Origin of the sequence: Natranaerovirga pectinivora, assembly GCF_004342165.1 — a bacterium.
Taxonomy (GTDB): Bacteria; Bacillota; Clostridia; order Lachnospirales; family DSM-24629; genus Natranaerovirga; species Natranaerovirga pectinivora.
Genome location: NZ_SMAL01000008.1, coordinates 20095 through 122395, shown reverse-complemented (window position 1 = coordinate 122395; position 102301 = coordinate 20095). Strand labels below are relative to the sequence as shown.

The 102301-nt window shown below is 32.3% G+C and carries 88 protein-coding genes, 3 riboswitches and 1 other annotated feature; of the genes, 78 read left to right on the top strand and 10 right to left on the bottom strand.

What is annotated here, in order from left to right; translation table 11 throughout:
* The first annotated feature begins 143 nt into the window (after positions 1–143).
* Both EDC18_RS11480 and EDC18_RS11475 read left to right on the top strand, forming a co-directional pair.
* Entirely contained in the window at positions 144–737 is a 594-nt protein-coding gene (locus tag EDC18_RS11480; RefSeq protein WP_132253303.1) for a LemA family protein, read from the top strand.
* Positions 727–1488, top strand: coding sequence for a TPM domain-containing protein (locus EDC18_RS11475; RefSeq protein WP_165878566.1), 762 nt, complete (start codon positions 727–729; stop codon positions 1486–1488). Before EDC18_RS11480 ends, EDC18_RS11475 begins: the two co-directional genes overlap by 11 nt.
* Positions 1489–1527: 39 nt before the next feature.
* Here EDC18_RS11475 and EDC18_RS11470 read toward each other — a convergent pair whose 3' ends face one another.
* Positions 1528–2298 (bottom strand): YibE/F family protein, encoded by a 771-nt coding sequence (locus EDC18_RS11470; protein ID WP_132253300.1) that lies wholly within the window; start codon positions 2296–2298, stop codon positions 1528–1530.
* Complete coding sequence (locus EDC18_RS11465; RefSeq protein WP_132253313.1) at positions 2295–3437, bottom strand: YibE/F family protein; 1143 nt, start codon at positions 3435–3437, stop codon at positions 2295–2297. The genes EDC18_RS11470 and EDC18_RS11465 overlap by 4 nt, the downstream gene beginning before the upstream one ends.
* A 515-nt stretch (positions 3438–3952) precedes the next feature.
* Between EDC18_RS11465 and EDC18_RS11460 the strand changes: the two genes are divergently transcribed.
* Both EDC18_RS11460 and EDC18_RS11455 read left to right on the top strand, forming a co-directional pair.
* A complete protein-coding gene (locus tag EDC18_RS11460; RefSeq protein ID WP_207669204.1) occupies positions 3953–8413 on the top strand; it encodes a right-handed parallel beta-helix repeat-containing protein in 4461 nt (1486 codons plus the stop codon).
* A gap of 160 nt (positions 8414–8573) precedes the next feature.
* Positions 8574–9281, top strand: coding sequence for a hypothetical protein (locus tag EDC18_RS11455; RefSeq protein ID WP_132253298.1), 708 nt, complete (start codon positions 8574–8576; stop codon positions 9279–9281).
* 343 nt (positions 9282–9624) lie between these two features.
* Here the strand turns inward: EDC18_RS11455 and EDC18_RS11450 are convergent, their stop codons facing one another.
* Together EDC18_RS11450 and EDC18_RS11445 are read right to left on the bottom strand one after the other, a co-directional pair.
* The gene (locus tag EDC18_RS11450; RefSeq protein WP_132253297.1) at positions 9625–10626 is read right to left on the bottom strand and encodes a response regulator; all 1002 of its coding nucleotides are present in this window, start codon (positions 10624–10626) and stop codon (positions 9625–9627) included.
* A gap of 18 nt (positions 10627–10644) precedes the next feature.
* Entirely contained in the window at positions 10645–14058 is a 3414-nt protein-coding gene (locus EDC18_RS11445) for an ATP-binding protein (protein ID WP_165878565.1), read from the bottom strand.
* A 224-nt stretch (positions 14059–14282) separates the two neighbouring features.
* On the opposite strand from EDC18_RS11445, the gene EDC18_RS11440 reads away from it, so the two are divergent.
* The 19 genes from EDC18_RS11440 to EDC18_RS11350 all read left to right on the top strand — a co-directional run bounded on the left by EDC18_RS11440 (position 14283) and on the right by EDC18_RS11350 (position 35533).
* Positions 14283–15002 carry an HAD family hydrolase gene (locus EDC18_RS11440; protein ID WP_132253293.1) on the top strand — a complete coding sequence of 240 codons (720 nt, stop codon included), beginning with the start codon at positions 14283–14285 and terminating at the stop codon, positions 15000–15002.
* 26 nt (positions 15003–15028) lie between these two features.
* Positions 15029–15739: an ABC transporter ATP-binding protein gene (locus tag EDC18_RS11435; protein WP_132253291.1), complete on the top strand. Its 711-nt coding sequence runs from the start codon at positions 15029–15031 to the stop codon at positions 15737–15739.
* 1 nt (position 15740) lies between these two features.
* On the top strand, positions 15741–17321 hold the full coding sequence (locus tag EDC18_RS11430) for a putative ABC exporter domain-containing protein (RefSeq protein ID WP_132253289.1): 1581 nt from the start codon (positions 15741–15743) through the stop codon (positions 17319–17321).
* A 130-nt stretch (positions 17322–17451) separates the two neighbouring features.
* Positions 17452–18315, top strand: a complete 864-nt coding sequence (locus EDC18_RS11425; protein WP_165878564.1) for a CPBP family intramembrane glutamic endopeptidase — start codon at positions 17452–17454, stop codon at positions 18313–18315.
* 45 nt (positions 18316–18360) lie between these two features.
* A riboswitch (cobalamin riboswitch) is annotated at positions 18361–18541 on the top strand.
* Positions 18542–18772: 231 nt separating this feature from the next.
* Complete coding sequence (locus tag EDC18_RS11420) at positions 18773–19741, top strand: ABC transporter substrate-binding protein (protein ID WP_132253285.1); 969 nt, start codon at positions 18773–18775, stop codon at positions 19739–19741.
* Between the two features lie 38 nt (positions 19742–19779).
* Complete coding sequence (locus EDC18_RS11415) at positions 19780–20820, top strand: FecCD family ABC transporter permease (protein ID WP_207669203.1); 1041 nt, start codon at positions 19780–19782, stop codon at positions 20818–20820.
* 13 nt (positions 20821–20833) lie between these two features.
* Complete coding sequence (locus EDC18_RS11410; RefSeq protein WP_132253283.1) at positions 20834–21595, top strand: ABC transporter ATP-binding protein; 762 nt, start codon at positions 20834–20836, stop codon at positions 21593–21595.
* Positions 21596–22272: 677 nt separating this feature from the next.
* A complete protein-coding gene (coaBC, locus tag EDC18_RS11405) occupies positions 22273–23472 on the top strand; it encodes a bifunctional phosphopantothenoylcysteine decarboxylase/phosphopantothenate--cysteine ligase CoaBC (protein ID WP_132253282.1) in 1200 nt (399 codons plus the stop codon).
* 46 nt (positions 23473–23518) lie between these two features.
* On the top strand, positions 23519–24367 hold the full coding sequence (panB, locus tag EDC18_RS11400; protein ID WP_132253280.1) for a 3-methyl-2-oxobutanoate hydroxymethyltransferase: 849 nt from the start codon (positions 23519–23521) through the stop codon (positions 24365–24367).
* Between the two features lies 1 nt (position 24368).
* Complete coding sequence (panC, locus tag EDC18_RS11395) at positions 24369–25214, top strand: pantoate--beta-alanine ligase (protein WP_132253278.1); 846 nt, start codon at positions 24369–24371, stop codon at positions 25212–25214.
* Between the two features lie 3 nt (positions 25215–25217).
* A complete protein-coding gene (panD, locus tag EDC18_RS11390; protein WP_132253276.1) occupies positions 25218–25619 on the top strand; it encodes an aspartate 1-decarboxylase in 402 nt (133 codons plus the stop codon).
* A gap of 79 nt (positions 25620–25698) precedes the next feature.
* Complete coding sequence (locus tag EDC18_RS11385) at positions 25699–26073, top strand: CBS domain-containing protein (RefSeq protein WP_132253275.1); 375 nt, start codon at positions 25699–25701, stop codon at positions 26071–26073.
* 334 nt (positions 26074–26407) lie between these two features.
* Positions 26408–27319, top strand: coding sequence for a quinolinate synthase NadA (gene nadA, locus EDC18_RS11380; RefSeq protein WP_207669202.1), 912 nt, complete (start codon positions 26408–26410; stop codon positions 27317–27319).
* A 67-nt stretch (positions 27320–27386) separates the two neighbouring features.
* Positions 27387–28922 carry an L-aspartate oxidase gene (nadB, locus tag EDC18_RS11375; protein ID WP_165878563.1) on the top strand — a complete coding sequence of 512 codons (1536 nt, stop codon included), beginning with the start codon at positions 27387–27389 and terminating at the stop codon, positions 28920–28922.
* Between the two features lie 23 nt (positions 28923–28945).
* Positions 28946–29788, top strand: coding sequence for a carboxylating nicotinate-nucleotide diphosphorylase (gene nadC, locus EDC18_RS11370; protein ID WP_132253272.1), 843 nt, complete (start codon positions 28946–28948; stop codon positions 29786–29788).
* Positions 29789–29988: 200 nt separating this feature from the next.
* Positions 29989–31092: an ABC transporter substrate-binding protein gene (locus EDC18_RS11365; RefSeq protein WP_165878562.1), complete on the top strand. Its 1104-nt coding sequence runs from the start codon at positions 29989–29991 to the stop codon at positions 31090–31092.
* A 3-nt stretch (positions 31093–31095) separates the two neighbouring features.
* Complete coding sequence (locus tag EDC18_RS11360) at positions 31096–33003, top strand: ATP-binding protein (RefSeq protein WP_132253268.1); 1908 nt, start codon at positions 31096–31098, stop codon at positions 33001–33003.
* Entirely contained in the window at positions 33003–33440 is a 438-nt protein-coding gene (locus tag EDC18_RS11355) for a response regulator (protein ID WP_132253266.1), read from the top strand. Before EDC18_RS11360 ends, EDC18_RS11355 begins: the two co-directional genes overlap by 1 nt.
* A 14-nt stretch (positions 33441–33454) precedes the next feature.
* On the top strand, positions 33455–35533 hold the full coding sequence (locus EDC18_RS11350) for an EAL domain-containing protein (protein ID WP_165878561.1): 2079 nt from the start codon (positions 33455–33457) through the stop codon (positions 35531–35533).
* 38 nt (positions 35534–35571) lie between these two features.
* Here the strand turns inward: EDC18_RS11350 and ilvB are convergent, their stop codons facing one another.
* Entirely contained in the window at positions 35572–37284 is a 1713-nt protein-coding gene (gene ilvB, locus EDC18_RS11345; RefSeq protein ID WP_132253262.1) for a biosynthetic-type acetolactate synthase large subunit, read from the bottom strand.
* A 77-nt stretch (positions 37285–37361) separates the two neighbouring features.
* Positions 37362–37592 (bottom strand) — a binding site (T-box leader).
* A 230-nt stretch (positions 37593–37822) separates the two neighbouring features.
* On the opposite strand from ilvB, the gene EDC18_RS14880 reads away from it, so the two are divergent.
* From EDC18_RS14880 to EDC18_RS11225, 25 genes are all read left to right on the top strand, one after another.
* Positions 37823–37945, top strand: a complete 123-nt coding sequence (locus EDC18_RS14880; RefSeq protein ID WP_279230942.1) for a hypothetical protein — start codon at positions 37823–37825, stop codon at positions 37943–37945.
* A gap of 94 nt (positions 37946–38039) precedes the next feature.
* A complete protein-coding gene (gene kamA / locus EDC18_RS11340; protein WP_132253260.1) occupies positions 38040–39317 on the top strand; it encodes a lysine 2,3-aminomutase in 1278 nt (425 codons plus the stop codon).
* Positions 39318–39423: 106 nt separating this feature from the next.
* Positions 39424–40269: a putative beta-lysine N-acetyltransferase gene (ablB, locus tag EDC18_RS11335; RefSeq protein ID WP_132253258.1), complete on the top strand. Its 846-nt coding sequence runs from the start codon at positions 39424–39426 to the stop codon at positions 40267–40269.
* 361 nt (positions 40270–40630) lie between these two features.
* Complete coding sequence (locus tag EDC18_RS11330) at positions 40631–41275, top strand: bifunctional 4-hydroxy-2-oxoglutarate aldolase/2-dehydro-3-deoxy-phosphogluconate aldolase (protein ID WP_132253256.1); 645 nt, start codon at positions 40631–40633, stop codon at positions 41273–41275.
* A 91-nt stretch (positions 41276–41366) separates the two neighbouring features.
* Positions 41367–42716: an ABC transporter substrate-binding protein gene (locus EDC18_RS11325; RefSeq protein WP_132253254.1), complete on the top strand. Its 1350-nt coding sequence runs from the start codon at positions 41367–41369 to the stop codon at positions 42714–42716.
* A gap of 83 nt (positions 42717–42799) precedes the next feature.
* Positions 42800–43684: a carbohydrate ABC transporter permease gene (locus tag EDC18_RS11320; protein ID WP_207669201.1), complete on the top strand. Its 885-nt coding sequence runs from the start codon at positions 42800–42802 to the stop codon at positions 43682–43684.
* Positions 43685–43699: 15 nt separating this feature from the next.
* A complete protein-coding gene (locus EDC18_RS11315; RefSeq protein ID WP_132253252.1) occupies positions 43700–44554 on the top strand; it encodes a carbohydrate ABC transporter permease in 855 nt (284 codons plus the stop codon).
* Between the two features lie 33 nt (positions 44555–44587).
* Positions 44588–44998, top strand: coding sequence for an RDD family protein (locus tag EDC18_RS11310; RefSeq protein ID WP_132253251.1), 411 nt, complete (start codon positions 44588–44590; stop codon positions 44996–44998).
* 67 nt (positions 44999–45065) lie between these two features.
* Positions 45066–46619, top strand: a complete 1554-nt coding sequence (locus EDC18_RS11305; RefSeq protein ID WP_132253249.1) for a glycoside hydrolase family 28 protein — start codon at positions 45066–45068, stop codon at positions 46617–46619.
* A gap of 326 nt (positions 46620–46945) precedes the next feature.
* Positions 46946–47968 (top strand): sugar kinase, encoded by a 1023-nt coding sequence (locus EDC18_RS11300; RefSeq protein ID WP_132253247.1) that lies wholly within the window; start codon positions 46946–46948, stop codon positions 47966–47968.
* Between the two features lie 30 nt (positions 47969–47998).
* Entirely contained in the window at positions 47999–49087 is a 1089-nt protein-coding gene (locus tag EDC18_RS11295) for a glycoside hydrolase family 88/105 protein (RefSeq protein ID WP_132253245.1), read from the top strand.
* A 347-nt stretch (positions 49088–49434) separates the two neighbouring features.
* Positions 49435–50886 (top strand): tagaturonate reductase, encoded by a 1452-nt coding sequence (locus EDC18_RS11290; protein ID WP_132253243.1) that lies wholly within the window; start codon positions 49435–49437, stop codon positions 50884–50886.
* A 28-nt stretch (positions 50887–50914) separates the two neighbouring features.
* Complete coding sequence (locus EDC18_RS11285; protein ID WP_132253241.1) at positions 50915–52393, top strand: UxaA family hydrolase; 1479 nt, start codon at positions 50915–50917, stop codon at positions 52391–52393.
* Positions 52394–52491: 98 nt separating this feature from the next.
* Entirely contained in the window at positions 52492–53970 is a 1479-nt protein-coding gene (locus tag EDC18_RS11280; RefSeq protein ID WP_132253240.1) for a UxaA family hydrolase, read from the top strand.
* Between the two features lie 127 nt (positions 53971–54097).
* Complete coding sequence (kduI, locus tag EDC18_RS11275; RefSeq protein WP_132253238.1) at positions 54098–54934, top strand: 5-dehydro-4-deoxy-D-glucuronate isomerase; 837 nt, start codon at positions 54098–54100, stop codon at positions 54932–54934.
* 47 nt (positions 54935–54981) lie between these two features.
* The gene (kduD, locus tag EDC18_RS11270) at positions 54982–55740 is read left to right on the top strand and encodes a 2-dehydro-3-deoxy-D-gluconate 5-dehydrogenase KduD (RefSeq protein WP_132253236.1); all 759 of its coding nucleotides are present in this window, start codon (positions 54982–54984) and stop codon (positions 55738–55740) included.
* Positions 55741–55844: 104 nt separating this feature from the next.
* Complete coding sequence (gene uxaC / locus EDC18_RS11265; RefSeq protein ID WP_132253234.1) at positions 55845–57251, top strand: glucuronate isomerase; 1407 nt, start codon at positions 55845–55847, stop codon at positions 57249–57251.
* Positions 57252–57270: 19 nt separating this feature from the next.
* Positions 57271–58281: a sugar kinase gene (locus EDC18_RS11260; RefSeq protein ID WP_132253232.1), complete on the top strand. Its 1011-nt coding sequence runs from the start codon at positions 57271–57273 to the stop codon at positions 58279–58281.
* 103 nt (positions 58282–58384) lie between these two features.
* Positions 58385–59146, top strand: a complete 762-nt coding sequence (locus EDC18_RS11255) for an IclR family transcriptional regulator (RefSeq protein ID WP_132253230.1) — start codon at positions 58385–58387, stop codon at positions 59144–59146.
* A 106-nt stretch (positions 59147–59252) separates the two neighbouring features.
* Entirely contained in the window at positions 59253–59813 is a 561-nt protein-coding gene (locus tag EDC18_RS11250; protein WP_132253228.1) for a rubrerythrin family protein, read from the top strand.
* Positions 59814–59920: 107 nt separating this feature from the next.
* Complete coding sequence (locus EDC18_RS11245) at positions 59921–60622, top strand: DUF2161 family putative PD-(D/E)XK-type phosphodiesterase (protein WP_207669200.1); 702 nt, start codon at positions 59921–59923, stop codon at positions 60620–60622.
* Positions 60623–60794: 172 nt separating this feature from the next.
* Positions 60795–62936, top strand: coding sequence for a methyl-accepting chemotaxis protein (locus EDC18_RS11240; RefSeq protein WP_132253225.1), 2142 nt, complete (start codon positions 60795–60797; stop codon positions 62934–62936).
* Between the two features lie 206 nt (positions 62937–63142).
* Positions 63143–64957, top strand: a complete 1815-nt coding sequence (typA, locus tag EDC18_RS11235) for a translational GTPase TypA (protein ID WP_132253223.1) — start codon at positions 63143–63145, stop codon at positions 64955–64957.
* A 397-nt stretch (positions 64958–65354) separates the two neighbouring features.
* Entirely contained in the window at positions 65355–66059 is a 705-nt protein-coding gene (locus EDC18_RS11230) for an AzlC family ABC transporter permease (RefSeq protein ID WP_207669199.1), read from the top strand.
* Positions 66056–66355, top strand: a complete 300-nt coding sequence (locus tag EDC18_RS11225; RefSeq protein ID WP_132253221.1) for an AzlD domain-containing protein — start codon at positions 66056–66058, stop codon at positions 66353–66355. Before EDC18_RS11230 ends, EDC18_RS11225 begins: the two co-directional genes overlap by 4 nt.
* A 1-nt stretch (position 66356) precedes the next feature.
* On the opposite strand, the gene trhA is transcribed toward EDC18_RS11225, so the two are convergent.
* Entirely contained in the window at positions 66357–67013 is a 657-nt protein-coding gene (trhA, locus tag EDC18_RS11220; protein WP_442929362.1) for a PAQR family membrane homeostasis protein TrhA, read from the bottom strand.
* 539 nt (positions 67014–67552) lie between these two features.
* Here trhA and EDC18_RS11215 point away from each other — a divergent pair.
* The 6 genes from EDC18_RS11215 (at position 67553) to trxB (ending at position 73142) form a co-directional block, all read left to right on the top strand.
* A complete protein-coding gene (locus tag EDC18_RS11215) occupies positions 67553–69154 on the top strand; it encodes a DEAD/DEAH box helicase (protein ID WP_132253218.1) in 1602 nt (533 codons plus the stop codon).
* Between the two features lie 153 nt (positions 69155–69307).
* The gene (locus EDC18_RS11210) at positions 69308–69652 is read left to right on the top strand and encodes a hypothetical protein (protein ID WP_132253216.1); all 345 of its coding nucleotides are present in this window, start codon (positions 69308–69310) and stop codon (positions 69650–69652) included.
* Positions 69653–69755: 103 nt separating this feature from the next.
* On the top strand, positions 69756–70223 hold the full coding sequence (locus tag EDC18_RS11205; protein WP_132253215.1) for a hypothetical protein: 468 nt from the start codon (positions 69756–69758) through the stop codon (positions 70221–70223).
* Between the two features lie 94 nt (positions 70224–70317).
* Positions 70318–70418: riboswitch (SAM riboswitch) on the top strand.
* 102 nt (positions 70419–70520) lie between these two features.
* Positions 70521–71795: an O-acetylhomoserine aminocarboxypropyltransferase/cysteine synthase family protein gene (locus EDC18_RS11200; RefSeq protein WP_132253213.1), complete on the top strand. Its 1275-nt coding sequence runs from the start codon at positions 70521–70523 to the stop codon at positions 71793–71795.
* A gap of 118 nt (positions 71796–71913) precedes the next feature.
* Positions 71914–72141, top strand: a complete 228-nt coding sequence (locus EDC18_RS11195; RefSeq protein ID WP_132253212.1) for a hypothetical protein — start codon at positions 71914–71916, stop codon at positions 72139–72141.
* A gap of 74 nt (positions 72142–72215) precedes the next feature.
* Complete coding sequence (trxB, locus tag EDC18_RS11190; RefSeq protein ID WP_132253210.1) at positions 72216–73142, top strand: thioredoxin-disulfide reductase; 927 nt, start codon at positions 72216–72218, stop codon at positions 73140–73142.
* 134 nt (positions 73143–73276) lie between these two features.
* On the opposite strand, the gene nrdJ is transcribed toward trxB, so the two are convergent.
* The 3 genes from nrdJ to EDC18_RS11175 all read right to left on the bottom strand — a co-directional run bounded on the left by nrdJ (position 73277) and on the right by EDC18_RS11175 (position 78249).
* On the bottom strand, positions 73277–75631 hold the full coding sequence (gene nrdJ / locus EDC18_RS11185) for a ribonucleoside-triphosphate reductase, adenosylcobalamin-dependent (protein ID WP_132253209.1): 2355 nt from the start codon (positions 75629–75631) through the stop codon (positions 73277–73279).
* A gap of 285 nt (positions 75632–75916) precedes the next feature.
* Positions 75917–76951, bottom strand: a complete 1035-nt coding sequence (locus EDC18_RS11180) for a 2-hydroxyacid dehydrogenase (protein ID WP_132253207.1) — start codon at positions 76949–76951, stop codon at positions 75917–75919.
* Positions 76952–77151: 200 nt separating this feature from the next.
* Positions 77152–78249, bottom strand: coding sequence for a KamA family radical SAM protein (locus tag EDC18_RS11175; RefSeq protein ID WP_132253205.1), 1098 nt, complete (start codon positions 78247–78249; stop codon positions 77152–77154).
* 468 nt (positions 78250–78717) lie between these two features.
* On the opposite strand from EDC18_RS11175, the gene EDC18_RS11170 reads away from it, so the two are divergent.
* Entirely contained in the window at positions 78718–79818 is a 1101-nt protein-coding gene (locus EDC18_RS11170; protein ID WP_132253203.1) for a C40 family peptidase, read from the top strand.
* Between the two features lie 155 nt (positions 79819–79973).
* Positions 79974–80186, top strand: a complete 213-nt coding sequence (locus tag EDC18_RS11165; RefSeq protein ID WP_132253202.1) for a hypothetical protein — start codon at positions 79974–79976, stop codon at positions 80184–80186.
* Here EDC18_RS11165 and EDC18_RS11160 read toward each other — a convergent pair.
* Positions 80183–80461, bottom strand: a complete 279-nt coding sequence (locus EDC18_RS11160) for a DUF503 domain-containing protein (protein WP_132253200.1) — start codon at positions 80459–80461, stop codon at positions 80183–80185. The genes EDC18_RS11165 and EDC18_RS11160 overlap by 4 nt on opposite strands.
* A gap of 170 nt (positions 80462–80631) precedes the next feature.
* Here EDC18_RS11160 and EDC18_RS11155 point away from each other — a divergent pair, with 170 nt between their 5' ends.
* From EDC18_RS11155 to EDC18_RS11050, 22 genes are all read left to right on the top strand, one after another.
* Positions 80632–80970: a PilZ domain-containing protein gene (locus EDC18_RS11155; RefSeq protein ID WP_132253198.1), complete on the top strand. Its 339-nt coding sequence runs from the start codon at positions 80632–80634 to the stop codon at positions 80968–80970.
* A 122-nt stretch (positions 80971–81092) separates the two neighbouring features.
* Positions 81093–81794 carry a PHP domain-containing protein gene (locus EDC18_RS11150; RefSeq protein ID WP_132253196.1) on the top strand — a complete coding sequence of 234 codons (702 nt, stop codon included), beginning with the start codon at positions 81093–81095 and terminating at the stop codon, positions 81792–81794.
* Between the two features lie 53 nt (positions 81795–81847).
* Complete coding sequence (locus tag EDC18_RS11145) at positions 81848–82327, top strand: NADH-quinone oxidoreductase subunit NuoE family protein (RefSeq protein WP_132253194.1); 480 nt, start codon at positions 81848–81850, stop codon at positions 82325–82327.
* Between the two features lie 19 nt (positions 82328–82346).
* Positions 82347–82742: a (2Fe-2S) ferredoxin domain-containing protein gene (locus tag EDC18_RS11140; RefSeq protein ID WP_132253192.1), complete on the top strand. Its 396-nt coding sequence runs from the start codon at positions 82347–82349 to the stop codon at positions 82740–82742.
* A 16-nt stretch (positions 82743–82758) separates the two neighbouring features.
* Positions 82759–84552, top strand: a complete 1794-nt coding sequence (locus tag EDC18_RS11135) for an NADH-ubiquinone oxidoreductase-F iron-sulfur binding region domain-containing protein (protein WP_132253190.1) — start codon at positions 82759–82761, stop codon at positions 84550–84552.
* Between the two features lie 49 nt (positions 84553–84601).
* Positions 84602–86362: an NADH-dependent [FeFe] hydrogenase, group A6 gene (locus EDC18_RS11130; RefSeq protein ID WP_132253188.1), complete on the top strand. Its 1761-nt coding sequence runs from the start codon at positions 84602–84604 to the stop codon at positions 86360–86362.
* A 459-nt stretch (positions 86363–86821) separates the two neighbouring features.
* The gene (gene hpf, locus EDC18_RS11125; RefSeq protein ID WP_132253186.1) at positions 86822–87352 is read left to right on the top strand and encodes a ribosome hibernation-promoting factor, HPF/YfiA family; all 531 of its coding nucleotides are present in this window, start codon (positions 86822–86824) and stop codon (positions 87350–87352) included.
* Positions 87353–87462: 110 nt separating this feature from the next.
* A riboswitch (cobalamin riboswitch) is annotated at positions 87463–87650 on the top strand.
* A gap of 175 nt (positions 87651–87825) precedes the next feature.
* Positions 87826–88596 carry a sirohydrochlorin cobaltochelatase gene (locus tag EDC18_RS11120; RefSeq protein ID WP_132253184.1) on the top strand — a complete coding sequence of 257 codons (771 nt, stop codon included), beginning with the start codon at positions 87826–87828 and terminating at the stop codon, positions 88594–88596.
* A gap of 11 nt (positions 88597–88607) precedes the next feature.
* Positions 88608–89240 carry a precorrin-8X methylmutase gene (locus EDC18_RS11115; RefSeq protein WP_243115115.1) on the top strand — a complete coding sequence of 211 codons (633 nt, stop codon included), beginning with the start codon at positions 88608–88610 and terminating at the stop codon, positions 89238–89240.
* On the top strand, positions 89230–90351 hold the full coding sequence (gene cbiD, locus EDC18_RS11110; RefSeq protein ID WP_132253180.1) for a cobalt-precorrin-5B (C(1))-methyltransferase CbiD: 1122 nt from the start codon (positions 89230–89232) through the stop codon (positions 90349–90351). Before EDC18_RS11115 ends, cbiD begins: the two co-directional genes overlap by 11 nt.
* Positions 90338–90964, top strand: a complete 627-nt coding sequence (gene cbiE, locus EDC18_RS11105) for a precorrin-6y C5,15-methyltransferase (decarboxylating) subunit CbiE (RefSeq protein WP_165878560.1) — start codon at positions 90338–90340, stop codon at positions 90962–90964. The genes cbiD and cbiE overlap by 14 nt, the downstream gene beginning before the upstream one ends.
* On the top strand, positions 90954–91532 hold the full coding sequence (gene cbiT / locus EDC18_RS11100) for a precorrin-6Y C5,15-methyltransferase (decarboxylating) subunit CbiT (protein WP_132253176.1): 579 nt from the start codon (positions 90954–90956) through the stop codon (positions 91530–91532). Before cbiE ends, cbiT begins: the two co-directional genes overlap by 11 nt.
* Before the next feature lie 19 nt (positions 91533–91551).
* On the top strand, positions 91552–92250 hold the full coding sequence (cobI, locus tag EDC18_RS11095) for a precorrin-2 C(20)-methyltransferase (protein ID WP_132253174.1): 699 nt from the start codon (positions 91552–91554) through the stop codon (positions 92248–92250).
* Entirely contained in the window at positions 92250–93005 is a 756-nt protein-coding gene (cobM, locus tag EDC18_RS11090; RefSeq protein WP_132253172.1) for a precorrin-4 C(11)-methyltransferase, read from the top strand. Before cobI ends, cobM begins: the two co-directional genes overlap by 1 nt.
* 62 nt (positions 93006–93067) lie before the next feature.
* A complete protein-coding gene (gene cobJ / locus EDC18_RS11085) occupies positions 93068–93808 on the top strand; it encodes a precorrin-3B C(17)-methyltransferase (protein ID WP_132253170.1) in 741 nt (246 codons plus the stop codon).
* A complete protein-coding gene (gene cobK / locus EDC18_RS11080; protein WP_132253168.1) occupies positions 93805–94569 on the top strand; it encodes a precorrin-6A reductase in 765 nt (254 codons plus the stop codon). The genes cobJ and cobK overlap by 4 nt, the downstream gene beginning before the upstream one ends.
* A gap of 24 nt (positions 94570–94593) precedes the next feature.
* Positions 94594–95637: a cobalt-precorrin 5A hydrolase gene (gene cbiG / locus EDC18_RS11075; RefSeq protein ID WP_132253166.1), complete on the top strand. Its 1044-nt coding sequence runs from the start codon at positions 94594–94596 to the stop codon at positions 95635–95637.
* Position 95638: 1 nt separating this feature from the next.
* On the top strand, positions 95639–97030 hold the full coding sequence (locus EDC18_RS11070; protein WP_132253165.1) for a cobyrinic acid a,c-diamide synthase CobB: 1392 nt from the start codon (positions 95639–95641) through the stop codon (positions 97028–97030).
* A gap of 1 nt (position 97031) precedes the next feature.
* On the top strand, positions 97032–97562 hold the full coding sequence (locus EDC18_RS11065) for a cob(I)yrinic acid a,c-diamide adenosyltransferase (protein ID WP_132253163.1): 531 nt from the start codon (positions 97032–97034) through the stop codon (positions 97560–97562).
* A 192-nt stretch (positions 97563–97754) separates the two neighbouring features.
* The gene (secA, locus tag EDC18_RS11060; RefSeq protein WP_132253162.1) at positions 97755–100322 is read left to right on the top strand and encodes a preprotein translocase subunit SecA; all 2568 of its coding nucleotides are present in this window, start codon (positions 97755–97757) and stop codon (positions 100320–100322) included.
* A 70-nt stretch (positions 100323–100392) separates the two neighbouring features.
* A protein-coding gene (prfB, locus tag EDC18_RS11055; RefSeq protein ID WP_132253160.1) for a peptide chain release factor 2 occupies positions 100393–101506 on the top strand; the annotation gives its coding sequence in 2 pieces (ribosomal slippage) (positions 100393–100467 and positions 100469–101506; 1113 coding nt in all).
* Between the two features lie 22 nt (positions 101507–101528).
* Complete coding sequence (locus EDC18_RS11050) at positions 101529–101987, top strand: chemotaxis protein CheW (RefSeq protein ID WP_132253159.1); 459 nt, start codon at positions 101529–101531, stop codon at positions 101985–101987.
* Positions 101988–102301 lie beyond the last annotated feature (314 nt).

Sequence of the window (102301 nt, the reverse complement as noted above, 5' to 3'; positions counted from 1 at the left end):
TATTGTTGTTTTTTGGCATATCAATTCTCCTCAGGTTATTGTCGTAGTTTTATTATACACTTTTTTCTATACGACAACTATCCTAACACATAGGGTGTATAAGACTATAATAAAATAAACTAAATGTAAAATGGAGGTATTAAATGAAAACAGGAACTAAAGTTTTAATAGGAATTGGCGTAATCGTGTTATTGCTAATAATGAATATTATTGGTGTAAATAACGGCTTAGTAAATAGAAGTGAAAATGTTAGAACAGCATATAGTAATATTGATACACAACTTCAAAGACGTAATGATTTGATTCCAAATTTAGTTGCAACAGTACAAGAATATATGGCGCATGAAGCAGGTATATATGAGAGCATTACAAATGCCAGAGCACAACTAGCTGGAGCCACGACAATAGAAGAAACAGCAGAAGCGGATGCAGCACTTACATCTGCAGTAAATACAGCTTTAAGAGGTTTACTTGCTATTTCTGAAGATAATCCTGAGCTAAAGGCAAATACCAATTTTATACAACTTCAAGATGAGTTAGCAGGTACTGAGAACAGAATTGCAACAGCAAGAAGAGATTATAATAATGCAGCAAGAGAAAATAACCAATATGGTAGACGTTTTCCTGCAAGTCTTTATATTTCACTTTTTGGATTTGATTTTGATACTGTAGATTATTTCGAAGCTTCTGCAGGAGCCCGTACGACACCAGATGTAGGTGGTTTATTTGGCAACTAGATCAAGAAGAATTGTTAGAGGATTAGTAACACTGTATGTGTTGTTGTCTTTAGTTTCAACTGTAGCACTAGCAGCAAATTATCCTAGACCAACTAATGTTTTTTATGTTAATGATTATGCCAATGTTTTGGATCAACAAACAAGACAACATATAGAGTCAGTGGCAAGGGTATTAGAGTCAAGGACTTCTGCTCAAGTGGTTGTAGTAACCATTAATGATCTTAACAATGAACCTTTAGAAGAGTATTCCCTAGGATTGTTTAGAGACTGGGGAATAGGTCATGCCAGAGAGAATAATGGTGTGTTAATCTTACTAGATATAAGTGGGAGACAATCCCGTATTGAAGTAGGTTATGGATTAGAAGGTGCGCTACCTGATGGTAAAACAGGAAGAATTCAAGATAACTTTATGGTACCTTTTTTTCGGGAAAATAATTTTAGTCAAGGTATAACAGAAGGGTTTAATGTTATTGTAAATGAAATCTATAGTGAATATGGCTTTGATGAAAATGAATTTGTTGGCGAAGGGGCCTTAGCAGGCGATGAAAGACCATCAGAGGAGATACCACCTATCTTTATTTTAATCGGGGCAGTTTTAGTTATAATATTCGTAATCATAGACTTTAGATTAACTGGTGGTGTTATGACATATACAGTCATTAGATCATTAGGAAGAAGTTCAGGGTCTGGAGGCTCTACTAGAGGCGGTGGCGGAAGTGCTGGCGGCGGCGGTAGTTCTAGAGGCTGGTAGTAATAGTTTTATAGAAAAGAGATGCTCTATCTCAGAGGTTTATTCCTTTTGAGGTAAAGCATCTCTTTTTGTTAAGGTTTCTGTAGTGATTAAGGCTGTAATGGGGATGATTAATATAATTCCAATACCACCAATAAGGAGCTGAAATATTTCTGAAACAAAGATTTTTGAGTTAACCATATTGCCAAAGGAATACTTTAAAATATTAAAATAAATCATTAGTGATATAAAACCACTCATATAGGCAAAAAGAAGGGTGTTGGTCATTATACCTAGAATGTCTTTTCCAATGTTTAGACCGGATTTTAGAAGGTCTTTTTTTTCTATTAAAGGATTATTTCTAAAAACTTCATTCATTGCAGATGCTACAGATATTGAGACATCTATAATGCCCCCAAGTAACCCTATTAAAATTTGGCATAAGATGATTTTTGAAAAGTTCAAATTAACATACAGAGATAGGGTTGCTATAGAATCTAATTCTTCAGTAGAAAATCCTTGTATTTTAGCATTTCTAGACATAGTATAGGTTATTAACATAGTGATTAAAACAACTATAATAACTGAAATAAAGGATGATTTTGTTTTTTGATTCACACCGTTTAAAAAGAATAAAGTAATATAAGTGATTGCAATAGAGGCAATTATTGTAATAAGTATAGGATCAAAACTTAAAGCAATAAAAAACAACATAAAAAAGAAAATGATAAAGTTAAAAAACAAGGTAAAAAAGGTACGTATACCTCTTGATCCCCCTACAAGTAACATTAAAACAAAAAGTATTATAATTAAAATAGGAATGACATTCATTTTACAGTACCCCCTATCTTAACGTTTTTCATTAGAATAATAGAAGCAAAAAGTGTTATAGGAATAGACAAAACGATGCCTATACTGCCAATAAGAGCACGTATGATTTCTAGGTTAATACCTATTCTTAAAATATAAGATAAAGATACCCCATTTTTTAACCATAGTAGAATAATAGGGATGCTACCACTGAGATAAGCAAGGGCTAACGTGTTTGCAGTAGTGCCCATGATATCCTTGCCTATTGCTCTTCCTGAATGGATTAGTGTTTTATTTTCTATATTAGGATTCTGAGCCAATAATTCTGCTATAGAGGAAGCTATAGTAATGGCAATATCCATTATCCCACCTAAAGTTCCAATTAAAATACCACTATAAAATATTGCTTCAGGAGAGTGGATGAGGAATTCCATTTCTTCAAAATAAATCCCTTTAGCGCCTGTTAAACTTAGTACGAACAGGGTTATTAATAAAGTCATCAATGAAGTAAATAAAGAGCCAAGGATAGCAGAAGCGCTTTTTTTATTAAAGCCATTGACCATTGATATGGATACAACAATAAATAAAATGCTAGCGATTAGGGTAATTGGTATTAGATTATAACCCCTTACGAAAAACCTTATTATATTATAGAAAATCAATACATTAAACAACATCATAGCTAAAGAACGAGCGCCTTTTGAGCCAGCGACAAAAAGGGTTAATAATACAAAGAGAATGATAATATATCCTAAGTATTCATCTCTCTTAAACTCTCTAATGTAAGTGTAATGGATTTCATTAAACTCATTTTGTCTTATAGTAATAAAGACTTTGTCACCTATGGTAAAGGGTGCATTATAAGCTTCTGAATAATGTACATTATTTTGTAGATGTATTACAGTTCCTTTATGTTTGCCATTTAATATAATAGCTTCGATATCTTCTTTGATAAAATGGTGTGACAACCCATCAGTGTCAATGATTACAGAAGTAATTTTTGCAATAGGTTGATTGTAATGGTTTTCGTTATTAGATATAAAGGAGTGTAGGCTTATGGACATTAAAATCAATAGAATGCCTATGGTATATTGATAGTGATTTAATGGTTTTATTACTTTTATTAGTGAAAGTATTCTTTTTTTAATATGGGATAACATTATCTCACCATCCATATAAGTTTAATGGAATAATATCATATTACCTATTAATTGTAAATCTTGGATTTTAAGATATAAATTGAAATAAAATCATTTGAAATTCAAAAAAGCAATGTGTTAAACAGGGACTGTTTTTGTATAAAAAGGAGATGAAAAAGAGATAAAATTTAAAATTTAACAGCTTTTTAAACAATTTAATACTGGCATAATTTACAATGATTGGAAAATATATGTCAAAATGCACTAAAACCATTGATTGTAAACGTATTTTATGTTATTATAGTACATATGGTAATGATAACCATAAGAAACACATTTTTTAAACTCACTAATTTATAATGTGATAAAGGTAAGCAATTGCCTTTAAATAAGGTTTTGGTTATCCCAAAATCTATTTTTATATATTAGGACTGTAATAGCATCTAATATATAAAAATGTGACTCAAAGGGCCTTGTTTTTCTTTGGAAAAGCTTGACGCCCAAAAATTTACCAAAAAAATGAAGGAGGTTTTTACATGGCTAAGAAAAGAGTAGTAGGTCTGATAATGTCACTTGTGTTAGTATTTTCATCAATGTCTTTAACAGTTCTTGGGCAAGAGAGTGTTTTGGGGGATAACGGTGGACAATCCAGAATCTCAACAGAAAACGAAGATATTGAAGGTGAAGTTGAAATTAGTGATTGGGAAGATAGTTTCTTTGGAGACATTGGTGGTGCTGGTAGTATTGATCCAGAACACTATGAAGTGACTCCAAAAGAAGATGGATCTGTTTTTATGAGAGTTTCAAATAACAAAGGAAAAATTGCAAGTAGTGCAGATGGATTGGCTTTCTATTATAAAGAAATTCCATCAGATCTTAACTTTGAAATATCTGCAACAGCAGAAATTATTGATTACAGTGTAAACAATCAAGTTTCTTTTGGTTTAATGATAAGAGACGAAGTCCTTAAAAATGAAAGTGATGGAAGCGTATCATCAGATTATATCGCTGCAGGTCCTTTAGGATTAGCAAGAGATGCTGAATACACTTTTACTAGAAAAGATGGTACTTTAAGTAGAGAAGGGTTATTCTCAGTTAATCCAGTTCAAGGGGATAAAGTTGATATAAGCATTCAAAAAGTAGGAAACACTTATATCTTAACTGTTGGAGATGAAGCGCCAGTAGTTATAGAGAACTTTGACTTTGCAGGCAACAGCCTTTTTGCTGGACTTTATGTTGTAAGAAATGCAACGGTTAACTTCACTAATGTTAAATTAAATATTGAAGGACAACTTGGTGATTGGGAAGACAGTTTCTTTGGAGATATTGGTGGTCAAGACAAAATCAATCCAGTTGATTATGAAATAACGCCAAACGAAGATGGTACATTAAGAATGAGAGTTTCAAATAATAGAGGTAAAATTGCAGGAAGTACAGATGGATTAGCTTTCTATTACAAAGAAGTTCCAGCAAACCTTAATTTTGAAATCACAGCAAAAGCAAAAATCAATGAATATAGTGTAAACAATCAAGTATCATTTGGTTTAATGGTTAGAGATGAAATTCTACATAATATTAGTGAAGGCACATTATCTACTGATTATGTAGCAGCAGGACCATTAGGATTAGCGAGAGATGCTGAATATACATTCAGTAGAAAAGATGGCTCTTTAAGTAGAGAAGGGTTCTTTGGTGTGAATCCAGTACCTGGTGATGTTTTAGATTTAAGTATTAGAAAAGCAGGAAATACATATGTATTAACTGTTGGAAATGAAGAACCTGTAGTATATGAAGATTTCGAATTTGCTGGTAATACCCTTTATGTAGGTATGTATGCAGTAAGAAATGCAGATATTACTTTCAGTGATTTTGATATCAAAGTAGATGCAAGAAGAGTAACTGAAGTTGAAGCAAGTGTTAATGAGGGTGTAGAAATATTACTTGGGCAAGAGCTTGAGTCAGATCTATTAGATGTATCAGCAGTATTCTCTGATGGAAGTAAGCAAGCCCTTTCAGGTAGTGATTATATTGTTACAGGATATGATAGTAGTGAAGTAGGAACGACTACAGTTACTATTAACTATAATGGTGTAACAACAACAGTTGATATTGATATTACAGCTCTTACAGCAACAGAATTATCTGTTAAATACTTCCCAGCGAAAACAGATTACTATATTGGTGATCGTTTTGACGCTGATGGATTTGAAGTAACAGCTGTATATAATGATGGTTATTTGGTAAAAGAAATCAGTGAAGATTTATATGAATTTATTATTGAAGATGTGAATGAAGAGGGTGCTTTTACAAGTGCAGGTGTAAAAACAATTACAGTTGTATCTACAGAAACTCCTGAAACAACAACTTCATTTGAAGTAAATGTTAGTAATGCAACACTTACAGGATTAGATATTAGACAACTACCACAAAAAACACTTTATTTTATTGATGATGAATTAGAGTTAGATGGTATGGTTGTATATTCTAAGTATAGTGATGGTAATCAAGTAAGATTACTTAGAAATGAGTATGTGGTATCAGAGTTAGATACATCAGAGCCAGGAAGTAAAAGATTAACCCTTTCCCATAAAGACTTTACAACTGATTTAACATTAGAAGTTAAAGTTAAAGAGTTAGTAGGGATAGAGGTTACAGAATATCCAAAAACAACTTACTTTGTTGGAGAAAACTTTGATGCTACAGGTTTAGTAGTTTCACAAGTTTATGACAATGAAGATAGAGAAGTAATTGAAAACTATACAATTGATACAGATGCTTTTGATAGTTCTCAAGCAGGTGTATATGAGTTAGTTATTTCATCAAGTGTTGGTTCTACTGTGCTTAAAGTTACAGTAAGAGAAGGGGCACCAGTTGAATGGCATAGTATCATCTTTGGTCAATCTGCTGGAGCTGAAAGAAACCAAGTAAATGTTCTAGAAGATGGAACAATTGAACTTAGCGCTTTAGGTAATGCGGGTAAAGTAACAGGAGATCAAGATGGTATTTCTTATTACTATACAATATTAGATCCAGATCAAGATAACTTTGTATTATCAGCAGATATTAAAGTTATTCGATATGCAAAATCACCACATGATGGTCAAGAGTCATTTGGTATAATGGCAAGGGATGCCATAGGAACCCATTTAGATGCAAGTGTATTCTCATCAAATATCGCTGTTGTTGGTGGATATAGTGGAGGAACTACACTTCCAAATGGTACACAATTGTATGTTAGAACAGGTGTTGTATCTTCTGATGGAGAAAGACTTCCAGGTCACGAAGGTAGACAAAGCATTATGATAAAAGAAGAATTACCAACTACGGCAAACACTTATCCAGAGCAAGACTATAGACTTACTCTATCTAAAACAAATAGTGGCTATGTTGGTCAATTAAATAATGGTGAAGAAGTAATGTTTTTCGAACCAGACATATTAAGTCTTCAAGATTCAGATAACTTATTCGTAGGTTTCTTTACAGCTAGAGAGGCTCATATTGAAGTAAGTAATATTGAATTTGCTGTAACTGCTACTGAAACAGATGCACCAAAAGTTGAAGCGCCATTAGAAGCTATTGATGCAGCATTTGAAGTTGTTTCTTTAGAAAGAACTTCAGAAACAAATTATAACTTTATGTTAGAAGCTACTGCTAGTGGTACAGTTACAATCAAACAAGGTCAAGAAATTATCGCTACAGATGCAGAAGTAATAGCAGGAGAAACTTTTGCTTTAACAACTGAAATTCCTGGAAATGATAAAACAAACTTCAGTGTAACGTTCTTACCAGATGATACACAATTACTAACTTCATATGATAAGATTGTTCAAAACTTCACTGTGGAAAATAGAATTTATCTAGATGGAGAAGACATCTATGTTTCTCCAACAGGAACACCTAATGGGTCAGGAACAGAAGAAGACCCAGTTGACTTAGATACTGCAATTGATTTTGTATTACCTGGTCAAAGAATTCTTATGTTAGATGGACATTATGTTCGTGATACAAGGTTAGTTATTAATAAATACAATGATGGTACAGAAAGACATATGAAATTCTTAGTAGCTGCACCAGGTGCTAGACCAGTTATAGACTTTGATAGAAGAGTTGCTGGTGCATTATTCAGTGGTAACTACTGGTATATTGAAGGTATGGACTTTGCTCGTTCAGCAGGAAACAGCCAAGGTGTTAGACTTGGTGGAAGTCATAATATCATCAATAATGCTAGATTCTATGAGAACGGTGACACTGGAATGCAAATAAGTCGTACAGATCTTTCAATGGATATTAATGAGTGGCCATCACACAATATTATTGCAAACAGTGTATCTTTTGATAACAGAGACCCATCTGGAAATAATGCTGACGGTTTTGCCGCAAAATTAACCTCTGGATATGGTAATATCTTCATTAGATGTATTGCACATAATAATATTGATGACGGTTGGGATTTATACACTAAAGTTGGTGAAGGTGCTATCGGACCAGTACAAATTATCGATAGTATATCTTACAACAATGGTTTCTTAACAGATGGTACTGTAGGAAATGGTAAAAATGGATTCAAACTTGGTGGAGAAGGTGTCCATGTACCGCATATCCTTAAAAATAGCGTTGCTTTTGGTAATGGATCAAATGGTATTTCAAGTAATAGTAATCCAGGATTAATAATTGAAGACAGTATTTCATTCAATAATCAAAGAAATGTGTATTTATACACATACACTAACATTCAAACAGATTTCCAAGTGGACGGACTTGTATCATTCCACCAAAACCCAGAAAATAGTACTTCGGATACTTATCCTGGTAACTTAGAATCTGATAGAAATTACTTCTTTGATGGTAATGCATCATTAAATGCATCAGGAGAAGAAGCAGTTTTAACGGACGCAGACTTTGCAAAATTAAATAATTTAACAGCTCGCATAAGAGATGATAAGGGAAATATTAATTGGGATGCTTTCTATGAAATTGTAGCACCATTCTTACAATAATATAATATTATAAGTATCACATATAAAAACTAGTAGTAGAGAATTTCTCTGCTGCTAGTTTTTTTGGATAAATAGTTTACCAATTGATATAATATATATATATAAATATTTTTTCCTAAAACAATTTATACTTAAGTTGGGGAAAATTGGAGGTTTTATAATGAATAAAAAATTAAGTCTTATTTTCATCATTATTCTTGTTTCTATATCTTTATATGGTTGTAGAGAAAATGATGGGCCTTTAGATAATGTTGATGATGGTCGAATTGAAGTTCTTGAACAAAGAATTAGTGAGTTAGAAGCTGAGAATTTTTCATTAAGTGAAGAACTTAGTATTCTTAGAGAAGGACAAGGGGCTGCTGATTTAGAAGAAAATCTTATTAGAGATGCTTTAGAGGTAGTAAATCTAATTAAAGATCAAGATTTTGATGCTTTGCAGGAGTGGGTTAATCCTGAAGTAGGTTTGCTGTTTTCACCATATGCTTATGTAGATTATGCAGTGGATGTTATTTTGTTAGAGAAGGATTTGCCAAATATTATGGAAAGTGATGAAGTGTTTATTTGGGGTGCTTTTGATGGCACTGGTTATCCAATTGAATTCACTTTTAGAGAGTTTTATGAGCGTTTTATTTATGATGAGGACTATGTCAATGCACATATTATAGGGAATAATGTAGAGGTGTCCACTGGGAGTATGATTAATAATATTGAAGAGGCTTTTCCAGGGGCAGAGTTTGTTGAGTTTCATTTTACTGGTTTTGAGGAGCAGTTTATTGGAATGGATTGGAGAAGTTTGAGATTGGTTTTTCAGGAGGATAATGATAGGAGGTATTTGGTTGGGATTGTTCATGATGAGTGGACTATCTAAGGATCTTTTTATGCATTTTGAATAGAATAGGACAGATAAGCGTTTGTTGGATTATTATTATATATGAACTTCAAAAATTCACAACCATCATGGTTGTTAGATGCCTTGGCTTCGCTATTACGTTCATATATAGTAATAATCCTTTTTTTATGTCCGTTATTAAGGACATAAGAACCAAACCAAGAAACCAAAAACCAAACCAAAAACCAAACCAAAAACCAAACCAAAAACCAAACCAAAAACCAAACCAAAAACCAAACCAATTACCAAACCATAAACCAAGAATAAGTAGCCTGATTGGATGTTTGAATTTTGTCCGACAAAAAAGCGGAGATAATCTCCGCTAGTTGTCTGAGTATAGTTTGGATACTTCTAGAAATTTGTCTTCGCATGCTAAGAATGCTTCTACTATGATGGGGTCGAAGTGTGATCCGTCGCCTTTTAATATAATGGATTTTGAGATATCGTGGGGGTAGGATGTTTTGTATACCCTTTTGCTTACTAAGGCATCGTATACATCTGCAAGTGCAACAATTCTGGCACTTATTGGGATTTCTTGTCCTTTTAGACCATTGGGATACCCAGAGCCGTCGTATTTTTCGTGATGACATAATGCGATTGAGGCACTCATTTTAAAGTAGTCTGCTTTTAGATCTTTTTTTGCCGTTTCCATTAGTGTTTCGTAACCTATAATGGTGTGTGTTTTCATTATTTCAAATTCTTCTGTATCTAGTCTTTCAGTCTTAAGAAGAATATGATCTGGTATTCCAATTTTTCCAATATCGTGTAAAGGACTTGTTAAAAAGATATTGTCTACGAAGGCAGGATTAATTTCTTCACTATAGTAACCTTTTTCTAGTAAGTATTCAGCAATTATTTTTGAATAGTATCTTATACGTTCTAGGTGGTTTCCAGTTTCTACATCCCTTGACTCAGCAAGTTTAGAGATGGCAAAGATAATGGTATCTCTTGATTCTAGATCTACAATTCTTTGACCTGAACGGATTTTAGCCGATAGTTCTTCTTTGCTGTAGGGTTTTGCAATATAATTATCTGCACCAGAATCTATTGCATATATAATATCATCCGTATTGCTTTTTGTGGTTACGATGATTATGTACGTGTATTGGCTGCTTTCTGCATTTCTGATTTCTTTAGTAAGTTCTAAACCATCCATACCAGGCATCATCCAATCAGTAATAACCATTCGAGGTCTTTCTGTTTTCCATATTTCCCATGCTTGCTTACCGTTTTCGGCTAAGAGAGTTTCGTACCCTAAGGCATTAACAAGCCATTCCAATTTTTTTAAACTTATTTCATCATCATCTACTAGTAAAACCTTCATATGTACACCTCCAGAATGCTAATTTTTGAAGTTTGATTTCAAGTATTTTTCTAAGGTATTTAATTCACTTATTAACTTATTCAATATGTTTTTAGAAAAATCAAGGTCTTCAATTTTGCTTTTAGTTTCAAGTTGTGATGCTAATTCAGCAAAGGTATCTGCAGCTAAGTTTAAAGCTCCACCTTTGATTCTATGGGCAACGCTTATTACTTGGTCTTTGTTATCTGTTTCGATTGCTTGTTCTATAATTCTTAATTGTTCTCTTGCATTGTTTGTAAATTTATTTGTTATATTATATAAGAAATTATAGTCCCCATCAAATTCACTCAATAGCTTTTCTAGGTCAATTGGTTTATCAACGGTGGTTTCAAAAGTTGGCATATTTGTATCTATTGAAGGTTTCACATTAAGGACAGGGGTTTCGTTTGTTAACCAATATATGATTTTATTCAAAAAAGGAATTTTTCTAAAAGGTTTGGTTATAACATCATCCATTCCTGCATTCAAATATTTTGCTACATCAGATTCAAAAGCATTGGCTGTTAAACCAATTATTTTTGTTTTTTTGCCAATTGATAAATTACGAATAACCTTTGTTGCTTCCACGCCATCCATTTCAGGCATTTGAACATCCATTAAAATTAAATCAAAAGGATTTTCTTTGAATTTATTAACGGCAACCAAACCATTTTCAGCCACATCTACATAACAATTTAGTTCTTTGAGATGGGCTAATGCTAATGCTTGATTAGTTGGGTAATCTTCAACTAATAAAACACGAAATTTATTTAAAAAAGTAGGAAATGTTAATGTATTAAAACTATCCTCTAGGTTTTGTATGATAGGTCTGGTAATAATAGTTGCTTTTTTAAAGACAGCAGTAAACCAAAATGTACTACCGATATTTTCATCACTTTCTAATCCTATATCACCATGCATCAGTTGTACCAATTGTTTTGAAATAGAAGTTCCTAAACCTGTTCCGCCGAATTTGCGAGTTGTACTGTTTTCAGCTTGTTCAAATACTTCAAAAATCATGTTTTGTCTATCTTTTTTTATGCCTATTCCAGTATCTTTGATTTTAAATAGTAATGTTATTTCTGTACTGGATTCTAAGGTCTTTTCAACAGTAATATTAATACTGCCATTTAAAGTGAATTTAATGGCATTGCCTATTAGATTAACTAATACTTGTCTTAATCTTAAGGAATCTCCAATAATAGTAGTTGGAATAGAGTCATCAGTGGTTAAGGTGTATTCCAACCCTTTTTTGCGAGCCATTGTGGAATAAGTTGATGTTATGGACTCTAGTAAGGTATTTAGATTAAAAGGCTCGTTATGTAAGGTGATTTTACCAGATTCAATTTTAGATATATCTAACACTTGATTGATAAGCTCAATTAGTTTTTCACTTTCTTCAATAATGAGACTTAAATATTGTTTTTGTTCATTATGATTTCTTGTAATATTTAGAATTTCTACAAAACCAATGATACAGTTAAGTGGTGTTCTAATTTCATGACTCATATTAGCAAGAAAACGACTTTTTGCATAATTTGCAGCATTTGCCTCTGTAATGGCTATTTGTAACTGTTCATTTACTCTTTGTATATCAGAAGTTCTTTCTTCAATTTTTCTTTCTAATTCTAGGTTTTTATCTTCTAATTTTGCAAGTAATTTTGCTCTTTCTGCTTCTGACTTTTTTAGTGCTTCAAAAATCAAAATTCTATGAAGTGCAGTACTTAGTTCACTACAAATTATATGATAATTTGCTTTTTCTAAAGGACCAACTTCAAACAGAACAAAACCAAGTTGCATATCTCTAAAGTACAAAGGGTGTAGAATCATTGTATATCTATCTTGAGGCTTGAAGGCTTCAGGTAATAACTCAATGGAGTCAAATAAAATACCATCAGAATCAACAAACTCTACTTTATTATTGCTGTATGCAAAGATTAATCTGGCTTGGGTATAATCTTTTTTGTTTTCATCGTATAAAGATATATAACATCCAGGAATTTTTAAGTCTTCAAGCAATCTTTCAATAGCCAGGAGAAGTTCTGTTCGCTCATATGTAGAATTCAAAGATTGATTGGTTGCATGAAGAGAAAATAATAAATTGTTGGTTTTAATGTTAAAATTGGCTAATGAAAACTCTAAAGCTAGGTGTATTTGTACTCTGGCTTGATTCCATATATCAGAGGCTCTAAGGTGTAATTTACTTGTTTTTAAATAGGGCAACATTAAATTTCTTTTTTCAGAGATTAACAATTGGAATATTGAGATGTCTTCATCTGATTTCTTAAGAATATTCAAAATGTTCTCTAAAGTTGTTATAAATTTATTGGAAGAAGGATCATTAAGATCATTTATAAAGTCACCTACTAAGTCTCCAATTCTTAAATGGGACACAGAACTAGTTGTAAAAGAGGCAATTTGTGTTAAGTGATTTTTTATGGCCATTAACTCATCATCTGAAATCATAAAGGATAGTTCAGAATCAAGATCATCTACACAATGTGTATTTGGTTCTAAACAACCACAAGAGTGTCTAATGACAAGGTGGTTCTTTATATAGTTATCTTTATTGGGTATCTCTATTCCATTAAGGTGCTTAAGAATTAAATCTGTAGCTACCTGACCATAGCGAAGTAACTGTGGGTCAATAGTCGTAATTGGAGGATTACACATCCTACTCTCATTTTTATTGTTGAATCCAACTAAAGCAATATCAAAAGGAATACGGATTTCTCTTTTATTAAGTTCATCAGATACACCTAATGCAACCAAATCACTAACACATATTATTGCTTCAATATCTTCTTTTGGCACTAATTTTAATTCATCAAGGTAATACTTAACTGCTTTTACACCAGTAGATTCATGGAAGATATTAGGTTCAGTAATGAGGCGTTGATCAATAGGTATATTGTGTCTTTCCAAAGCTTTCATATAAGACATATATCTTTGTTTGGCAGAATTATGGAACTCTGGACCTCGAACAAAACCAATTTTGGTATAGCCATGAACTTGATACAGGTGATCAACTAAGCTACTGATACCATCATCATTGTCCATTAGTACAGCAGGAAAATCTTTAATCTTATTTGCAATTGTAATAACAGGTAAGTTTTTAAACTTTGCAAAAAATTCAATTACTTCCTCAGTTGTCAAAAATTCTTCATAATGAGATGCCCAAGTAATTAAGCCATCTACATTTCTAGCGTCAACTAAATCATATATGATATTTGCACTAAAGTTATTGTTTGTGGGATCATTAGGTTTTTGTCCTATTATACATATTAAATTTACATCTTGTTCAGATGAAAAGGCTGCGGCTCCCTTGAAAAAACTAAGGCCAATATCTCCCCAAATAAATGGCGTTATAAATCCAAGAGTAGTTCTAGTGTTTCTAGAACTAGAGTTTCCCATAAGAATACCTCCCTGTTGGAACATATCATTAGTACCAATAAAATACTATTTTTTACTAAAGATTTTGTTTATATTATAACAGTTTTTACTTTCCACAGCAACTTAAGTTATGGGCTTGGGTTAAAATAGTAAGGATATTTTATATATTTTGTTTAAACAATTGAAATAATTAATACTTATGTTAAAATATATATAATAAAATAATTGAAATGTGAGGATGAAGTATGATTAATACTATTTTATTTGATTTAGATGGTACAGTATTGCCTTTAAATATGGAATTGTTTATGAAAATTTATTTTGATGAAATGTCAAATGCATTTTCAGATATCATCGAAAAAGAAACTTTAATTAATTATATATGGACTGCTACAGGTGAAATGATTAAGAACACAGAAAAAAGAACCAATGAAAGTGTTTTTATGGAGAAGTTCGGAGAATTAATTAATGATGATTTAGAGATGTATAAAGGGCGATTTGATAAATTTTATGATGAAGGGTTTCAAAAAGCAAAAGTTTCTGCATCTGAGAATGAATGGATCATTAAAAGTTTGGAAGTATTAAAAGAAAAGAATTATAATCTTGTCCTGGCAACAAATCCACTTTTTCCTAAAAAAGCTATTTTACACAGAGTAAGATGGGCTAATGTAGATCCTAATACATTTAGCTATATTACTTCTTATGAAGAGAATAGTTATTGCAAACCACAAATTCACTATTATAAAGAAATATTAGAAGACATCCATAAGGAGCCATCTGAATGTATGATGGTTGGAAACGATGTACAAGAGGATATGATTGCAGGGCGTTTAGGGTTAAAGACATATTTGATTGAGGATTGTATTATTAATAGAACAGATGAAGAGGTTGTTTGTGATTACAGTGGGAAGTATGAGGATTTTTATAATTTTGTTTGCAATTTACCTAGTGTGAATGAACAATAAATTTTAATAAAGGATGGAGCGCATAAATGTTAGAGGTAAAGAATTTAGTAAAGAAATTTGGGAGTAAAAACATTGCCGTAAATGATATGTCATTTAGTATTAATGAAGGAGAAATATGTATTATTCTTGGTCCAAATGGTGCAGGAAAAAGTACAACCATTAAGTGTATTGCTGGACTTTTAAAATTTTCTGGAGAGATAAATATTTTTGAACACAGTAATAAGTCTATTGAATCTAAAAAAATATTAGGATATGTTCCTGAAACCCCTTCCTTGTATGAATTATTAACGGTAAATGAACATCTAGAGTTTATTGCAAAAGCTTATGAGTTAAAGGATTATGAAGGGTATAAGAATGAGTTATTAAAAAGATTTGATTTAGATGATAAGGTAGATAAAGTAGGAAGAGAGTTATCAAAAGGTATGCAACAAAAGGTGAGTCTTTGCTGTGCATTGCTTATAAAGCCAAAGATCATCATGTTTGACGAGCCGATGATCGGACTAGACCCAAAAGCCATTAATGAACTTAAAAAAGTGTTTATAGAACTTAAAGAAGCGGGTTGCATTCTTCTTATAAGTACTCATATTATTGATAGTGTAGAACAGTACTGGGATAGAGTATTGATTATGAACAAAGGTGAAGTCGTGAAAGATTTGAACAAAGAGAGTTTGATTCATAATACTAGAACCCTTGAAGAGATTTTCTTTGAAGCAACAGATGAAGTGAAGGGAGCTTAGTATGGTATCTTTATTTTATATTTTAAGAAAAAGTTTTAAGAATGGCTTAAAGCAATTGGTCAAAAAGAAATTAGCGCTTTTAGGGTATCTAGTGCTTTATGGTTTTATGATATATGGTGCAATTATAGTGTATAGAGGAAAAAGTGGTGAGGGTATTAATCCCACAAGTTTGCAGATGTATCAAAGTATAATGCTTGGATTGATTATACTTACTGTTGTGCCAAGTTTATACAGCTGTTTGGGAAAAATTTCAACAGCATTTAGAATGGCAGATGTGAATATGATTTTTGTGGCACCTTATCATCCAGCAAAAATATTATTATTTAGTCAATTAAGGCAGGCAGCCCAGTCATTTATTATTATGATTTTTATGGTTATTCAAGCCCCCTATTTTACAGGAGGATTGGATTCAGGAGTTTCTGGTTTTTTTCTATATGGTTTTGCGTGGATGGTTTTAACATTATCCATTTCTCCTATATGTACAGGTCTTTTCATTGTTAACATGAGATTGCCTAAATTAAAAAGAATGTTTAAAACATTGATTATTGCATTAGCTATGTCGTTAATTGGATACGTTATCTTAGGCGCTTTTGGTACCAGTGATCCTATAAATGGTATGTTGTCTAGGGCTTCTAGTGATTGGTTTTTAAAAATCCCTTTAATTGGATGGTATAGAAGTATTTTTGACTCTGTAGCTTTTGGTTTTACATGGGAGACTTTAATTTCTCTTGCTTTAATTCTTTTATTGGTTACAACGTCTTTAATAATTTCTTTTAAATTTGCTACAACAGATTTTTTTGAAGATGCAATCACTCAATCAGAAAAAACCGAGGAAGCTCTTTCTGCAATTAAAGATGGGAACCAATTTAAAAATTTGTATAAAAACAAAAAAGCAAGAAAAGTAAAATTTCAATTTAAAAAAGCCAAGTCAAAAGTTATATTGGAGAAACAATTATTGGAAATGAAAAAGAAAGGGCTGTTTTTATTTGATATAAAAAGCTTGTTTATTATTTCAGCACTTATTCTTGTAGGATCCATAGTGCCACAAGTTGAAGAGATACCTTCAGTAAAGCTTCTAGCTGGGGCAGTCCTATTAATATATTTTATAGTTATTATAGTTAATATAGGTGTTGGAAAAACGGAATTAAATAAGCATTATTTGTATTTGATTCCTGATAATAACTTTGAGAAATTAATAAACTTAACCATATTGGAAGGGATAAAGATATTTAAGGATTGCTTTATAGGTTTTTTAGTTGTTTCCATTATATTTAATGAAAATATATTTCACGGGTTTTTATGTGGCATAATACTATTTATGTTTGTAATGATCCAATCATTTTTAGAACTTATATGTTCAAAGCTTTTTGGTAATACGCAAACTCAAATGTTAAAAGGATTCATTAGATTTATATTTAATATTATTATTTTAATTCCTGGTATTAGTATTGCCATAGCTTTTGGGTTATTAAATATTTCCTTAACAATAGCTTTATTAATTGTGGTATTAATCTATTTAAGTATTACACTGATGCTATCTGTCCCTGCGGCTTTTAGTATCAAAAATCCAGAATTCAATTAAGATTTATACTAGTAACGTAACAAATGACTTTTGCTTTATTAGAGACAAAAAATTTATTGAAATGTAATTTCAAATCAGTGTAAGGAAGCTTGTAAATTACATTTACATATATAATATGAGGTGGGGAATTATGAAATTATTAAAAGCAGTGGGATTTTTGTTGTTAATTGGGCTTTTTTATATGATAGCAACTGCTGTGGTTGCCTTTGTTATGGGTATAGTAGGTGCTATTAGTGGTGGATATACAGACGTAGATTCACTAGATGCTTTTCTTTCTAACAATTTAGCTTTAATGGTTATTGGTATTAATTTAGTGACTCTTTTATTTATATTTATTCTCTTTAGTTTTAGAAAAGAAAAGTCCTTAGTTAAGTACCTTAATTTTAGCAAATTAGATATATCTCAAATATTATATCTACTTGTAATAGGTATTGCGTTAAATGTATTTATAAATGTAGCTTTAATGCTTATACCAAGATTTTTTAATATTACTAGATACCTAGAAGAGCACGATGGCGTCATAGAAAACTTAACATCAGGAAATGTATGGATTACATTGTTTTTAGTCATTGTCATTGCACCAATATTCGAAGAAATACTTTGTCGAGGTGTCATTTTAAAAGACTTTATGAAATCCACCCCTGTATGGGTAGCCGTTATAATCCAATCTCTTGTATTTGGTTTTATCCATGGAAATATTGTTCAAGGGTCATATGCATTTGTCATAGGGTTGGTTTTGGCAGTGATATATTTAAAAATGAAAAGTATTTGGGCGCCTATTTTCCTTCATTTTGTCTTTAACTTTGTAAGTTTGTTTATTGGATATTTTATTGATGAGAATATGACAAGTTTTCTTGGGATAATATATGTTATGGTGTCTTTTGTAATCTTAGCTTGGTTTATGAAAGTTGTACTGAGTAAAGAATACCCAACTCAAGAATACATAACTCAAGAGGTCAATGAAGAAGATCCAACTTATTCTTTGGATCAGTAAAAGTTATTGACATTTTAGCTGTATTAGATTATATTAAAACACGTACAATTGAATAAAGTATAAGGTTCTTTTTGTAAAAGATTAAAAGGGAAAATGGTGTGAATCCATTACAGCCCCCGCTACTGTAAGCATTACGAAATCCATATACCATTGGGAGTGATCCTGAGAAGGTGGAGAGTAGGTTTGATATGTGAGTCAGGAGAACTGCCTTATGCCATAAGCAATTCGACTTTCGGAGGGAAGGTACGGGTATTATATGCACACAAGTTAATTGGAGATGCTTTATAACCGTATATTTATATATACGGTTTTTTTATACTTAATAAGTCGATTTGTGGATTCAAGGGATATATAATAATATTGGCTGCTTTTCCTTTCAGCCGGTGAATGCTCACTTGAATACACGAGAACTAAAGAGTATTAAATCCCTCTAAATAAAAAAATAAGGAGTAACAAAATGAAAAATTTATTTAAAAATGTAACAACACTTCTATTGGTATTAATGTTAGTAGTATTAGCTGGCTGTACTGCAAATGAGGCGCCTAGTGAGCCAACTCCTATTGAACCTATTGGTCTAGAAGATCAAAATCAAGTTGATGATAATGTAAATCTTCAGGTTACATATCCTTTAGAAATTGAAAATAAGTTCGGGAAGATTACAGTTATTGAGTCAGAACCAAATTCCGTTATTTCTTTTTCACCGGAGACGACTGAAATCATGTTTGAAATTAATGTAGGAGACAAATTAATAGGCCGTTCTACATTTTGTAATTATCCAGTAGAGGCTTCAGAGATTAGAGATTTTGGTACATTGTTTGATTATAATATTGAGTCTGTTGTTGAAGCTAATCCAGATTTAGTTATTTTATCTTCTATGGTAGGCGAAGACAATTATAATGCTTTTAAGAACTTAGGATTAAATGTTTTAGTATTAGACTTTGATGACTCTTTTGAAGGTACTTATGAGTATATAACAGTTTTAGGCCAAGTGTTCAATAGGGTAGAAGAAGCTGAAGGTTTAATAGCAGATATGGAAAATGTAGTTAATCATGTTATTGAAACAACTAAAGCCCTTGAAAAACCAAATGCATATTTTATTGTATGGGCAGGTAGTGGAGATTCAACGGCAACAGGAGATACTTTTATTGGAGAAATGATGGAGTTAGCAGGAGCTAATAATGTGGCTGCTGATGGACAAAATTGGATGTATAGTGTAGAGTTATTAGTAGAAAAAGACCCTGATATTTTAATTGCACCAGATTATTTGGTGGATATGTTATATGATTTAGAAGGGTACAAAGATTTGACGGCTTTAAATGAAGGAAGAATATATTCAGTTAATGAAGATATTTATTATAGACAAGGGCCTAGATTAAGAGAAGCTATAGCAGAACTTGCTTCAATATTTCACCCAGATAAATTTTAATTAGATTATTAATGGGATTGTATAAAGGAATGGGTAATATGAAAAATAAAGGATATAAATCTAAATTTATATTAACGTTAGTGGTACTTGTTTTAACCATAACGGTAGCAGGCACTTTAGGTAGCGCCAATATTAATTTCCTTAATTTTTTTAGAATTATCGGAAGTAGAGTGCCCTATTTAAAAAACTTTATAGATATTAGCCATATACCGGATTCTCATTTTACCATTGTTATGAATTTAAGAATGCCTAGAATCATTTTAGCCCTTTTTGGAGGGGCTGGTTTGGCCTGTGCAGGGGCAATTTTTCAAGGTGTTTTTGCCAATCCTATGGCAGAACCTTATTTACTTGGCGTGTCTTCAGGAGCAGCAATGGGTGCAACCATTGCTGCTATTTTAAATACCCATATAAGATTTTTAGGTTTTGGGGCTATGGGATTGTTTGCTTTTGCAGGTTCATTATTGGTTATGTTTCTAATTTTTAGTCTTTCTAGAATTAAAGGGCAGTCTTCAGTATCCATCTTATTATTAGCGGGACTGGCTATTAACTCTTTTTTTGGGTCTATGATTTCTCTTATTATGATGTTTAATCAAGATAAGGTTGAAGAAGTGTATTTTTGGACTATGGGTAGCTTTAGAAATGCAACTTGGGAAAAGGTTCTTATTGTAGGTATGGTTGTAATACTCATGACATTGTATAGTTTTTACTATTCTAAGGATCTGGATTTAATAATGATTGGTGATGAACAAGCCAAGTCTTTAGGGGTCCATGTAGATCAGGTTAAGAAGAATTTGTTAGTGGCAGCATCTCTTGTTGCCGCAATAATTGTTGCTTCAAGTGGTATTATTGGTTTTGTAGGTTTGATCATACCCCATATGGCAAGGTTTATAAGTGGTCCTTCTCATAAGAAATTACTTCCTTTATCCGTTGTTTTTGGTGGTGTTTTTATGATTATTTGTGATACCATTGCCCGTTCTGTATTGCCTAATAAAGAACTAACCACAGGTGTTATTACTTCATTGTTTGGTGTACCTTTTTTCTTGTGGTTGTTGTATAAGAATAGAAAGACTGTAGCTTAGGAAGTGGGAAAGTATGAAAATAGATATTAAAAGTCTTAGTTATAAGTATGATGAAAAAAAGGTATTACATAATATAAATTTGTCATTTAACAAAGGTAAGTTTTATGGGATTTTAGGGCCTAATGGTTCTGGAAAAACCACACTTATTAAATTAATGACGGGATTACTTTCTAAAAAATCAGGGGAAATATTTGTAAATAACAAAGAGTTAGATACAATGAGTAGAAATGAAATTGCAAAAAACATTGCTTATGTCCCTCAGATATTTAATATAAGTCAGGGTTTTTCAGTTAGAGATATTGTGCTTATGGGAAGGCATCCTTATATAAAAAGGTTAGAGTCCCCTTCTTTAGAGGATTATGAGAAGGTGGAAGAAGCTTTTCGTGAGACCAATTTAACAGGGTTAAGAGACCGATTTGTTAATGAGTTAAGTGGTGGTGAGACTCAAAGGGTTATTATTGCTAGGGCTTTAGCCCAAGATACAGGAATTATTGTTTTGGATGAGCCTATTTCTCAGTTGGATATTCATTATCAGCACGAGATTATTCGGTTTTTGAAGTATTTATGTGAGGTAAAAGGGCGTACCATTATTGCTTCTTTGCATGATATTAATGTTGCTGTGAACTATTGTGAGGAAGTTGTCGTGATGAAGGAAGGTGTCGTTAAGGCTCAAGGGAAGGCCTTTGATGTGGTTACTGAAGGGTTGATTGAGGAGGTTTATGACTTAAAGGTGAGTATATTTGACGGAAAAGGACGCCGATATATCGGATGGTGACAAGGGTGGTGACAAGGGGACGTTTCTCTTGTCTTTTTTCGGGGTGACCAGGGTGACAAGGGGACGTTTCTTTTGTCTTTTTTCAAGACAGGGTTTTTGGCTGGCGACTAGGGAGTGTTATATATAAGATTTATCGACCCTTATCCATCCTTGGATAAGAGGGTCGAGCTACGCCATCCTTGGCTCCGCGGTATAATCTTATATATAACACTCCCTAGTCTTTGTCGTAACAAGGGGGCGTTTCTTTTGTCTTTTCCTTTGTCTTTCGTTGTCTACTCAAGACAGCCGAAGCGTCCCCGTGTCTTTTCTTTTGTCTTTTCCTTTGTCTTTCGTTGTCTACTCAAGACAGTGGAAACGTCCCCTTGTCTTCTTTTCTTCCCTTGCGTTGTCTTGAGGAGACAGCCGAAACGTCCCAGTGTCTTTTCACAAGACAGCCGAAACGTCCCCGTGTCTTTTTCCCCCTGTCTTCTTTACACAAGACAGTGGAAACGTCCCCTTGTCTTTCACAAGACAGCCGAAACGTCCCCTTGTCTTCCACAAGACAGTGGAAACGTCCCCTTGTCTTCTTCCTTTTCCCCTTGTCTTCCTTGTCTTCTGCCTTGGTTTTTTGTGAGTCTTGATTTATATTGTAGTTTAGTGATATACTTAATAAAAAGCTATGATTGAGAGTGGTTTTTATGCTTAGAGATAAGAATATTGTGATTGGGATTTCTGGTGGGGTTGCTGTTTATAAGGTTTGTGATCTTGTTAGTCGGCTTAAGAAGCTTCATGCTAATGTTCATGTGATTATGACTAAGTCTGCTACTGAGTTTGTGGCACCTTTGACTTTTCAGTCTCTTAGTCAGAATTATGTTGTTGTGGATATGTTTGAAGAGCCTAAGACTTGGGATGTAGAACATATTTCTTTGGCTAAGAAGGCGGATTTGTTTTTAATTGCACCTGCTACGGCTAATGTTATTGGCAAGATTGCTAATGGGATTGCTGATGATATGTTGACGACTACTATTATGGCAACTAGAGCACCTATTCTCATGGCACCTGCAATGAATACCAATATGTATACTAATGATATAGTTCAGGAGAATATTAATAAGTTAAAAAGCAGGAATTATAAGTTTGTAGATCCAGAGGCTGGTCGATTGGCTTGTGGTGACGTGGGTGTTGGTAAGTTAGCGAACAATGATATTATTCTTGAACATATAAAGGAAATGTTAAACCCAGTAGAGGATTTGAAGGGTAAGAATGTCCTTATAACAGCTGGACCCACTAGAGAATGGATTGATCCTGTTCGTTTTATTTCCAATCCTTCTAGCGGTAAGATGGGTTATGCCCTAGCCAAAAGTGCAAGTGAACGTGGTGCTAATGTTACTTTGATCTCCGGTCCTGTTTCTATTGAAAAACCTACAGGGATGAGTAATTTTGTTAAAGTGGAAACGGCAGAAGAGATGTATAATGAAGTTGTAAAGGTTGTTGATTCTCAAGACATTGTTATTAAAACAGCAGCAGTTGGAGATTATAGACCTAAAAGTAAATCAGATATAAAGCTTAAGAAATCTAATAGTAAGGTAAGTCTTGAATTGGAGCCTAATGCTGATATATTATTTAATATTGGGAATAATAAAAAAGAAAATCAAATCTTTGTTGGATTCGCAGCTGAGACCAATGATGTAATTGAAGAAGGAAAAAAGAAATTAATTAAAAAAAATCTTGATTTAATTGTTGTAAATGATGTGACAGAGGTAGGAGCAGGTTTCCAATCAGAAACCAATATTATTAAAATTATTGATAAAGAAAAGAATGTAAAAGAATTTCCTATGGATACAAAAGAAAATTTAAGTAATATTATAATTGATGAAATTGTAAATTTATTAAAATAATAGAATATAGCTGTAGGGTATTATATCTTGATTGGAGGACAATGGTATGAGTAAAAGAGTTACCACTTCTACATTTAGAAAAATGAAAAAGAGTGGAGAAAAAATAACCGTTCTAACGGCATATGATTATCCAACTGCTACAATTTTAGATCAGCAAGGTATTGATGCTATTTTAGTAGGAGATTCTTTGGGGATGGTTGTATTAGGTTATAATGATACAACTCAAGTAACAATGGAAGATATGCTTCATCATATAAAAGCTGTTAGTCGTGGAACAAAAAGAGCTATGGTCATTGGCGACATGCCTTTTTTATCCTATCATATAAGTATCCAACAAAGTGTTATTAATGCAGGAAGCATTATTAGGGAAGGTCTTGCAGGGGCTGTAAAACTTGAAGGTGGAAAAGAAATTATAGACCATGTTAAAGCCATTGTTAACGCAGGTATACCAGTAGTAGGGCATATTGGGTTGACGCCACAATCTGTGCATCAGTTTGGGGGCTATTTTATTCAAGGTAAAACAGATGAACAAGGGCAAAAATTACTAGAAGATGCTAAGGCATTGGAAGAGGCAGGGGTTTTTGCTGTTGTTTTAGAATGTGTCACTGAAGAAGTAGGAGAGTTAATTACCAATGAGCTTAGTATACCAACAATAGGAATAGGTGCAGGGCGTAAATGTGATGGTCAAGTTTTAGTAACCCATGATTTATTAGGTTTGTACCACGGGAACAGTCCAAAATTTGCAAAAAGATATGCAAACATGTATAATGCTATGGGTGATGCAATAAATGGATATATTAAAGAAGTAAAAGAGGGAGCATTCCCTAATGAAAATCATATTTTTACTATGGATAGTGAAAATGTAACTAAACTATATACAAAGGTGAAAAAGTAAGATGGAATGTATTAATACAATAAAGGGTATTAGAGAATATTTAAAACCATATATGTTACAAGATAAAAGCATTGGCTTTGTGCCAACGATGGGTTATCTTCATAAAGGGCATGGGTCTTTAATTGAAAAGGCAGCCAAGGAAAATGATATTGTTGTGGTGAGTATTTTCGTTAATCCTACACAATTTGGTCCAAATGAGGATTTTGAAAAATATCCGAGAGATTTAGAAGGTGATTTAACTGTTGCTAAAGAAGCAGGAGCAACGGTTGTATTTGCCCCAGTAGCTTCTGAGATGTATGTAGAAGACAAAAAGACACAGGTTGTTGTAAGTGATCTAACAGATAAGCTATGTGGTGCTTCTAGACCTGGTCATTTTCAAGGTGTTACTACAGTAGTAACAAAGTTATTTAATATCGTTAAGGCAAACAAAGCCTATTTTGGGAAAAAAGACGCACAACAGTTAGCTGTTATTCAAAAGATGGTTCAAGACTTGAATATGGATATTGAGATTATTGAATGTCCAATTATTAGAGAAGAAGATGGTCTTGCTTTAAGTTCTAGAAATGTGTATTTGAGTGAAGAAGAAAGACAAGAAGCTTTGGTTTTAAGTCAAGGGTTATTTTCTACTAAGGAAAGAATAAAGCAGGGTGAAAGAGATTGTGTTCAATTAAAAAATGAATTGATAGAATTAATTAATACAAAACCTCTTAGCAACATAGATTATGTTAATTTTGTTGATGTGAATACCCTAGAAGATATTAATATTATTGATGACAAAGTGCTTATTGCTTTGGCAGTTAAGTTTGGAAATACTCGATTAATTGATAATATTACAGTGGAGGTGTAAATTATGCTAATAGAGATGATGACAGGAAAAATACATAGAGCCACTGTTACAGATGCCAATTTGAATTATGTTGGAAGTATTACCATAGATGAAAATTTATTAAAGGCTACAGGTATTTTACCAAATCAAAAAGTTCAAGTTGTGAATAATAATAATGGTGCGCGCTTCGAGACCTACGTTATTTCTGGACAAGCTGGCAGTGGAACCATATGTCTTAATGGTGCAGCGTCTAGGTTGGCTCAACCTGGTGATATCGTAATTATTATTGCCTATGGCTTAATGGATTCAAAAGAAGCTGTGGATCATAAGCCAAAGGTGATTCTAGTAGATGGAGAGAATAGAATAGAAAAGATTATTGAAGGTGAAGATGCACCTGAAACAATGTATGATGGCATTAAAGAATAATAGAATAGTGTTATTAGATAGTTGTATTAGAATTATTGTATGCTATAATTAGAGTATACTTATAAAGAAGGTGATAAATATGAAGATAAATACTATTATGAAAAAGAATGTTTTTAAAATCACACCAACGGATTCAATAAAAATGGCTCTTGATAAAATGACAGAATTGAACATCAATGGTATGCCAGTTATTAATGAAGAGGATGTACTAGTTGGAATGATAGTAAAAGCAGATATTTATCGTTTTTTAATAGAACCAGGTCATTATGACAGTTGCCCTGTAGAATGGGTAATGACAAAAAAAGTAATCACTGCTAATAGTGATGAAGAAATTGTTGGTGTAGGTAAAAAACTTAGAGATAATAATATTATAGCAATGCCAGTACTTGAAAATGAAATGGTAGTGGGTATTGTAAGTATTGAAGATATACTAGACTACTACATAGAAAAATAATAGTAATCCCGTAAATTATAATGATTTACGGGATTATTTATTATAGGTGATGAAGGGATTTTGATTATATATAAGTTCCAAAAATCCCCAACCATCCTTGGTTGCAAAGATTTCGCTACGCCGTCCTTGGCTGCGCTATTACACTTATATATAATAAAAATCCTTGTTGGATGCCTTTGTATACAGTTTGAAATACCGTAAATTATAATGTTTACGGTATTTTTTTGTTTGCAACAATATTTGAAAACTTTATGTTTGTTATTGAGTTTATAGAAAAAGGATGGTATTATATATACTACTGTATATACACCTGTAAACACAATTATCAAGGAGGATGATTAAATTGGATACTATGATTGAACGTATAAATGCCTTAAAAAAAGAAAAAAATGCAATGATTATTGCCCATTTGTATCAGAAGGCTGAAGTTCAAGATATTGCAGATTTTGTAGGGGATTCTTTTGAACTTAGTAAAAAAGCAAAGGAGAATGATGCTGAAACAATTGTTTTTTGTGGTGTGCATTTTATGGCTGAAAGTGCAAAGATTTTAAGTCCTCATAAAAAGGTCCTACTTCCAAGAAGTGATGCTGGATGTCCTATGGCGGATATGGTTTCTGAAAAAGAGGTTAAGTTATTAAGAGAAAAATATCCAGATGCTGCCATTGTATGTTATGTTAATTCTTCTGCTGAAGTAAAGGCTTTAAGCGATATTTGCTGTACGTCTTCTAATGCTGTAAAAGTGGTAGAGTCTTTGCCTCATAAACAAATTGTTTTTATTCCTGATGAGAATCTAGGCAATTATGTTGCTAAACAAGTGAAAGATAAAGAGATTATTCCCTTTAAGGGGTATTGTATTACCCATAAACTTGTAACAAGAGAAGAGGTTATAAGAATTAAAAATGAGTTTCCAGAAGCTGAATTGTTGGTGCATCCTGAATGTACAGAGGAAGTCTTAGGGGAGGCTGATTTTGCCGGGAGTACGGCACAGATTATTAATTATGTAAAGCATTCTAATAAGGATACTTTTATTATTGGAACGGAAGAGGGCATATTACATAAGTTGCATAATGAAAATCCAGGGAAAACTTTTTATTTGGCGTCTCCTAAGTTGATTTGTATGAATATGAAGAAGACTTCTTTGGAGGCTGTTTTAGATGCGTTGGAGAATGAGACGACGGAGATTGTTTTAGAGGATGAGGTTCGGGAGAGGGCTTATTTAAGTTTGAATCGGATGTTGGAAGTTTAATTTATTAGGTCGTGAGGGTGACGACTAGCAAGTGATATATATACTACTTTTTCGAGAGGGGGCGTGTGTGTTGAAGCGTTATTTGTTTGATGGTGATTTTGACTTGGTTGAGAGGGCGTTTTTTGATGTTATTATTATTGGTGCTGGGATAGCGGGGATATACACTGCTTTGGCTCTTGATGAGGGGTTGAAGTGTGGGATTATTAGTAAGGGTGCTTTGGAGGAGAGTAATTCTTTTTTGGCTCAAGGTGGTATTGCTTCTGTGGTGTTGGATGAGGATACTGAGGAGGAGCATTTCAGGGATACTTTGGTTGCTGGGGCTGGAGTTTGTGATGAAGAGGCAGTTAGGGTTCTTGTAAGGGAAGGTCCTAGGGAGATTAATGAGCTAATTAATATGGGGATCCCTTTTGATTTAAGTAATGAAGGGGTTTTGCATATTACACGAGAAGGGGGACATTCAAGGAGACGGGTTGTTCATTGTGGTGGGGATGCTACTGGACGAATTATTTTAAAAAGTCTTAAAGAAATTGCGGATGCTAGAGAGAATATTACTTTTATAGATAAAACTTTTTTAGTTGATATTTTAACTGAAAAAAATGATGTTGTGGGTGTTTTGACATATAAAGATGACTATAAAGCATATATGGCATCAAATGTAGTTATTGCCTCAGGTGGTATTGGTCAATTGTATAAATATACGACAAATCCTAAGATTGCAACAGGTGATGGTCTTGGGGCTGCTATGAGAGCTGGTGTTGAGACCAAGGATATGGAGTTTGTTCAGTTTCACCCTACAGCACTTTATACTGGGGAGGATGATCAATCTGTATTCTTGATTTCTGAAGCGGTTAGGGGAGAAGGGGCTGTTCTTAGGAATGTACAAGGGGAGGCTTTTATGAAGGGTGTTCACCATATGAAAGACCTTGCGCCTAGGGACATTGTTTCAAGAGAGATTGTTAAACAGATTTTAAATCAAGAGGAAGATTATGTGTATTTAGATATCACCAATAAATCTAGGGCGTATTTGGTGAATCGGTTTCCCACTATTTTTAAGAAGTGTTATGAAAAAGGTTTCGATATTTCCAAGGAATGGATTAAGGTTCATCCCGTACAACATTATTTTATGGGGGGGATTAAAACAGATCTATATAGTAGAACCAATATTAATGGTTTATTTGCTTGTGGAGAAGTTGCTTGTACAGGAGTTCATGGCGCTAATAGACTGGCAAGTAATTCTTTGTTGGAATGCTTGGTTTTTGGAAAAAGATGTGGGGAGTATATTAATAGATTGCATAAGTGTCAATTTTTATTACATAAGAAGTTAGGGTTTGATACAAAAGAAAGTACACTTGTATTAAATGATATTGGTTTAATAAAGAAGAAAATAAAAGAAGTAATGACAACTTGTGGGAGTATTGTACGTAAGGAAAATGATTTATTAAAAAGTGAAAAGGCTATTCAAAATCTAGTATTAAAGGTTAATGATTATAAATTGGATACTGTTGACGGATTTGAGATGTATAATATGTTGATTATAGCCCAGGAGATATTAAAAAAAGCATGGGAAAGAAAAGTTAGTATTGGGGCCCATTATATGAACTAAGTAAATGAAAAGGATGGTGTATTATGTTTGATGCGTTTTTAATAGATACAATAATAAATAGGGCATTAGAGGAAGATATTGGAACTGGTGATGTAACAACCCTTAGTACAGTATCTAAGGATCACAGAACAAAAGGGAATTTAATTGCAAAAGAAGAGGGGATAATCTGTGGTTTAGAAGTGTTTAAAAAAGTTTTCCATAGTATTGATTCTAGTGTTCTGATTCATTTGAATTTTTTTGATGGAGAAAAAGTATCTAAAGGAGATATTATTGGAGAGATAGTAGGCAATACAAGAGCCATATTAACAGGTGAACGTGTTGCTTTGAATTTTTTACAGAGATTATCTGGCATTGCAACAAAAACAAATGAACTTGTACAAAAGGTTAAGGGTACTAATGCTAAGATTATTGATACAAGAAAAACAACACCAGGCTTAAGGGTTTTAGAAAAATACGCTGTAAAAGTAGGTGGAGGTCTAAATCATAGACATAATCTTTCTGATGGGATTTTAATAAAAGACAATCATATTAGTGCTGCTGGTGGTATTAAAAAGGCAATTGCTTTAGGGAAATCTAATGCACCTCATACTCTAAAAATTGAAGTAGAGGTAGAGTCTATAGAGGGCGTTAAAGAAGGGCTAGAAGCTGGTGTAGATATTATAATGTTAGATAATATGTCAGTGGATATGATGGAAGAAGCAGTGAGATTAATTGGCAAAAGAGCCCTTATAGAAGCATCAGGTAATATGGGGGATAAAGAGTTGTTGTCTGTAGCAAAAACAGGGGTTGATTTTATATCAGTTGGTGCTTTAACCCATACAATACGATCATTAGATATTAGTTTGAGGCTAAACAATAGTATTTAGAATAATAGATGAAGTTTGAAGGAAAAGTCCAGAATTAAATGGGCTTTTTTTTGTTATGAAAGATGCTGTATAAAGGGCTTAAGTTAGGTATGTGTATTGTAATAAATGGCAAAAAATGATACAATAATACATAAAACACTAAAGACATTCTTGGTATTTTTACAAACAATATAAAATAATGAGAAATGAGGATGGGAAAAATGGGGAAGTGGTATAGTAAGTTTGTTTTAGCAAGTATTATAGTCATATTAATAGTAGGATTAAGTGCTTGTGAAAGCAATAAAAAAGCAGTAGAAGACAACATTGGGATCATTGAAGGGGATCAAAATGAGAGTACTATTGAAATGGAAATACCTGATAAAACATTTAAAGTATTACATGTAATGAGCTATCATACACCTTGGGAGTGGACTGAAACCCAACTTCAAGGGTTCAAGGATGGTTTAGGTCAAGATATTGATGTAGAGTATAAAGTGATAGAAATGGATGCTAAAAACAAAAGCAATATAGAATGGTTAGAAGAAATAGGTGCACAAGCTAGAGGCGTTATTGACACTTGGCAACCAGACTTGGTATTTACCAGTGATGATGAGGCTCAAGAATTTGTTGTAACCCATTACCTTAATACAGATATTCCATTTGTGTTTTGTGGTGTGAATAAATTACCAGAAGAGTATGGTTATGATAAAAGCAACAATGTAACAGGGGTATTAGAGATAGAGCATTTTGCTGAAAGTTTAAATTTATTATTAGAAGTAGCACCAGATATTAAGAGTGTAGCAGTTGTTTTTGATGATTCACCTATATGGGGACCAGTAGAGGCTAGAATGAGAGAACAGTTACACAGGTTCCCTGAGATAGAATTTCCTATATGGGATACAATTTATACATATGATGAGTTCCAAAGTAAAATGTTAGAATATCAAGATCAAGTTGATGCTATAGGTTTGATTGGTATTTTTAATTATAAAAATGAAAACAACAAGAATGTACATTATAGAGATGTATTAAGATGGGTAAAAGAGAATAGTAATTTACCAGATTTTAGTTATTGGTATGATAGAGCTTCTTATGGAACCCTTGCTGTTGTGTCTGTATCAGGATATGAACAAGGCCTTTCAGCAGGAAAAAAAGCTAGACAAATACTTGTTCACGGTGTTAGTCCAGCAGATATACCTATGGACCATACAACAAAAGGACAGCAATTAATTAGTTTGGCAAGAGCTAGGACTCTTGATATTGATGTAAGTGCAAAAGTTTTGTTGAGTACAGAAGTTAAGACTATGTATGAATGGGAGAGGTAATATGTGTTTAAGAAATTACAAGTAAAAATACTATTTTTCTTATTTGTTTTTTTAGCATTATTAGTAGCTACTGATTATATAGTGAGTAAACATTATTTTGAAAAAGAATATACAAAAGCTGCAAAAGCTGAATTGATGGTAATAGGTGAGACCTTAAAAATTCAAATGGAAAGAGTTTTAGGATTTGATTTACAAATTAGTGATAATATGGTTTTTGAATATTTTTGTCACGAAGTAGTAGAAAAATATGAAGATGTACGATATGCAATGGTTGTAGATGATAAAGGTGAGATTTTATTTCACAATAGGGATTATTTGGTTACCAATCCTGAACTTCATTATAGAGGAAAAAGCTTAGATATTCCAGAAGTGCTTGAAGTAATTAATAATAAAAAAGATGATATTGTTATATACAACAATGAATCAGGAGAGTACTATGGTTTTGTAATTTCTATACATGATAAGAATGATAGGTATGTGGGAGCAATTGTTTTAGGATTAAATACAAGTACTATTAAAGACAAAATCAATGTTGTGACCACCTATACTTCAATTATAGCCCTTTGTATTTTCTTAATTTCATTATTATTATTAGGGGCTTCAATATCTGTATGGATTACTAAACCTCTTATTACTTTAGAAAAAGCGACTAAGAAAATCGTGGCAGAAGGAACGGATCACTTTGAACCTGTAATCATTAAATCAGCTGATGAAATAGGAAGGTTGGCAAATTCTTTTAATACCATGGCCTTTCAATTGCAAAAGACCACGGTTTCTAAAGACTATATGGACAATGTTATTGCCAGTATGATGGATTCTCTTGTTGTTATAAATCCATACTTTAGAATTATTACAGTAAACAGTGCTACATTAGATTTGTTAGATTATAAAGAAGAAGAACTTATGGATAAACCAATTAATCGATTTGTTCTTAATAGGGATAATAATCCCTTTGATAATGAACATCTTAAGAATCTAGTTAAAGAAGGGCAATTAAGAAATATAGAAACCATGATTGTGACAAAGGAAGGGAAGATCATTCCCGTTTTGTTTAGTTGTTCTGCAATTAAAAATCCAGATAATAGTATGAAGTACTTTGTATGTACAATTAAAGACATTACAGAGATAAAAAAAGCGGAAAAAGCTTTAAGGTTACAAGCAGAAGAGTTAGCCCGTTCAAACGGACAATTAGAAGAGTTTGCTTATGTTGCGTCTCATGACTTGCAAGAGCCACTTAGGAAAGTAATATCTTTTGGGAATAGACTTAAAGACAAGTATGCAGATAACTTAGATGAACATGGAATGGATTATCTTAATAGGATAACGGCTGCAACTGAAAGAATGCAAACATTAATAGAAGGTCTGCTAGCATACTCCAGAGTTACAACGACAGTAAAAAACAATGAAGAAATAGATCTTAAAAACATTGTTCTAGAAGTTGTTTTAGATTTGGAAGTAAGCATTGAAAGTAAAAAAGGTGATGTGCTTGTAGGAGAATTGCCTGTAATAGAAGGGGAAAAAACTCAGATGAGACAATTGTTCCAGAATTTTATTGGGAATGCTTTAAAGTTTACTAAAGAGGATGTTTCTCCGAGTATTATGATTTATAGTAAAGAAGTTATAGAAGATCAAAAAGAAGAATGGCATCAAAATAGTTCTACGTACTATGATATTTATATAGAGGACAATGGTATTGGAATTGATTCTAAATACTATGATCGTATATTTGGTGTTTTTCAAAGATTACATGGACGTACTCAGTATGAGGGGACTGGTGTTGGATTGGCTATATGTAAAAGGATTATTGAAAATCACGGTGGAAGCGTTAGGATAGAAAGTGAAAAAGAAGTAGGAACAACTTTTATAATAAGATTGCCAAAGAAACAAAGTGGTATTATGGGGGAAGCGTAATGTTGTATGTTCAATATAAAGATATTCTAATTGCGGATGATGATCCGGATGACAGACTTATGATTAAAGAATGCTTTGAAGAAGTAGGTGTGCCTAATCCATTGGTTCTAGTTGAAGATGGTGAGGAATTGGTTGAGTATTTATATAGTAGAGAAAGTCGTAAGGATTTACCAGCATTAATAGTGGTTGATTTGAATATGCCTAAAAAAAATGGTTTTGAGGCGATTAATGAAATCAGTAAAAGTGAAAGGCTTACTCACATTCCAATTGCTATTTTCTCTACGTCTAAAAGTGAATCAGATAAGAAAAAAGCCTTTGAATTAGGTGTTAAATATTATTTTCCAAAACCAAATAGTTTTGATGAAATGAAAAAAGTATTAAGAGAGTTAAAGAAGTTGTATAGGGGATATCGAGTAATTTTAAATGGTACTAAATGAGGGGGGGATCATTGGTGAAAGAAGTTGTAAAAGTTCTCGTGGTAGATGATGATGAAGATGATTTTATACTTATGAAGGATTACCTTTCAGATGTTAAGAATGTAATCTATGACTTAGAATGGGTGTATAATTATAAAGAAGCTATAAAGACAATAAGTCGAAATTGTCACGATATATATGTGTTTGATTATAATTTGGGTGAATTTAATGGGTTGGAGCTTCTTAAGGAAATGAATGAACTTAATATTAAGGCACCTGTAATTTTGTTAACAGGCAATAATAATATCAATATTGATATTGAAGCTATGAAAACAGGGGCTTACGAGTATTTGGTTAAGAAAGAAGTAACCCCTTCTACTCTAGAGCGGTCTATGAGATATGCACTAGAAAGAAAAAGAATGGAAGACGATCTGTATCAAGAAAAAGAAAAAGCATTGGTTACATTAGAGTCCATTGGGGATTGTGTACTATCTACAGATATAAATGGTTCTATAACCAGTTTTAATTATGTAGCAGAAAAATTAACAGGATTATTAAAAAAAGAAGTATTAGGAAAAAATATTTTTGATATTTTAGTTCTTATAGATGGCAATAATATTGATGGTTATAAAAATTTTATGGACAAGGTTTTATGTCAAGAGGAAACAGTTTATCTGCCTCAAGATGCAAGTATTAAAAATTTTGAGGGTAAGGAATATTATGTTGAAGGTGTGGTTTCTCCTATTAAAAATCGCCTGCAAAAAGTCATTGGTTCAGTGGTTGTATTAAGAGATGTAACCAATCACCGTGAATTAACTAAAAAGCTTCATTATCAAGCAAGGCACGATGTTTTAACAGGGCTGCCAAATAGATTTAAATTTGAAGAAGATATGATAGAAGTAGTAAATCAACCAAGAACGGCTTTGGAGGAGCATGCTCTTTTATATCTTGATTTAGATCAGTTTAAAATCATTAATGATACTTGTGGGCATTTTGCAGGAGATCAGTTTTTAAAACAAATTGCTTTATTGATGAAAAACAATACAAGAGAAACGGATATAATTGCCAGATTAGGTGGAGATGAGTTTGGTATATTGCTAAAAAACATATCACCTACAAATACTTGTAAATTAGCTGAAAAAATATGTAATGCCATACAAGGATATAGATTTGTTTGGAACAATAAACTGTTTACAACAGGTGTAAGTATTGGGATTGTAACGGTAAATCAAAATTATAAAACATTTGAGACTTTGCTTAGTGAAGCAGATAGAGCTTGTTATGTTTCAAAGGAAAAAGGTGGCAATACATATCAGTTGTATGTGGATGAAGATGAAGCATTATCAGAAAGACATGGGGAAATGCAGTGGATGTCAACTATTTCTGAAGCATTAGAAGACAATAGGTTTGTATTGCATTATCAAAAGATTAAATCTCTTCATAAAGAAAATAGTTACAGTTATGAAGCATTGATTAGAATGGTAGATAAAGAAGGCAATTTAATTTATCCTGGGGCTTTTTTGTCTGCTGCTCAAAGGTATAATATGATGCCGGCAATTGATAGATGGGTGTTTAAAAACTTCCTTATTGCAATGGAAAAGAATAGTGAAGAGATTAAATTAAAGGATATAGAAAAGTTTAATATCAATATTTCAGGTGCGTCTTTAAATAATGAAAGTATTGTTGATTTTATTATCTCAGAGTTGGAAAAATACGATATAAGCCCTGAAAAAATTTGTTTTGAAATTACAGAGACAATTGCATTGTCTAATTTTAATATTGCCAATGATTTTATTAATAAACTAAGAAGACTAGGATGCAAATTTGCTTTAGATGATTTTGGTAGTGGGTTAACTTCTTTTGAATATTTAAAATACTTACCTATAGATTATTTAAAGATTGATGGTTCCTTTATTAAAAATATTAATAATAACCCTATTGATTATGCAATGGTAGATTCTATTAATCAAATAGCCCATTTATTAAATATTGAAACAGTCGCTGAATTTGTTGAGAATGAAAAGATTGTTGAGTGTTTAAATAAAATAGGAATAGATTATGCCCAAGGGTATCATATTGGAAAGCCTATGGTTTTAAGTGAAGTTTTAAAATAAAAAATTTAACAATAAGACCCCGCAAAGTGGGGTCTTATTTAAAACTCTGTAATCATTTCATTTAAGGAGGCACCTGAAGGTACCATTGGTAAAACATTAATTTCAGGTTCCAGAAGCACTTCAATTAAGATTGGAGTGTTTTTTTGTTGAGATATTTCTAAGGTTTCTTCTAGTTCGGCCATATTAGATACTCTGTAGCCAGGTATGTTGTAGGCATCTGCTAATTTTATAAAGTTAGGTGAATACTCTGGACAGTTAGGGCCTGGAGTGTTGCATAGCTTTGGACAGTTTTTCTTCTTGCGTAAACAAGTAGATGAATAATTTTTGTTGAAAAGTATTTGTTGCCATTGTCTCACCATACCTAGATATTGATTATTAAAAATAATAATGATCATAGGCAATTCAAGCTGGGCTACAAGAGCAAGTTCTTGCAGATTCATTTGAAAACCGCCATCTCCGGAGATGGAGATAACACGTTTGTTAGGTAAGCCGATGGAGGCGCCTATAGCCGCAGGCAAACCAAAGCCCATTGTACCCATTCCTCCTGATGTTAGTAAGGTGTTAGGGGTGTTGAAAGGATAGTTTTGTGCTGTATGCATTTGATGTTGTCCTACATCCGTTGACACAACAGCATCTTCGTAATGAGAAGCAATTTTTTTTAGGATGGCTCTGGGATTGTACTCATCATTTAATATAGTGGTTTTTTTCTTTAGATCAACGACCTCATTGAGCCAGCTTTCAATATTTAATGAGTAATTTTGTTTTAATAATAAAGATAAAGTTTGATGTGCATCACCGTTAATCGAGATGTTACACATAACCCTTTTATTAATTTCTGATTCATCAATGTCTATATGAATGATTTTAGCATCTTTGGCAAAGGTTTCGATTTTAGAGGTTACTCTATCAGTGAACCTTGTACCAATAGCAATTAGTAAATCACAATTGCTTATGGCATGGTTTGCTGCAAGGGAGCCATGCATACCTACCATTCCTAAGTTATGGGGACTTTTTTCTGGGTAGACACCTAGACCCATTAATGTACTTATTACTGGAATATTGGTCTTATTAACTAATTCTAAAAAACTATTAGCGCAGTCTTGATTTTGCATACCACCACCAATAAGGAATAATGGCTTATTAGAACTGTTTATTAAAGCAGTGGCGTCAAGTATAAGATTTTCGTCTAACTCAGGCTTGTCACAATAACCATCTACAGTGATGGTTTCAGGATAAAGGGCAGAGCCAAGCTCTTTTTGTATATCTCCTGGCAAATCAATTACTACAGGTCCAGGTCTTCCGGTTGTGGCAATATAAAAGGCTTCTTTTATAATGCGACCAAGATCCTCCCTTTTTGTTACGTAATAATTGTGTTTGCAAACAGAGCGGGTGATGTTAAAAATATCTGCTTCTTGAAAAGCATCGGTGCCTATCATTGAAGTTGGAACTTGACCTGTAATACAAATTAATGGAATAGAATCATAATAGGCAGTAGCCAATCCTGTGATGGTATTGGTTGCACCAGGACCGCTTGTAACCAAACAAACCCCAACTTTTCCAGTGGCTCGTGCGTAGCCATCAGCAGCGTGGATCAATGCTTGTTCGTGCCTAGGTAGTATTAAGTTTATAGCAGGTTCGGAATAAAGAGCATCAAAAATTGAAATAACATACCCTCCTGGGTATCCAAATAATGTATCAACACCTTCCTTTTTTAATGCTTCTAAAAGTAGTTTTGCACCAGTAATCTCCATATATATAAAACCTCCTTAGAATTGAATAGTGGGATGAAAATTGCTGCTATAAAATAAAAAACCTTCATCCTAAAAAAATATAGGACGAAGGTATATTCGCGGTACCACCTAAATTCGTACAATTGTACGCTCTTAATGATAATACAGGCTATCCCTTATAACGGTGGGATCCGATGAAGTCTACTTACTTATCGTGTTCGGTTCATGGCTCAAAGGCTACCTTCTATATAACCATCATAAGGAATTTGCACCTGCATCCTCTCTCTAGAAATCTGATTATATATACTCCTCCTTGTCAAGGCCTTTAAAATTATTATTGTTATTTTACCTTTATTTCTTTTATTTGTCAATATATACAGTCTTTTATTATGTATTGATTGAATTAAAAACATCAAATCTTTGGCATTTTGACACATTGTGAAAAATATAGTATAATGGAAAAGTAAATGTGAAGTAATTATTGGTAGTAACCAGTTAACAAGCTTATACACGCTATAAGTGGGTGTAAGTAAGTTAACGATAAGTGGTGAGCCTAATAATGAAAAACATCTATAGAACTGGGGTCTGTTTAGGATCAAGTGGTCCTAAATTATACTATGCATTTGTAGTGAAAACATCTACATTTGGGTGGTATAAAGTGAGCTACAATGGCGAAGCTTAGGCACTCTAACTCTATATTTTTATAGGGTTAGGGTGCTTTTTTGCACCTATTGACCCTGATGAGTTCAAAAATAAAATTGTTATAGGGAGGCAATATGAGTACAAAGAAAAGATATAAAGAGAGTGATTGGGGAGACTGGAAGTGGCAGATTAGAAATACCATAAATGATATTGAAACTTTCGAAGATGTAACAGGGATTAAATTTGCTGCTGAAGAAAAGGATGAATTAAGTGAAACACTTAATAAGTTTCCATTGGCAATAACACCATATTATTTATCCTTAATCGAAGTAAATGATTTTAGAAATGATCCAGTATTTAAACAATCATTTCCTGATGTAAAAGAATTATGTGTTGAACCTTACGAAATGAAAGATCCTTTATCAGAAGATGAAGATAGTCCAGTAGCAGGGATAACTCATAGGTATCCAGATAGGGTGTTGTTTCATATAAGCAATGTTTGTTCAATGTACTGCCGACACTGTACACGAAAGAGAAAAGTTGGAGATGTTGACTATATACCGAATAAAGATACTTTATTAGAAGGAATCGCTTATATAAAAGAGCATCCGCAAGTTAGAGATGTATTGCTATCAGGTGGGGATCCATTAATGCTTGATGATGATTATTTGGATTGGGTACTTACTCAAATAAGAGAAATACCTCATGTTGAAGTCATTAGAATAGGAAGTAGAATGCCAGTTGTACTTCCTTATAGAATAACAGATAATCTTGTTAATGTATTAAAGAAACATCATCCAGTTTGGTTAAATACTCATTTTAATCATCCTAGAGAGTTTACAAATGCTTCTAAAGAGGCCATAAGTAAACTAGCTAATGCTGGTGTCCCAGTAGGGAATCAAAGTGTATTGTTATCTGGGGTAAATGACTGTCCAAAAATTATGAAGAAGTTAATGCATTTGCTTGTTAAAAATAGAGTAAGACCTTATTACTTATATCAATGTGATTTGTCAGAGGGGTTAACTCATTTTAGAACTCCTGTAGGAAAAGGTATAGAAATCATGGAAAGTCTTATTGGTCATACCAGTGGTTTCTCTGTGCCAACATATGTCATTGATGCTCCAGGCGGTGGTGGAAAAATTCCTGCAATGCCGAATTATATTATTTCTTGGTCTACCAATAAGGTAGTTCTAAGAAATTATGAAGGTGTTATTACGACTTATAAAGAGCCAGATTCATATGAACCTATTTTCTGTAATAGAAAATGCGATGAATGTGTATTGCCTCTGAAGTTAGACGAAGGTCAGGAATTTGAAGCAATTGGTGTAAACAAGTTGTTATCAGACTATGATGATACAATTTCTTTGGTTCCAGAAGATAACGAAAGACATCTATTAAGAGAATCGTATTAAAGTCAATTTTAAATAAAGATAATAGCAGAGAAATGTTTCTCTGCTATTATCTTATGTAAGTATAAGTTTTGGTGAAAAAATAAAAGGATAAGAAAGGGATGTTAACATGGATGAAATTATAAATTTAGGGAATTCCATGATACAGCATGGCAAACATAACGATAGAGTCTATTTAATGAAATTAGATAAAAATGACGTATCAGATGTACTATATAATATAGAAGAAAAAGCTAAGGAAAATGATTACTCAAAAATATTTGCCAAAGTGCCTTATGGCTGTGAAAAGGAATTCTTAGCTAAAGGATATATGGTTGAGGGGCATGTCCCTGAAATGGTTAAGGGAGAGAATGATGTTTTGTTCTTGGGAAAGTTCTTAAAAGAGTGGAGAAGTAAAGATGAAGATCCTAATCTAAAGCTCGTGTTAGAAAAAGCCTTAAGAAAAAAAGAAGAAGGAAACACTTTAAATAATGAGAATAAGCTTATTAGTAAATATTATATAAGGTTATTGGATAAAAAAGATAGTAAAGAAATGGCAAAGGTGTATAGTGAAGTGTTTGAAACATATCCTTTTCCAATTCACGATCCCAATTATATAGAAGAAACAATGGATGATAACTTAGTGTACTTTGGTGTTTTTATGGAAGGTAAATTAATTGCCATATCCTCTTGTGAAATGGATGTAAAGAACTTAAATGTAGAAATGACGGACTTTGCAACATTGCCTGAATGTAGAGGGAATGGTTTGGCTGTCAATTTATTAATGGTCATGGAAGAAGAAATGGTTAGAAGAGATATTAAAACAGCTTACACAATAGCTAGAGCTAAGTCTTATGGTATGAATATAACATTTGCAAAACTAGAATATGAACACTCTGGAACCTTAATTAAAAACACCAATATTGGCGGAGATTTTGAGACCATGAATATTTGGTGGAAAAAACTAAAAAAGTAGTGCATAGTTATAAAAAATATATTATAATATCCTAGGATAATGTAAAAGAATAATAAGTGCTTTAATTCTTGTATATTTTTTCTATAAAAAAATTATAAATAAAGTAGGCATTCTAGTTTCATTGTGCTATAATAAAAAACGGAAGAGAGATATATACAAAATAATGTTCATAAAAGGATGTCTGATAGTTTAAAATATATACGATGTAAATAATAGTATACCTCTAACAAGGTGTTACATGGTATTATAACTAAAAACATTATTGCTCATTATTTTTTTTTGTTGACAATAAACAATACCCTTTGGTATAATTAGACTATCGAATTTTATTCGATTTTCTATTAAAGGAGGTGTTAAGAAAATGTCGAAGTATGAAACACTTAAGAAAATAACAGATGTTGGTGTTGTTGCTGTAGTTAGAGCAGAAAATGAAGATGAAGCTAACAAGATTGCTAAAGCATGTATTGAAGGTGGAGTTCCAGCTATCGAAGTAACTTTTACTGTTCCAGGTGCTCATAAAGTTATTGAAGGACTTAAAAATAGTTTTTCAGCAGATGAGTTAATCGTAGGAGCGGGAACTGTATTAGATAGTGAAACTGCAAGGATTGCTATTTTGGCTGGTGCAGAATATATTGTATCTCCAGGATTTGACCTTGAAACTGCGAAATTATGTAACAGATACCGAATACCATATATGCCAGGTTGTATTACAATAACTGAGATCCTTACTGCTATGGAAGCGGGAGCAGATGTTATTAAAATCTTCCCAGGAAGCATAGTAGGTCCATCATATATTAAAGCAATTAAAGGTCCACTTCCACAAGCGGTAGTAATGCCAACTGGAGGGGTAAGCCTTGATAATGTAGATCAATGGATTAAAAGTGGTTGTGTAGCAGTAGGAGTAGGTGGGGATTTAACAGCTCCAGCGAAAACTGGTGACTATGCAGGGGTAACAGATTTAGCTAAGCAATTCGTTGCTAAAGTTAAAGAGGCAAGACAGAAATAATGATTTAAGACATTAAATTATTATTTTAATTTAATGTTTTGAATATATATCAAACCAATCAATCTAAAAGATTAGAGGAGGAAAGTTTTTTATGAAAAAGTTATTAGCGTTATTAGTTGTGTTAGCATTAACACTATCTATCGTTGGATGTGGACAAAAAGATGAAACTCCAGATCCAGCTCCAGCACCAGCTCCAGGGGAGCCAGCACCAGGTCCAGTTGAGATCGATGAAGACATCGAAATCAGATTTTCTTGGTGGGGTGGAGATTCACGTCACGAAGCTACACAAGCAGTAATTGATTTATTTATGGAAGCTAATCCAAACATTACTGTAGTTCCTGAGTTTACAGCTTGGACTGGACACTTCGAAAGAATTGCAGCTCAATTAACAGCAAGAGACGAAGCTGATTTAATGCAAATCAACTTCAACTGGTTCTATGGATTCTCTCCAGAAGGAGACGGTTTCTATGACTTAAGACAATTAGGAAATATTGACTTAAACAACTGGCCAGCAGAAACATTAGCGCCAATTACTATTAATGGTAAAGTTCAAGGTGTTCCAACAAGTATTGGAGCTCGTTTATACTATGTAAACCATACACCATTTGAGCAAGCTGGTATTGAAGTTCCAACTACTTGGGATGGATTAATGGAAGCTGGTAGAGTATTTAAAGAAAAATTAGGTCCAGATTACTATCCATTAGGAAACATTGGATATACTGATGCACTTCAGTTAATGATGTGGAGTTACTTAGCTCAATTAACAGGAAAAGATATTTTCGATGGTAACCAATTAGCGTACACAGAAGAAGAATTAATAACAGCTTTTGAATTTGTTCAAGAGTTAGTTGATAATAATGTAATTCCAGGATTCCATGATGATTCAGCAGAGAAAAACCACGAAAATCCAAACTGGATTGATGGTAGATATGCAGCTGTATTCCAATGGAACTCAGGAATCCAAAGAGATGTTAACAACTTAAACCCAGCTATTAACCCAGACGTTAGACCAGTTCCTTGGTTTACAATGGATGGCGCTAAACACACTGGTGTATTTAGCAAAATCTTAATGGCATTCTCTGTAAGTGTTAACTCTGAGCATCCAGAAGCAGCAGCTAAATTATTAAACTTTATGTATACTGATAAAGATGCTGTACTTGCTCATGGTTTAGAAAGAGCTATTCCTTTAAACCGTGTTGCTCTTGATATCTTAGACGAAGCGGGAATGTTAGAAGGTCTTGCATGGGAAGGTCACTTAATGGTTTCTGAAACTGATGGTTACACTTTCCACCCATTCTTCGAAGACACAACTGTAAGAAAAGTTCCTAATGATGCTATAGAAGAATTCCTTTTTGCTGAAGGTGGAATAACTCCACAACAAGCTGCAAGAATGATTCTTGATACATTTGACAGAACTGTTGCAGAAGCAATGGAAAACTAATAATTAAAAATTGTTGCTAAAAACTATTGCAGCACTGATACCCTTGGTGTCAGTGCTGCAATCAACATTAAAAAAGGAAGGTTATGAATGATATGAGTAACAGAAGAATTGCACCCTATATATTTATAACTCCATGGGTTCTAGGATTTCTTATCTTCAGAGTTTACCCATTTGTTAACTCATTTAGACTTAGTTTCATGAGATATAGGCTAATGTCAACTAACAACAGATTTATTGGTCTTGACAATTACGTAAGAATGCTTACTGATGATCCAGTATTTTCAAAGTCTTTTTGGGCTACTATAAAATACGTTATACTTACAGTGCCATTGGTATTGGTATTTTCATTGTTCATTGCGTTTATCCTTAACTTTAAGTTAAAAGGTGTAAACTTCTTTAGAACAGCCTACTATATTCCATCAATCTTAGGTGGTAATGTTGCTATCGTAACATTGTGGAAATTCTTATTTGAAACTAGAGGACTTGTTAATCAAATAATAACTAATCTAGGTGGTCAACAAGTAAGATGGTATACGGATCCTAATTTAGCTATGTTAGTAATGAGTTTATTAAGATCCTGGCAGTTTGGTTCAACAATGGTTATTTTCTTAGCTGCATTACAAAACGTTCCAAGATCATTATATGAAGCTGGAGCAATTGACGGTGCTACTAAATTTAGAATGTTTTTTGCAATTACAATACCGATTATAACACCTGTTATTCTATTTAACTTTGTTATGAGAACGATTAATGCGTTCCAAGAGTTCAACAGTTCATACTTAATAACTCAAGGTCGTCCTAATTATTCGACGTATTTATTAAATGTTTATATTTATGAAACTGCCTTCAGAAGAAATCTTAACATGGGTTATGCAGCGGCGCTTTCATGGGTATTGTTCCTATTAATTATGATTTTAACAATGTCAGTATTTAGATCTTCAAAATACTGGGTACATTATTCAGACTAAGGGGGACTTATTAAGATGGAATTAAGAACTAAACGAAAAATCAATTCCTTTTTCAGATATATAATATTAATACTTGTAGGTTTAATAATGTTATATCCACTTATGTGGTTATTTACTGCAACATTTAAAGGCAACCATGAAATCTTTACTTCAGCAGGTTTATTGCCACAGGAAGGTTTTGGTGATTGGAGCGCTTGGAAAAGAGCTTGGAACTTTAATACAGGATATACATTCTTACACCATTTTACGAATTCATTAAGATACTTGGTTCCTAGAACTTTCTTTACTGTAGTATCTTCAGTAATTACTGCATATGCAGTTTCAAGATTTAGTTTTAAAGGTAAAAGAATAGTTTTTGCATTAATTATCGGTACATTATTAATGCCTTCAGTTATTTTTACAATACCAATGTATTTGTTTTACAATGCTTTAGGATGGATTAACTCATACTATCCACTTTGGGTTGAAGCTATGTTTGCAACAAACTCATTCTTCGTATTTATGTTGATTCAGTTCTTTAGAACGATTCCACGTGAATTAGATGAAGCTTCAATTGTGGATGGATGTAATACACTTCAAACACTTATATATATTTTAGTGCCAGTGTTAAAACCTATCGTTATTACAGTAGCGGTATTAACATTTATGTGGGGGATGAACGACTATTTAGGTCCATTAATCTATATCACAAGAATGAGCAGACTACCTTTATCTGTTGCATTAAGAACAGCAATTGATGCTGAGTCTACAGCTGACTATGGTAAAGTATATGCAATGTCATTTATGGCTTTAATACCAGCGTTAACAATTTTTGCTTTTGCACAAAGATACTTTATCGATGGTGTTGCAACAACTGGATCAAAAGGTTAAGACTAATCTTAACATAATATTGGATGTGATTTAATGCTAGTAAAAAGAATAGTAGCAGAATTAATGGATATAGTTATTCTATTTTTGCTATTAATGGGAATTCTATATGGAATTGCCACCATAGAATTTTTAGGTTCATTTGAGTATAGTATATTAAACACATTAGCTTTATTCAGTGTTGTTATTATATGTGTTTCTGCTCCAATACTTCTTCAGTATTTGTTTTGGAAAGAGGGAAGAAGTATTGGAAAAACATATGTTGGATTGGTTGTAATTGACTTACAAACTAACAAACCGGCAGGTTTTTCAACTATGTTGGTAAGAGAAACATTTTCTAAATGGATTTCTTGTTGGGTGATGTGTATCCCAGTTTTCTTTGGAAAAAAAGGTGTACATGAAAGCGCTACAAGAACAGAAGTAAGGTTATACACAAAGAGTAAGTAAAAAGATTAGATATAAATTATAAAGTGTTACTCGATAAGTGATAAAAGATTCGTTGCGAGGTAAGTTTATGAATTATAACATAATATTAGTTACATCAAGAAGTGTAACTTTAGAGCTTGAAAATAAAGATATTTATTTTAGCGCTAATCCTTATAATGTATATTTAGATGGTAAACAAGTAATTGAAAAAAACAATAAAAATGTATTTTCTTTATATGATTTATCACCTAATACAGAATATGAAGTTATTGTTGAACTTCAAGGTGAAAAAGTATCAAAAACATTCAAAACATTGGAAGAAAAAGTGTCTATAAATGTAAAAGATTTTGGGGCAATTGGAGATGGAAAGAATGACGATACTAGTGCAATACAAGCAGCAATTCTTTCCTGCCCTAAAGACGGTAGAGTATTTGTACCAGCAGGAATATATTATGTAAGACCAATATTTTTAAAGAGTGACTTAACACTTGAATTCGAAAAAAATGCAGTATTGCTTGGAAGTACGGATAGAGATGCTTATCCAATTTTACCTGGTAGAATTTCTGAAAAAGAAGATATTGAATTTTACTTAGGTACTTGGGAAGGAAGTCCAGAATCTTGTAATGCAAGTTTAATAACTGGTTTATATGTTGAAAATGTTAAGATTATTGGTTTGGGAACACTTGACGGTAATGCACAAAATGCCACTTGGTGGGAAAATGCAAAAGTAATGAGGACTTGTTGGAGACCAAGGACAGTATTTTTAAATCAATGTAAGAATATAACCATTCAAGGGATGACGATCCAAAACTCACCATCTTGGACATTACACCCTTATTTTTCTGATGATCTAAATTTTATTGACATTAATATAATTAATCCTAGTAATTCACCAAATACAGATGGACTAGATCCTGAATCTTGTGGTAATGTCAATATCATAGGTGTAAATATATCTGTTGGTGATGATTGTATAGCAATCAAATCAGGAAAATTGTATATGGGTCAAACTTTTAGAAAAAAATCAGAAAACATGGTAATAAGAAACTGTCATATGAGACATGGGCATGGTGCAGTTGTGCTTGGAAGCGAAATGTCAGGTGGAATTGCGAACTTAAAAGTAGAGCAATGTCTCTTTGAGCAAACCGATAGAGGTCTTAGAATTAAGACACGAAGAGGTAGAGGTAAGTTTGCAACAGTTGAGAATGTATCATTCCAGAATATCAAAATGGATAAAGTGCTAACGCCTTTTGTTGTTAACATGTTTTATCACTGTGATCCAGACGGAAAAGTTGAGTACGTATGGACCAAAGATAAATTACCAGTTGATGACAGAACACCATTTTTAGGTGAGTTTCATTTTGAAGATATAGAATGTACAGGAGCAGAAGTTGCTGCAGGTTATTTCTATGGTTTACCAGAACAAAAGATAAAAAAAGTAAGCTTTAAAAATGTTAAAATATCTTTTGCGAAGGAAACTCAACCAAACAAACCAGCTATGATGTGTCACATTGAACCAGTAGATAAATTAGGTATCTTTGCAAATAATGTTGAAACTGTTCAACTTGAAAATATAGATATAGTTGGCAACGATGGTGAAAAAGTAATTATAGAGAATTGCGATAATTATATTAATAATTAGAAAGTATGATTTGCAAAGTTTGGAAATTATGCTTTTAACCAAACTTGTGTATCTTACTTAAGTAAGATACTTAAGTTGAGTTAAATGTTTTTTGTGTTTATAAATGCGAAGCCTATTTATATATACGAAAAGCAGTAAATTAAATAAATTAATATAAAAAGGGAAGTTTCCCTGCTTTTAGGGGCAGGGGACAACTTACCTTTTTCTATTGCAAAAAAATTTTTTTCCAAAAAAAACTAAATTTAGATAAAAAATGTATCGCAAATTTATATATGTGATATAATTATAATATTATAAAAATTATAAAAGAGAAAGGTGATATTAAAATGGCTAAAGTTATAACTATGGGAGAAATAATGTTAAGATTATCTACTCCAGGAAACACAAGATTTACACAAAGCAATAATTTTGATGTAGTATATGGCGGAGGAGAAGCAAATGTAGCTGTTTCTCTTGCAAATTATGGACATGATGCATACTTTGTATCTAAACTTCCAAAACATGAAATTGGACAATGTGCTGTAAATAGCTTAAGACAATTCGGTGTTAACACTGATTTTATTGCTCGTGGTGGAGACCGTGTTGGTATTTACTTCTTAGAAACTGGTGCTTCTATGAGAGCATCTAAAGTAGTATATGATAGAGCAGATTCTGCTATTGCTCTTGCTGATGTTTCTGATTTTGACTTTGATGCTATTTTTGAAGGTGCAGATTGGTTCCACTGGACTGGTATTACTCCAGCTCTTTCTGAAAAAAGTGCAGTAGTTTTAGAAGAAGCTTTAAAAGCAGCTAAAAAACATGGGGTTACTGTTTCAGTTGACTTAAACTTCCGTAAAAAATTATGGACACCTGAGCAAGCTCAAAAAGTAATGACTAACTTAATGCAATATGTTGATGTTTGTATTGGTAATGAAGAAGATGCAGAAAAATGTCTTGGATTCAAACCAGGTGAAACAAATGTTGAGCAAGGTGAGTTAGAATTAGAAGGATACAAAAATATTTTCAAAGAAATGCAAGAAAAATTCAACTTTAAATTCTTAGCGACTACTTTACGTGAAAGTCATTCAGCTAGTGAAAATGGTTGGAGTGCATTAATTTATGATGGTAATGAATTCTATCATTCACGTCACTACAATATCAAAATAGTAGACCGTGTTGGTGGTGGAGATTCATTCTCTGGTGGATTGATCCATGGCTTATTAACAAGACCAAACTTTAAAGATGCTCTTGAGTATGCTGTTGCAGCGAGTGCTTTAAAACACACTATTCCTGGTGATTACAACTTAGTAATGGAAGATGAAGTTGAAGTTTTAGTTCAAGGTGACGCTTCAGGTCGTGTACAAAGATAATTAAAAAACGATGGAAGGACTGCATTACTTATGAGTAATATAGAATCCGTAATAAAATACACACATCAGTATCTTAATGACTTTAAACCTTATAAAGGTGGTAAGTGGTGCTATGAAGATGGCATTATATTATCAGGTAGTGAGTATCTTTATGAAGCAACTAAAGACAATGCTTACAATGAGTTTATTCTTAACTATTTGGATAAAGGCATAGATGAAGATGGCAAACTAGCTCAATATAAACAAGAAGATTACAATATTGATAATATAAATGCAGGTAAAGTTTTATTTGATGCATATGCTCAAACAAATAAAGAAAAATTCAAAAAAGCAATGGATACATTATTTGCTCAATTAGAAACACATCCAAGAACACAGTCAGGAAGTTTCTGGCATAAAAAGAGATACCCTAATCAAATTTGGTTAGATGGTCTTTATATGGGACAACCATATTATGCAAGATATATTAAAGAATTTACTGATAGTGATAACTACGAAGATATTCTTAACCAATTTAGAAATGTTAAAAAATATCTTTGGGATAGTGAAAGAGAATTATACATTCATGCTTATGATGAAACTTATTCTATGCAATGGGCTGATAAAGAAACAGGAAAAGCACCAAATGTTTGGTCTAGAGCAGTTGGTTGGGTAGCAATGGCTCTTGTTGATGTAATGGAAATTTGCAACAATCAAGAAATTACTAAAGAACTAAGTGCATTATTAGTAGAGCAAATTGATGGTATGTTATCTTATCAGACTGAAGAGGGTATGTGGTATCAAGTTGTTGATAAACTAGATCTTGAAGGTAATTATTTAGAAACAAGTGGTACTTTAATGATTGCTTATGCAATTTTAAAAGGGGTTAGACTTGGTTATTTAGATCAAAAATACCTTGAATTTGGTTTAAAAGCATATGAAGGTACGATTAATAAATACTTCTATGAAGAAGATGGAAAATTCCACCTTGGAGGCATTTGTGAAGTTGCAGGACTTGACAATGAAAAAAGAGATGGAAGCGTTGAATACTATTTATCTGAAAGAGTTGTTGTAGATGAAGCAAAAGGTGTTGCGCCTTTCTTTATGACAATTGCAGAAGTAATAAAATTAAATCAATAAAATATACTTATAAATGTAGTATTACTACTAATACATATTAGTAGTAATACTCTTTATAGTAAGAAGAAATATATTTGAATATCAAAGAATATTAGATAGCATATTGTTCTAAAGAATCAACTTGAATTAAGGAAAATATATATGTATACAGTATTTGTTAATAATTTAATTAAGTTGATTTTTTAGCATAATATGGTAGACTATGAGTATAGTTACATAATTAGTATTAGCCTAATTTGTTCCCCTTGTATATGTTTGAATTCAAAGGGTATCATATAAAAGAAAAAGAATGATTTAGGACTATATAAATATATACTTTAAAATTAAATAAAAGGAGTGTTAGACAAATGCAAAAGTTAAATAAAAATGTAGTAAGTAAAACAAATCGCCCAATTAAAATTTTACAATTTGGTGAAGGTAATTTTTTAAGAGCTTTTTGTGATTGGATTATCCAAGAAGGCAATGACAAAGGTTTAATTAATTCAAATATCGCTGTAGTTCAACCAATTGAATTTGGTAGAGTAAAAGAGCTTGGTGAACAAGATGGTTTATATACAGTTATATTAGAAGGTCTGAAAGATGGAGAAGTTGTTAGAAGTAAAACAGTTGTGGATGTTATAGATGACTTTATTAATCCTTATCCAGAGTACGATAAATACTTAGAATATGCTAAAAGCGATGACTTACGTTTTGTTATTTCTAATACGACTGAAGCAGGTATTATTTTAGATAAAAATGATACAGATTTTAGCAAGTGTCCTGCATCATTTCCAGGGAAATTATTAGCATTACTTGTAGAAAGATACAAACATTTCAAAGGTGCTGAAGATAAAGGATTAATCATTATTCCTTGTGAACTTATAGATAAAAATGGTAAAGAACTTAAATTAATACTTAATGATTTAGCAAAATTAGCTAACCTTGATGAAGGATTTATCAACTGGTTAAATAATGCCAATACATTCTGTAGTACACTTGTAGACAGAATTGTACCAGGCTACCCAAGAGATGAAATCAAAGAATTAACTGAGGAACTTGGTTATGAAGATCATTCAATCGTAAAAGGTGAGATTTTCCACTTATGGGTTATTGAAACTTCAGATCCAAAAGTACAACAAGAATTCCCATTGGATAAAGCTGGTTTAGATGTCATTTTTGTTGAAGATCTAACACCATACAAACAAAGAAAAGTTAGTATACTTAATGGTTCACATACTGCTATGGTTCCTGTTGCATTCTTATACGGTATCGATACAGTAAGAGAAACAGTTGAACATGATGTGTTAGGAAAATTCGTTAAAAATACAATTTTTGATGAAATCATCCCAACACTTGATTTACCAGCTGATGAATTAGATAAATTTGCAAATGAAGTAATTGATAGATATAGAAACCCATATGTACGTCATGAGTTATTATCAATTGCATTAAATGCAACAACAAAATACAAAACTAGAATTTTACCTTCAGTGGTGAAATATGTTGAAAGAAAAAATGAACTTCCAAAAAGATTATTATTCTCTTTAGCAAGTATGTTAGTTTTCTTTAAAGGTGAAAGAGATGGAGAAACAATTCCAGTAAGTGATAATCAAGAATTCTTAGATATGTACAACGAGTTATGGGCATCATATGATGGATCTCGTGAAAGCGTGCAAGGAATGGTTGATAAATACTTAGGATTAAAAGATCACTGGGAAGTAGATTTTTCTGGGATCAAAGGTGCGAATGATTTTGTTGTAGATAGCGTTTATGCTATTATGAAAGATGGTATGAAAGAAGCCGTTAAAGCTGTATTATAATATTTCCTAAATTCATAGGGGGGATGATATGAACAGAATTATTAAAATTTCTGAGAAAGACAATGTGGTTGTTGCATTAGATAATTTTACTAAAGGCGAAATAGTAGATGGAATAGAACTAATAGAAGAAATAGGACCAGGATTTAAGATTGCTATTAAGGATATTGAAGAGGGTAGTAATATTATAAAATATGGTTCTCCAATTGGATCTGCTACACAAACTATTAAAAAAGGCAGTATTGTTCATACTCATAACACTAAGACAAATTTAAGTGATATACTGGAATATAATTATGAGGGAATGGTTGTAGATGACATTTCTACAACTATCCCTGATAAAGATGTTTATATATACAGAAGAAAAAATGGCAATGTAGGCATTAGAAATGAATTATGGATTGTTCCAACAGTAGCTTGTGTCAATAGAGTTGGACAAAAAATGATAGATGAAATAAAAAAAGAAGTGGATACGTCTAAAATTGATGGGATCAATATATATGTCCATCCATTTGGTTGCTCTCAAATGGGTGATGACCATGAAAATACTAAAAAAGCCCTTCAAAATATTACAAAACACCCTAATGCAGGTGGTGTATTAGTACTTGGTTTAGGTTGTGAGAATAATCAAGTGTCCGTCTTTAAAGAAACTCTTGGAGAATATGATGAAGATAGAGTTAGATTTTTAGTGACACAAGAAGTTAAGAATGAGATAGAAGAAGGAGTCAAACTTCTTAAAGAATTATATAGTAAGATGAAAAATGACAAAAGGGAACCAGGTAAATTATCAGAAATCAGTATAGGCCTAAAATGTGGTGGTTCTGATGCTTTTAGTGGTATCACAGCTAATCCTCTATTAGGTAAATTTTCAGATTACATTACCTATCATGGAGGAAGCTCTGTTCTAACAGAAGTTCCGGAAATGTTTGGTGCCGAACATATTCTAATGAAAAGAGCAAAAGATAAGGAAACATTTCATAAGATAGTAGATTTGATTAATGATTTTAAAAATTATTATAAAAGACATGATCAACCTATCTATGAAAATCCCTCTCCTGGGAATAAAAAAGGAGGCATTACGACCCTTGAAGATAAATCCTTAGGGACAATACAAAAAGGTGGACACTCAAAAGTAGTTGATGTTATTCAATATGGTGAGGTAATAAAGGAAAAGGGTTTGAATTTATTAGCTGCACCAGGGAATGATTTGGTTTCAACCACAGCCCTTGGAATGTCAGGTTGTCAGTTGGCTTTATTTACAACAGGAAGAGGTACACCATATGGTGTTTTTGTACCGACTATAAAAGTTGCGTCTAATTCTAGATTAGCAGAAAACAAACCACATTGGATTGATTTTGATGCTGGACGCTTAATAAGCGGAGCAACAATGGATGATTTATTAGTTGAATTTATAGATTTAATAGTAGACATTGTAAATGGTAAGCAAGCTAATAATGAGATTATTGATGCTAAAGAAATTGCTATTTTTAAAACAGGTGTCATCCTATAGTTGAATCTATAAAGCCCTTAATAAACACTCAATAAAAAATATAAATTGAGATAGAAATAGAAATACAATAAAGTTTCCTAATAGATAGGAGTGAGTTTATGAATAAACTACTAACAATTAATCCAAATGATAATGTTGTTATTGCTTTGGATGATGTTAAAAAAGGCGAAGTAATAAATGGCATTGAAATACTTGAAGATATCGGGGCTGGCCATAAAATAGCAGCTGTTGATATAAAAAAAGGTGATAATGTAATTAAATATGGTTCTCCAATTGGATCTGCACAAGAAGATGTAAAAAAAGGAACACAGATCCACGTTCATAATACTAAAACAAACTTAAATGATGTTAATGATTACATGTATGATGGATGTTTTATCGACGAATTTGTAACAAAACTTCCTGATAGAGATGTTAATATCTATAGAAGAAAAAATGGGGACATTGGAATACGTAATGAATTATGGATTGTACCTACAGTTGGCTGTGTGAATCAAATTGGAAAATTAATCATTGACCAATTTAAGGATGAAGTAGATATTTCTGATATAGACGGGGTCCACATATTTGGTCACGCTTTTGGTTGCTCTCAAATGGGAGATGACCATGAGAATACTAAATTAGCACTACAAGATATTACAAAACATCCAAATGCTGGTGGTGTTTTAGTACTAGGTCTTGGGTGTGAAAATAATCAAATTGCCCATTTTAAACAAACTCTTGGAGATTATGATGAAGAAAGAATTAGATTCTTAGTTTCACAAGATGTTGAAGATGAAATAGAAGAAGGGGTAAAAATCTTAAAAGAATTACACACATTAATGAAAACAGATAAAAGAGTACCAGGAAAATTATCTGAAATCAGTTTTGGATTAGAATGTGGTGGATCTGATGGATTTAGCGGTATTACTGCTAACCCTATGTTAGGTGAATTCTCTGATTATGTTATTGCTCATGGGGGTACTTCCGTTTTAACAGAGGTTCCAGAAATGTTTGGTGCAGAACATATTTTAATGAGAAGAGCTAAAGACGAAGAAGTATTTAATAAAATTGTTAAAATGATTAATGATTTTAAAATGTATTATAAAAATCACGGTCAAACAATATATGAAAATCCATCGCCAGGTAATAAAAAAGGTGGTATTACCACTTTAGAAGATAAGGCTCTTGGCTGTACTCAAAAAGCTGGTGGTTCTCAAGTGACAGATGTCCTAGAATATGGAGAAACATTAAGAGAAAAAGGATTAAACCTATTAACAGCACCTGGTAACGATTTGGTTGCTACAACTGCATTAGGAATGGCAGGCTGTCAGATCGTATTATTTACTACAGGTAGAGGAACACCATTTGGTGGTTTTATTCCAACTGTTAAAATATCAACCAATTCAGATTTAGCTAATAAAAAGAAAAGATGGATAGACTTTAATGCAGGTAGATTAATGCAAGGTGTTCCAATGGACGAATTATTAGTTGAATTCATCGATTATATGGTTGATGTGGTTAATGGGGAATATGTAAACAATGAAAAAAATAATGCTAGAGAAATTGCCATATTTAAATCAGGCGTTATTTTATAATAAAATCATTATTCCAGACAGTTTAGAGACACTATAATGCTATTCATAGCACAGTAGACCTTTAACTAGGTTTGGTTACTCATTAAAATTCAAATATGTAGGTAAATTAAAAGGAGGAAATTAAAAAATGGAATTAGATATTCGTTATGCAAATCATCCAGATGATGCAAAATATTATACTACTGATGAAATAAGAGAACATTTCTTAATTGAAGATGTTTTTGTTCAAGATCAAATTAAATTCACTTATTCTCATCAAGATCGTATTATTGCTGGTGGTGTAATGCCAGTTAATAAAGAATTGGCATTAGAAGCAGGCAAAGAAATGGGAGCAGATTTCTTTTTATTTGCTCGTGAATTAGGTGCTATCAATGTTGGTGGTCCTGGTATTATTGTTTTAGATGGAGAAGAACACGAGATTAAAAGTAGAGATGGCATATATGTTGGAAAAGGGATTAAAGACGTTGTTTTTAAATCCGTGGATTCTTCTAATCCTGCAAAATTCTATGTTAACAGTGCAACGGCTCATAAAGAGTATCCAACTGTTAAAATTGAGTTTGATAAAGCTAATCCTGTTAAATTAGGAAATCCTGAAACAATGAATGTTAGAACAATTTATCAATATGTTCATCCTGCTGTATGTGAGAGTTGTCAATTAACAATGGGTATGACAATCTTAGAACCACAAAGTGCATGGAATACAATGCCTTCTCATACCCATGAAAGAAGAATGGAAGTATACTTCTATTTTGATATGAAAGAAGATCAAAGAGTGTTCCATATGATGGGTCAACCTAATGAAACAAGACATATCATTATGGCGAATGAACAAGCAGTAATAAGCCCAAGTTGGTCAATCCATTCAGGGGTAGGTACAAGCAATTATTCTTTCATCTGGGGTATGTGTGGAGAAAACAAAATCTTTACAGATATGGACCACTTATCAATGGATGAATTAAGATAATAAATAATATAGAAAATACTACGAGGTTGAAAGGAGATTTTTTAACTATGATGTTAGATAATTTTAAATTAGATGGTAAAGTAGCTATTGTTACAGGAGCTGCTCAAGGATTAGGACAAGGTATGGCTGTTGGTCTTGCTGAAGCAGGGGCAGATATTGTAAATGTAGGTATCGGTGACGATTCTGAAACTAAAGCTTTAATTGAAGCTACAGGAAGAAAATATTTAGGTATCCAAGCAAATTTAATGTCTATTGAACCAGTAGATGAAATTGTTGCAAAAACTGTTGAAGCATTTGGAAGAATCGATATTCTTGTAAATAATGCAGGTACAATCAGACGTGAAGACGTATTAGATTTCTCAGAAAAAGATTGGGACGATGTTATGAATCTTAATCTTAAAACAGTATTCTTCTTATCTCAAGCCGTTGCTAAGCAATTTGTTAAGCAAGGTGGCGGAAAAATCATAAACATCGCTTCAATGTTATCTTTCCAAGGTGGTATTAGAGTGCCTTCTTACACAGCAAGTAAATCTGGTGTAAAAGGTATTACTATGCTTATGGCCAATGAATTAGCGAGCAAAAACATCAATGTAAATGCAATTGCTCCAGGATATATGGCGACTGCAAATACTGCACCAATCCGTGCTGACGAAGCAAGAAATAGAGCGATCTTAGATCGTATTCCTGCTGATAGATGGGGAACACCAGAAGATTTAGCAGCTCCTTGTGTATTCTTAGCATCAAAAGCAAGTGATTATATTAATGGATATACTATCGCTGTTGACGGTGGATGGTTAGCTAGATAATAAAATATAAATTCTAAAAAAACTATAGGTGGGCTTAGCTCTACCTATAGTTTTAAAATAATATAAAACTATTTTAGAATATAAAAATCGTTGAGGTGAAGATAATGAAACTATTTATGTGTGAAAACTTTTTATTAAATAATAAAACAGCAGAAGAATTGTATCACAAATATGCTAAAGAAATGCCTTTGATTGACTACCATTGCCACATTAGCCCAAAAGAAATAGCAGAAAATAAAACATATGAAAACATTACTGATATATGGTTAGGTGGAGACCATTACAAATGGAGAGCAATGCGTGCATTAGGAATAGATGAGTCATATATCACTGGAGATAAGCCAGCTAAAGAAAAATTTATGATGTGGGCAAAAACAATGCCTTATACAATTGGTAATCCATTATACCACTGGACTCATTTAGAATTAAAAAGATTCTTTGGGATTGATAAAATATTATCACCAGAAACAGCTGAAGAAATTTGGGAAGAAGCTAATAAAAAGCTTCAAAGTGGGGAACTTAATGTTAGAAATTTAATTAAAATGTCTAATGTTACAGCTATCTGTACTACTGATGACCCAGTGGACTCATTAGAGTGGCATAAAAAAATTAAAGAAGATTCAACTTTCGATGTAAGTGTTACACCAACATTCAGACCGGACAAAGCTGTTAATATTGAATTAGACTGGTTCGTTGACTGGATGAATAAATTATCAGATGTTGTTGGAAAACCATTAAAAGATTTAAATGATCTTGAAAATGCTTTATTAGAAAGAATTGAATACTTTAATAAATTAGGTTGTTTTATATCTGACCATGCTTTAGATATCGTAGTATATGAAGAAGCTACTTTTGAAGAAGCTAATGCAATCTTCAAAAAAGGTTTAAAAAGAGAACCATTAACTGAGTTAGAAATCAAAAAATACAAAGGATATATGATGGTATTCTTTGGACGTGCATATGCAAAATTTGGTTGGGCTATGCAAATTCATATTGGTGCTCTTCGTAACAACTCTGCTCGTATGTTAAGAGAATTAGGACCTGATACTGGTTTTGATTCAGTAAATGATGCAACTTTTGCAGTAGACTTATCAAGATTATTAAATAAATTAGATGATACCAATGAATTACCAAAAACAATCTTATATTGCTTAAACCCAAGAGATAATGAATTATTAGCGACAATGGCAGGTAACTTCCAAGGTGGCGGTATTCCAGGAAAAATCCAATTCGGTTCTGGTTGGTGGTTTAACGATCAAAAAGACGGAATGGAAAGACAAATGGAAGCATTAGCTCAATTAGGTGTTCTTAGTACTTTTATTGGTATGTTAACAGACTCAAGAAGTTTCTTATCATATACAAGACATGAGTACTTTAGAAGAGTGTTATGTAACAAATTAGGAACATTAGTTGAAAATGGAGAGTATCCGGCTAACTTCGAAGTATTAGGTAAAGTTGTGCAAGACATTTGCTACAACAACGCTTTAAACTATTTCGGATTAAATAAGTAGGATTTTACGAGGTGAAGATATGTCCAGTGTTGTAACAATGGGAGAAATTATGTTAAGACTCTCCCCACCACTATATCATAAAATTGAACAAACAAATAATTATTCTTCTACGTATGGTGGAGGAGAAGCTAACGTAGCGATTGCTTTATCTCACTTAGGTCGCAATACTTGTTTTATTTCTAAGTTGCCTGCTAATCAACTTGGTGATGGGGCAATTGTGCATCTTAGAGGATATGGCGTAAACACAGAAAATATTGCTAGAGCAGGAGAGAATATAGGTATATATTTTCTTGAAAATGGCTTTGGTACAAGAGCATCTCAGGTTATTTACAATAGAAAGCATTCAGCTATTACGGATATTGATGAAAGTGAATTTGATTTTGATAAAATATTTAAAGATGTTGAGTGGTTTCATATAAGTGGAATAACTTTAGCCTTAGGTGAAAATGTCAGACGAGTAGCATTAATTGCAATGAAAAAAGCAAAGGAACATAATGTAAAAGTTAGTTTTGATTTTAACTATCGTTCAAAATTATGGTCTATTGAAGAAGCTAAAGAAGCTATGCAAGAAATAATGCCAATGGTTGATGTTTGTTTTGGAAGTTATTTTGATGCCAATGTATTGCTTGAAATAGAGCCTTCAAAAGAATATGATAATGATGAAGATAAGCGTATGGATGTGTTTAATCAATTAATTGATAAATACGGTGTAAAGTATGTTTTTGGTACGAAAAGGGAGCTTTTCTCGGCAAATGAAAATAGTTTATGGTCTTATGCTTATACAAAAGATGCTGTCTATAGGACTGAATCTACGAGATTTAATATCTTTGATAGAGTTGGTGGTGGAGATGCCTTTGTATCAGGTGTAATTCATAAATTATTAGATGATTACGAGGATTTTAAATTTGCCAATGAATTTGGACTTGCTTGCTCAATTCTTAAGCATACGATACCAGGAGATGCAAGTATTTTACGAGAAAAAGAAATAACAAAGTTTATGAGTAATTTAGGTAGTGAAATTGTAAGGTAATAGAATAGAAAAACTAGTATGGTAAAGATGCCATACTAGTTTTTCCTTAAAAATATTTTATTAAAGAACAGCATATTCTAGGAGTTTTCAATGGGGGAAGCATATGAAAATTAACAGAACAGCAAAAAGAACCATTGATATGTTAGATATAATATCTAAAAATAAAAAAGGATTAACGTTAAGAGAAATAACTAGGCTGATGGATATCCCTCAAACTAGTGCATTTGATATTCTACAAACACTAATAAGTATGAATCTTATTGCTGAAAAGCATGAAGAATTTAAAAGATACGTTATAGGTATAAAATCTTATGAAATTGGTATGGCCTATTCTTACAATAATGATTTGATTCAAATATCAATTCCTTTTTTAGAGGAATTAGGCGAGAAATTAGGAAAAACGTCCTTCTTAGGAATATTAGATAACAATCAAGTTGCTTATATATATAAATATGAACCTTCTAATGCCATAGTAACCACAGCTAAAATTGGTTCTAGAAATGATATTTATTGTACTTCTTTAGGAAAAGTTTTATTAGCTTATGAAGAAGATGACTATAAAAATACTTTAGTTAATAATATGGCATTTGAACAAAAAACCAATAAAACTATATTGAATAAAGAAGATTTCCATAAAGAATTAGAATTAGTAAAAAATCAAGGATATGCTTTAGATGATCGGGAATTAGAAGAATACATATTGTGTATAGGTGCTCCTGTGTTTGATAGTAATAATCGAATAATTGCCGCAGTTAGTGCTACAGGGTTATTTAAAGAAGATCTAGATATAGATTATGAAACGAATTTAGTTAAACAAACAGCTACTAACATATCTATTAGATTAGGTAATAAAATTAATACATAAAAATATTAATACATAAAAAAATCAACTTATTAGTATAAACTCTTTATATATGTCAACTATATAAAGAGCGAGTTATCTCGAATAATACTAGGGAGTTGATTTTTTTATGGCAGCAGTTAATAATGCAATGACAGCTGATTTTTTACGTTCAGCATATGGTGGAGAAAGTATGGCTCATATGAGATATTTAATATGGGCAGAATTAGCAGAAAAAGAAGGTTTTCCCAATATAGGAAGACTATTTAAAGCGATAGCTTATGCAGAATTAGCTCACGCGGATAATCATTTTAAAGTTCTAGGAGAGCAAAAAGGAGATTTTACAGTACCAGCAGGTGCAATATTTGGTGTAGGTGATACAGTTACAAATCTTCAAGGTGGAATAGATGGTGAATTACATGAAATAGAACAAATGTATCCTGTATACTTAGAAACCGCAAAATTTCAAAATGAGAGCGGTGCAGAAAGAGCTTTTCATTATGCATTAGAAGCAGAAAAAATTCATGCAAAACTCTTTCAAGATGCTCAAGATCTTGCAAAACAAGGTAAAGACATGAACCTAGATACTGTATATGTATGTCCTGTGTGTGGTTACACAGAAGTAGGTGGACCAGAAGACAATTGTCCAATTTGCAAAGCTAAAAGTTCAATATTTAAAGCATTTGAATAAGGCATTAGGGAGCTATTAATGATTTCATTAATGGCTCTTCTTTTTGTTTTCCATAAAATATGATATATTTATTATTAATAAAAGTAAGTTCATTGAGAGGGGTACAAATGACAGCTGTAAAAGAAATAGACCTATACAAACCAGTAAAAGAATACTTTATAAATAAAGGTTATGATGTGAAAAGTGAAGTATTAGATTGTGATGTAATTGCTATAAAAGGCAACAAAGTTGTTGTTATAGAAATGAAACTTAGACTTAACCTAGAACTTATACTACAAGGAATAGATAGACAGAAACTTTCTGAAGATGTATATGTTGCTGTACCAAAAAATTACAGAACGCTAAAAACTAAAAAATGGAAAAGAACCATTAATCTATTAAAAAGGTTAGATATTGGATTAATTCTTGTATCCTTTAAAAATAAAACATGTTATGTAGAGGAATTAATCACTCCCCAAAACAATAGTGGGATTAGAGTAAGAAGTAGAAATATAGCAAAGCTAAAAAAGGAATTTGAGTGTAGAAGTGGCGACAATAATGTAGGTGGAAGTAATCATAGCAAAATAGTAACAGCTTATAGAGAGCAAGCACTACATATAGCATATATTTTAGAAAAAAAAGGGCCACTAAGTATAAAAGCATTAAAAGAACTAGGAACAGATTATAAAAAAACAGGGTCAATATTACAAAAAAATTATTATAATTGGTTTGATAAAGTAGATAGAGGGGTTTACAGTATTAATGAAAGGGGATTAAAGGAATTAAAAAGTTATGAAAATGTTATTAAAGCATTAGATGTAAAAATATAATTAAAACAATACTATCTTTTGTTAAAAAATACCAATTAGCCATAGCAATATATGAATCATATGTTAATAATTACTTATTATACTTGTTTTTTGTCAGAAATTAATATATTATAGTAAGAGAGTATACATTCATTTATACATATATATTTTAAGCTTAAGGGAGGCACCTTTGATGAAATCTAAAAGAAAAACCACTAAACTAAAATTTAGCAATAATATTAAATTGCCTAAAATTAAATTACCAAAAATCAACAAAAGGATTAAGTCTCCGAAATTGAACCTTAAAAAGTTTAAAGTTAAAGGAATACAATTCTCAAGTTTATCTACACAAATGGTCTTACTATTACTCGTAACCATAGTAATTCCTGTAATGATTACTGCCTATATTTCATCTAGTACATCATCTAAAGAAATGATATTACAAGCAAAAAATCAGTTGGCTGAATCTAATGCTAAAACAAGCGATTATTTTTCTCTAATGTTAAGACAAATAGAAGTTGCACAAATTCAACTTTTAGATGACGCAGTTCTTAATGATTTTTTCGTTGAAACTCAATCAAATGGAAGAGTAGGTACTGCAGCAACTTTAGTGACAAGACGTTTTACAAGTTTAATAACAGCCAATCCATTTATATCATCTATATACATTATTAGTGACAATGGACATACAGTGGCAGCTCCTTCATATATTAATCACAACACGGATATGAATAAACTCAGACAGTATGATTGGTATAATAGAATAGTAAATGAAGGCGGACAAATTTGGATTGACAACCATAGTGGGATAATCAATGTAGATACAAATGATTATATATCTTCTGTAGGTAACTACTTTAGGTTTGGTAGAGTTAGATTCGTAGCTATTTTTGATATAGATAAAAGAAATTTCCTAAGAGAACTTGAAAACAATAGTGAAAGTGACTTAAACTTAAGTACTTTTATAATAACCCCTGATGGTAATGTTATATCGTCAGAAGGTATTGTAGAGAATGAGTTATTTGACTTAATAAAGAATAAAAGTACTGATCAAAATCATGAAGTATTCATAGAACCTTTTAATAAGGAAAATCACATAATTTCTTATACACAAAACCAAAATGGTTGGATTTTTATAAATGCTGTTCCTGAAAAAGACATATTAGGTGTCATAAATAATATGCAATTAAATTTAACATTATTGGCTATATTATTTTGTATCATCGCTGTTAGCGTAGGTATTATAATTTCATTAAGAATGACTAAATCAATGAAAGAATTAATGAGTTCTATGAAAAAAGCTGAAGAAGGAGATTTAACAATTGAATTATTTATTAATAGAAAGGATGAAATAAAAACCCTTTCAGATACATTTAACTCAATGGTTAAACAAATCAAAGAGATTGTTTCCACAAGTCAGCAGGTGGCAATAGATGTAAGCGATTCCACCAGTCATATAGCATCAAGAACAAAACAATCTAATGAAATTTCTATTGAAATTCAAAAAGCTGTTGAAAGTGTTGCAGAAGGAGCTAATGAACAATCAAAAGAAATTGAAAAAAGTGTAACTTTGGTTACGGAATTAGCATCTAAAATAAATCTTGTGGTTAATGATATTAAAGTGATTAATAGCGATTCAGATAATGTGAGAAAAATTACGGATAAAGGAATTGAGACAGCTAATATTTTGATTGCTAAAAATGATGAAGCCAATGCAATAACGGAAGAAGTAGTTAATGCAATGAGTGAATTAAATAAATATGTGCAAGATATAGAAAAAATCATTAGAATTCTGAACAATATATCAGAGGAAACTAAATTATTGTCTTTAAATGCATCTATAGAAGCTGCTAGAGTTGGTGAAGCAGGTAGAGGTTTTGCAGTTGTTGCGAATGAAGTAAGCAAACTAGCTACCCAATCCTCTCAATCTACTAAAGAAATAGAAGCAGTAATTGCAAGAATTCTTGATCAATCTAAAAAATCTGTTGAAGCCGTTAAAAAATCTGAAGAGATCAATGCACAACAATATGAAGCAGTACATGGATCTTCTAATTCGTTTAATGATATTAAGGTTTCGACTAATGAATTCATTCAAAAATTAAAAGGTGTTTTAGTATATATTGAAGAGATGAATTCATTTAAAGAATCCGTTGAAGAGAGTATGTATACAATGGCAAGTGTGTCTCAGATGACTGCTGCATCTACTGAAGAAGTAACAGCATCTATAGAAGAGCAAAATAGCACGTTAGATGAAATTACTAATGATATTTTAACTTTAGAAGAAAAAGCAGAGGAATTAACTAAAATATTAAAAGATTTTATTGTAAACAAATAATCAAATAAAAAAAACAACGCATTTTAGTACTAGTGACTATAATACAATAAGAAAAGACACATACTTTGTGTCTTTTTTTGTTGTGAAAAAGTTGCATTATCCTATAAATTCTAGTATTATATATAAGTTGTGACAAAAAATAATAATGAATATTAACTCAATAGATTCATATATAAACGTTTTTCAATAAGAAAGTAGGATAATAAATGAACGAAAGAAAAGACATTGTAAATATCGCAGTAATTGCCCACGTAGATGCTGGTAAATCTACTTTAGTAGATGCATTGCTTAGTCAAAGTGGTGTTTTTAGACAGAATGAAGCTGTAGTAGAATGTGTAATGGATAGTAATGATTTAGAAAGAGAAAGAGGTATAACAATATACTCTAAAAACTGTGCTATAGAGTATAATGGGGTTAAAATTAATATTGTAGATACACCTGGACATGCTGACTTTTCATCAGAAGTAGAAAGAATTATAAAAACAGTTGACACTGCAATTCTGTTAGTAGACTCAAGTGAAGGTCCTATGCCTCAAACTAGATTCGTACTACAAAAAGCATTAGAAATCGGTTTAAAACCAATTTTATTTATTAATAAAATAGATAAGAAAGATCAAAGAGCAGAAGAAGTTGTTGATATGACTTTTGACTTATTTGCTGACCTAGGTGCTACTGACGAGCAACTTGAATTCCCTATTCTTTACGGAATTGCAAAAGAAGGTATAGCTAAAAGAGAATTAGAGGATGAAAGTGTTGATTTAACACCACTTTACGATCAAATATTAGAGCATGTAGATATATACCCAAATAGAGATGACGAACCAACTCAAATTCAAGTTTCTGCTTTAGGATACGATGATTATATTGGTAGACTTGGAATTGGACGTATTACACGTGGTGTGGTAAAAACCAATCAAGTTGTAACCATTACAAAAAGAGATGGTCAAGTTCAAAAAGGAAAAATCTCAAAAGTATTTGTAAATGAAGGATTAAAAAGAGTTGAAGTTTCAGAAGCATACAGTGGAGATATCGTAGTATTAGCAGGTATTTCTGATATATCAATTGGTGAAACCATTTGTGATGTGAATACTGTTGAAGCATTGCCATTGATTGAAATTGAAGAACCAACACTATCTATGAATTTTATTGTTAACAACTCTCCTTTTGCTGGGAAGAGTGGTAAATATGTTACAACAAGACATATTAAAGATAGATTAGATCGTGAATTAGAAACCAATGTAGGTCTAAAAGTTGAAACTTTAGAAGGTGCAGATGGATATAAAGTATCTGGTAGAGGAGAGTTGCATTTATCTGTTCTATTAGAGAATATGAGAAGAGAAGGATATGAGTTATCTGTTTCAAAACCAGAAGTTCTTATCCATAATGTAGATGGTAAAAAAGAAGAGCCTTTTGAGAAAGTAATCATTACCCTTCCAGATCAATACAGTGGAACAGTTATTTCTAAATTAAACCTTAGAAAAGGTGTAATGGAATCAATGGGTACTGAAAATGACTATACTAAATTAGAGTACTTGGTTCCTACAAGAGGTTTGCTTGGATATAGAAGCGAATTTATAAACGATACAAGAGGCGAAGGAACATTGGTTAGAACTGTTGATGGATTCTACCCACACTGTGGAGAAATTCCAAGAAGAAATAACGGTGTTTTAATTTCTCAAGAAGGTGGCACAACTATGGCTTACTCACTATTTAACTTAAGTGAAAGAGCTCAATTATTTGTTGGTCCTTCTGTAGAGGTTTATGAAGGTATGATCATTGGAATGAACAGTAGAAAAGAAGATATGACAGTTAATCCTTGTAAAAACAAGAAGTTAACAAATACAAGATCATCTGGAGCAGATGATGCTATCAAACTTCTTACACCGAAAGAATTTACTTTAGAAGAGGCATTAGAATTTATTGAATCTGACGAACTTGTTGAAGTAACGCCTGATGCAATAAGATTAAGAAAGAAAATTCTTAATGAAGGCGATAGAGTTAGATTAGGTAGAAAAAAATAGAATAGGCTATTGAAAAATTTATATATATGATTACAATAGAAAAGTAGAGATTGATTCTGCTTTTCTTTTTTTTGAGATTGTCATGGGGTCGGTAGTCTACTTAGGGGTAATATAGTTAACTTGGCTGCCTTTCTCTGGCGACTGGTCAACGCCAAGTCAATTATATTAGACCTAATTAGACAAGGTCCAGGTGATTTTAAGGTGCACCACTTTACATAGAAAAAATAAGTAGACCTGTTTTTTTTGCATCACGGTAATTCACGGGTTGATGGCATATGTATATATCGGATTGGCGTCGACCGGTCGCCAGAGAAAGGCAGCCAATTTGATGTATACATATGCCATCAACAACGGACCCATCAATATTATAAATACAAATAAAAGGGAGGAAAAAAGGTTGAAAAAACAAGATTTTATAGGCGGCTTAAAGCTAGGCCTTCCTATAGCCATAGGCTATATCCCAATAGCCATTACTTTTGGTCTGATCATAAGAGCCTCAGAGATTCCAACATCAGCAGGGATAATGATGTCTTTTGTTGTATTTGCAGGTGCAAGTCAGTTTATTGGTGCTAATTTAATGATGTATGGTGCCTCTATTATAGAAATTGTGCTCACAACTTTTATATTAAATTTTAGACATTTTTTGATGTCTACATCTTTGTCTCAAAAGGTAAGTAAAAATACTTCAAAAAAACTACTAAGCATTATTTCCTTTGGTATCACAGATGAAACATTTGCCGTAGCGTCACTTCAAGAAGAGGGATTGATAAACCCATATAAATTATTAGGATTGAATTTTATTGCGTATGCTTCTTGGAATTTTGGCACTTGGTTAGGTATATTTGCAGGAGATGCATTGACAGAAGGGATAAGGAACAGTTTAGGGATTGCTTTATATGCAATGTTTATTGGATTGTTGGTACCTAGTTTAAGAAAAGGAAAAGATGTAATCATAGTAACAGGATTGGCAATAGTTATAAATTCGATAATTTATTGGGTTCCATTATTATCGAATATATCTGTGGGATGGCGAATTATTATATCGACGGTCATTGCCTCTTTTATAGGATCTAGACTTTTTGAATTGGAGGGAGAAGTGTGAGATATTACATAACAATTCTATTAATGGGTCTTGTTACTTTTTTACCACGTTGGATTCCTATGACAGTATTAAACGATAAAAAATTATCTCCAAGAATAGTAAAATTTTTAAAATACATACCATTTGCTGCATTAGGATCACTCATATTTCCTGATATTATTTATTCAACAAATGATGTTTCATCAGCTACAGTTGGAACCATAATAGCTATAGTATTTGCCAGTTTTAAGCTAAATATAGTTCTTGTTGTTATAGCTGCCATTCTTGGAGCTTATTTATTTGAAATACTTCTATAAATTATATTTGCATAGGTAATATATAAAGATACATTAACATAAAGTGGCAAAAGCTTCCGCCCATAACGAATAAATGAAATAATTCGTGAAAGCCAAAATGTTTAAATTTGAAATGTGGCCACTTAAGTGCGTAGATTAATCCTCCTAGAGTATAAATAATCCCACCTGCTAAAAGCCAATAAAAAGCAGCGGTAGGTAAAGCTTTTAATAAGGGGTTAAATGCAATAATAACTAACCAACCCATGAGAATATAAATGCCTGTTGAAAGCCAACGAGGTGCATTAATCCATAAAGCTTTTAGGATGATACCGCCAAGCGCTATGGTCCAAATAATTGTGATCAAGGTAAATCCCCAGAATCCTTGTAGTGCAATTAAGCATATAGGCGTATATGATCCTGCAATTAATACAAATATCATCATATGATCTATTCTATGGAGAATGGCACTTAATTTTGGTTTGTTTACTGAATGATAAACTGTACTGGCTAAATATAATAAAATTAAACTAGCTCCAAATAAAGTGAATGAAGTAACATGTAATAAAGTTGTGTTTTGGATAGATTTAAATACCAGTAAAGAAGCAGCTATAATAGATAAAATCATTCCAATAAAATGGGTTAAAGCACTAATAGGGTCTTTGATTTTCATAATTATCATTCCTTTCTAACTAAATCGAGATGTAGTTATTGTAACTACATTACATTATACTGATATAATATCATATAGTCTAATTATATGCAAGAAGCAAATAATAATTACTAGTAGGATAAGTCGATTTTGTAATTTTATACCTATATTGAATAATATAATTCCTAAAAGTTAACGTTATTTGACTAATTCTACCTAAGTTTTTAAAATTGTTAATAATGAATATACTTAGGTAATTAAACTGTGTTATAATGGAATGTAAAATTCTTTGCTTAAAGAATAATCTAATGGGATAAGTTTATACTATAAAATATAGACTTACATTCGAATGTATTATTAGGAATGCAATATTACTAGTAACTATTTAAGTAATCTTTATAATAAAAGACTACTTGTGACTCATCTAAACCCACTTAATGATAGGTTGCAAATAAATAACAAAGTATGATAATACGAGAGCGTTTTTTTAGATATAGAGAAATTCATGGTAATGAATTTCGACAACGGAAGTAAAGAATTTTGAATAACTTAATAAAGGAAGGTAATTAATGGAAACAGTTAGATTTGAAGAATTAAATATTTCAGAACCAATAAAAAGAGCGATAAGTGATATGGGGTTTGAGGAAGCTACCCCAATACAAACTAAGTCAATTCCTGTTATATTAGCAGGTAAGGATGTAGTTGGACAAGCACAAACAGGTACAGGTAAAACAGCATCATTTGGTATTCCGATTTTAGAAAAAATCGATCCAAAAAATAAAAAAGTGCAAGCGGTTATCTTATGTCCAACAAGAGAGTTGGCATTACAAGTTGCTGAAGAAATGAGAAAACTTACGAAGTATATGAGTGGGATCTCCACATTGCCTATTTATGGTGGTCAACCTATAACTAGACAAATTCAAGCTTTAAGAAAAGGTATTCAAATCATTATCGGTACACCTGGGCGTGTAATGGATCATATGAGAAGAAAAACCATTAAATTAGATGATATTCATACAATCGTTCTTGATGAAGCCGATGAAATGTTAAATATGGGTTTTAGAGAAGATATTGAAACTATTCTTCTTCAAACACCTGCAGAAAGACAAACAATACTTTTTTCTGCAACAATGCCAAAAGCAATTTTAGATATAGCAAAAACATACCAAAGAAATCCTGAAGTGGTAAAAGTAGTTCATAAAGAACTAACAGTTCCTAATATAGAACAATTCTATTTTGAAATCAAACGTCAGGACAAATTTGAAGCCCTAACAAGATTAATTGATATATACAATCCGAAACTATGCTTGGTATTTAGTAATACTAAAAAGCAAGTTGATGAATTGGTATCCTTACTTCAAGGTAGAGGATACTTTGCAGATGGTCTTCATGGTGATTTAAAACAATCACAAAGGGATCGTGTTATGAGTAGTTTTAGAAATGGTAGTACTGAAATACTAGTAGCAACTGATGTTGCTGCAAGGGGAATTGACGTAGATGAAGTTGAAGCAGTATTTAATTATGATGTGCCTCAAGATGAAGAATACTATGTTCACAGAATCGGTAGAACAGGTAGAGCTGGTAGAGTAGGAAAAGCTTTTACTTTTGTAGTTGGTAAAGAGCAATACAAACTTAGAGATATTGAAAGATATACTAAGACAAAGATTAAAAGAGAAAGAGTTCCAAGTATTAATGATGTTGAAGAATTTAAAACCAACACAATGATGGAAAAAATTAGCAATATAATAGAAAATGAAAACCTTAGCAAACAAATTTATCTAGTTGAAAAAATTCTTGAAGGTGACCATAATTCAATAGATGTTGCTGCTGCATTATTAAAGATGTTAATGGGTAAAGAAAAAGAAGAAAAAGAAGAAGCAGCAACATATGACGAGAACTTTGAAGGAACAGGTGCTGAACCAGGAATGGTAAGGTTATTTATTAATGTAGGTAAAAAACAGCAAGTTAGACCAGGGGACATAGTAGGTGCTATAGCTGGTGAAACAGGTATGTCAGGAGATTTAATTGGTATTATTGATATGTATGATAAATACACATTTGTTGAAGTGCCAAGAGATTATGCAAGTAAAGTTCTTGACATTATGAAGGATAATAGAATTAAAGGTAAAACAATTAACATAGAACCAGCAAATTCTAAGAATAGTAAATAAGATAAGATAAAAAGAACACATAAGTGTTCTTTTTAATTTATAAAGAAATTATTTACAAATATATTTAATATTGATATAATTTAATAATGTAGATTAATAAAGTGAAAAACAAGTCAAGGGCTAGTTTTATTTTTTATAGTGGGGGCTATAATTATGGAACATTGTAACAAGATTTTATTATTTAATGTTTTAATGATATGTTTTTTTGTTAACCGTATCTCTTTATTGAAGTTAATTTTTTATTCCATCGGAATTAGTATGGTTCTAACAATCATCGCTTTAAATATTTATAGAATCACAGGTGTTACAATTAATATCTCTAAGTTTACGAGAAGAATGGTTTTACTATTAGGGTTAATACTAACGGTAGCAACCTTATTTAATGAAGTTTCATCAATAATACTAATTATATTTGTGAGTTTATTTGTTGTAATAGGAGCAATTACTGAAGTTGGGATTAGAGAGATAAAACCAAACAGTACGAAAGAAATTGTATAGCAATATGCAATTTCTTTGATTATATGGTATGAAAGAGCAAGAATGGGCGTAGAATAAATTTAAGGATTTTTATGATTAAATAGACTAAAAGGAGTGACATAATATGAAAAGAGTAATGATAATAATAAGTATACTTTTATTACTTGTAACCGCTTGTGCAAGACAAGATAAAACTTTGCCACCTGAACAAGATATAATAGAAAATGGTCAGGATATGGATCAAGATATAATTGATGAAGAAATAGAAGATGGTATAGGTGAAGAAGAAGGTAACGTAATAGAAGATGAGAGAGAAGAAGTGAATGACCCTGAGGAAAATGAAGTGGATGACTTGGATTTTAATATGGCTACAGGTATTTATATTGGAGCCATTGATAGTAATTCAGTAGAAATAAACGTACAGGAAATTCCAGAAGGTAGTACAGGTATTAGAGTTTTTGCAATTTCAGAAGGTATTGTTTCAGAAATTGCTTTAAGAGATTTAAACACAAATGATCGAATTAAATTCCAATATTATTTTAACGAGGACTTTCATAGAGATTTAATTGTAGAAATAGTAAAAATAGATTAATTAGTAATATAATTATAACTAAGTAAATAAATATGTAAAATAGGTATTGATTTCTTAAATTAAGTATGATATATTAAACTAAATTAAATAATTGCTCTTATAAAGAGAGGTGGAGGGACTGGCCCGATGAAACCCGGCAACCGATACAAAAGTATTATGGTGCTAAATCCTGCAGAAAAAACTGAGAAATAAGAGGAGATAAGAATATTAAGCTCCTTGTTTAGGGGCTTTTTTTGATAAATGAATAGAGCGTATTTAATTTATAAAAATAATAATTAAATGATAGGAGTGTTTTTTATGAATTGGAATGAATTTAATTTTGAAACAAAACAACTTCACGCTGGACAACAACCTGATCCAACAACGGGATCTAGAGCAGTACCTATATATCAAACAACATCATATGTATTTGATGACTATGATCATGCAGCTAACTTATTTGCATTAAAAGAAAGCGGTAATATATATACAAGAATTATGAATCCTACAACAGATGTATTTGAACAAAGAATGGCTGCACTTGAAGGTGGTGTAGGGGCATTAGCAGTAGCTTCTGGGTCAGCTGCTATATTATATTCAATTATTAATATTGCGAAAGCAGGAGACGAAATTATCGCGGCCAATACATTATATGGTGGTACTTATAACTTATTAGCCAATACATTAAAAAGATTTAACATAACAACAAAATTTGTTGATCCTGATGACGTAGAAAACTTTGAAAAAGCCATTACTGATAAAACAAAAGCTGTATTTATTGAGTCTATCGGTAACCCAGGCATTAATATAATTGATATTCAAAAAGTTGCTGATATTGCCCATAATAATAATATACCTCTTATTATTGATAATACTTTCGCCACACCATACTTATTAAGACCTATTGAGTATGGAGCGGATATCGTTGTTCATTCAGCTACTAAGTATATTGGTGGACACGGAACATCGATTGGTGGTGTTATTATAGATAGTGGTAAATTTGATTGGGCTGCTAGTGGTAGATTCCCAGAGTTTACAGAGCCAGACCCAAGTTATCATGGATTGGTATATTCAGAAGCACTAGGTAACCTTGCATATATCATTAAAGCAAGAGTAACACTTTTAAGAGATATGGGGGCTTGCATTAGTCCATTTAATTCATTCTTATTATTACAAGGATTAGAAACTTTATCCCTTAGAGTTAAAAAGCATTTAGAGAATACCAATGAAGTAATTAATTTCCTTAAGAATCATCCAAAAGTTACTTGGGTAAGTTATCCAAATCTTGAAGATAGCAAATACTACGACTTAGCAAATAAATACTTTAAAGATGGTGCTGGGGCGATATTTACATTTGGTGTTAAAGGAAATCCAGATGTTTTCATTAATAATCTTCAGATTTTCTCACTACTTGCCAATGTTGCAGATGCAAAATCTTTAGTAATCCACCCAGCTAGCACAACTCATCAACAATTAAGTGATGAAGCACAGTTAGCTGCAGGAGTAACAAAAGATATGATTAGATTATCTGTTGGCCTTGAAGACGCTAAGGACTTAATAAAAGATTTAGAAAATGCACTAGATAAGCTTTAAAGAAGATAGAGAAACCAAGAGATTAATAATCTCATTGGTTTCTTTAAGTTTAAAAAGAAAAATTTACTTGACTACTATGTTTGTATATCGTAATATTATAATATAAGGAGGTAATGCTATGAAAAAGCACCCGCTATGGTTAAATATATATTTAGTAATTGGAATTATAATTTCCTTTTTTGCATTAATTAAATCTTATATAGACAAAATAAACTTACCTCCAAATGTTTGTCCAATAGAAAAAAATAATAATATCTTGTATTTAGGTATTTTCTTACTTATAAGTTATTTAGTAATAGCATTTGGATACGATTGGTATAATAAAAATATTAAATCTAGTAATTAATTCTTCTAAGGATTATTAGTATATAATAAGAGTATTGTATTGAACTTGTAATATAAAATAGGAGTGAATAAATAATGGAAAACAGTATTTATGATTTGATTATTATTGGAACTGGCCCAGCAGGGCTAACGGCTGCAATTTATGCAGAAAGAGCAAAACTTAAAACTTTATTATTAGAAAAAAATCCAATGAGCGGTGGGCAAGTTGTTAATACTTATGAAGTTGATAATTATCCAGCACTTCCTGGTATAAATGGTTTTGAACTTAGTATGAAAATGAGAGACCATGCAGAACACTTAGGTGCTCAAATCAAATCCGAGGAAGTAACAGAATTGGATTTAGAATCAAAAATCAAAAAAGTCGTTACATCTGAGGGAACCTACGAATCTAGAACAATTATATTTTCTACAGGGGCATATTGGAAAAAGCTTGGTGTAGAAGGAGAAGAAAAATTCTCTGGTTTAGGTGTTTCTTATTGTGCAACTTGTGATGGGGCTTTTTTTAGAGATAAGACCGTAGCTGTTGTTGGCGGAGGAGATGTAGCAGTTGAGGACGCTATTTTCTTAGCCAGATTATGTAAAAAAGTGTATGTTATTCATAGAAGAGATGAATTCAGAGCTGTTAAAATACTTCAAGACAAACTTTTTGAATTAGAAAATGTTGAAGTCATTTGGGATACAGTTGTTAATAAAATAGATGGCAGTGATGGCGTTACAGGAATTAATATTACCAATAGAAATACAGATGAAAATAGGGATATAGCAGTTGATGGCATATTCATTGCTATAGGTACCATACCACATTCGGATATGGTTAAAGGCGTTGTAGATCTAGACGACAGTGGCTATATTTTAGCTGATGAGAGTTGTAAAACAAATGTACCTGGTGTGTATGCAGCAGGAGATGTAAGAAAAAAACCATTAAGACAAATTATAACAGCCGCATCAGATGGTGCAACATCAGTATATTCTGTAGAACATTATATAATACAAAACTTCTAATGGTTTATAAAATTAAGCATCGACTTTGTCGATGCTTTTATATTGTAGACAAACTCATAGGTACAAGGATTTTTATTATATATGAGTGTAATAGCGTAGCCAAGGATGGTGCAGCGAAACCCTTGATATACTGTTTATCTTATTGGGCAAACCCCATTATCACAATTATCATCACCTAAATCCAGTTCTTCACCTTTTTCGTATTTTGATATTAAATTAGGAATAAAAGGTTTCATTACTGAGACTCTAGCATTATATTCTTCTTCGCTAATGGCTTCATAAGGTAATAATTGATAAAAATTATCATCTAAAGATAAAAAGGACACAGCTACAATATCATCCCAGTTATGCCATACCCATTCTTCTACGGCTTCCCATTCATGTTCACGAACATGGATTGTTATGGAACAATTATGATCTACATAGTTTTCCATAAACAGTTTATAATTTTCTAATTGTTCAAGGGCAGAAACATCGTATTTAGTCGTACCATTAGGTGCTTTAACAGGAAACTCAATAACTTTTGTAGAGCAAGTCTCTAATTCTTGACCTACTTCAGGGAAAATAGGGTATTCTAATTCTTCACATACTTTTACAAGAGGATCATTGGCATTAATGCGGACACGTCTTATATAGTAGGGTGAATGAGAATAATGAACACCACTAGAGACAGTTGGTAGTTGGCTAAGAGTTCCTTCAGGTTTGACTGTAGTAACCAATAGGGGTGGGTTTTGACCAATCTCTTCTGCATATTCTTTTGCTTCTTTTTGAGCAATGGTTCTTAATTCTGATAAGAGTGACCCTTGAGCCTCTTTGTCTAGAGAAAGGGCATTTACCAAATCTTGCCAACCTGTTAAGGAGCATCCAATAAGTTTGTCTCTATTTTGTACATAATCCCATTCAGGAATTTCTAAATCAACGCAAGTCATTCTATAACCAGCCCTTGCTGATAACTTTTGGGCTTCAAGTAATTCTTTTTTATTAAGGGTCCCATCTTCAGTTATAAAGGATGCCACATTGATAGTGGTCAGATTGCATAATCCTTTTGAATCTAGTAGGATTTCTCCACAAGGATTCACACCATTCATATTCGGTCTGCGTTTAGATCCAGCAACTTCATTTACCCATCCTGGTTCACCAGAATATCGCATTTGTTCTAGTTGCCAGTGAAGTTGTTCTCTAGATGGTCTGGACTTGTAATAAATAGAATTATTACTCATTTGTCTATGAATGATTTCATTATCTACAATCCACTGCCCATCAATTTGTTTGTATAAATTGCTTTTAGCTTCTATGGATTCTTTATCATCAGCATCTACTAATACTATTTCAGCAGTTCTTCGTACACCACCAACAACAACATTTTCGCCAATAATATTTGAAAAATCTAAGCAATCTATTGGCTTTAATTTTATATAAGTTTTACTAGCAACCAATCCACGTTTTTTAATAATACTGGTTATTTTAATAAACATATTTTTTAAACTTGTATGGCCACTTGCTGTTCCCCCAAAGGTTTTAAGTCTTTCGCCTTTTGGTCGTACATGGTTGTAATTTATAATTATTGTATTAATGTGCCTATATTCATTGCTATAAATAAGTTTGAAATAATAGTCAAGAGATTGAACCCAGCCTTCTTTACTATCACCAATTGTTATTAATGCAGTATTATTATGGCTAAAAGTTAAACTTGTACTGTCTTCTCTTTTGTCCTTAGGAACAGGGGTATAATCTTCATTAATTATGTCAAAATTGGTTCTAATCTTTGGTAGCTTTTCAATATCAGATTTAAGAATTCTTACACCAACGCCAGATCCGATCATTAGTAAGTAAAATAAATCTTTAAAAGCACCAAAGTTATCAATAACTTGGAAGGCACAGTTATAGTTAGCCATTGGGTAATTTTTAGCTACATCTGTACCGCCTACCCAAAATGTTCTTCCAGATAGAAATTGACGGAGATTGAATATGTTATCGTATAATTTTTCTGCTTCAGATTTTGTTGTAGGTACCAAACTACAATTGTATTCAACAGCTCGTCTAACCGTTTCCCACCAATATTCTCTTCGGTTTTCTTTTGGTAGCCATCTTGAATAGGTTCTATAGTAAACGAAGTTACCGAGTTGTTTCATAGGATTAGATCTATGTTTATATTTGCTTATAAATTCATCACTAAGCAATCTACCATCAATACGTTTTGTTCTTGTATCTCTAGTTTTATCTCTTTCATATCGATATAAGATAAAGCGTTTTGCTGCATCTTTTCTAGGGGAGTCCATTAAATGCTTTTCAACTAAGTCTTGGATTAGTTCTACAGAAATTGCTTGAGTATGATTTTCTAATGTTTCTTCAATCTGAGAGCAAATCATTTTTGCAAGAGCAGAGTCAATACCATCCTTAGTTTCTGCCATAGAAAGCTCGATAGCGGTGATGATTTTATTGCTATTAAAATTTGTAATATTGCCATTTCTTTTTATAATTTGAATCATAGAGAACACCTCTTATACATTATATGGTTGTTAATGCGAAACAATACACTATATATTGTACCACAATAAAAACCAGTGTCAATAAATAATTATTATAATTTGAGCATATTGCCATATAAAGATGTAGTATTTGCTGAAAGTGAGAGATTTATTAAGAATGGCTATATGAAATAGAGAAAAGGACAGGTGTTATATCTGTAAATAAACATAAAAAAAGATGGCAAGCCATCTTTTTTTTGACACTTTATATACTTGGGAGGTTGATATTTAAACAGAATGTATTCATTAACTGTTTGTGTTTTTAACAGAACATCCTGTAGTATCACATTTTAAAGTTATTTCGTTAATTAGCGTTTTGTTATTTTTTAATTGATTAATACTATCTAATGTGGTTGTAGTAATGTTTAACAAGGCATCTTTTGTAAAGAATGCTTGATGGGATGTTATTAGTACATTAGGAAAACCTAATAACCGTGTTAAAACATCATCTGTTATGACTCTTTCAGAATAATCTTCATAGAAATATTCTTCTTCCTCTTCGTAAACATCTAGTCCTGCAGATCCAACCTTTTTTTCTTTTAAGGCTTCAATAAGATCTATAGTGTGTATGAGTTTACCTCTGCCGGTATTAATAATCATAACGCCATCTTTCATTTTTGATATTGTATCTTCATTAATGAGATACTCTGTTTCTTTTGTTAGAGGGCAGTGAAGAGATATAATATCACTTTTTTTATAGAGTTCATCTAAAGTTGTGTATTGGTAGCCTAAACTTGCTGCGCTTTTTTCATCTTCAACAATATCATAAGCTATAACCTGACAACCAAAACCTTTTAAAATTTGGATTAACACTTTAGCGATTTTACCTGTACCAATTATTCCCACTGTTTTATTATGCATATCAAAGCCTAGAAGCCCATTAAGAGAGAAGTTCATATCTCTTGTTCTATTGTAAGCTTTGTGAATTTTTCTGTTAAGGGTTAACATCATTCCTACAGTAAATTCTGCAACAGCATATGGTGAATAAGCAGGTACATTAACAACTTTTAATCTGTTATTAAGTGCTGCAAAATCAATGTTATTATAACCAGCACATCTTAGTGCAATCATTTTAACACCATATTCTGCCAACTGATCAATAACGATTTTAGTTACCTCATCACGTACGAAGACACAAACAACATCAAAACCTTTTGCTAATAAAACACTACGAGCAGTCAATCTTGACTCATAAAAAGTAAATTCTAAATTATACTCTTTATTCATAGCTTCAAATATTTGTTGGTCATAAGGTTTTGTATCAAAGAATGCAACCTTCAAGAAACCACCTCCTAAAGGATGCTTATATCAATAATGAAATTCATTATCAATATAAGTTAATTATATAATGGGTCACAGATCTTTGTCAATACTTTTTAATTATTCAACTAGTATATTATTAATAAAAAAGACAACCTTTATTCCTTTAATTAAAAAACAAAAAAAGTAGAGAAGGATTAGCTTCTCTACAAGTAAAGGTTTTATTCAAGATCAAACAACCAACATTCATCTGTTAGTGGTTTTGAGAAAATACGACCCGTATCATTGATATCTTTTGCTTGATGATACTTAAAAAGTACATCACTTTCATTTAATTGACCTAGTATTTCTATTTTTCCTCGTACATGGGACAAAGCATAACGAAACCTTTTAGCATGTCCATTCAATTTAGATTTGGCTTCTTCAACAATTTTTATGCCATCCTTTATGGATATTTGGAAGCTACTAGCAACACCTTTTACTGGTCTGCATTGGAAGACATAATAAGGCACTACACCTATTTGAGTAAGAGATCTCATTAAATCAACTAATGTATCTGGATTGTCATTAACATCTTTTAGAAGAACAGTTTGATTCCCAACAACAATATTTTGATTTTGCAACTCGGCAATTGCTTTTTTGGCTTCATCAGTGATTTCGTTAGGATGATTAAACTGAGTAACAACGTAGATACGTTTTTCTTTGTTATATTTATTTAAAACTGATAAAAGTTTATCGTCAGTGAATATTCTTTGTGGAAATACAACAGGGGTTCTTGTACCAAAACGAATAAAGTCAAGGTGTTCAATTTCACATAATTGTTTCAGTAATTTTTCTATAATATCAGTGTCTAGTAAGAAAGAGTCGCCCCCAGAAATTAGTACATTACTAACTTCTTTATGCTCTTTTATATAGTTAACGGCTTCGTCAAACATTCTCAGCGTTTCGCTACTATTTAAACCAACTAGTCTTTTTCTAAAACAATGTCTACAGTACATTGCACAAGTTGTTGTAGACAGCAATAATACAGTAGGTTTATATTTGTGTTGTAAACCTTGCATTTTAGTGTTTTGTTGTTCACCACTTGTATCCTCAAGGCCTGCAACGTCGAACTCAGTTACAGATGGTATAGACATTTTTTTTATTGGATCCATAGGATCTTCAGTATTGATAAGAGATAAGTAATATTTTGTTGTTGACATTGGATAGGAATCGATTAAGTGGCCAAGCTTTTCTTCTTCCTCAGGTGTAAGTGTAAAATATTTTTTTAAATCCTCAACAGTTGTTGCATTTTCTCTTAAAGCTTTTTTCCAATTCAAAATTCGCCCCTCCTCATTTAGTAAAAATGTACTATATAAAAATAGTCGCCGATTAATATTATAACATAAAGTCAGTTTCTTCTCAAATTGTTTTAAATATACACAGGCTAAAAAAATGGTGAAAATTAGATAAAAAGTCACGTATTAAGAGTTTATATTATAAAATTAGACATAAAAGATAAAAAGCTTAATAGGGAAAACATTTAGCAAGAAAAAATATTTAGCGAGATAGGCACTACTTTGTAATAACTTTGTAATAAGCCATTAACACTATTTAGTAAGCCATTAGAACTATAGTTTTATGGTCATAGAATAAGGGTTTTATTAATTGTAAAAAATGGAAATTTGTCTTTTAATCTTTTTTATTGACATTTTCTAATAATATTTGTATAATATGGGTGTAACATTTAGTTAATAAATTCGTAATATATTATAATCATATATTATCTCTATAGTAGGAGGCAGAAAATGAAAAAGCATCTTAGGAAAGTCACATTTGGTTTAATAGGTTCATTATTATTAACAAGTAATATATATGGAGCAGAAAAAGGTGTAGTAAATACAAATATTTTAAATGTTAGATCAGGTCCAGGTACACATTTTAGTGTTACTTCTCAACTTAGAAGAGGCCAAGAAGTAGAGGTTATTGACTCATCTAATGAATGGCTTAAAGTAAATCTAAACAACCAAGAAGTGTTTTTACACTCTGATTTTGTAAGTATCATAGAAGTGCCTGTTCAAGAAGAAAGTATTGTTCAATTACAAAGACAAGCAATTGTTGATACAGACATATTAAATGTAAGATCTACACCGTCTGTAAATGGGACACGTATTACTCAATTGAGAAGAGGAGAAAAGCTTGGTGTAGTAAGTCAAAGTGGTGAATGGTACCTTGTAACAGGACCAAATAACATTGAAGGATTTGTACACGGAGATTTTATAAGATTTGCAGAGGATAAAACAGTTCTTTCTGAACAAAATCAAGTTAAAGAACTTATTGCAGTAGTGGATGTAAATGTACTTAATGTAAGACAAGAACCAAATACGAATTCAAGTATAATTGGTAAAACATATAGATTCAATCAATTAAAAGTTGTTAGAGTTTTAGAGGAATGGGTAGAAATCGTACAAACTGATGGAAGAACAGGGTATGTATCTAAAGACTTTACAACAATTAGAGAAATAGAAAGCTTTGAAAATGTAGATAGAATTAGGCAAGAAGTTGTTGATTATGCAAGACAATTTTTAGGAAATCCTTATAGTTGGGGCGGTAATTCTTTAACAGATGGGATAGATTGTTCTGGATTTACACAACAAATTCTAGGAAGATTTGGATTTAATATAAGTCGTACGTCTCGTACTCAAATAAATGATGGGGTAAGAATTAATAGAAATGAACTATTACCTGGAGATTTAGTTTTCTATGGAAATAATAATAGTATTTCACATGTGGCTTTATTTATTGGAAATGGACAAATTATACATGCAAGCAATAGAAGAACTGGAATTATCATATCTAATATAGATTATGGGACACCTTATATTGGTGCAGCAAGAATTATAAATTAAATATAAAAATGGGTATTGCAAGTTTTAAGCAATGCCCATTTTTTTGTCTTTATATCTTATGGTCCTATAATAATAAAATAAAGTTAAGGAAATACTATATTGAAACTTATATAGCAAAAAATCTAACTTAAAGGTTTTATTAGGAGGTTTTCCATATGGGTATACAAAGAAATATAAAGCAAAGTTTAGAGTTATCATATTCTTCATTAAAGGAAGTAAAAAGTTATTTAAATAATGCACACCAATCTATTAATGATGAAGAAATGAAGTCTGAAATTAAAGATAACATAAAAACAGTTAATGAGCTTATAACAAACTGCGAAAATATAACTAAAACATATGAAAAGCAACAAGGACAAAATAATTAAAACCAAGGGTCCTTTTTGATAATATCCACATTATAATTACCTTCGATAAATTCTAATACAGAGCAGATGGTTTGGTCACAAATTAGGTTGGTATTACCAACACAACTTATACCAATTTCTGCTTTGTTATGAATTTCTTGACTGCCAACTTCTGATATGCTTACATTAAATTTTTGCCTTGATTTTTCAAGAATACTTTTTAAAACACTTCTTTTATCTTTTAATGAATAAGAATCATAAATAAGAATATTTATAGAACAAGATTCTACGATCATGATTATTAACCTCCTATAATATGTGTTAGTTCGGTAAAATATAACAATAATTATACCATAGTGAAATATAATTTGTGCTAATTGATATAAATATATTTTACCTTAAAATATCTTATGTTATAATATACATATAAATAATTTTTAAATTGTTTTTATAAGGAGCGTTATCTATGGAGGAGAAAAGAAGAAGTAAAAGAATACCAGTAAAAATTCAACTAGAAATTAATACATTATTTAAACAAAACTATATTTGTCTAGAAAATATTAATACAGAAATAGAAGTTGTAGATATTTCAAGAACTGGTTTAGCATTCTTAACAAATTACGAGCTTCCATTAGACTATTATTTTAATGCAAAAATTGAATTGGCCAATAAAGATTTTTTCTATGCTGTTATTAAAATCATTAGAAAAGAAAAACAAGGCGACTATATAAAATTTGGTTGTGAATTTATTGGATTGGCGGAGTTTCTAGCAAATAAAATTGTTATGTATGAAGAGACGCTTTAATGTTATTATTTTGATGATTTTACACTATATTAATTTACACAATATGTATTTTTTGTTATAATTAAACATATTATCTATTATTATCCCAAAACTTGTCAATATTTTAACAAGAAGAGGTGTGTATGTTATTAAAATATGATTTACATATTCATACAGCTTTATCTCCTTGTTGTCATAATGATATGACACCCAATAATATTATAAGAATGGCATTTTTAAATAACTTAAAAATTATTGGTATAACAGATCACAATAGTTGTGAAAATGTAAAAGCTGTGATGGACTTAGGAAAGGAATATTCCATTCTAACAGTTCCAGGAATGGAGATTGAAACCAAAGAAGAAATTCACGTATTGTGTTTTTTTTCTAACTTACATAATGTATACAATATGCAAAAATACATCCAAGATCACATGACAGTGAATCAAAATAATCCTAAATTATTAGGAGAGCAACTGATATTTGATAAATATGATAATATTATAAAAACAGAAAAAAGATTACTCTTAACGGCTACTGGACTATCAATTAATAAGATTTATTTAAAAACCACGGAATTAGGGGGAGTTATGGTTCCTGCCCATATTGATAGGCCTAGTTATAGTATTATATCTAACCTAGGATTGATACCAGAAGATTTAAATATAAAAAACCTAGAAATATCTAGGCATGTTACTAGAGAAGCCTATATAGAAAAGTATAAGAATTATAATATTCTACAGTCCTCAGACGCCCATGAATTAGGATATATTGGTATTTGTGAAGGTGTTTTAGATATAGAGGAATTTACCATTGAATCAATTATTAATCAATTAAGTAGGTAATAATAAGTTAAAAATATATCAATAAAAAAGAATTATAACAAGGAGGAATTTGAATGGTATCCAATGAACAGCTTTCTGATGCAAAGTTTAAAGAATTAGAAGATTTCATTGATTCTTTAGTAAGTACAAAAGGAGAATTGATTCGTGTTTTACATAAAGCACAACAAATATTCGGGTATTTACCAAAAGAGGTTCAATATTTTGTTGGTAGAAAATTAGGTGTACCAACAGCTAAGGTATTTGGGGTTGTAAGTTTTTATTCCTATTTTGCAATGGAGCCAAAAGGGGAACATAATATTTCAGTTTGTATGGGAACAGCCTGTTATGTTCGTGGGGCTGAAAAAGTCTTAGATGAATTTAAAAGACAATTAGGAGTGGAAATAGGCAAAACAACGGAAGATGGAAAATTTTCAGTAGAAGCCCTTCGTTGTGTTGGTGCTTGTGGATTAGCACCAGTCGTATTGGTTGGAGAAAAAGTATATGGTAGGGTAACTGTTGAGATGGTAAAAGATATATTAGATGAGTATAAATAAATGCTTAGGAGGTTTTAGTATGGGAAAAATAAAATCTTTAGAAGAATTAAAAAAATTAAAAGAAGAAGTAAAATCAAAAATTAGCATTAGAGAGCAAGGGGATAATATCCAAAACCTCACCCATATAAAGATTGCAATGGCTACTTGTGGTATTGCATCTGGTGCAAGAGAAGTAATGAATTATATTATTGAAGAATTGGCTAAAGAGAATATAGATGATGTAGTGGTGACTCAAACAGGTTGTATGGGTTATTGTTATGCAGAACCAACCATAGAAGTAACCATACCAGGCCAAGAGCCTGTTGTGTATGGGGATGTAACGAAGGAAAAGGCAAAAGAAATATTAGAAAAACATATTAAAATGGGTGAATTAGTAGATGGCATTATACCTATTACCCACAAAACAATAGAATAAGTGAGGAGGCTGAAATATGGCTAATTATAAAACACATATATTGGTCTGTGGGGGAACAGGTTGTAAATCTGCTCAGGCTGATGATATTATAGGTAATTTAATGGTTGAATTAGCGGCAAATAATATGGATACAGAAGCTCAAGTATTGAAAACAGGTTGCTTTGGTTTTTGTGAAAAAGGCCCTGTTGTAAAAATATTACCTGATAATACTTTTTATGTCGAAGTAAAACCAGAGGATGCAAAAGAGTTAGTAAGTGAACATATTGTTAAAGGTAGAAAAGTAGAGCGATTATTATATATTGATCCAGAAACTAAGAAAAGAATTTCTGATTCCAGTCAAATGGATTTTTATAAAAAACAAATGAGAATTGCATTAAGAAACTGTGGATTAATAGATCCAGATGTTATTGATGAATACATTGCAAGGGATGGCTATCAAGCATTAGGTAAAGCCCTAACAGAAATGTCACCTAGTGAAGTTATAAAAGTAGTAAAAGATTCAGGCCTTAGAGGACGTGGGGGAGCAGGTTTTTCTACAGGTTTAAAATGGGAGTTTGCAAGTAAATACGATGCAGATCAAAAATATGTTGTATGTAATGCAGATGAAGGAGATCCAGGTGCTTTTATGGATAGATCCATTTTAGAAGGGGATCCTCATAGCGTTTTAGAAGCCATGGCCATTTGTGGTTATTCTATTGGTGCTACTAAAGGTCGTGTATACATTCGAGCAGAGTATCCTTTAGCCATTAAAAGACTGCAAAAGGCTATTGATGACGCAAGAGAGTATGGGTTATTAGGGGAAGATATTTTAGGTTCAGGATTTGATTTTGATGTTGAGATATCCCTTGGAGCAGGGGCTTTTGTTTGTGGTGAAGAAACAGCCCTTATTCATTCTATGGAAGGTGAACGTGGGGAACCAACAACAAAGCCACCATTTCCAGCTGAAAGTGGGTTCTGGGGAAAACCTACAAATGTTAATAATGTAGAAACCTATGCCAATATACCCATTATCTTATTAAAAGGGGCGGACTGGTATGCTTCTATTGGAACAGAAAAGTCTAAAGGAACAAAAGTATTTGCTTTAGCAGGAAAAATCAATAATGTTGGACTAATCGAAGTGCCTATGGGCACCACGCTACAAGAAGTTATTTATGATATCGGTGGTGGTATCAAAGATGGTAAGAAGTTTAAAGCGGTTCAAACAGGAGGACCATCTGGAGGTTGTTTGACCAGTGATGACTTAGACACACATATTGACTTTGATAATTTAATTGCCAAAGGATCTATGATGGGATCAGGTGGTATGATTGTTATGGATGAAGACGATTGTATGCCAGCAGTTGCTAAATTCTATCTAGAATTTACCCAAGAAGAATCATGTGGCAAATGTACCCCATGTCGTATTGGAACAAAACGTTTGCTAGAACTATTAGAACTAATATGTGATGGTAAAGGGACTATGGAACATTTAGAGGAGTTAAAAAGATTAAGTTATGTCATCAAAGACACGGCTTTATGTGGGTTAGGCCAAACAGCACCAAACCCAGTGTTATCAACAATTGCCATATTTTGGGATGAATATGTTGCCCATGTAAAAGATAAAACCTGTCCATCAGGCCAGTGTCAAAACTTATTAAAATATATTATAGAAGAAGACAAATGTGTTGGCTGTACACTATGTGCAAGAGTCTGTCCAACCAATGCCATTGAAGGGGAAGTTAAAAAGACCCATGTCATTATTCAAGATAAATGTATTAAATGTGGCGCTTGTATGAGCAAATGTAAATTCAAAGCCATATTTAAGAAATAAGTATATCATCTCGGGATAAACAAAGTAAAAAAGAAAAGGAGTGTATACTGTGTCAGATATTAAAATAACAATAGATGGAAAAGAAGTAGAACTTCCAATAGGAAGCACAATCCTTCAAGGCGCTCAAAAACTAGGAATACACATTCCAACACTATGTCACTTGGATTTACATGATATAAAAATGGTTAATCAATCAGCATCTTGCCGTGTGTGTGTTGTAGAAGTTGAAGGAAGAAGAAATCTTGCACCTGCTTGTGCAACCCCTGTTACCAATGGAATGGTAATTAGAACAAATTCTATAAAAGTGTTAAATGCTAGAAAAACAGTAGTAGAATTATTGATTTCTGATCACCCAAAAGAATGTTTGACCTGTTCAAAATCGGGACATTGTGAATTACAGGATCTTTCAGAAAAAATGGGGATAAGAAACATTAATATAACAGGTAATTCAATGTCTACATATAAAAAAGAATATACCACTTCTATAATAAGAGAAATGGATAAATGTATTATGTGTAGAAGATGTGAAACCATGTGTAATAATGTTCAGACCGTAGGGGTATTATCAGGTATCAATAGAGGTTTTGATGCTGTTGTTGCACCTGCATTTGATGAAAAATTAGAAGATACAGTTTGTACCCACTGTGGTCAATGTGTTGCAGTCTGTCCAGTAGGGGCATTATCAGAAGAAGATAGTACGTGGAGAGTAGTAGAAGCCTTAGCAGATCCTGAAAAAGTTGTTGTGGTTCAGACAGCACCAGCAACAAGAGTAGCATTAGGCGAAGCCTTTGGGTTAGAGCCAGGTACTGTTGTAACAGGAGAAATGGTAGCTGCCTTAAGAAGACTTGGATTTAACTATGTATTTGATACGGACTTTGCTGCAGATTTAACCATTATGGAAGAAGGAACAGAATTACTTGGTAGACTGGATAAGTACTTAGCAGGAGAAGAGGTAGCGTTACCTATTTTAACATCTTGCTGTCCAGCTTGGGTGAACTTTATAGAAAGTCAGTACCATGAATTAATAGATATTCCATCATCAGCCCGATCACCACAGCAGATGTTTGGTGCCGTTGCAAAAACTTATTTTGCAGAAAAACTTGAAATACCAAGGGAAAAGTTAGTTGTGGTTTCTATTATGCCTTGTTTGGCTAAAAAGTTTGAAGCATCAAGAGAAGAGTTTAGCGTAGAAGGTAATCCAGATGTGGATATCGTTTTATCTACTAGAGAATTGGCTCACTTAATTAAAAGAGCTAACCTTAACTTAAAAGAGTTGGAAAAAGAAGAATACGATAATCCACTAGGGATTTCCACTGGTGCAGGTTTAATCTTTGGCGTTACAGGTGGGGTTTTAGAAGCAGCCCTTAGAACATCCTATGAAATTAAAACGGGGAAAACCTTAGAAAAGATAGAGTTTGAACAAGTAAGAGGATTTGATGGCCTTAGGGTAGCTAGTGTTGATTTAGGAGGCATTACCTTAAATGTAGGCTTAGCCCATGGACTAGGGAATGCTAGAGATTTACTAGATGAAATCAAGGATGGCAATCCAAGAAATCTTCATGCCATTGAAGTAATGGCTTGTCCAGGAGGATGTATTGGCGGCGCAGGTCAACCATATCATCATGGGGATGTGAATGTTCTTAAAAAACGTACCGCATCTATTTACTCAGAAGAGAAAAACTTAACCTTAAGAAAATCACACGAAAATCCTGCAGTAAAAGAATTGTACGAAACATACTTAGGAAAACCAATGAGTGAAAAAGCACATCATTTATTACACACTCATTATTCTAAGAAAGAGAAGTACTAGAAAAAATACAGTTTAATTTAATGAAGGTGTAAGATTACAAAAAATCTTACACCTTTATTTTTTATTGATTTATTCAAATTACTCTTAATCTATATAAATGTATAAAAAGTATTAGTATATATTACAATAAGTACTACTACATATAAGCTGGGAAAAAAATTAACAAAAAGTTAACATAAAATATAGGGGTAATTAATATATCCACATTAATTTAATTCAAAAACCCTTAAAAATCTTTCCATTAACAATGTTATCCACATTATCCACAATATTTATGTTGACAAAATTTATTTATGTTAATAATTAATACAATGGAAGGCCTAGGTATAATAATTACTAATTCTTTCCTGTATATAAAAAAATGTAAAAAAAAAGAAGGATTTTTTAATTATATGGAGAATAATATAATAAGAGTTAAAGAATACTCTTATACATAAAGATATTTAAGGAGTTGATAGTATGCGCTATATTATAAGTGGAAGAAATATTGAAATGACAGAGGCACTGAAAAACGCAATCGAGGATAAGTTGGGGAAGTTAGAGCGCTTTTTTACTCCTGATACGGAAGCTCAAATCACTTTAAGTGTTCAAAAAGAAAGACACATTATTGAAGTGACTATTCCAGTAAAAGGTCAAATTATCAGAGGCGAAGAAGTAGATACGAATATGTATGCTGCTATTGATAATGTTGTTGATATTATTGAAAGACAACTTATTAAGTATAAGAAAAAAATTATAGATAAACATCACTCAGGCGGATCATTCAAAAAAGAATTCTTACAACAAGTTGAAGAACCAATTGATGATGATATAAAAATATTAAAAACAAAAAGATTTGCAGTAAAACCAATGGACGAAGAGGAAGCTTGCTTCCAAATGGAATTATTAGGACATAACTTCTTTGTATTTAGAAACAGTGAATCTGATGAAGTGAATGTTGTTTATAAAAGAAAAAACAATTCTTATGGATTAATTGAACCAGAATTCTAGAGAGTAAACAAAGAGCGTTGATGCATTCAACGCTCTTTTTAGCGTATTATATTGAAGCATTTAAAGAAAAAATTGACATATAATACATTATTTGATACCTTATAATAAAACTAAATCGTATGATATTAGGTTCTTAAGATAGAGTGTTCTTAAGATTAAAAGGGAAACAGGTGAAATTCCTGTACGGTCCCGCCGCTGTAATGGGGAGACTTTTTACATTAATGCCACTGAAAGATTGGGAAGGCGTAAAAAGTTGATGAACCAGAGTCAGAATACCTGCCTAATATTATGCACCAAATCTCTACGAGCGATGGAGGGGTGTAATCAGACATGGTATATAAAAAATATGCTGATTTTTGATAGATAAACCTCTTAACAAATTGTTGAGAGGTTTTCTGTGTTTTTGGAATGGTATCTTTTTCATAAAGTAAAAATAATAACATTAGATTTTAAATGGTTAGAAGGAGAATAACATGAAAAAAGAAAAAGCAATATTAGTTGTTAGCTTTGGAAGCAGTTATAAAGAAGCAAGGGAAAAGGCAATAGAACCTATTGAAGAAAAAATAGAAAAAGCATTCCCTAATTATCACATAGATCGTGCTTTCACATCTTATAGAATTATAGAAAAGTTAAAGAAAGAAGGAATCATCTACCAAAATCCAAAAGAAGCCTTAGAAAAACTCATTCATTTAGGGTATAAAGAAATCTTTGTACAACCCTTGCATATTATTCCAGGATTTGAATATGAAAAAATCAAAGAGATTATTGATGAGGTAGATAAAAAAGACGTTAGGATTGTTTTAAGTCAGCCCCTTCTCTATACAGAAGAAGATTATGAAAGAGTTATTGATGGATTAAAAGCCCAATGCCCACCATTAAAAGAAGATGAAATTGTTCTATTAGCAGGACATGGAACGGAACATAAAGCAAACCAATGCTATATAGAGTTACAAGAAAAGTTAAGAGATATGAAACTGCCTTTCATCGTAGGAACCATAGAAGATGGTTTAGAAGATATTCTATTAGAATTAAATGAAAAAGCATATAGAAGTGTTACATTAATGCCCTTTTTATTAGTGGCTGGAGACCACGCTTTAAATGATTTAATAAGCAATAAGGAAGATTCTTGGCAGACATGTTTATTAGAGCTAGGATATGAGGTAAAAGGTTATTTAAAAGGGCTAGGGGAGAATCCACTCATACAAGAAATGTATGTGAAATATGTGGAAAAGCTTATCAGGTAAGGAGGATATGTGTGTATAACTATATTGAGAACCCACAAGAAATTGAAAGACAAAGCTTTAAAATCATTCACAGTGAAATGAAAAACACAGAATTAGAGCCAATAAAACTTAGCATTATAAAAAGGGTCATACATACAACCACAGATTTTGATTATGAAGATATTCTTTTATTTAAAGAAAAGGTAGAAGAAACACTTTTGAATGCTATGAAAAAAGGTTGTATGATTGTGACTGATACAGAGATGATAAAAGCAGGTATAAGCAAACCATTGGCAAAGGAACTGAATATAACCATGCATTCCTTTGTTGGTACTGAAGAAGCCTATCATATGGCTAAAGAAAAAGGGATAACAAGATCAATGGCGGCAGTAGACATAGCTTTAGACTTGCCACAAGACAAACTATTTGTTATTGGCAATGCACCAACAGCCCTTTATAGAATCCTAGAAAAGAAACAGCTAAATAATGTAAGAGGTGTTATAGGCGTACCTGTTGGATTTGTAGGGGCCAAAGAATCAAAAGAGGCCCTTTGGGAGAGTAATATACCCTCTATTATATCTCAAGGGAGAAAAGGTGGCAGTACAGTAGCTGTAGCCATAGTGAATGCTTTGTTAAGAGAAGCGGTGAAAGCCATTGAAGAATAATTCCCAGTATATTTATAAAGATGGCAAAAAACTAAGAACAGGCTATACAACAGGTTCTTGTGCAGCAGCAGCAGCAAAGGCGGCGGCATGGATGTTGTGCCATCAAGACATTTGTAATCAAATCAAAATAGACACCCCAAAAGGATGGCAATTAATCTTAGACGTACAGAAACCAACTTTTAATGAAACAGAAGCTAAGTGTTGTATTATAAAGGACTCTGGAGATGATCCAGACATCACCAATGGCATAGAAGTATTTGCAAAAGTGACTTTCCAAGAAACTGAAGAAGTAACCATTATAGGTGGTAAAGGTGTTGGGAGAGTCACTCAAAAAGGATTGCAAGTACCTGTAGGACATAGTGCCATCAATCCCACACCTATGAAGATGATTCAAGAAGAAGTAAGGCATGTTATCCCATATCCTCAAGGTGTACAGGTAGAGATAGAGTTACCAAAAGGAGAAGCATTGGCTAAGAAGACCTTTAACCCAAGACTTGGCATTGAAGGCGGGCTATCCATATTAGGGACAACAGGAATTGTGGAACCTATGTCCCAAGAAGCCTTAAAAGATACTATAAAATTAGAATTCAATATCATTAAAGAAAAAGGATACAAAAAGGTTGTTCTAGTCCCTGGGAATATTGGAGAGAAGTTAATAGAAACGTTTTTCAATTATAAAGGAGAGAACTTTATAAAAATCAGCAATTACCTGGGGTATGCATTAGATTTATGTGTTGCTTTAGAATTTGATGACGTATTAATCGCAGGACATATTGGGAAGTTAATCAAGCCAGCAGGAGGTACTTTCTATACCCATAACAGGATAAGTTCAACAAGAATGGAGATATTAACAGCTAACTTAGCTTTATTAGGAATGGCCAATCCACATTTAATTGAGATTATGAATTGTAGAACCACAGAAGAAGCGATGACAATCATAGAAAGAGAAGGGTACAAAGAAATATACCCACTACTGGTAGGTAAAATCGTGGATCATTGTGAAGCCTATTGCTTTGATCAAGTAAAAGTCCATGTTGCATTATTTAGTATGGATCAATTGCTGGCAAAAAGCAATTCTGTATTGGAGATGTTTAAAGATGAACAGAATTAAAATTGTTGGCATAGGTCCAGGACATAAAGATTATATTTTGCCAATAGCATACAAGACCATTGAAGAGGCGGACTTACTCATTGGAGGCAGTAGAAATCTAGAGGTCTTTCAAGACTATAAAAAGGAAACCTTATGTTATGAAGGGAATCTTAAAGAGATTGTTGAAACCATGGCAATCCAAAAAGAGAATAATAAAAAAATAGTGGTTTTGGTATCAGGAGACACAGGGTTTTATAGTCTACTAGACTATATAAAAAACTTTTTTTCTGATGAAGACATTGAAGTCATACCTGGTATTAGTTCTTTTCAGTATCTATTTAGTCGTTTAAAAAGAAGCTACAAAGGCTATGGATTATATAGTTTGCACGGTAGAGATATCCAGGTTGACGCCTATATAGAAAAGCATCAAGGGGTTTTTTTATTAACAGATGAAAAAAATACCCCATCTAGTATTGTAACATCAATAATGGATGCATATGGGCATTGGAAAATGATTGTAGGAGAAAATTTATCCTATGAGAATGAAAAAATTACACAAGGGAAAGTTAAGGACTTTAGGAAGAAAGAGTTTTCAAAACTATGTGTGGTGGTGATAGAAAAGTATGTGGAATAAAACAGTACAAGGCATACCTGATGAACTTTTTATAAGAGGGGATGTGCCTATGACCAAGTCAGAAGTTAGAGCCATTACACTGTCTAAACTGCAGTTAGAGAGAGACTCGTTGGTACTAGATATTGGCTGTGGCACAGGAAGTGTTAGTATTGAATGTGGTTTAAGAGCCAGTGAAGGTTGGATTACAGCTGTGGATCAAAAGGAAGAGGCCATTCATTTAACACAAGAAAATGGGAAAAGATTTCAAGTAAAGAACATAACAACCATTCAAGGAAAAGCCCCAGAAATACTTCCAAAAGAAAACTTTGATAGGATTTTTTTAGGGGGAGGTAGCAAAGACTTAGAACATATAATTGGCTATGCTAAAGCGTATTTGAATCCAGAAGGGATATTTGTTGCAAACACCATTTTACTAAACAGTAGTTATGAGATATTACAACTTCTTAAGAAAAATAACTTTAAAAATATAAATTGTATTCAAGTCCAATTATCAAGAGGATATGACCACAAAGTAGGTTGGATGATGAAAGGGTTAAATCCCATATATATCATTTCAGCTGAACAGTAGAAAAGAAAGGAATAAGAAGATGGCAAAATTTTACGGAATAGGCGTAGGACCAGGAGACCCAGAGCTATTAACCATTAAGGCTTCTAGGATACTATCTCAAATAGACGTTGTATTATTACCACAAACCAAAGAAGGTAAGAAAGGTGTTGCATACACCATTATTGAACCTTATTTAAAGGAAAATCTAGAACATGTCTATGTTAACTTTCCTATGGTGAAAGATGAAAGTATATTTATAGAAGCAGGAAAAGAAGCAGCTAAAGAAGTAGAGAAACACATTGGATTAGGAAAAAATGTTGCCTTTGTTACATTAGGAGACCCGTCTGTATATAGCAGTTATGGCTATATTATTAAAGCCTTGTCAAAGGATATGCCAATTGAAACCATACCTGGTATCACATCTTTTTGTGCATCAGCTGCAATGATTAATCAACCTTTAGTAGAAAAAGATGAAATTTTAAGTATTATTCCTATGAATGCAACAGATGACAAAATAGGTAAAGTTTTAGAAGCATCCGATGCTTTTGCATTTATGAAAATATACAATAGAGAAAATAGAGTATTGGACCATCTTAACACCCATCAAATTATAAACAATAGTGTGTTAATAAAAAGATGTGGTTTTGAAGACAGCCAAATAGACCCCGACATTAAAGAAAATATATTAAAAAACAAAGACTATCTAAGTCTAGTACTCAGTAGAAAGGGGTGTTTATAGTGGTATTATTTGTTGGAGCTGGACCAGGCGATGTTGAACTTATTACAGTAAAAGGCAAAAAGGCATTAGAAAAAGCAGACTGTGTGATTTATGCAGGGTCATTAGTGAATGAACAGCTATTAGAGTATTGTAAAAAGGATGTAGAAATATACAATAGTGCCACCATGACTTTAGAGGAAGTTATAGAAGTAATGAAAACAAAGGCAGCAGCAAGTAAGTTAATCGTACGGTTACATACAGGGGACCCATCATTATATGGGGCCATAAGAGAACAAATGGATGAATTAAGTACATATAATATTCCTTATGATGTTATACCAGGTGTAAGTTCCTTCTTGGGTGCAGCAGCGGCCATTAAAGAAGAATTAACATTACCAGGAGTTTCGCAAACAGTGATTATAACGAGACGAGCTGGTAGAACAGGCAATAATGAAGGGGGGTCCTTAGTGGAATTGGCAAAACACAAAGCAACCATGTCTATTTTCTTATCGGTTCAAGCTATTGAAGATGTTGTAAAAGATTTGCGTACAAGTTATGAAGCTAATACCCCTATAGCAGTCATTTATAAAGCAACTTGGGAAGATGAAAAAATAGTTAAGGGAACATTAGAAGATATAGCAAAAAAAATTAAAGAAGCAGGCATTAATCGATTTGCTCAAATATTAGTAGGTGACTTTATGAAGGATCAATATACCTTATCCAAACTGTATGACAGTAAATTTTCCCATATGTATAGAAATAGAAAAGATAAATAGTAAGTTAAATAAAAATCCTAAGTTTATAAGTTTATAGACAGTCTGAATGAAGAGGTGCAAAAGTGAAAGGTAAAATATATGCAATAGGACTTGGACCAGGAGATTTGCAAGGAATGAGCTTAAAAGCAAAAGAAACCATTATAGATTGTGATGGGATTGTTGGGTATAGGGTATATGTACAACAAATCAAAACACTTATTAGTGAGAAAGACATCTACGAAAATGGTATGGGACAAGAAATAAATCGATGTGAAAAAGCAATAGAATGGGCACAAGAAGGAAAAAAAGTTGCTATGGTATGTAGTGGTGACTCGGGAGTATATGGAATGGCAGGATTGCTTTATGAATTACTTAATAAAAACAATCTTCTAGCTAAAATACCTTTGGAAATCATTCCAGGCGTAACGTCAGCAATGGCTTGTGGGTCTTTGTTAGGAGCGCCAATTGTTGAAGATTTTTGTACCATTAGTTTAAGCGACTATATGACCCCCTATGAAACAATAGAGAAGCGCATTGAATATGCGGCTAAAGGGGATTTTACAATAGCCATATATAATCCAAGAAGTAGCAAACGACCTGAATACTTAAGAAAAGCAGTAGACATTTTATTAGCTATAAGAAGTGAATCAACCCCAGTGGGTATTGTGAGACAAGCCTATAGAGAGGAACAAAAGATCATTAGAACCACATTAGGGAAGATTCCTTTTGAGGAAGTGGATATGTTCTCCACTGTCATTATAGGTAATTCAAAAACAAAGTGGTTGGGTGATTATATGGTTACTTCTAGAGGGTATGCTTTATGATTTTACTACTAGGAGGGACCAGCGATGGTTTAAAACTTGCCAAGGAATTGTATGCTTATACCAAAGACATTATTATGAGTACAGCCACAGACTATGGTCACTTAATTGCAGAAGAAGCTTTTCAAGGAAAGGTAATATGGGGGCAAATGGATGAACGAGAACTTTTGGCCTTTTGTGAGGCATATAAAATCAATCACATTATAGATGCCACTCATCCCTATGCTCAGATCATATCTGAAAATGCCATAAAAGTCTGTAAGGCCTTAAATATAAATTATTGGCGGTATGAACGACCCGCAAGTATAGAGGATAACATTGTAAATGTCATTTGGTGTAAAGATTATTATGAAGCAGGAGAATATATTAATAAAAGAGAAGGTAATGTACTGGTAACAACAGGGAGTAGGCATATTGATAAATTTTTAGAAGGTATAGAAAATATTGAAAGAGTTTTTGTAAGGGTTCTTCCGATAACAGAGAATATAAAAAAGCTTGAAAACTTAAAACTTACGCCAAAGCAAATCATAGCCATTCAAGGGCCTTTTTCAATGAAAATGAACAAAGAAATGTTAGATCATATTAAGGCCAAGTTTTTATTAACAAAAGAAAGTGGCACCATTGGACATACAAAAGAAAAAATAGAAGCAGCTCTTCATTGTGGTGTAGAGGTCATAATGATAAAACGACCATTGGTACAATACCCTAATGTATATGAAACCATAGAAGGATTGATAGGGGCAATAAAAAGAACAGCGATGTAATAGAATAAGGAGAGAAGGGATACAATGAAAAAGATGGCAATCCTAACCTTGACAGAAGGGGGACTAAAGTTAGGGCTAAAGCTAAAAAACCAATACCCTGATGCACAGCTTTATACAATGGAAAAATATGTTACTCAAGGTGCCCAGGCAATAAAACCTTCTCTTAATCTAATGGTTGAAAAACTATTCCAAACCTTTGATGTTTTATGTTTTATTATGGCAACAGGCATCGTTGTAAGGGTTATAGCCCCTTATATAAAAGATAAAAGGGTAGACCCGGCCGTATTGGTAATGGATGAAAAAGGCCAATACATTATTAGTCTATTATCAGGACATCTTGGGAATGGCAACTATTGGGCAGAAAAAATAGGTAAAGACATCAATGGAACACCTGTTATCACAACTTCGTCAGATACAAATGGCATTGTTGCAATAGATACCTTTGCAAGTCATAATCATTGTGCTATTAAGGATATGAAAAAAGCAAAAGACTTAACAGTACTATTATTAGAAGGCAAAACCATAGGGGTAATCAACAAAGAAAAACACAATATTCTATTAAAAAAGCCATACATATTCATTGATAATGAAGAAAGAACAGATGAGTACCCAGAAATAGAGGGTTACGTATATATATCAAAACAAGGGCCTAAAGAAATGAATAAACCTTTTGTTTGGTTAATTCCCAAAGATATAGTTGTAGGTATTGGGTGCAAAAAGGGAAAAACAAAAGAGGAAATAGAAAAAGTATTAAAAGCATCCTTTGAAAAAATAAAGCTACCTTATGAATCTATTAAAAAACTGGCAACAGTTTCTATAAAAGAGGAAGAATTAGGGTTGCAACAATTGGCAAGGGCATTAAAAGTACCTTTAGAAATCCATTCTATTGAAGATATAAAAAAGGTAGAAGATCAATTTCAAGGAAGTGAATTTGTCAAAAAAACCATAGGGGTAAAGTCGGTAAGTGAACCTTGTGGCTATTTGGGGTCTTGTTTTGGTAAATGTATTTTACCAGTTCAGAAAATAGCAGGCATTACAATTTCATTATGGAAAGAAGATGAGGTGTAAAATGAGTTATCCAAGAATAATGATAGCAGGTGTAAGCAGTGGTGTTGGAAAAACAACAGTCACTATGGGTTTGTTAGCAGCACTGTCTAAAAAAATGGTTGTTCAACCTTTTAAAGTAGGTCCAGATTACATAGATACAGCCTATCACTCTTATATTACAGGCAAAAAAAGTCGTAACTTAGACAATTATTTGCTTAACAATGAAACGGTTCAAGGACTATTTATTAAAAATATGAAAGATGCCCAGATTGGCGTTATTGAAGGGGTAATGGGATTATACGATGGAGCTGGGGAAAGCACAGATGTTGGAAGTTCTGCAAGTGTAGCAAAAGTTTTATCCTGTCCTGTCATTTTAGTGGTAGATGGGAGTGGTATTGCTACAAGTGTTGCTGCCCTTGTAAAAGGTTTTGTTGACTTTGACCCAGATCTTAATCTAAAAGGTGTTATAGTTAACAAAGTCAATTCCAAGAGACATTATGACATCCTTAAAGAGGCCATTGAAACCTACACTTCTGTAACTTGCTATGGGTATTTACAAAAAAACAATAGAGGTTCTATAAAATCAAGACACTTGGGCTTAGTACCTAGCTGGGAGATGGAGGATTTAGACCTAAAAATAAAATTATTAACAGAAGACATTGAAAAAAACATTGATTTAGATGGATTAATAGAAGTGGCTAAAAATGTTTCTCAAGACAATATAGAATTGTTTATGGAGAAAAGTGAAATAATAAGTGAAGACATTCATATAGCCATTCCATACGATGAAGCTTTTAACTTTTATTATGAAGACAATCTAGACCTACTAAAAGAATTAGGAGCAACATTACATTTTTTTAGTCCTATAAAAGATAAAGTCATACCTAGAAGGATGGATTTTATATATTTTGGTGGTGGGTTTCCAGAAGTATTTGGTAAAGCACTAGAAGAAAATCACTCAATGAAAAGTGAACTGCTGAAAAAATTACAAGAAGGCATCCCATATTTAGCAGAGTGTGGTGGACTAATGTATTTGTGTGAAGAATTAGTAGATATGGATGGGACTTCTTATAAAATGTTAGGATGGCTTCAAGGAAAATGTGTAATGACAAAGGGATTAAAAAGATTTGGTTATAAAGGGTTAACCCTTGGATTTCATAGTATTTTAGGAAAAAAAGGGACATCTCTTAAAGTACATGAATTTCACCATTCAGAGGCTTTTATCAATCATCCAATGGTATATCACTTAGAAAAAATTAGAAAAGGGGAATTAATAGACCAATACCAGTGTGGCTACATAAAAGGCAATGGTGTGGCTGGGTACCCACATCTACATTTTTATAGTAATAAGGACATTGCAGTTAATATTATAAAAGCAGCGGCTAACTATTCTAAAAGATTAAGGGAGATATAATATGGAAAAAGGTTATATTCAAATCTATACAGGTGATGGTAAAGGAAAAACCACAGCAGCATTAGGGTTAGGACTTCGTGGGGTAGGCAATGGATTAAAAGTCATAATGGTTCAATTTTTAAAAGGAAACCACACAAGTGAGTTAGATTCAGTAAAAAAATTAGAGGGTTCCTTTGAAATCATTCAAATCGCTGGACATAAAAAATTCTTTTGGCAATTGTCATTGGAAGAGAAGGTTGAGTATAAAGAAAAATTGCAAGAGGCATTCAAAAAAGTGAGTATGTTAATGGTATCAAATGACTATGATATATTTATATTAGATGAGATTCTAGGTGCCCTAAAAAATCAAATGGTTACTTTAGAACAGGTTTTAGAGTTAATGGCAAAAAAACCGAATAAAATGGAATTGGTTTTAACTGGTAGGGATTGTCCTAGTGAGCTTATAGAAAAAGCAGACCTAGTAACAGAAATGAAGGAAGTTAAGCATTATTATTCAACAGGAGTAAAGAGTCGTAAAGGGATTGAATTCTAATAAAATATATTCATTTTATTAAAGGGCTGACAATACATAAAAGTTTTAGTAATAGATAAAACTTAAATAAAGACTTTCTGATTAAAATTTTCACATGATTTAATTGTTGAATACTAATAACTAAAATGGTACAATTAAAATTGTATAAAAAAATACAAAGATTGTTAACAAAATTTGGAAGGTGAATGTAAAATGAGGATTATAGATAAAATCTTTGGAACTCATAGTGAACGTGAAATCAAAAGAGTTCTCCCTTTAGTAGATAAAATAGAAGCATTAGAGCCTGAATTTGAAAAGCTATCAGATGATCAATTAAGAAATAAAACGGAAGAGTTTAAAAAACGTCTACAAAATAATGAAACTCTAGATGATATATTAATAGAAGCATTTGCTGTTGTTAGAGAAGCAGCAAAAAGAGTTCTGGGTATGCGCCACTATCCTGTTCAGCTTATGGGTGGTATTATTCTACATCAAGGACGTATATCTGAGATGAAAACAGGGGAAGGTAAAACCTTAGTATCAACATTACCAGCATATTTGAATGCATTAGAAGGCAAAGGTGTTCATATTGTAACGGTTAATGATTACCTAGCTACTCGTGATGCTGAGTGGATGGGAAAAGTTCACGAATTTCTTGGCTTAACAGTGGGTGTCATCACTAATGGCATCGAGAACAAAGAGCGAAGAGAAGCATACGCTTGTGATATTACTTATGGAACAAACAATGAATATGGATTTGATTATCTAAGAGATAATATGGTTATATATAAGGAAGAAAGAGTTCAAAGAGAGTTGAATTACGCTATTATTGATGAGGTTGACTCTGTTTTAATTGACGAGGCAAGAACACCTCTTATTATCTCTGGTTCAACGAATAAATCAACAGGATTATATACAGCAGCGGACTTTTTAGCAAGAAGATTGCAAAAAGGTAAAATACTGGGTGAAATGACTAAGATGGCTGCTTTAATGAAGGAAGAAATTGAAGAAGAAGGCGACTTCGTCGTTGATGAAAAAGCTAAAAATGTGAATTTAACGGATCAAGGTACTAAAAAAGTTGAAGAATATTTCAAACTTGAGAATTTAGCAGATCCAGAAAATATGGAAATTCAACATCATATAATCATCGCATTAAAAGCACATTATTTAATGCATAAAGACAAGGATTATGTTGTTAATGAAGAAGAAATAGTAATTGTAGATGAATTTACAGGTCGTTTAATGCCTGGACGTCGATATTCTGATGGATTACATCAAGCAATAGAAGCAAAAGAAGGGGTAAAAGTAAGAAAAGAAAGTAAAACATTAGCAACTATTACTTTCCAAAATTACTTTAACAAATACTCTAAAAAATCTGGTATGACAGGTACAGCTTTAACAGAAGAGGAAGAATTCAGAGACATCTATAATATGGATGTAATTGTAATACCAACCAATAAACCTGTTGCAAGAATTGACCAACCAGATGTGGTTTATAAAACACATAATGAAAAATTTAATGCAGTAGCCGATGAAATCAAAGAAGCCTATGAAAAAGGTCAACCTGTACTTGTTGGTACCATTACAATTGATAATTCTGAAGAATTAAGTAAATTGTTAAAAAGACGTGGGGTACCTCATAAAGTACTTAATGCCAAATACCATGAAAAAGAGGCAGAAATCGTAGCAGATGCAGGTCTAAAAGGCGCTATTACAATCGCAACGAATATGGCTGGTCGTGGTACGGACATTAAGCTTGGTGAAGGTGTTAAAGAACTAGGTGGTTTAAAAATCATCGGTACAGAAAGACATGAATCTAGACGTATTGACAATCAGTTAAGAGGACGTGCTGGTCGTCAAGGTGATCCAGGGGAATCAAGATTTTATATATCCCTTGAAGATGATCTTATGAGATTATTTGGTTCTGATAAGTTAACAGGAATGTTTAACACATTAAAGTTGCCTGAAGGTGAACCAATTCAACATAATATGTTAACGAAAGCAATTGAAAGAGCACAGAAAAAAGTAGAAAGCAATAACTTTTCTATTCGTAAACATTTATTAGAATATGACCGTGTTATGAATGAACAACGTGAAATTATCTATGAAGAAAGATTAAAAGTTCTTAATGGAGATAATATGCGTGAGTATATTCTTAAAATGGCAGAAGACATTATAGAAAGTACAGTAGATTTCTATATAGGTGACGATCAATTACCTGAAGACTGGGATATTGTTAGATTAAGAGAACAATTAGAGAGTATTATTCCATTTGGTGGGATTGATATTACTGAAGATGAAAGAGAAGATATTAAAAAATCTACTCTAAAAGCAAAATTAAAAGAAGAAGCCATTAAACTATATGAAGAAAAAGAAAAACAATTTGATAATATTGAACAAATTAGAGAGTTAGAACGTGTTGTATTATTAAAAGCCATTGATAAAAAATGGATGGATCATATAGACAATATGGATCAAATGAGACAAGGTATTGGTTTAAGAGCCTATGGACAAAGAGATCCATTAGTAGAATATAGATTTGTTGGTTATGAAATGTTCGATGAAATGAGTGAAGGGATAAAAGAAGATACTGTTAGAATTTTATTCCATATAAGAATTGAGCAAAAAGTAGAAAGAGAACGTGTTGCCCAAGTGACATCAACAAACCGTGGCGAACCCACTGCAAAAGAACCATACAAAAGAACTTCTGCAAAAATTGGTAGAAATGACGATTGTTCTTGTGGAAGTGGTAAAAAGTTTAAATATTGTTGTGGAAGATAGATGTTTTATGATAAGCTAGGATTAGTAATCCTAGCTTATGCTAAATATTTTTATAAGTAGAGGTGTATTTATGGTAGAATTAGAACAGTACAAACAATCGTTAAATAATTACAAAAAACCATTAATAGAGATGAGGGACTCTCTTTGACTTGGCAAGGAAAGAAGAGAAATTAGAAGAACTTGAGAATACAACTTCTGATCCAGAGTTTTGGGCGAATCCTGAAGAATCTCAAAAAATATTAAAAGAAATAAAATCATTAAAAAATCAAATAGAAACCTATGAAAGTATTAAGAGTGAGTTTGAAGATGTGGAAACATTAATTATAATGGGCATGGAAGAAGAGGATCAAGATTTAATTAATGAAGTAAAAGAAAGTCTTGATGTATTTATTGACCACTATGAGACATTAAGAATTAATACCTTATTATCAGGTGAATATGACTCTAATAATGCAATATTAACGTTACATGCTGGAGCAGGTGGAACAGAATCTTGTGATTGGGTGAGTATGCTATTTAGAATGTATTCAAGATGGGCTGATAAAAAAGGGTACTCTGTTGAAACACTTGATTATTTAGATGGTGAGGAAGCAGGCATCAAATCTGTTACCATTCAAATTAATGGAGAAAATGCATATGGCTATTTAAAGTCTGAAAAAGGTGTACATCGTTTGGTGCGTATATCTCCTTTTGATTCTTCAGGAAGAAGACATACATCCTTTGCATCCTGTGATGTCCTACCAGAAATAGATGATGATGTAGATATTGAGATTAACCCAGATGAACTAAGAATAGATACCTATCGATCAAGTGGTGCAGGTGGACAACATGTTAATACCACTGATTCAGCAATTCGTATTACCCATATACCAACTAATACTGTTGTACAGTGTCAAAATGAAAGGTCTCAACATAAGAACAAAGATAGAGCAATGAAAATGTTAAAGGCAAAGTTGTTTGAATTAAAGCAACAAGAGCAAATGGATAAGCTCCAAGGCATTAGAGGAGAAGTTAAAGAAATTGGCTGGGGTAGTCAAATAAGATCATATGTAATGCATCCATATAATATGGTAAAAGATCATAGAACCAATGAAGAAACAGGCAATGTTTCCAGTGTTATGGATGGTAATATTGATTTGTTTATGAATGCGTATTTAAAATGGTATAACGCAAATACAAACTAATTCAAAAGAAGGAGTGAAGCTTATGTCAGTAATACAACAAGTAGTATTTAGAATTGATGAAGAAGAATATGGTATTGATATTATGAAGGTTTTTGTTATTGAAAAATATCAAGAAGTGGTTAAGGTGCCTAATACCCCTGAATATATTGAAGGGGTTATTAATCTAAGGGGAGAGGTACTTCCTATTTATAGTTTAAGAAAGAAATTTAACTTAAACAAAAGGGGTATAGATGATAATACTAAAGTTATCGTTACTTATACAAATGGAATGAAGATTGGATTTGTAGTGGATTCAGTGCAAGAGATTTTAAATATTAATGAAGAGAATGTTGAAGAGACGCCTAAGATTGTTTCTGGAATTAATAGACAGTACATAAAGAGTCTTGCTAAAGTAGATAAGAGAATGATTATTTTGATTGATATTGATAAGATTGTTAGTGAAGAGGAACAAGCAGAGTTATTACAGGCTGCTGAAGTTTAGAATATTGGATTGAGCCATATGCCTTTGGGTGTATGGTTTTTTTTTGGATAGATTTGACCGCTTCAATAATGGTTGCTGGGGCCGCTTCAAGGACAATATACTAGGCTTGGCTGCCTTACTCTTCGATCGGTCGACGCCGAACCTAGTATATTGTCCTTGAAGCTATGTGAAATATTTGATAGTTTATTATTTTTTATGTGTTTAAAAATTAAGTAGACGTTAAATCTAGAAATATTGGGGCCGCTTCAAGGACAATATACTAGGCTTGGCTGCCTTACTCTTCGATCGGTCGACGCCAAACCTAGTATATTATC

Coding starts and splice junctions, on each gene's coding strand:
- hpf (WP_132253186.1), top strand. CDS start 86,822: ATGCGCTATATTATAAGTGGAAGAAATATTGAAATGACAGAGGCACTG.
- EDC18_RS11120 (WP_132253184.1), top strand. CDS start 87,826: ATGAAAAAAGAAAAAGCAATATTAGTTGTTAGCTTTGGAAGCAGTTAT.
- EDC18_RS11250 (WP_132253228.1), top strand. CDS start 59,253: ATGGCAGCAGTTAATAATGCAATGACAGCTGATTTTTTACGTTCAGCA.
- EDC18_RS11285 (WP_132253241.1), top strand. CDS start 50,915: ATGAACAGAATTATTAAAATTTCTGAGAAAGACAATGTGGTTGTTGCA.
- typA (WP_132253223.1), top strand. CDS start 63,143: ATGAACGAAAGAAAAGACATTGTAAATATCGCAGTAATTGCCCACGTA.
- EDC18_RS11330 (WP_132253256.1), top strand. CDS start 40,631: ATGTCGAAGTATGAAACACTTAAGAAAATAACAGATGTTGGTGTTGTT.
- cbiE (WP_165878560.1), top strand. CDS start 90,338: ATGAACAGAATTAAAATTGTTGGCATAGGTCCAGGACATAAAGATTAT.
- panC (WP_132253278.1), top strand. CDS start 24,369: ATGGAATGTATTAATACAATAAAGGGTATTAGAGAATATTTAAAACCA.
- EDC18_RS14880 (WP_279230942.1), top strand. CDS start 37,823: ATGAAAAACATCTATAGAACTGGGGTCTGTTTAGGATCAAGTGGTCCT.
- trhA (WP_442929362.1), bottom strand. CDS start 67,013: ATGATAATTATGAAAATCAAAGACCCTATTAGTGCTTTAACCCATTTT.
- EDC18_RS11050 (WP_132253159.1), top strand. CDS start 101,529: ATGTCAGTAATACAACAAGTAGTATTTAGAATTGATGAAGAAGAATAT.
- EDC18_RS11150 (WP_132253196.1), top strand. CDS start 81,093: ATGTTATTAAAATATGATTTACATATTCATACAGCTTTATCTCCTTGT.
- nadA (WP_207669202.1), top strand. CDS start 26,408: ATGATTAAATTGGATACTATGATTGAACGTATAAATGCCTTAAAAAAA.
- EDC18_RS11480 (WP_132253303.1), top strand. CDS start 144: ATGAAAACAGGAACTAAAGTTTTAATAGGAATTGGCGTAATCGTGTTA.
- EDC18_RS11295 (WP_132253245.1), top strand. CDS start 47,999: ATGAGTAATATAGAATCCGTAATAAAATACACACATCAGTATCTTAAT.
- panD (WP_132253276.1), top strand. CDS start 25,218: ATGCTAATAGAGATGATGACAGGAAAAATACATAGAGCCACTGTTACA.
- EDC18_RS11430 (WP_132253289.1), top strand. CDS start 15,741: ATGGTATCTTTATTTTATATTTTAAGAAAAAGTTTTAAGAATGGCTTA.
- EDC18_RS11315 (WP_132253252.1), top strand. CDS start 43,700: ATGGAATTAAGAACTAAACGAAAAATCAATTCCTTTTTCAGATATATA.
- cbiG (WP_132253166.1), top strand. CDS start 94,594: ATGAAAAAGATGGCAATCCTAACCTTGACAGAAGGGGGACTAAAGTTA.
- EDC18_RS11355 (WP_132253266.1), top strand. CDS start 33,003: ATGTTGTATGTTCAATATAAAGATATTCTAATTGCGGATGATGATCCG.
- EDC18_RS11245 (WP_207669200.1), top strand. CDS start 59,921: ATGACAGCTGTAAAAGAAATAGACCTATACAAACCAGTAAAAGAATAC.
- trxB (WP_132253210.1), top strand. CDS start 72,216: ATGGAAAACAGTATTTATGATTTGATTATTATTGGAACTGGCCCAGCA.
- EDC18_RS11445 (WP_165878565.1), bottom strand. CDS start 14,058: ATGGGAAACTCTAGTTCTAGAAACACTAGAACTACTCTTGGATTTATA.
- EDC18_RS11215 (WP_132253218.1), top strand. CDS start 67,553: ATGGAAACAGTTAGATTTGAAGAATTAAATATTTCAGAACCAATAAAA.
- panB (WP_132253280.1), top strand. CDS start 23,519: ATGAGTAAAAGAGTTACCACTTCTACATTTAGAAAAATGAAAAAGAGT.
- cobK (WP_132253168.1), top strand. CDS start 93,805: ATGATTTTACTACTAGGAGGGACCAGCGATGGTTTAAAACTTGCCAAG.
- EDC18_RS11435 (WP_132253291.1), top strand. CDS start 15,029: ATGTTAGAGGTAAAGAATTTAGTAAAGAAATTTGGGAGTAAAAACATT.
- EDC18_RS11135 (WP_132253190.1), top strand. CDS start 82,759: ATGGCTAATTATAAAACACATATATTGGTCTGTGGGGGAACAGGTTGT.
- EDC18_RS11280 (WP_132253240.1), top strand. CDS start 52,492: ATGAATAAACTACTAACAATTAATCCAAATGATAATGTTGTTATTGCT.
- EDC18_RS11310 (WP_132253251.1), top strand. CDS start 44,588: ATGCTAGTAAAAAGAATAGTAGCAGAATTAATGGATATAGTTATTCTA.
- EDC18_RS11460 (WP_207669204.1), top strand. CDS start 3,953: ATGGCTAAGAAAAGAGTAGTAGGTCTGATAATGTCACTTGTGTTAGTA.
- EDC18_RS11410 (WP_132253283.1), top strand. CDS start 20,834: ATGAAAATAGATATTAAAAGTCTTAGTTATAAGTATGATGAAAAAAAG.
- EDC18_RS11305 (WP_132253249.1), top strand. CDS start 45,066: ATGAATTATAACATAATATTAGTTACATCAAGAAGTGTAACTTTAGAG.
- EDC18_RS11415 (WP_207669203.1), top strand. CDS start 19,780: ATGAAAAATAAAGGATATAAATCTAAATTTATATTAACGTTAGTGGTA.
- ilvB (WP_132253262.1), bottom strand. CDS start 37,284: ATGGAGATTACTGGTGCAAAACTACTTTTAGAAGCATTAAAAAAGGAA.
- EDC18_RS11160 (WP_132253200.1), bottom strand. CDS start 80,461: ATGATCGTAGAATCTTGTTCTATAAATATTCTTATTTATGATTCTTAT.
- kamA (WP_132253260.1), top strand. CDS start 38,040: ATGAGTACAAAGAAAAGATATAAAGAGAGTGATTGGGGAGACTGGAAG.
- EDC18_RS11385 (WP_132253275.1), top strand. CDS start 25,699: ATGAAGATAAATACTATTATGAAAAAGAATGTTTTTAAAATCACACCA.
- EDC18_RS11195 (WP_132253212.1), top strand. CDS start 71,914: ATGAAAAAGCACCCGCTATGGTTAAATATATATTTAGTAATTGGAATT.
- EDC18_RS11365 (WP_165878562.1), top strand. CDS start 29,989: ATGGGGAAGTGGTATAGTAAGTTTGTTTTAGCAAGTATTATAGTCATA.
- EDC18_RS11065 (WP_132253163.1), top strand. CDS start 97,032: ATGGAAAAAGGTTATATTCAAATCTATACAGGTGATGGTAAAGGAAAA.
- EDC18_RS11240 (WP_132253225.1), top strand. CDS start 60,795: ATGAAATCTAAAAGAAAAACCACTAAACTAAAATTTAGCAATAATATT.
- nadC (WP_132253272.1), top strand. CDS start 28,946: ATGTTTGATGCGTTTTTAATAGATACAATAATAAATAGGGCATTAGAG.
- EDC18_RS11260 (WP_132253232.1), top strand. CDS start 57,271: ATGTCCAGTGTTGTAACAATGGGAGAAATTATGTTAAGACTCTCCCCA.
- EDC18_RS11325 (WP_132253254.1), top strand. CDS start 41,367: ATGAAAAAGTTATTAGCGTTATTAGTTGTGTTAGCATTAACACTATCT.
- ablB (WP_132253258.1), top strand. CDS start 39,424: ATGGATGAAATTATAAATTTAGGGAATTCCATGATACAGCATGGCAAA.
- cobI (WP_132253174.1), top strand. CDS start 91,552: ATGGCAAAATTTTACGGAATAGGCGTAGGACCAGGAGACCCAGAGCTA.
- secA (WP_132253162.1), top strand. CDS start 97,755: ATGAGGATTATAGATAAAATCTTTGGAACTCATAGTGAACGTGAAATC.
- coaBC (WP_132253282.1), top strand. CDS start 22,273: ATGCTTAGAGATAAGAATATTGTGATTGGGATTTCTGGTGGGGTTGCT.
- EDC18_RS11440 (WP_132253293.1), top strand. CDS start 14,283: ATGATTAATACTATTTTATTTGATTTAGATGGTACAGTATTGCCTTTA.
- EDC18_RS11465 (WP_132253313.1), bottom strand. CDS start 3,437: ATGTTATCCCATATTAAAAAAAGAATACTTTCACTAATAAAAGTAATA.
- EDC18_RS11200 (WP_132253213.1), top strand. CDS start 70,521: ATGAATTGGAATGAATTTAATTTTGAAACAAAACAACTTCACGCTGGA.
- kduD (WP_132253236.1), top strand. CDS start 54,982: ATGATGTTAGATAATTTTAAATTAGATGGTAAAGTAGCTATTGTTACA.
- EDC18_RS11420 (WP_132253285.1), top strand. CDS start 18,773: ATGAAAAATTTATTTAAAAATGTAACAACACTTCTATTGGTATTAATG.
- uxaC (WP_132253234.1), top strand. CDS start 55,845: ATGAAACTATTTATGTGTGAAAACTTTTTATTAAATAATAAAACAGCA.
- EDC18_RS11210 (WP_132253216.1), top strand. CDS start 69,308: ATGGAACATTGTAACAAGATTTTATTATTTAATGTTTTAATGATATGT.
- EDC18_RS11470 (WP_132253300.1), bottom strand. CDS start 2,298: ATGAATGTCATTCCTATTTTAATTATAATACTTTTTGTTTTAATGTTA.
- EDC18_RS11320 (WP_207669201.1), top strand. CDS start 42,800: ATGAATGATATGAGTAACAGAAGAATTGCACCCTATATATTTATAACT.
- EDC18_RS11165 (WP_132253202.1), top strand. CDS start 79,974: ATGGGTATACAAAGAAATATAAAGCAAAGTTTAGAGTTATCATATTCT.
- nrdJ (WP_132253209.1), bottom strand. CDS start 75,631: ATGATTCAAATTATAAAAAGAAATGGCAATATTACAAATTTTAATAGC.
- EDC18_RS11450 (WP_132253297.1), bottom strand. CDS start 10,626: ATGAAGGTTTTACTAGTAGATGATGATGAAATAAGTTTAAAAAAATTG.
- EDC18_RS11205 (WP_132253215.1), top strand. CDS start 69,756: ATGAAAAGAGTAATGATAATAATAAGTATACTTTTATTACTTGTAACC.
- EDC18_RS11425 (WP_165878564.1), top strand. CDS start 17,452: ATGAAATTATTAAAAGCAGTGGGATTTTTGTTGTTAATTGGGCTTTTT.
- EDC18_RS11455 (WP_132253298.1), top strand. CDS start 8,574: ATGAATAAAAAATTAAGTCTTATTTTCATCATTATTCTTGTTTCTATA.
- EDC18_RS11155 (WP_132253198.1), top strand. CDS start 80,632: ATGGAGGAGAAAAGAAGAAGTAAAAGAATACCAGTAAAAATTCAACTA.
- EDC18_RS11300 (WP_132253247.1), top strand. CDS start 46,946: ATGGCTAAAGTTATAACTATGGGAGAAATAATGTTAAGATTATCTACT.
- EDC18_RS11145 (WP_132253194.1), top strand. CDS start 81,848: ATGGTATCCAATGAACAGCTTTCTGATGCAAAGTTTAAAGAATTAGAA.
- cbiT (WP_132253176.1), top strand. CDS start 90,954: ATGTGGAATAAAACAGTACAAGGCATACCTGATGAACTTTTTATAAGA.
- EDC18_RS11170 (WP_132253203.1), top strand. CDS start 78,718: ATGAAAAAGCATCTTAGGAAAGTCACATTTGGTTTAATAGGTTCATTA.
- EDC18_RS11070 (WP_132253165.1), top strand. CDS start 95,639: ATGAGTTATCCAAGAATAATGATAGCAGGTGTAAGCAGTGGTGTTGGA.
- EDC18_RS11290 (WP_132253243.1), top strand. CDS start 49,435: ATGCAAAAGTTAAATAAAAATGTAGTAAGTAAAACAAATCGCCCAATT.
- EDC18_RS11140 (WP_132253192.1), top strand. CDS start 82,347: ATGGGAAAAATAAAATCTTTAGAAGAATTAAAAAAATTAAAAGAAGAA.
- EDC18_RS11255 (WP_132253230.1), top strand. CDS start 58,385: ATGAAAATTAACAGAACAGCAAAAAGAACCATTGATATGTTAGATATA.
- kduI (WP_132253238.1), top strand. CDS start 54,098: ATGGAATTAGATATTCGTTATGCAAATCATCCAGATGATGCAAAATAT.